An 82,836-nucleotide genomic window follows, 5' to 3' on the forward strand; every position below is an offset into this window, starting at 1 on the left:
TAATAAATAAAAATTCTATCTTCAAAGTTTGATATTTTGGGTTTTGAAGCTGGTACTTCTTTTATTTCAATACTTATCACCTGATTCCATGCAATGAAGTACCCATGTACTTTTAGACCTTCTTCATTCATATAAAGCATGAAAATTTTTTTCTTACGAAGATAAATCAGCCGTATAGAAGATATTATACATATAAGCACAAAGCTTGCCACACAGATCCAAACCCCTATTGGAACTTTTATGTATTTCAAAAAAAAGAACCCTCCTGTAGCAAATAAAACACTTAGAATAATTTGCAGCGTATCTTGATCATCATCGTTCCACCAAAATTGATTTCCATTCTCCCCAAAATATTTCATGCATTTTCCTCCAACCTTTTATTCTACCAAACAATAAACCATCTTTTACGCCTATGAGTTCTGTACATCAAACAGTAATTTCTCCGGTTTCTGAACTACTTGTTTTATAATAGTTCCAAAATGCCTCTATATATTCTTTTATTTCTACAACTTCACTTTCTTCAGGACTTAAACAGGCAGTAAACTTTCTTTTTTTCCCCGGTTCTGAATGATAAATAAAAATTTCATCTTTGGGTCTTGAACCTCTTCCACCTGGTACTTTTTTTATTTCAATTTTTACTACATGATTCCAAGCAATAAAATATCCATTAACCTTCAAACCTTGTTCATTCATATAAAGCATAACGATCCCTTTTTTACGAAGAAAAACCAATCGTATGGGTACTATTATACAAAACACTGTAAAACTTGCTACTAAAATCCAAACTCCTATTGGAACTTTTATGTATTTTAAGAAAAAGATACACCCTGTGGCAAATAAGACACTGAGTATCATTAACATGGTATCTTGATCATCATTATTCCACCAAAATTCATTTCCATCTTCCCCGAACTTCTGCATATCTTTTCCTCCAGCCTTTTATTCCGCCAAACAACATTCAATTTTTTACTTCTATAAGTTCTATACGTCAAACATCAACTTCTGAAATATTTGTTTTATAATACCTCCAAAACACTTCTATATACTCCTTTATCTCACCAACCTCACTTTGTTTTGGCATTAAACAGGCAGTAGATTTTCTTCTTTTCCCGGGTTTATGATAGACAATAAAAATTCTATCTTCAAAGATTGACATTTGAGGTTTTGAAGCCGGTACTTCCCTTATTTCTACTTTAATAATCCAATTCCATGAAACGAAATCTCCATTAATTTTTAAACCTTGTTCATTCATATAAAGATTAGGTATTTTTCGCCTGTGAAGATATATAGCTCTTCCAATACCTATTCCGAAAAAAATCATGAGACAGGCTACACAGATAAAATCAAACAACGTTGCCTTTATGTATCGAAAAAAGAGGATACCTCCTAAGATAACCATAACTCCTATTATAATTATCAGCGTATCTTGATCTTCATCATTCCACCAAAATTCATTTCCATCGTCACCAAATTTCTGCATATTATTTTCTCCCGTACTGCTCTTATATTTATTAAAAGCCAGAATCTCAAAGTACATCTTTATAATGCATTATATTCACTCGGTCTTATAGTACTGCCAAAATGCCTCTATATATCTTCTTATTTCTTCTATCTCATCTTCATCCGGTATTATACTTATGGTATGCTCCCCTGTTTCTTCAGGTTTATGATAATAAATAAATATCATTTCTGAATCTTTAACCGTTGGTCCATATGAAACAGTTTTTATTTCCAGTTCTATAATCCAGTTCCATGAGATAAAGCTTCCCCTTATATTCAATCCTTGTTCATTCATATAAAGTTCAGGTATCTTTTTTTTTCGACGATACATAGTGCCTCCTAAAGTACCCGCAAATAACAAAAGTAAAAGCAAGATAACAATAGTCATAATATAGGATGAAGTCCCTATTTTCAAATATAGAATACATCCAACAATAAGTAAAAATCCAGCTGCAATAGATTTGGCATCTTGATCATCATCATTCCACCAAAATTCATTCCCATTTTCCCCAAATTTCTGCATAACGTTTCCTCCCAATCATCACCTATTAAAATAATTATACCTTATTTTTCCCTTTATTTTAATAGTGTTTAGGACACTGCCGGAATATTCTGATAAGCACTTTCCAGCGCATCCGCAAGAATATTACATAGCTCATCAGAAACTTCTTCTTTTTGCTCCTTTAGTGCAGATAGCAGATTGGTACTCTTTACTCCACCGCCGCTGCTCTTTAATGAAATATTAATATTTCCGATAGACACACGGATTCCTCCTTTCGCCTGCCCAATACCCGGTGGGGACTGTTTTCCCGGTACTCCGCCTGCCGTTCCGCCATTCGCGTACCCGGTGACTCCAAGTGCCTGTCCTGCCTGCTGCCACAGGTCAAGGCCCCGATCTCGTTTATGTCCGCTTAAAGGTATGATCACTTCCGGGCCTTCTTCTCCGACCCAGCTGAGCATCGGGTTATCCACAAAGCTTCCATTGGCATTATGTTTAAAGAGGCCCCATAGCTGCTTCTTTAACCTGCTGAAGAAATTATCTTTCTTTTTAGGTGCTGACTTTTTGGATGCACTGTTATTTGCAGCTCTTTTTTTCTGAAATTCTCTCAATTCATTTTGTCTGTCTTTTGCTGACATTGCCGCACCATATTTGACAGCCTTTGAATTTGTACCAAAATATTTTATGGCTTTCTTTTTATTTGCAGTCGTATATTGTATGTTTCCTTCTTTATCCTTAATTTGATTAATAAAAGGATGAAATTTCTTTTTATGAACTTCCTCTCCATATTTTCTGGCACCTTCATACCAAGTATCTCCATATTTCGATACTACATATCCTCCAATTGCACCTGCCAGAATTCCCACTGGTCCGGCCCATGCTCCATATTTAGCTCCCGCAGCTGCTTCGATTATCCCAGTTACTGCTGACGTTGTTCCCACAGATGCTGCTTCGATTGTTGTCTGTTTAAAAGGATCTCCATCTTTTTTATTTGCTTCTTTTGCAACGTTATATCCAGAAACAAGCATGGTAGCCGGCATGAAAGTTCTGGCAGGAGTTATTTCAGGCAGTTCCTTTTGAATAATAGCTTGATATTTATTATCCAGGGCAATGGTAGATACATTGGTTCCCACCCCTATAATATCATCAGAAGAAAGTTTCACCGACGGCTTAGTTGTCTGCATATTCAAAACCATTTCTTTCTTTTTCTCCAGCCTTTGATACACTTGATAATATTCCCGCTGGTTTCTCGATAATTTTTTAGCCGTTTTTTTGACCTGTTCCTCCAAGTAATCTTCATAAGATTTATCACTCAAATATATCCCCCCTTTCAAATAAAAAAAGAAGCAGGACTGCTTCATTTTTTATTTTATATTTAATTTGTTTTGTAATATTCCCAAAATGCTTCTATATATATTTTTATTTCCATAATTTCTTCTTTTTCAGGAGTTATAGCAAAGCATCCTATTTTTTCATCTCCCGGAAGCTGAACATAAATATAGATCCAATCACGCGGCCCCGCTGCTCCTCGATACAAAGATTTTATCTCAACAGACTTAACATGATTCCATGAACAAAAATCTCCCCATACGACGATTCCTTCCTCATTCATATAAAGGGCAGGAACTTTTTGTCTTTCTAACATACTAATGTGTATTAAAGCAATAACCAAAAAAACTAAAATACAAACTGATAATATGAATAAAAACGAGCCTGGTTTTTCCATTTTTAATGGGATAATAAAAAAAATGATACAAAAAAACCCACCGATTTTTAATCCAAGATTTTGAACCTCATCATTCCACCAAAACTCGGTCCCATCATTTCCAAACTTCTGCATATCATGTCCTCCGAACAATTTGTTCTTTGGAATAATTATATCCTATTTTTCTTCTTTTTGCCACTCCATAAGTTCTTCCAATACAATCTGGGTGGAGGCCAGGATAAATGCCTTCTCTCCTTCCGGAAGCCGAAGGATTTCTGAAGGCATTTTCCCTTGATTTTGCCAGATATAATGTAATTTTTCAGCTAATGGACTGGCCTTGATCAGTTTTTTGCGTATTCCTCTTCGGTCATTTCGGTATCATAAAACCCGCTGAGTTTATCAATATCTGCATCAATCTTGTCCTTTTCTCCTGCTCTCAACACTGTATTAATAACATCGATGCCTCTTAGTACTGAGAATCCCTTAGCTTTAAGTCCCTGAATCACTTCCGGCGCATCCCATACTTTCTCAGGCTCTACCGTCGCATAATAAATTTTCCATGCTGAAAATTCATCAAGGCGGACTTCTTTTTCTACTGGCGGAAGTTTTGGATTTGCTGGATTTGGCATCATAACGGCTGCTTTTTTCCTTGCGTCTAAAAGTTCTTCTTCTCCTAGTGGACGGATTTTGAAGTAAAAATAAACTTTGCCATTCCGTTTAACCTCAACAGTCTTCTGCATCTCCTCATCGTTTTTATAATCTGCTGCATGAAGCAGTCCCTGGATTAAATCAACCTCATTCTCTGCGGTTACCTGTATTCCATTCTTTTTATCTGACATATCTTTTCTCCTCTCTTTTTCTTAGTTCAAACTTGCCCCTTCCGGCAATGATTTTAAAAATTCCGGTGTCTGGTTAATTACAAAACTCTGATGCCTTGTAATGATTTCTCCTGATTTCAAAGTCATCAGGTCAAAATCCCCATCCGGTACACATCCATTTAGTAAAAGACGCTGTTCTTTCCCATCTGCTGAACGCAGTGCGACACTCTGAAAATCATAGGATGGAATCACACCCTTTTTGACACTCTTAAGCAAAGGTTCCATAACCAGATCATCCCGCACAACAGCCTCTGAAAATGAGAGTGTAAACTTTACTTTATCCGGAATAGCATACTGCTGGGCAGTCCCGAGTGGTTTATATTCAACATTTCCAAAACTCGCTTTAATCTCAAATTCTTTTACTTCTGCAAGCAGTGTAGACACTCCTCCAAAGTTTACAAACAGTCTTCCGTCTTTCCCTGTCATAATGTTTCTATAATTTGTATTTGACATTTCTTTTCCTCCTTACGCTTCTGCTGAAAAATTAAACTGATAATTTAAATATACTTTTTCCAGGCTGTCCAGATCAGTGGCTGCAACAATAAAGTGCACATCTTCCGGTCCGTGCGGCTCCTGAGGGTCCTCATAGATATCTGCTCCATCCATAAGTTTTCCTTCTCTTGTCATCGCATCCAGCACATCCTTTGCCAGCTTGATTACATTTGCAATTCCGTCACTGTCACAATTGATTTTCCCAATAACCGGTGAAATAGTCCTGTGAAGACGATCAAACAATTCAAATCTTGTCTTTGTTCTTCTGATTTTTTTCCACCCTGCATCCTGATTTTCCTCTAATACATTCAGAGTATTGATCCCACTGTCAAACCAGACTTCTCCTTCCGGTCCCTGAGAAAGCATGAGCATTCCGTTCTCAATTGCCTGAATATATTTTTCTTTTGAGAGAATCTCCAGTGGTTCCACGGCATCTGCTATAACGGAATGTACAATAGACTGATTTGCCGGACAACTTCCGATAATTCCCGCAATCACAGTAATTGCTTCATATCCGTCAATTTTTTCTCCATTTTTATTTACAAATCCGGATCCAACATAAACGAAAGCTTCTGAATTAAATTCTTTCGCATGAGACATTCTCTCAGCAAAATCAACTTCCGCACTCTCTCCTACTACACAAATCCCTACGCACCCGTTACTCTTCATTCTCTGCATATAGGCTTTCAGCAGTGCATGTACTGCTGTGTCAGTTGTATCCGCAGCTAATGCATTCCATGTATATGCTTCAAATGCTCCAAATGCTTCTTCATAATTTCCTGTAACAACCGTTGGATTTGTACCCGCTGTACTTTCTTTCTGTGATACTTGAGCCAGGCTGTTCTTCTCTCCGTCTGCCTTAACTGCTGTAAAAACAGAAGATTTCTGGTTGATTTCTCTGATAAATGCATCTACTTCATTTTCGTCACTTCCAGTTTCATAGGTAAACTTCTCTTTTAAGGAACTTCCCTGATATATCGTCACTTCCTTTTTAGAGGAACTGGAAAGCGGCTGCTTCAGCGTTAATGAGAATACGAGTTTTGTCGGGTATTTTGTTTCGAGTGTCACCGCTTTCTCTCCCTGATCATCCATTAATTCCAAAATTCCTTTTGTTCCCTCTGAACCAAGTCTATATACATAGACCTTAGATGCCCCATTATCAAATAAATTAAGAACACCTTTTACTGTTCCACCTGAACCATACATATCTTCCACAGTTTCTGCTTTCGTATGTACCTGTACGGTTCCCACCGGACCAAAGTCTGCCTGGATAGGAATCGCGAATACTCCATTGATTGCTTCCGCCACGGTTTTCTTTTCCGGAGTTGTGTATCTTCGATAAACCCCTGGTCTGATTTTTGTTTCTCCTGTATCATAAGTTCCTGTCATCATGTTATTTTACCTCCTTATTTTTAAAATCTTTTACTAATTTTTTAGCCTCTTTTAGCTCTGCCTCTGTTTTCCCTGTAAAAGTGAAAGCTGCACGAACCATGTCTGCTGATGCATCCAGACTTTCCGGATTTGACGCATATTCTTCTAAGCTATAAATCATTTTTTGCATTTTGATCCTCCTTAAAATTTACATCTTTTATTTTGAATACCTCTTCTTCCTTCTTTTGAACACCATACTGTCCTTTGACTAAAATTTGTCCATCTTTAAAGCTATCCGCATTATCTTTAAACGTTACCGAATCTATAAAAAACATTCCCCCGTCACTCATTTTTAACTTGTCTTTAAGGTTCAGCTGCTCGCAAATAGATCTGATCAGTTCTATGCTTTTTCCCTTTTGAGCTATTACATGAATTTTCACGGTTACCGTCAGCCAGGATACCTCCCATGTATCATTATAGGTTCCCGGAAGAATATTCCCCAGACGGCAATAAACAGCTGGATGCTCGTCTGTAGCTTTCCATGTAGGACCTGTACTCTCCATTCCAGGTATTCTAATCTGATCATTCAACTCTTTCAGCCACTTCTGAAAAACAGCAACAATATCTGAATTGCCTGCGTCCTGTTTAAAAAAAGCTCCCGGCTGAAAACAAACCAAATATCCATTAGAATCCTCTCCAATTTCCGGCTTAATTGTTTTGGACCGCAACCATTTCATTCCTATTGTCATATTATCAAAAGAGAAAAAACAGTGATGAAATAAAGAAATTAATTCTCTCTCGAAATTTTCCCAGACGACTGTTTGATCCGGCTTACAGAACATCCTTATGGCCAGCCTTCCTGTAATGTCACCTTTCGGATCTGACTGAATAAGCAAATCATAAACAATTCTTGGGTAGATATCCCCCTCCCATAATTCGTCTGAATCTTTGGGTGCATTTCTTAAGAAAACTGCGGGTTTTCCATTATATTTTGCGAGATTCTCTATCATCCATGCGTTTTCAGTTAACCTCTGGTAAACAAGTTCATTCATAGATTCACCTCCTTTTTTATATTTACACCTGCCAAACTTACGTTCCCTTCTTGGTGTATTATTATCATAGCACTAATGCTGCGGACATTGTGGGCAAACTATTTATCTCCTATTTTTATACAGAGCTTTACACGTTTTTCTTCCCGCATAAGTTCCTTTCTCCAATTTAGCTGCTCCCAATATTTTTCAAGCATTTCCTGAGTTTTAGGACCCCAAATTCCGTCCTCTGAAAGTTTCATAAGACTTCCCTTATAACACTTATTTAAGTTAGCCTGAAGCCAGCGTATTGCCTTTTTAGATGAACTGCTTTTTACTGTAGTATATTTTTCTTCTTTCTTTCCCTTTAGTTCTTCTCCAATAATTCCCTCTGCTATTGCTCTTGCCACGGCTTTATAACCAACTTTTTTATATAGTTTATAGTCATCTTTATCATCCACAAAACAGACTTCCACTAGAATTGCTTTGTTTTTTGTATGATTTAGATAATATAGACCGCTGGTTGTCTTAATTCCTCTATTTTTAAATCCAATCTTGTTCATATTATCTAATATTTTTTCTGCGGCACGCTTTTTTATTCCTGACGAGGCAGTACACCAGATTTCTGTTCCGGCTACTTTTCCATCACCAATACAATCGTTTCTCCCTGAATTTAAGTGAATCGAGATATCTAACGTAACCTCTCTTTTATTGCATTTAGAAACAATTTTTTTTAAAACGTCACCCTGACTTTTTCCATTGTTGCAGGTACATTCATAAACTTTATGTCCATCAGATCGTAAAAGCCGTATAGTCTCTTTTACAATCTGCCTGGCCTCTTTTGATTCATCCAAGTATCCCACTGCACCACAGGCAACTTTGTTAGATGGATTATGCCCCGCACTTATGTTATAGCTCGCCATATTTCTCCCCCTCCACTAGCCTTGTAAATGTCTGATGCAGTCCCGTACTGGCAAGCCCGGAAAAAGCTCCAGATATAATAGACTCCAGATTTATCTGATTCTTTAAGATGCATCCCATAAATGCACCGCAGACAGCCAGAATCAATGGTATATATTTATTAGGAATAAAATCTAAAGATTTTTTAATTACATAACCAATAATGAAAGACGCTGTCAGTACCATCGGCATATAATACTCACTGATAAAATTTAAATCCATTTGTAATCTCCTCCCTATTTTTCGATGATACTTTCCAGAAGTTCATCCCTTATTTTTTTCATGTTTTCTATCCCATTTCCTGTAATCTGATGGTTTAGCATTGCAGCTAAACATTTGGATTGCTGTTTCTGCATTTCTTCCAATCCCTTTAATCGTTGATAATCTTTCTCCGAATGTTCTTCTAACTGGTCTACGCGGTGGCTGAAATGCATAGCAGGATATACAATTTTATAAATAACGGCACCCGCTCCGCCAATGATGCTGATGCCACCGCATATTGCTAAAATTTGTTCCAGCACTGCTGCTCCTTTCCTAACATCTGTTATCTTATCTTGCTCTATGTGTCCATATATCTCCCTCTCCTTTCAAGTAGCTGTAGCTAAAAAAGAATAAAGGATAATGAGACCCTTTTACCTTACTTGACGTCTCTTATCCTTTATTCTCTATGATAACTATATCATCCTTATAGCGGACATTGTGGGCAAATACAAATCTAGCTTTCTCTTCTCCAATAATACACCGTTACATATGGCGGTAAATTTGATCCGTTTCCTGTGTTTCCATGATTATGAGGTTGATTTTCTCCGACAGCATCATGTTTATGTGAGGCATTTACTGTAAAAGTAACGCCCCCTACACTTTTGTCCCCTGTACCCATATCATTTGTCAATGCATTAGATGAGCCTGAAATAATTCCTGAGTGAGTCCAGCCTTTATAGCAATACGCCCGAAAAGTACCTGACAAATTCCTTTGACCGTGATCATGAGATGGAAGTTGTCTCGTATTTAATGTACAATTTCCAGTCGAATGCAAATGTGTCTTTGAACCTCCTGGCTTCTCTACATGAATAAAATCGCTGTCATTTTCATTTACTCCCATTAAAGTTTTACCTTCTGCAAATCTCTTCCAAGTTCCTGGCAAAGAATCATTCGGATTAAATTTTTCTGCAAAAGCAATTACCATTCCAACCGGATATAAATAAGAAAGGATCTGCTGTATATCCGCCTCTAAACTATCTATAGCTGCAGAATGTACATTATATTCTTCAAGAGATACGAATCCGCTTGGATCGATATCCAGCTCAAAGGGAGCAGCATCCGAATTCTTAAAACAAAACTCCCAGGTAATCGAGAAGCCAGGGCTTTCGTTTGCGGCAGGTATAAACCTTCCTCTTGCTGCCTGAGATAAACAATATAAAATCTCATTTCCATCCTGATCTTCTGCATAAAACCCTATCTGCCACAGATCATAACTCTCCGGCAGCTTCGTATTCTCTAAAAAAACAGGAATTGTAATCTGATTATTTTTTATGACAGCAGGACGAAGATTTATTTCCTGCCTGATATCCAGAACCTCTGTCTGGCTCCTCAGATCATAAAGCGGTGCCTGCCCGGCTCCTGCCTTCACTTTTGTAATCTTCAGTCCCTGTCCATCCAATAACTTCGTCTGAAGCTCTATTCCTCTATCTGTTATGACTGTATTTTTCCATGTGTCCATATGATCCTCCATTATTCTTGTGCATTGTGAATAAGTTTCTCCTCACAAAATCTCTGATACTTCCTTGACGCAGTTCTTCTGTCCATCCCAAGTTCTTCCCCGATCTCCTGCCATCCGAGATTATTGATGGAACGAAGCCGTATAATAAGCCTGAGTTCCGGATCTTCGATCTCCTGTAGGAACCGTTCGATCTCTGCCCTCGTGTGCAGGAGTTTTTTAATGGACAGGTCGATCAGCTCTCTGATCTCCTCCATTCGCACCGCATAGTCTGCTGTCTTGTCGCTGACCCCGGTCCCAAACGGCATCCCCGTCAGCAGCGGTGACTTTATCATACTCTTACATTCCATCCAGCTGAGTTCTTCATTCAGTTTCTCAATTTCCCTGTTCAGATAATGCATCTGACCCAATTCCTTTTCTGTCAAATCAATCCCTCTTTTCTTTATCTGATGTGTTTCCATCCTATATACATTGCTCCGGATGTCGGTCTGTAAACGGTCACAAGAGGCCTCATCTTATTTACGGCTCTTCCGTTAAAGCGGATCTGCCTGTCTCTGATCTCAGCCGCCGCTCTGCTCCGGTATGCCCCGATCCACTCATTGATTATTCTTATGGAAATTCCATAAAATTCTGATAACTGCTCCTTTGTATAGTGATGCAGCAAAATGCTGATAACTGCGTCAGTTTTTCCCTTTTCGGTCTGAAAGTCAAACATAGTACTCCTCTCTAAATTTTGTCTATTATGCCTATTGCCTTTTCCAAACAAATGTTCTATACTCATTAATATAAAAAGTAAAATTGTTACGGCTTAGATGCTGTATGTACAAACAGATATTCCAGCGGCATCCGGGAGAAATACCTTTTTTTCAGAAGCATTGCTTCTCCGATGGTGAATCTCCCTGAGCCTTCCAGTTTGTCCAGCACGTCTTCTGTCCGCAGCCTCAATACATGTGCAATTTCTTCGTTTGTAATATTTGTTTTTTTAATTCAGTTTTTAAATTTAAATATGGCAACAGCTCACCTCCTGATATTACTCGTTTGCGTATCTTATATTGATATAATATACGCATATGAGTTATATGTCAAGATGATTATACGCATTTGCATATTTTTTTATTTACTTCTGGTTTTTATTATGCTATTCTTTCTATTAGAAAGGCGGTATATTTTATGGGAATTGGAGCAAAGTTGGAGCTGTTACTGCAGGAACATCACATGAATGCCAATGAACTGGCCAAGAAAATCAATGTGGCACCTACGACTATTTATTCGATGATCAAGAGAGACAGCAGAAAGGCAGACATAGAAGTTTTATTAAAGATTTCGAAGGAACTCGGTGTCACCACTGAGTATTTCTGCGACGATGAATTCCTGACCTCTGACAGCAGAAAAGAACCATCATATGAAGATTTGAAAACACTGATCGCAAGAAACGGAAAAGAAATGTCTATTGAGGAAAAATTAGAACTTATAAAGATGTTATCTGAATTATAAAGGACTGGTGGATTTGAATTATCACGATATACTTGTTAAGATACTCGATGTTTACAGAGACTGTGAAGTCCAGTCATTTCCGATTGATTGTTACAGCATTTTAAGGCACTATGGATACCGTATTTTCACTTATCAAAATATACGGGATATCAATGAACGGCTTTACCAATACTGCAGGAATTATTCGGAAGACGCTTTCCGTTACGGAGCCAAACGGATCATAGCCTATGATGAGAACAAATCCCCTTTCAGGATTCGGTTCTCCATCATGCACGAACTGGGACATATTATGCTGGGCCATTCGAGAGAATGTGCCTATAATGAACAGCAGGCCAATTTTTTTGCAAGCAATATTCTGGCTCCCAGAATGGCCATTCATTTTGCACAGTGCCGGAATGAGGATGATGTCTCCTCGGTTTTCCAGATCAGCAGAGAGGCCGGGTCCTACGCATTTCAGAATTACAGACTTTGGAAAGAATCCGCAGCAAGAGAAGTAAGTGATGTCGACGAGGCCATGTACCGTCATTTTTATCATGATGAGAGGGAAGAATTTATTTACAGTATAAAGCCCTGTATGATATGCGGAGAGACAATTTATAATTCATCAGAAGATTTATGCCTCCACTGCAGGATGGAGCATATCAGAAGGCAGCACACCCCGCTATACACATCCAGAAATGACAGAATGCTTCTGCAGATTGAACAGCAGCAGCTCAACAATCTATAAGAACATATTTGACTTGGCAAAAGCCTTACAATAAAAAACTCATATCATACGGCTGTTGGGCGTATGATATGAGTTTTTATTATCTTAATTATTCTTTTTAACGTCCCGCATTTAATTTCATACAATAGTAGGATGCCATGACTGGCTTCCCATTTTTATAACCGACAATTTTGATCGGTAAAGAAGCGGTATTCTTTTTTGGATCTTTCCGTTCAGGGATTAAGGTTGCTGGTTCTCCCTTTTCTGTTATTATCCCAGTATTATAGGACGGTCCGGGAGTCGGAGTATTCTTCAAGTTTTCAGACTTATAGACCTTATAATAGAGCGTCACTCCATGCTTAGCACAGAACCACATCTTCTCTTCATTGTTGCTTTTATCTAAGTAATAATTAGTATAGCCGATTTCACCTACCCCATTCCCGTAATACACAATAGAATAACTGTCTGTTATGTCGAATCTGGAGTAAATAGAATGGTCTTCAAATTTTCTGGCGCTGTTTACTTTTTTGTTGAAAGCGTCTAAATCAATGGGATCAGACCGGCCGGGCATCTTCCCTGTATAAGGCTTTCCGTCCTGATAATACTTGGGCCTTGGTGAAGCATCATAGGCTTTTCTCTTATAGGATTTGATGAACTTTCCTTTCACATTGTAAACCTTAATTGTCGCCGCCGCTTTTCCAGCAGCTTTTTTCATCTTCACTGAAAAATATCCCTTTTTGCTGCTGGCCCTTTTTCTGTAAGTCTTTCCGTTCATAACGACTTTTACTTTATACTTTGGTCTTACATATCCTTTTATATACTTTGAAGACTTATAAAACCTTTTAATCGAAATGGTTTTTGCCAAAACATCAACTTTTTTCTTTGCTGCCTGAGCCGGAATCGCCGGCTGAAATTTTGAAACATAAAAAATATTCATTTTACCACAAATTTACCACGATTGAATGAGCCTTGATATGATAATATAAATTTGAAAAGAACACCTCATTGGGTGTCCTTTAACATGAATTAACTACTTGTTTTCTTGCTATACATTTTTTAAGCATTTTTATTTCTTTTACGCTTTTTACCAAATAAAACAGCTAATGCACCACTTGAGCCAGCAAACATAAAAGCAAATAAACTTATATTTGACATATCACCTGTTTTTGGACTTTTGGACTGTTTATCAGGCTTTGTTGTATTGTTTGGCTTATTTGGCTTCTGTGGCTGTTGTGGTTTGTTAGTAGTTTTTTGTTCCACTGTAACAGTAATTGTTTTTTCAGCAGAAGCTCCGTTTTTGTCAGTTACTTTATATGTCACATGATAAATACCAGCTTTAGAAGTATCTACATCATTCGCAATAATATTATCCTTTGTCAGCGTAATATCGCCATCTTCTTTGTCCGTTGCACTAACGTCTAACAATGGGTCGAAATTATCGTCTACATTCAATGTAACATCATTTGCTGAAATCGTAGGCACATTATTGATAACACTCATATTTGGGCAAAACTTCCATTCACCAACCACCAATATATTGTCATTAACTACTATTTCTGTTCCGTCTTTCCAGCCTGTGAATACCCACTTTCCATCTTCTACCTTGATTTCAGAATCAGCAAAAATAGGTAAAGTTACTTTATCGCCTTTTTTAATGCCAATTATTGGGTCTGGAAGCAAATCCAATATATCGCTTGGTAAATCTCTTTCTGAGGTTGTGCTTTTAAACTCAAAACGAATTTGATACTTTTCAGTTGGATCAATCTTATCCCCATTGATATAGTTAATATCATAGTTTGTCAAAAGTGAATCCACAGGAAAGATATTTTTACCTGTCACAGATGATTTCGAAAATTTAAGATTCGTAAATTCATCTGCATTTTCAGGCGGAGTGTAAAGTCCATATGAAGCAGAGTTGTTTTCGAAGATCACATCACCTGCAAGTTTAACAGTCTGATATTTACCTGTATCCGCCGGATTGTCATAATCAGAATTTCCAGTATAAATTGCACCGCCTTGTATTGCAAAATTATTGGAAAATGTACTGTTACTTACATTTATTCCTGCATTCTTGTGTAGGTATACTCCTCCACCATATTTAGCTTGATTTCTCATAAATGTGACATTTTCAATCTTAGTTTCTGATGTACTTTCTTGAATGAAAATACCACCGCCATGCGCTCCATTATTTCCCTTAATCGTTCCACCTGTTATAGAAAGTCTGCCAGTATCAGATACAGCGATACCACCTCCACTGGCAGTTGTCTTGTTATTAGAAATTATGCCACCAGTCATGTTCATTGTACCATGTAACATAATTGCGCCACCATTACTGTGACGGATACTCCCCCCAACTGTAACTTCAGTGCCTATCGCTTCACAGCCTTCAATAACACCACCTTCTAAGTTAAGCTGTGTACCTTCATCTACATAGACTGCTCCGCCATCATAGCCTTCTGAGCTTTTACAGTTTTCGATTACGGCACCTTTCTTAATAGTCGTTACTACGCCTTTGCCGTTACCTAAGGTAACGATTGCTCCGCCTGACCACGGAGTATACGGATCAGATCCTCGCCCAAGGCAGTTTCTTATAACTGCTCCCTCATCCAAGATGATCGTGGTAGCCCTTGTATGTGTTCCAACACCTCCATCCGAATAAATACCTCCCATGGCATTGTTTCCATCAAGGATGATATTTTTCAGCGTCAGGGACGAATCACCGCCAACATTAAAATGCCTTGATGACCACGCCTTACCCGGGTTTACACGCGTAATCACAAATTGATTTCCTGGAGATGAGGTAACAGTGACCGTCGCATTCATAGGAATGCCTGGTGCCTTGTCATCTTCTGTATAATCACGGGTTACCATAACGGTATATGCATTCCACTTATCTTTATTATCACTGTTAATAGCTCCCAGTGTATCCTGAAGCGTGTCATATCGGCCAATTTCAGAGCCATCCGTGTCTTTGGTAACGATAAATGTTTTTTCTGGTGTTTCTGCTGGCGGAACTTCCGATAGTATATTTTCTATTTTAAAGGATTTTGAATACATCGCAAATGATACTGTTGTATCATCTGTCTTGGTATAGTAAGAATCTGTAACATTATCGTCCGTCACGACAGATACATCCATATCATTCACTTTAACAGCAGGGACATTATCATGAAATATTTTTCCATCTGCTGCCTTAAGGTTCTGGATATCAAATCTTAAGCGATACTCTTTTCCAGCCTCAAACTGCACTGTTTCCGATGTGGGTTTTGCGTAACCCCAATTTCCGTCAGCCTGTTTTACCCTCCAGCTTGCAAATACTTCACCACCATCTGTAAGGCTGTTCCCATCATTTGGCTGAACATTAAAACTATCTGGTACTGTATCTCCAAGAACCGGCTCTTTTACCTCGTCCATATCAAACGATAAACTTAAAATTTCCTGTGGAGCTTCTTCAGCATGTACAGACATTGTACCTGAGAACATTGTTCCAAAAGTTAAAATCAGTGCTAAAAGCATTGAGAATTTCTTTTTTAACTTTCTTTGTATCATAATTTCTTTTTACTCCTTTCTTGTGTTTGATTATCTTTTATCTAATCATTTAATTCAGATTCTTCTATAAGAATCACTCCCTTTCCAATCAAAACAGGTCTGATTTTCTATACCACAATATTTGTATCCCTGAATTGCTGTGGTGTCACACCTGTATATTTTTTAAAAGTGCGGTAATAATGAGACAGATCATAGAAGCTCAAACGCCTTGCAATTTCTCCTATCGGAACCCCTGACTGAATCATCATCTTTGATTCCTCAATCTTTCTCTGGTTGACATACTCATTGATGGATACGCCTATTTCTTCTTTAAATCTGCTACGAAGTGCACTTTCTGATAAATAGAACTGTTTTGCAAGTTCTGCAACTTTGATATTGTCATAAATTTTCAAATTAATATATTGTAAGATACATCGAATCAGGGATGTTCTGGCCTGATTCGATACCCCATGAAGTTCTTTTGTAAAATGGATGATCGCACTGTCTCGCGTTGCCAGAACCCCTATAAACTCTGTTTGTTCCTCTAGCTTTCTAATATAATAATTTCTCAGTTTGATTACTGAAAGAATATCCTTCCCGACCTGAATTGCCAGTGATGCCAGTTTTTCCAGAATAATAATCGTATAATTCTTTTCTGTTTTCAAAGAACTGCTAGTCAAAATTGGCAAAACACTTGTTCCCAATTCTACAAGGCCACTTTTTAATAATTCAATATCGCCCTGACTTACAAGATTCATGATTTTATTTTCATAATCAAATGTGTATCGCTCCACACGGAAGGTATCATACACCGTGTCTTCAGATGGTTTTCTCACCAACTCCAACTGGTTTTGCGCCACTTGCTCATGCAGTCCTTTCGAATAAACATCCTCCAAATCCATATCAAACAAAAATCCCAGAAGAATCAAACAATCTCTGATATCTCCCAGAGGATATACGGGAAGCGATACATAATATTCCCAACACTCGTTTTCTTTTAAAATTTTTTTGCTTTCTTTCATTAGATTATTATAAACATGAGAAAAATCTGCCCTTGTAACATTGTTAACCCTAAAAGCTCCAATCACTATTTTTACATCCTTATACCACAGACATAAAAAAATTTCATTTAACATTCCGCTATAAAATTGTACAACTTCTTCTGAGATATTCCTTTCTTTAAATTCATAAGAAATAGGATGCTTATAAACTGATTTATAGCTTTTTAAAACTTTATTTGTTTCTTTTTCTAATATCCATACCGGCATTTTCAACATGACATGTAAGGATTTGACTTTTTTCAAATCCTGCTCATTTAAATTCATATAAAAAGTCCCCTTTCTTATGTAAGCACTCACTTTCTGACTTCCATTCTTTGCCCTTCTCATAGTGCTTGGTAGTGTCAAAAACTACCTGTTTTTTGTTACAAAATATATTAAATAACCTTAATTTTATGGAAAGTTGTAAATAAAAAGAGCATTGACCCCTTTTCCTGCTATTTAATTAAGACGGATAAAAGAGTTCTTTATTTGTGGAATAAAATATCTCTGCACAACAAATGGAATGAAAATACACATTTTTTCCCTTTCTATATCTAAAAACAATCTTAACTATTTTCTACTATACAATAACCACCAAAAAAAGTTAATTGTATAAATTGCGCAAAACGTGTAAATTACGCTTGATTTTAGTGATTTACATTAAGAGAAGCGATAGAAAGAACAAGTGAGTATAAAGGAACTCTCAACTTGGTAAATCAGTATAAAGAGATGGCAGATTTATTAAAAGTAAGTATGGCAACAAAAAAATTATGGGAAAAATATATAAAGGGAAATCCTTATGAAAAAGATATCGTTTTTTAGACGCAGTAGTCATTTATGAAAAGATTGGTGAAATATTAGAAAAGAAAGATTCTTTATTTTGATCTATAAAAAATATCAAAGTATCCGTGAATTTGCCGCCGATTTACCGGCAACACATTCGAACTTTGACCTTGTGACAGTCAAAAACCGAACGTACGGTATGAAGGTAATCTCAACGGTAAAGAAAACGCGGTTGTCCTTTTGAGTTATCCTGAAAAGGCATTTGCAAATCCCAGGGCATTACGTGCCTTTATCAGCACAAATACAGAATCATTGACACTGGAAATTCTTTCGTGTTATGTATGCGGATGGGCAATCGAGGTATGTTTCAGGTGATGTGAAAACAGACTGGCACTGGCTGCATACCAGATAAGTTCCTCAAAGGGAATCCAGAGATACTGGCTGCTGATGTCACTAGCACATTATATTTGTCTCGTAGGAACGGAGAAATACAGTTCTTTTGAAACTGGATACCGCCTGATTTGTGACATGATCCAGCAAGAGAAGTATCTGTTTCAATGCGCAAAGGCAAGTAGCGATTTTGATTTATTTACGAAAGTAGCAATGTAGTTTTGTGCATTTTTTAATTTGCTCATTTATAGTAACAATGTATATTTACAAAAAAAAATCTGGTGCAAAATTATATCTACATAGATAATATCTAGTTAGATACAATGCAATTAAAGGAGGTGAATTACTTTTGGGCAGAACAGAAATGTAAATATTGATCGGACTTCACAGAAATGTAAATGCTTTAGATAAATAAACATTCAAAATAGCAGCAGAATACAATTTAACCTTTAGTCAATTTATGGTTTTAGAAGCTCTTTACAGTAAAGGCGATATGAGCGTCGGAGAGGTAAGGGAAAGAATACTCAGTAGCGTGGGAACCATACTTCTAATAGTGAACAACTTGGTAAAAATGAACTATATCGAAAGATTATCTGACGAGAAAGACAGGCGTGTATGTATACTGCATCTGACGAAAGAAGGCTATGATGTTATTAGCAAAATTGCACCTAAGAATGAAGCGATGATAACAGAAAGCATGGAAGTATTGGATCAAGAAGAAAAAGAAAAACTGGTATATCTTTTGAAGAAAATAGGAGGAAAATTTAATGGAAAGAACAGTGAAGACTAAAGTAAAAGGTTTTAGAACAACAGGTGGAGCAGTTGTAAACTTAGTAAGAGTCTTAAAAAATCAGACAACAAAGGAGTTTTATCCTATTTTAATGCTTGACTCTTTTGACAGCGTTAATCCTGATGATTATACAGCAGAATTTCCAATGCATCCGCATAGAGGAATCGAAACAATCAGTTATGTGTCAAGAGGCAAAATGGTTCATAAGATAGTTTGGGTAATGAAGACGGAATTTCAGACGGAGAGGGTTTGTCAAGCAAACTATGTAAATTTTAATTTTATAGGGAGTGTAAGATAAAGTGTGTAATTAGTTGGTTACTAATTTACACACTTTATCTTGCACTCCCGTGTTAATTCTTATATTAAAGATGCTTTTTTTGATGTTGAAGTGAGTTCAATTCTTCCAATTCATATTGAAAATTGGATGGCAGAACTTTCTAAACAGTCTCCTAAAAACAAACCCAATGAAAAACTAAAGCCAAGCACTATTAATAAAGCAAAGAGTGTTTTTAGTTCAATGATGCAATATACTATACGTCCATTACATATAATAACCCAGAACCCATGTCACGATGTAGAACAGTACACCCTTCCTCCTAAGCAGCAATCAGTTTGGACTCAAGATCAGATTAACTATTTCTTGTCTTTACAAAGTGTTAAGGCATCTTTCTATTATGATATGTTATGCTTAAGCTTTTCTACAGCGATGGCTCCTGAGGAAGTTTGCGGATTTCAAGAATCAGATCTTAAAAGCTCTTTTCTTTCTTTGCACCAGGCATTAGACAAATACGACTGCATATCAGATATGAAACGCCCTGGAAGGCACAGAAAGCTTATTATACCCGATGAGTTGGCAGTGTTATTACAAAAGCGCCTTGCTCTAAAAAACACCTGGCGTTTACAACCAGATTTTTTAGAAAATGATTTATTGTTTACATACAAAGATGGAAGAAGAATTAATCCCAATGTATATCAAGAAATTTTAAGAAACTACTTTTAAATTATAATATGGAGGTAGACTCCTACATAAAAAAGCATGGATCACATCCATTTGGCATACTTCCAGAAATGACTTTATATGGTGGACGACATTCGTTTGCTTCTAAAATACTTCCGAAAACTGAAACATTGAAAAAACATTGAAAAAACTGTTTTTGATGTTTCTAAAAAGATATAAAAAAACAGCGCAAACACTGATATCTACAGCGTTTGCGCCAAAGCTGAAAACCGGATTTGAACCGGCGACCCCTTCATTACGAGTGAAGTGCTCTACCAACTGAGCTATTTCAGCATGTGAGGAGCCTTTTATGCTCCTTTTGTCAAATATTTTTCAATTGTTGTGATGGCAGATTCTTCGTCTGCTCCGTCAGCAACAACAGTGATATTATCTAAATCATCCAACCCAAGACTCATCATACCCATGATACTTTTTCCGTTGATCCTTTTGTTGCCTGCCTCGATCAGGATCTTGCTCTCAAACTGGCTGGCCATCTGGACCAGAAAGGCAACCGGACGTTCTTCCTTGTTCTCGGTCACATGAATATTGATACTCTTAGAAATCATAATGATCCTCCCATTCTCATATCTTCAGCAATCTTACTCAGCTTCTTAAGACGATGATTGACCCCTGATTTGCCTACGGGGGGATTCAGCATCTCTCCTAGCTCTTTCAGAGTAGCCTCCGGATGTTCCAATCGCAGATAGGCGATGTCTTGCAGTCCCTGGTTCAGTTCACTAAGCCCTCTATGCTCTTGTAAAAATCGAATATCCTCGGCTTGCTTCACGGCTGCTGACACTGTCTTGTTAATGTTGGCAGTCTCACAGTTTACACGGCGGTTCACCGTGTTCCTCATATCTTTCAAGATACGGACATTTTCGAGGTTCATCAAAGCTATGTGTGCTTCCATAATGTTCAGTACATCAACGATCTTGGCACCTTCTTTGATATACACTACATAGTACTTCTTACGAATAACTATTTTAGCATCTAATTCAAAAAAATCAAGCACATCTTGCAATTGTACCGCAAATTGTTCATGAAGAGTTACAATTTCAAAGTGATAATTCTTCTCCGGATCACTCATGGAACCGGCTGCCAGAAATGCTCCCCGGATATAGGCCCTTTTACAGCACGTGTTCTGCAGAACTAATCCAAAGTTTTTCGGTTCGAAATATTTCACTGCTTTCAATAATAAAACACAATCCTCATGTTTGTCAACAAAAACCGAATAATTTCGACTTCTTTTTAGATATTCGTTGCGTTTTACCTGAAGTTCTCCATGTATATGGAATGTGTCTTTCAGCAGCGTAAAAAACCGTTTCGCCACCGATACATTCTCCGTATGAACTTTGACCAGATAGCTTCCCTTCTCTTCGCGGACTTCCCCGCAAAAGTTGAGAATACCGGCAAGTTCTGCAATTTTACAGTGTCTTGCTCCGCTCGTAAGCCTTGCAAGTTCTTCTTTGACTTCACTTGAAAATGACATTTCCTACCTCGTTATATCTCTATGCTCAACCTTCACCGGATATGGCAGCTGTTTTAATTTTTCTGCCAGTGCATTCGTGATGGTGACAGAACGGTGCTTCCCTCCAGTGCAGCCGATCCCTATGACTAGATTATACTTTCCTTCTCTGATGTAGTTGGGAATCAGAAATTTGAGCATATCTTCTAATTTCTCTAAAAATACTCTGGACTCTTCATGTTTCATGACAAACTCCTGAATAGGCCTGTCATTGCCGGTCAGAGGGCGCAGAGAAAGGTCATAATAAGGATTGGGAAGGAATCTTACATCAAACACCAGGTCTACGTCTGCCGGTATACCGAATTTGAACCCAAAAGACACCACTGCCACATTGAAGTTAGCATATTCTTCTTCCCGGACAAATATCCTGTCAATTTCAGCCTTCAGTTCCCTTGTGAGAAGCTTGCTGGTATCTATGACATAATCCGCATGTTTTTTCAAAACATCGACTGCTTCCCGCTCCTTTTCAATACCATCCTCTATCCGGCCATTCCTGGCCAGAGGATGATTCCTTCTGGTCTCCTTGTAACGCTTGATCAAAATCCGGTTGCTGGCATTGAGAAACAAAATTTCAAACTTGACACCCATTTCATTGACTTTTTTTAATTCTTCTAAAAACTCATCGATCGATGCGCCGCTCCGGATATCAATGCCTAAAGCCACATTTGAAATATTTGCAGTCTTGTCAAGGGTAAGCTCCGCAAATCTGCACAGCAGTCTGGTGGGGAGATTATCCACACAAAAATACCCGACATCTTCCAGCATTTTAAGAGCACTGCTCTTTCCTGCCCCAGACATCCCGGTTACGATTACAAACCTCATACGTAAATTCCTCTAAAACTTTCCGACCCGCTTCACTTCCGGTTCCAGGTCCACTCCAAACTTTTCCTTCACTGTTTTCTGAACGTCTTCGATCAGCTGAAGAACATCTTTCGCCGTTGCGTTCTCCTGGTTTACTACAAATCCGCAGTGTTTATCCGACACACGTGCCCCTCCGACCTGATATCCTCTGAGTCCTGCGTCATCAATCAGTTTTCCGGCAAAGTAGCCCTTCGGGCGCTTAAACGTACTGCCTGCGCTCGGCAGTTCCAGAGGCTGCTTGGTCTTTCGGGCCATTGAATATTCATCCATCTGTTTTTTTATCTCAGAAGGATCTCCCTCTTTCAAAGAGAGTGTTCCGCTTAGGACTGTATATCCGCATTTAATGACATTGCTGGTTCGGTATCCAAGCTCCAGTTCCTCTGCGGAAAGGGTAAGAATCTCTCCTTCTTTCGTGAGGGCTGTGGCCTCTTTTAAAACCTGGATCATCTCTCCGCCGTAGGCTCCCGCATTCATAGTGATTGCGCCTCCGAATGTTCCAGGTATGCCTCCTGCAAACTCAAAGCCTGTCAGGCTCCGGTTCTGTGCTTCCCGGGCAATAGAGCTCAGCAATGCTCCTGCCTGAGCCGTAATCTCAGTTCCGTTGACTGTGATTTCATTCATGTTCTTATAAATCTGGAGGACAATGCCGTCGATTCCCCGGTCCCCTACCAGCAGATTGCTTCCGTTTCCCAGAATAAACATGGGAATTTCGTGTTTTCTGGCAGTCTTCACGGTCCACTGCACTTCCTCAATGGTTTCAGGAATAATGTACAATTCTGCCTCTCCGCCTATCCGGAAGGTCGTATGTTTTTTCATCGGTTCTTTTGTAAGTACCCGTTCGGGTGCGATCTTCTGTCTCAATTCTTCAAGAATCGTGTTCATGCTATTCTCCTTTAATCAGCCTTGCAGCCCCGTAAATTCCTGCGTCATTTCCGAGACTTGCAAGAATAAATTTCCCTTCTTTTACAGCGCCGAAGGTGTATGTCCCATAATGCTTTTTAATGGCGTCAAGAAGGATATCTCCTGCTTTCGACACACCTCCCCCGATGACAAATACTTCGGGGTCTACTGTCAGTGTGATATTCCCGAAGGCCATTGCCAGCTTCTCTCCCAGCCGGTCGACCTGTTCTATGGCAAAGGCGTCTCCTTCTTTTGCCAGATCAAAAATATCTTTTGCCGAAAAGCCGTCCATTCGGCGCAGCGGCGTTTCTATGTCAGATTCCCCCAGCGCTTTTTTTGTCTCATATACAATTCCTGTCGCTGAAGCGTACAGTTCCAGACAGCCGGTCTTTCCGCAGTTACACTTGCGTGTCTCCGCCGGGTTTACCGTCATGTGTCCGATCTCACCGCCATATCCATGGCTTCCGTTGATGATCTGTCCGTCGACGATCATGCCGCCGCCCACACCTGTTCCCAGAGTAACCATGACAGCACTGCGGTAATCTTTCGCAGCACCAGCCCAAAGTTCTCCCAGCGCAGCCACATTTGCATCGTTGGTCACTTTGACAGGACAGTCCAGCAGTTTGCCCAGTTCCTGAGCCACGTTGACCTGCCCCCAGCCCAGATTGACACATTCATTGACCTTTTCAAAAGAAAGTACCGCCCCGGGAACCCCGACTCCTGCTCCAATCAACTGTCCGGTTTCTATCCCATGGAATGCGATATTTTCTTTCAGCGCCACTCCGATATCCTCTATAATATATGCCCCGCCGTCCTCTTTTCTGGTGGGAATCTCCCACTTTTCTTTCAGACTTCCGTCCTCCTGAAACAATCCCAGTTTTACGGTGGTGCCTCCTACATCGACTCCATAAATGTAATTCATTCTGCTTATTCCTCCAATTTCCCGGTCACTCGTTTGTATAATTCTTCCGCGGCATTATATCCCATCTTCTTCTGACGGTGATTAATGGCAGCGGCCTCAACGATAATCGCGAGATTTCTTCCCGGACGGATCGGCAGCGCGTGTGCCACAACCTTATTCCCCAGGTATTCTATATAATTTTCATCCAGTCCGAGCCTGTCATAATCTGTTTCTTTGTTCCAGTCTTCCAGCTGAATGACAAGATCAATGCTCTGGGTCATTTTGACGCTCTCCACACCGAACAGGTTCTTTACATCAATGATGCCGATGCCCCTGAGTTCAATGAAAAACCGAGTCACTGCCGGTGAGGAACCGATCAGAGTATCTTTGCTCACACGCTTAATCTCCACCACATCATCCGAAACAAGCCGATGGCCTCTCTTCAGAAGTTCCAAAGCAGCCTCGCTTTTGCCGATGCCGCTTTCCCCTGTGATCAGAATTCCTTCGCCGAATACATCCACTAACACTCCATGAATTGAAATCCGGGGCGCCAGTTCCACACTCAGCCAGCGGATGACTTCTGCGGTAAACTCTGAAGTTGAATCTTTACTGATAAAAACCGGAACTCCGTATTTCCTTCCAAAGTCAACGATCTTATCACATGGCTGTTTTCCGCGGCAGAATACCAGACATGGAATCTGGGCACTGAAAAGACGGTCCAGAATCTGATTACAGTTTTCATCCTTTTCCAAAATATTATTGATATATATATATTCTACATTTCCAATAATCTGTACCCTGGACGATGAAAAATGGTCAAAAAAGCCTGCCAGCTGAAGCGCCGGCCGGTTTACTTCTGCCTGGGTGATATAAATGTCATTGGTGTTAATTTCCGGGATCACCGGGATCAGTTCCAGCTTCTTTGCCAGTTCTGCCACCGATACTTTGTATTCCTCGCTCATAATGAATCCTCCTTGTCCGATTGTTATTCTTAGTTTATCACATTTTCTTCCTTAGACAAATGGAAAAACGAATAGATCTCTTTTGCTGCTTTCCTTGTCATTCCCGGAACCTGCATGATCTCATCTTCCGTGGCCTCTTTGATGTTCTGTATCTGCTTAAAATGTTTCATCAGCGCTTTTCTGCGCTTCGGCCCTACTCCTTTGATCTCATCCAGTACAGAGCTGACCTGGCCTTTTGCCCTCAGCGAGCGATGGTACTCAATGGCAAACCGGTGGGCCTCATCCTGAATCCTTGTGACCAGCTGGAATGCTTCGCTCCTTTTCGGAAAATAGATTTCGTCATTATTATAGTACAATCCCCTGGTTCTATGATTGTCATCTTTTACCATACCACACACCGGAATATCCATTTTCAGGTCTTTTAAAACTCTCTGAGCAACATTTACCTGGCCTTTTCCTCCATCCATCAGGAGCAGATCCGGAAACTTGGTAAAACTTCCAAATTCCAGATCCTCATTCTTAGCCTTTAATTCTTCGATCTCTTTTTGTCCGTGCAGGAGTCTCCTCGTGAGGACTTCCTCCATACTTCTGTAATCATCCGGGCCGTCCACTGTCTTTAGGCGGAATTTCCGGTAATCCCGCTTTCTGGCCTTTCCGTCTTCGAAGACGACCATAGAAGCAACGGTCTGAAACCCACTGATATTGGATATATCGAAGGCCTCCATCCTGTGAAGCCCCTTGATCCCAAGGAGCTGCTCTATCTCTTTCACTGCTCCGATGGTCCTTTTTTCTTCTCTCTTGAGTTTTTCTTTATCCTGCCTTAAAACATTGGACGCATTCTCTTTTGCCAATTCTACGAGGCGGTGCTTTTCTCCCCGAAGCGGAATCCGAATATGCACCCTTCCGCCCCTCTTCTTGGAAAGCCACTCTTCCACAATCTCCATATCGTCCATGCCGCACTCCAGGAAGATCTCTCCCGGCAGATACGGAGTTCCTGCGTAAAACTGTTTTACAAAGGCACTCATGAGTTCTTCATCTGTTGTCTCCTCATCCTGGGTCATATGAAAATGCTCTCTGCCCAGGAGTTTGCCGTCTCTGATAAAAAATACGGCGACCACTGCGTCCTGCTTTTCTTTGGCAAATGCGATAATATCCCTGTTTTCAAATCCATAGCTGTTGATCTTCTGACGGTCAGCGATTTTGCCGATGCTCTTTAACAGATTTCTATATTCTGCTGCCTGCTCAAACTCAAGGTCTGCCGCTGCCTGCTTCATCTTTTCCTCCAGCATGTCCGACACATCCTTATAATTTCCGTTCAGAAAACTCAGTACCTGATCAATGGATTTTCTGTAATCTTCCCCGGAAATATAATCCTGGCAGGGCCCCTCACACTGTTTGATCTGATAATACAGACACGGCCTGTCTTTCCCGATATCTTTCGGCAGCTTCCGGCTGCATGTCCGGATCTTAAACAGCTTCCTGAGCAGCTCAATGATATCTTTTACCGCTCCGGCGCTCGTATATGGCCCAAAGTATCTGCACTTGTCCTGTTTCATCCTTCTGGCCAGCATAATACGCGGATATTCCTCATTTGTGGTGACCTTAATGTATGGATAATTCTTATCATCCTTCAGCATGGTATTATACTTTGGACGATGTTCCTTGATCAGATTGCACTCAAGCACCAAGGCCTCCAGTTCTGAATCTGTAATGATGTACTCAAAATATGCGATGTGCGATACCATATGCTGAATCTTTGTCGTCAAATTTCTGCTTCCCTGAAAGTACTGTCTGACCCGGTTGCAGAGTTTGATCGCCTTACCTACATATATGATCTCGTCCTTGTCATTATGCATTATATAAACTCCGGGCTTGGCCGGAAGCTTTTTTAATTCTTCTTCAATGTTAAACATCCTGGTATTCCTCCATCATTCCAACATGTGTGTACCCATAATACCATACTGCGGCGGAAAATGTCACATCAAAACAACCCCGCAGCAAAAGCTGCGGGGCCGTCTGTTTAATGAAAAGAGAGGATTAATATATATGAAAAACTAAACTTTGCCTTGCAAAGCACGTCCAACCATAGGGTTTAAAATGTGGTGTGCCCTGCAGGTATGATTTAAGTATATCAGAATCCTCTCCGTAAACAATGGATAGAAAATAAACAATTCTAAAGAAAAAATAAAATAGCCTGAAGGAATTCTTAGGATTACTAGGACTATCTGAAATTCAGTTTATCTCCCTCCAAAAATTACTGGCTTATGAGAAGTCTTCCAATCTGCATCTCAAAAGTATAGTTGTTTTCAGGCATCCATCGCTCTACTTCTTTTTTATTGATTTTTACCTTTTTCAGCTTCATTTTTAACGTAGTTTCTTTCATCTCTTTCGTAGGCTTTGTTTCCTTGATCAATTTTGCCATCTCGGTAAGGACATACGTTCCAATCTGGCTTTGGTCTGTTATTTTCCCTGATGCTGCGGCTTTTCTGACATTCGCCATAAGCTTGGACTGTATTTCACTCAGGTTCACACTTTGAGATTTCAGAATCACCGTAGCAGTTCCTTCTTTCTCATCTTTTTCGTCTGTCTTCACTTCATATTTAAGCTTAGATAAGGAATGCAGAAGTGCGTCAATCACTTTATCTGCATCTTCGGATTTAAAGATATTTCCGGCAGTATTTGCAGATGTCATGAAGGAAGATTTCATGCTTGTTTTGTATGTGTTTAATGCCTTTTTTGCTTCCGCTTCTGTGTGTCCGTATTTGACTATCTCTTTTGTATTTCCTCTGGTAAACAGAAGATAATAAGCCTCTGCAAGCTTGTCCGGCTCCGGTATTTCCTCTTTCTTTTTACATCCGGCTAATGCGAGAGAAACGATCAATACAAGGCTTAATAAAACCGCCAGTTTTTTCTTCATTTGTCTTTTCATAACCTATTCTCCTTTTAAACTTCTGTGTATTTTGAGCATTCATTCAACTGCAGCAGAGCCAGCCGGCTCTGCTGCAAAGATTACTGTTTACTTATTTTACATATTTTACAATATATTTTCCGCTTGTATTTTTCGTGTTTTTCGTAACCTTAACATAATATGTACCTTTTGATAACTTTCCTGAGAAAGTAATGTAACTTGGATTATAAGCGGTACGTGAGCTCATCTTCTTTTTCCCTTTGTATAAGGTTGCAGTCACACTTCCAGAGCTGTTATATGTAGTAATCTTGAACTGTGTGGAACGTCTCTTTGTCACTTTGAATTTATACCAATGTGACTTTTTCTTTGCATCAGAGGCAGTTAAAACATTTGTTTTTGATTTCTTGCGTTTGATTGTTTTTGATTTTGACTTTTTAGTACCATATTTTCCGGTATAAGATTTTTTTCCATATCTTGCAGTGTAAAAATCATATTTAGAAGTACCAGATATAACAAGACGGTAACTACCCTTGCTTAATGCATGATATCTCCTGATATTTGAATTATAACTATATTTTTGATCTGTAATTCTTACCCATTTTTTCCCGCTCTTCTTTTCAATATGACTCTTTAAAGAATATCCTTTGGCTGAAACCAGATCTGTCCAAACCTGACTCCTCTTTGAAACTGAAAAATACTGATAGTTATTTCCCCCATTACCTGCTATATATTTTGCAGTTCCAGATAAATTTCCGTTATCACTTGAGTAATAATATGGAAGGTAGCCTGTAGCAACAGCTGAATTATAAGGTGCAGACACTGTTAATCTGTACGTTCCTTTATTTACATAATTGGCGATCACCGTATCATCGTCGGAATAACTAGATGCAATAGAATTTCCCCTGCTGTCGGTTATTGTAACAGAACAGTTTGCAGGTGTTGAGGTAATCAATCCGGTTGACTGATCAACATAAGAGTTTCCAAAAGCCACACAAAGTTTACCATTTGTAGGCATATAAATATTAGCTACTACTTGTTTACTGGTTGTAATCGGACCTACAACATTGAACTGACCTTTTTGAATTCTCTGATTGATTGCGTTTACATTAGCCTGAGTGTTTATTCTATAAGCAGTAGTGTTTTGTACAGCCCGAGCACCTTTTGATTTTTTTGCAGCCTTAATAACCTGGCCTGACTTAACATCCTGGATGCCTTCCATTCCTTTTATTTCTGATGACACTTGACCTTTCTTGTCACCTACTTTACTTGTGATATCTTCCTTCTTCTCTGCGCCGAATGCCACAGTGCTGAATCCCAATGTAAGGGACAGCCCCAGACACACAGCGGCTTTTAAAACTTTCCTCATAAACATTCTCCTTTTTATTATGTCTTTTTTGCTATACTTCTGACTGAGTCCCCCAACATCCAAAAGCACAGCAGCTGCCTGCTCCCATATTAATTTATTTTCTCAAAATTAGCGGTTATCTACCTTCTCCGGGTACATATCGTGATGTGCCAGCCGGTCAAAGGCAATCTGCTCCCACGGCGTTCCCTTTCTGCCATAGTTGCAGTATGGATCAATGGAGATCCCGCCCCGCGGCGTAAACTTGCCCCAAACTTCAATATATTTCGGGTCCATCAGTTTGATCAGATCCTTCATAATAATATTCATACAGTCCTCGTGGAAATCTCCATGATTGCGGAAACTGTACAGATACAATTTAAGGGATTTGCTTTCCACCATCCTCTCTCCCGGAACATAGGAAATATAAACAGTCGCAAAATCCGGCTGTCCGGTCATCGGACACAGACTGGTAAATTCCGGTGCGTTAAACTTTACAAAATAATCATTTTCGGGATGCTTATTCGGAAAAGTCTCCAACACTTCCGGTGCATAATCATCCGGATATTTTGTCTGCTGATTTCCCAGCAGTGTAATACCTCCCAATTCCACATTGGTTCTACCACTCATCTTAGTTCCTCCTGTTTTTGTTCAAATCAAGGATACTTTTCTACTCCATTGATTGTCCTATCAGTATACCATATTTTTTACATGCTGTCATAAATATTGACATGAACTATGACAGATTTTTCTTACGGAAAAATTTCCTGCCGAGGAGCAGTGCTGCTCCAAAAATCAGAAGAATCCCTATAGCTGCAAAAACAAGGTCTCCCTTATCATAGCTTTTTGCATTTCTCCCCCATCCAGACGTTTTTGGAGTTTGTTTTTCATTATCCTGTACCTCCGGGGCTGTCTTTTTTCCCTGGACTTTTTCTTTCTTTTTCTCCTGTCTCTGAGAAGACCCATTTTTTTTCACATTTTGGCTCTTCTCAGACTTTTGATCTGAGACAGAATTTTTATCCTTATACCTAACGGAATTTTCCGAATACCCGGGGTTGCCTTCACTCCTCTGATCCTTCTGCGTACTTTCCTCCTGTTCTACAGTCTGTCCGCCTCTGTCTCCACCGGATTCCCCACTGACAGAAGATTCCGGAGCCCCATGGTCTACGTCTATTTTCCACACGGCGCTGGTTCCTGAAAAAATACTGCTGCCATGAACCTTTGTACGCATATAAAACGTTTTTGTATTTACAGGTATGTCAAAGACAAAGCTGAAGACTCCGAACGGTTTTGGAAAGTCCTGGCCGCGAATGATATTCGTACTGCCGTTTTTTTCTTCATAAGTCCTCCAGTTTTTCTGATCCGCACTGTATTGAAGAATCATGGAGTCTGCGCCGGCAGGATAAGGCAGTTCCAGCATTCCCCTGATCCGTCCCTCTTCCTTCGACAGAATCCTGTAACTGTTTAAAAACATTCCCTCCGGCGGTACCGCAATGACGGCTGTCTCCGGGCTGATTCCTGACGAATTGATGTAAATCCCAAACAGATCTTTTGTGAGAAGTCTCCCTTTCACAAGCGTAATCCCTTCTTTTGAAGTATCTGCTCCTGAAGCATCCCATATAACAGGCATTGAAATAATACTTTTCTCTTTTGTCTCTGCATTTTCCACGTAAACACTGGCATTTTGCGGCAGAAGGGATTTAAGGTCTGTGCCAGTTCTGCCGATGACAGGAGTAAAGCTGTCAACATCATAAATGCTGTAGACTGTATTTTTCATGCCCGTGATTTCCGGAACTATTTTAGAATCCCTGCTGGATATTTCGGAACCGGCAACACTGACTGCAGTACCTGAGGCATCACTGACAGAAGCAGTAATGCGGCAGCGGTTCACTTCTGTCCTGCCCAGATTCGAAACACCACACGCTTCCTGGTCTCCGGACACTTTTATATTACAATCTGTCAAAGACAACGTTTGGTTTCTATTATTTTTAACTCCCTCAACCCGCCCTGTGCCTTTTGCTGTAACATCGATCTGTCTAAGCACCAGCGGCTCATCTGTGCCATGATAAATTCCGGTGATATCCTTTCCTTTCATCTGAATCGTAAACCTGTCCGACGGATCAGATGAAGTCTGAAGGGTTCCGCGGATAACCTGAACCGCACATGCATCGTCGGACTCGTCAAGAACCGTCCCTCTTTTTAAAATAAGATGAGAGTCTATACTGTTTTCCATTAGTACAAACATATAGTTTCCGCTTATCGTAAGGTCAGGATTATCAATGATCACTCTGCTGTTTACAATAATTCCATGATTTCCGCAGTCAATCCTCACTTTGCCTCTGCCGTCAAACCGGATGGGATCTTCCTTAGTCCCTTTTGTAAGCTTCAGATCCCCTGTCAGAGTATAGACGGCATTCTGGTCATTCTTATGCTTCTCATACCATTCTAAAAATTTCTCTTCATCCTCTGCTTTGGGAGGACCCCATGCAGAACAGAAAACTGGCTGAGCCATGGTCAATATGATAACTCCCAAAAATAAACAGATCATTTTCTTATAATTCTTTTTCATTTGCAGTCCTCTCTTCGTCCCATAGATCCTAAACAAAATATTACCTTATCGTACGAAGTACGTCCACCCAATTGAGTTCTGTTTCACAATAAATAACAACATTGTCTGTTAAAATTGCAAAGGCTCTGAAATATGTTTACAATAGAAATAACACATCTATACTCTGAGTATAGAAAATCATGAAAGGAGCCCCGACTATGGAGCGTTTGCTGTTTGTAGATGATGACTTGGAAATCCTTGAAATTAACCGTAAGTATTTTGAAACATGCGGGTATCACGCAGACACTGCTACCGATGCCCTGGCTGCTCTTTCCTGTTTGTCAGAACACACGTATCAGTGTATTATTCTGGACATTCATATGGAGAGGACAGACGGATTCTGTCTCTGCCGGACCATTCGGGCTAACTACAGTATACCGGTGATCTTTCTGACAAATCTGACCGACGAGGAGATCATGGTAGAGAGTTTCGACTGCGGCGGAGATGATTATATTACAAAACCTTACCTCTTAAAAGAACTGGAAATGAGGATCAGGGCCAGAATACGAAACTCCGGCTGCACCGCTCCTTCCTGCCGTCCGCCCGGACTGTCCGTGGACAATGACAAAAAGCAGGCATACATTGGAAATCTTCCGCTGAATCTGACGGTCAATGAATTCGAAATTCTGCGTTTTTTAATAGATCATAAAGGCATTCCCTACCGGCAGGAAGAAATTTACCGCGCGGTATGGGGTGAGTCCTGTTATAATACACACAGTATTCAGATCCTGATCATGCGGATCCGGAAGAAAATCCATGTACTGTCTCCCGAAAAAGAATATATTAAAACACAGTGGGGAAAAGGGTATCTCTTCACAGAGTAAACAAAAACTATAGGGAGTCTGCCATGCACTTAAAAACAGAAAAATCCAAAAAGAAACTGTTATCCGTCTTTATCCTCGCCGCCGCTCTGCTGTCCGCTGCCCTGCTTTTTACTCTTTGCTATTCCCTGGACAATAAATATACCTCATCAAATTCTGATCCCTATAAAGATCTGGTTCCTCTGACCGGGCAGTGGGAATTTTATTCCGGCCGTCTGTACACACCAAAGGATTTTTCTGCAGGATCCGCAGAGTCTCCTGAAATCATCACTATTGGCCAATTTGGAAATTTTTCATCCCATCAGCCAAGTCAATCACCTTTTGGCGCCGCTACTTACCGTAAAGTTTTAAATCTTCCTTCGTCTAAAGACGATTGGATGCTCGAAGTGCCGGAAATTTTCTCTTCCTGCCGTATCTATGTCAACCAAACGCTGGTCCGGCAAATGGGCAGCCCCGATGCAGTTCCCGTTTCCCGGCATATACAGAATACATTAATTCCTCTTCCCTCCGGAACCGTCGAATTAGTCATTCAGGCCGCAAATGATACCCATTATTACAGCGGACTTACCTATCCTCCGGTCCTAGGAACGAGCAGTGCCGTTACAAATGCCCTGACACAGAAAATAATCTTCTATGCGCTGCTGTGCTTTTTTCCTCTGGGAGCGGCTGTCACATCACTGGGTGTCTGGGTCCGGAAACATTCGGACCAGGTCTTTGCCGCATACGGACTGGTCTGCCTGTTTTTCTCAATTCATGTCAGCTATCCGTTTTTTCACTGGCTTGGATGGGATCTTTGGGGAACATCCTATCTCATTGAAGATGTGTCCTATTTTGCAATGCTTGCCTGCATGGTTTTGCTCACCAGCCGGCTGTGCAAAGGAATTCTTTCGGCCAGACTGCACATTGCTGTTTACGTGTTTACGGTCCTGATGTCCGTATCTCCCGTCATTTTTACTTATGTACTTTTTCCGGCATTTCATAATATCGTCAGCATTTACGGAACCATCATCTATACTTCTAAGCTGCCGATCAGCTTTTATTTGATCCTCCTGTCCTTCCTTGGAATCCTGAATGACCGGTCTTCTGTATGGCTGCTGGCAGGAAATGCAGTGTTTGGATTCGGACTTTTCACCGATCTGTGGACCGGAGGAGACTATGAACCCCTCCGGTTTGGATGGCAGGATGAGTACAGCGGTTTTCTGATGGTTCTGCTTTTTATGATTTTGATCATCCGGTATAATCAAGACCTGATTTTGAAAAACCAACGTCTGACCATGCATCTTCAGGCGGAAGTGGACAAGAAGACTGCCCGTCTGTCGAAGATGCTGGAAGAACGAAAGGAATTTCTCTCGATTGCCGCACACGATCTGAAGGCCCCTGCATCGGCTATCAAAACTTATATTGATTTTATACGCGAGGGCGGAATCAATATTGATGAAGAGCTGGAGCAGTATTTAGAGATCATTGACAAAAAATCTTCTCAAATACAGAGCGATATCAGCAGCCTGCAGATTTTTAACGCTGAAGATAAGATTCATGAACCGCCCTGCCTTATGGACTGCAATGATTTTTTAACCTATGTTTATATGGAGACAAAACCGTATACGGATGCCAACGGCATCTATTACAACTTAAACCTTCCGGAAAATCATTGTTTTATTTGGCATCAAAAAGCCCGCCTTTTCCGGGCATTTGAAAATATTATCCTGAACGCCACCGAACATACTCCGCCGGAAGGCTCCCTGACAATCGACGCTGAATATAACGGGCAGCAGGCTGTGATCACCTTTACCGATACCGGCGAAGGAATATCTTCGGATGACCTCCCGCACATTTTTGACTACAAATTCAGCACAAAAAACAGCCCCGGAACAAGGGGCCTGGGTTTATATTTTGTGCGGATCTCTCTGGAGGAATACGGCGGAACCATAAAGGCAGCGATATACGGTCTTTACCGTTACCCTTCCTCTGGCTGAAGAAAAAATGGAATAAAAAGATACCGCTTTTACAAACTCTTTATAAAAGCGGTATCTTTTATTTTATCTGGATTCGGTCTTATCCGAATAAGTCAGACTGTAAAGACCTGTGGACTTTTTCGTATCTTTTGTCACCTTTATGTAATAGGTACCTTTCTTTAGTTTGCAGTTAAAATAATGTGTTCCTGAATATTCCATTGTTTTTTTCTTCGTCTTCATGCCTTTTCCGTAAACTGCGGCTTTGATCCTTCCGGAATTGTTTTTCGTTGTAAGTTTCATGGAGATCTTTCCGTTTTTTGAAACCTTAAACTTATAATAATGAGTTTTTTTCGCTTTATCCGCATCGGTAAACAAATTGCTCTTTTTTTTGCCCTGAGTCAGAAGCTTTGCCTTTGCTTTTGTTACCGCATAACTATTTTTATATACCGTATCCACGTACATAAACTGTGACACATATCCTTTCGGAATCTTTGTCTTCAGACGGTAAGTTCCCGGACTCAATGCAAAGTGTTTGTTTATTTTTTTTGATGTATAACTCATTTTGTTTGTTACCGCTGTATATTTTCCTTTTTTGCCTTTCTTCTGAATATAGAAGGGAACTGATTTTTTATAGGCCTCAGACAAATGGCTGTTATTCCCTGCCTTAATGATTCCTGACTTATACTTAAATGTCCGGCCAACGGTCTGGATATGGCTTTTCTTCTTTACTTTAAACGTCTGGTAATTCCATTTTCCCGTTCCTTCTTTAATCTTATTTTTGGCAGATGTGAACCTGCTGCTGCCGGGATCCACATACCCTGCGTCGATTACACTGAACTGAGGCTCACTGATACTTCCAGTTAATGTATAAGTTCCTTTTTTAAGATGCTTTACAATCCGGACAGCTCTCCCCGTCCACTTCTGTCCCTGAAAACTTATGGTCCAATTTTTCTTCAGGTAGGCATTGTCATTTTCATCTCCTCTTACTCCGTAAAAATCTAAAAACACTGTAGATTCTTTCGGAACTACGATTTTAATGTTCATTTTTTTTGTTTTGGTTACAGAGTATTGATTAAAGACTCCATCATCCGTTACGTCCTTCAGCTTAATCTGACCGCCGGAAGCCTTGATCGTGCTTCCTGCTGCCTTCACAACTTCTTGGGCAGTTCCTGCCCCCAAAGTTCCGGCCAGCATTGCCGCTGTCAAAAAAATACCGGTCACGATCTTCCCCCATTTTTTCATCATAAACTCTCCTCCTATTCTCTAAGACCAACAGCTGCTGCGCTCACAGGCCATCCTGTGAAAGTTCCTTTTTATTCTAGCATAAGAAGCTATCCATACAGACGGTATTGAACACTTGTTGTTATTTGTTGTTGATTGACTTTTCCCCTGTTTTGAGCTACTATAAATGCAGTGAAAAATATCATTCTGAAGCCAGGGTACTGCCCGATGCCAAGATTGATCCTTTATAAACTGCACAGAGTTTTGTATACAAAACTCTATTTTATACTGTGATAATCAGGCATATTCCGGATGGGATATGCCTTTTCTATTGTATAAGGAGGTTCATTTTATTATGAAGGAAACACGGATTGCACTGATCGGTATCATCATTGAGGAAGAAAAAGGCATAACTCCAACCAATCAGCTGCTGCATGAATACCGGGATTATATCGTCGGCAGAATGGGCATTCCCTACCGCGAAAAGGAGATCAATATCATCTCCATTGTTTTAGACGCACCCGAAAACACCATCAGCACTTTGTCCGGCAAGCTCGGAATGATTGAAGGAATCAGCGTAAAATCAATGTTTGCCAAGACCAAATAAAGGAGAGAAATCATGTACCAACCAGATTCAAAAATTGCAGAAGAGTTTATCAGTGACCAGGAAATCAAGGATACCCTTGCCTATGCCGACGCCAATAAGGATAACAGAGAGCTGATCATATCCATCATCGAAAAGGCAAAAAAACTGAAAGGGTTAAGCCACAGGGAGGCCTCTGTCCTGCTGGCATGTGAGGATAAAGAGCTGATACAGAAGGTCTTTGACCTGGCCATTAAGATCAAGGAGGAATTTTACGGAAACCGTATCGTCATGTTTGCTCCTCTCTACCTTGCCAACTACTGTGTCAACGGCTGTGTGTACTGTCCATATCATTATAAAAACAAACATATCCGCAGGAAAAAGCTGACACAGGAAGAAATAAAAAAAGAAGTTATCGCACTTCAGGACATGGGGCACAAGCGCCTTGCACTGGAAACCGGGGAAGATCCGGTCAATATTCCGATCGAGTATGTATTAGAAAGTATCAAAACCATATATGGAATCAAACATAAAAACGGTGCGATCCGCCGCGTCAATGTAAATATTGCCGCCACGACGGTAGAAAATTATAAAAGGCTGCGGGATGCAGGGATTGGTACGTATATTTTATTCCAGGAAACATACCATAAAGATAATTATGAAGTTCTGCATCCGACTGGGCCGAAGCACAATTACGCATACCACACGGAAGCTATGGACCGGGCCATGGAAGCAGGCATTGACGATGTAGGCATCGGTGTCTTATTCGGCCTGAACATGTACCGCTATGATTTTGCGGGACTTTTAATGCACGCAGAACATTTGGAGGCCAGGTTCGGCGTAGGCCCCCATACGATCAGTGTTCCAAGAATCCGTCCGGCAGACGATGTAGATCCTGATGAATTTGAAAACGGAATCAATGATGACATTTTTGAAAAGATCGTGGCGATTCTCCGCGTGGCAGTACCGTACACTGGCATTATTATTTCCACCAGAGAAACAAAAGAATCCAGAGAGCGGGTGCTGCGAGTGGGTGTCTCCCAGATCAGCGGTGCATCTTCTACCAGCGTGGGAGGTTATGCGGAGCCCGAAAAGCCGGAAGACAATTCTGCGCAGTTTGAGCGGAGTGACGACCGTACATTGGATGAAGTTGTGAACTGGCTCCTCGACCTGGGTCATATCCCGAGCTTCTGTACTGCCTGCTATCGTGAAGGAAGGACCGGAGACCGCTTCATGTCTCTTGTAAAATCCGGCCAGATTGCCAACTGCTGCGGTCCAAACGCCATGATGACCCTCAAAGAGTATCTGGAAGATTATGCTTCTGAGGATACAAAACAAAAGGGAGAAAAAGTGATCAAAAAAGCTTTGGAAACGATCACGAATCCGGTGGTAAAACAAAAAGCAAAAGAATATATTGAGAATATCCATGAAGGAAAACGTGATTTCAGATTTTAGGAGAACCCCATGTTTGAATCTTTAAAACATCATATTCCAAAACGAATCGGTGAAGAAAAGGAAACGTCTTTTGCGGTACTCATCCCCCTGATCAAAAAGGAGGATGGGTACCACGTTTTATTCGAGGTGCGCGCCAAACACCTGAACAAACAGCCGGGAGAAGTCTGCTTTCCCGGAGGCAAAGTGGAGCCTGGAGAATCGACCTATGAAGCGGCTGTCCGGGAGACTATGGAAGAATTGTTTGTAGAAAAAGAGACCATTCAGGTTTATGGGGCTTTGGATTATCTTCTGACTCCGTATCAGACACGCATAGAACCGTTCCTTGCGGAACTCCGTGATTACCACGGCCAGTTTTCCCGGGATGAGGTGGATTCCGTCTTTACCGTCCCACTTGATTTCTTCCTTGAAAATGAACCGGAGTATTACAGCAATGTTCTTATGACAAAACCGCAAAAAAATTTCCCTTTTGCCGACATTCCAAACGGGGAGAACTACCCGTGGGCAAAAGGGAAAAATGAAGTTTGTCTATACCGCTATAAAAAGCATGTAATCTGGGGCATGACTGCCAGATTACTGCTGTATAATATTCAGTATATTCGGGATTAACTGTTTCTTTCTGGACATCACGCCCGGAAGCTTTGCGACACATCCGTCTGTCTCGGCTCCAAAGCCCTGTGAAATGATGCCGCTGCTCTTATCTCCGATCATAATAAGATAAGTCGTCTCTTCCAGAATATTGGTCAGCATAAAATAGATCATATCCAATCCCTGTTCATTTCTGACTGTCTCGGCATACGGTATGATCTTATCTTTGATCTCCTCTAACTCACCCTGATCCAAAGACGTGATCTGTCCCACTCCGAAGGAGACATCTCCTGAGGAAAACTTCTTATAATCCTGATAAAAGATCTCATCGGCAGCTTTGCCTTTCAAGTCACTTCCTGCACGGAACATCTGCTTGGCATATTCTTCTATCTCTATCCCTGCAATCTCTGCCAGCTTTCCGGCAGCAGCCTCATCCGCCGGGGTACAGGTCGGTGACCGGAACATGAGCGTATCGGAAAGGATCGCGGAACAGAGCAGACCTGCCATCGGCTTCGTGATCTCCACACCATGTTCTTCATACATCTGTGTCACGATCGTTGCCGTACATCCTACCGGCTGGTTCCTGAAATAGACAGGCGACATCGTCTCCATAGAGCCCAGACGGTGATGGTCAATAATCTCCAGAATCTCACACTCTTCCAGTCCCTCCACGGCCTGTGACAGTTCATTGTGGTCTACAAGGATCATTTTTCTCTTTTCAAATCCCAGCATACGCCGTCTCGATGCCAGACCAATAAACTCTCCCTTTGGGTCAAGGACCGGAAAATAACGGAATCTCTTTTTGGCCATCAGTGCTTTCACATCATCCACATAGTCATTGGAAGAAAAGGTGATGATATTTTCTCTGGTCATCACATAGGAAATCGGCATGGACTGGCAGACCAGCCTGCCGGCTGTAAAAGTGTCGTAGGGCGTCACTAGGATCCGGCATCCTTTTGACTCTGCCATCTCCTGAATCTCCCTGCTCACTTTGCTGCCCATACATACGATAATACACTGGGCGCCGATCTCAATAGCACGCTTTTGGGCATCATCTCTGTCCGCAAGGATCACCAAGTCCCCCTCTGTCACAAACTGTTCCATCTTGTCGATGCTGGCAGCAGATACTGTTACCTTTCCGTGATCAATAACATCTAAAATATTGCCTGCCATCATCACACCATCCAGAGTTTTGACCAGATTTTGATATGGAGTCTTTGCCTTGGCCAAAATCTCACTGTCATAAACATCCATGTCCGCATGGGCGATATCACTGATCGTTGCCATGCCTTTCAGACGGTTATTTTCCAGGACCGGAAGAGCCACCAGTTTCAGCTTCTTCATCCGATCCCCTGCCTCTTTGATCGAGATATCCTGCCTGACACCTTCCACTTCATGCAGCGTGATATCGCTCATCCGGGGCCTGATATCGCTCAAAAACTCCGGGGCCTTCACTTGAAACTGCTTTAATACAAAACTCGTCTCTCCATTGACGTTGCCGGCCCTGCGGGCTTCAAATCCCCCTCCGTTCACCTGATTTTTCAGATTCGCGTAGGCGATCGCAGAGCAGATGGAGTCCGTATCCGGATTCCTGTGCCCGATTACATAAGTACTTTTCATGGCTCCTCCTTCTGTTCCATTGGAAGTCTGACAATAAACTCCGTGAAATCCTTATTACTGTTCGCAGTGATCGTTCCCTGATGAAGCTCTACGATATCTCTGGCAATCGCAAGACCAAGGCCCGCTCCGCCGGTCTCCGTAGACCGCGCTTCATCCAGACGGTAAAACTTCTCAAATAAATTCTCAAGTTTATGCTTCGGTATCTCTTTTCCCTGGTTCCTGATCCTGATCACAGCCTCTTTATCTTCTCCCGACGCGCTGACCTCGATGGCTGAATTCGGGTAACAGTAGGAAACTCCGTTTCTTAAAAGGTTTTCAAAGACACGGGCCAGTTTGTCCGGGTCCCCGTGGATCAGGATTGAGTCTTCGATCTCCGTGCGGCAGATCAGTCCGCGTTCTTGAAAGACCGGTTCAAAAGAATCCAGTACCTGTTCTAACAAAACATACAGATAGAATGTCTTCTTTTCCAGAGTAATATTCTGAAGATTATATCTTGTAATCTCAAAAAATTCGTTGATCAGATCCCCCAGACGTTTGGCTTTCTCCAGAGAAATATGTGTATATTTTGCCCTCTGTTCCAAAGGCATATCCGGTGCCTCGCTTAAAAGACTCAGATATGCAATCACCGATGTCAGAGGTGTCTTCAGGTCATGGGCCAGATAGACCACCAGATCGTTTTTGCGCTGCTCGCTCTCCTGGGTCTGCCTGCGCTGTTCCTTCAGATTGGCCTTGATCTCATTGAGACGGTTTTCCATAGGCTGCAGTTCCGGCTCCAGCTCGATCAGATCGCTGGAGTCTGTCAGAATCATATCGATTCCGGATTCAATCTGCCTTAAATAGGTTGTAAACCTGGACATACCCAGATAAAAACTGCAGAGAAACAGAAAGATAAACCCCGTAGAAATAATCATGGTCTTATTGTCCCAGAAGATCGCACGGTACAGATGAATAGCACTCTCATTGTCGAATCCGAACTTCTCAAAAAAGTGCACCATACTGTCTGCAAACGGCGCCTGAAGCACTCCATCCACAAAGACAAAAATAAACAGATAACCAAAGATGCCTACCAGAAGGCTGATGCCCAGAGTCTGGAGCATGATCCTGATCTTTAAGCTCCGGTATTTGTTCCATTTACTCCTCAACTTTATATCCCACTCCCCAGACAGTCTTGATCAGCTCCTTATGTCCCATCACCTCTCCGAGCTTTTCTCTCAGATGGCGGATGTGGACCATAACTGTATTGTTGTTGTTCTTGAAATACTTTTCTTTCCATACCTGCTCAAAAAGATTTTCTGAACTGATCACCTTGCCCTTATTCTTAGTGAGTATCCAGAGAATCGAAAACTCCAGAGGCGTCAGTGTCACTTCCTCTTCCCCGTACAGACATTGGTGTGTATTCCTGTTCAGCACCAGTCCGGCAATCTCCAGAGTATCTTCGCTGCTCTGTCCGCTGCCGTCATTATAGCGGATAAACCGGCGCAGCTGAGCCTTTACTCTGGCCATCAGCTCCAGCGGTTCAAACGGTTTTTCAATATAGTCATCCGCTCCCAGGGTCAGTCCGTTGATCTTATCCATAGATGCTGTCTTTGCGGTCAGCATAATAACCGGAAAGTTATGGTCTTTCCGTATTTCTTTTAATATTTCAAAACCATCGATGTCCGGGAGCATCACATCCAGAATTGCCAGATCAATCTGCTCTTGTTTCACACATTCCAGTGCCCCGGCACCGCTGTAGTACTTGAACACCTCATAATTTTCATTTTTCAGATAGAGTTCTATAAAATCGGCAATTTCTTTTTCATCATCTACTACAAGCACGTTTGACTGCTTCATTGATACCTCCTAAATCTTCTTGCCGCCGTTGATCACCTGAAACGGCACGTCTTCCTGTTTCTTCGCCATATCCGAGAGCGTATGCCCTTTCTTCCCATAAATAGGTGTGTGATAAAAAACAGTTTTCAAACAATCGTAAAAAATCTTTTCGTCCTCTTCTTCGGCATCCAGGAGTCTGGATACTTTTACAACCGTGTCCAGATAACTGGCACCGTTCTGGATCATCAGAATGATGGACTTCATAATAACCATAGCCTTGTATCGGTCGTCCTCAATCTCCTCCAGAATATAGGTAAACATCTCGGAAACCCCCGGCCATCCGGTCACACCGTTGCCCATAGCAAGCGCCACATACTCATCTTCCGTGTATTCCCTGAAATTAAGATCCTGATGCTCATTCCACTCGTCAAACACTTCATTCCGGTCAAGGACCTCACGGCTCACCATAAACAGGCGCTTAGTTTTCTCATTGCGCAGCAGGATGCCGCTCCGCCAAAAGACGATCCGGATCAGCAGAAACCTTTCCATCTCGTCATAAGAAATCTTCTCTCCTGTCACCTGCACAAAAATATCATAGCAGTAATATACATCCAGAATTCCGTAAGTAAACAGCATCCCGAAAATAACCTGCTCCCATCTTGTATGCCGTTCCATGATCCTTCCGGACTTGTGGCTCTTTAAAGTAAAATAAAACAGATCCTTTGCTTCTATATTAACAGCCACCTGGTCCTCTTCTACATGAATGAATCCCAGATACCTGAGCTGCTGAAGATCGTTAAAATTGGGCTCCAGTGCAAACTGCCCATCCTTCTGTTCCCAAAGTTCAAACAAAAGGTCGATCGCCTCCGACTGAAGCATCCAGAGAAGAACCTGGGGCTCATCGATAAGTCTGCCGGCGATCTCCCCGGCCAGTTCAAGCTTGGCTGCATCTGCCTGCACCGGCAGAAAGAGGCGTTCACAGATTACGATTAAATTTCTTGTTTTATTGGTAGATAGTTCTTCTACATACGGCCGCTCTGAATACAATATTCTTGCCATCCTGACCACCTCTTTTTCTAATTTATTGTATCACAGTTTTTTGATTTCTTCTATTCTTTCTATTGCCATATCGTATCCCATCTGATACGTCTCCCTGAGTACATCGATATCCTTTTCAAAACTGTCAATGGGATGATCCGGCCTGAGAATCACGGCCTTTCCTTCTCTCTCCAGTCTCTCGCAGTACCTCACAGTGCGGTTGTACTCCACATGACGGTTCAGGAGAAGATCCGGAAGTTTCGGATACTTCCTTTTCAGCAGCCTGGATGTAACCTTATGGCTTTTGCTGAGTTCCTTTTGATATCCCTTTGGTCTTGTGAGTACGATCAAATGCTTGTCATTACCGTCCCGTATTGCCTTGCGGACCGGAATCGGATCTGCAATTCCTCCATCAAAATAGGGAATACCGTCCAGATTGATCGCCGGGAAAACAAGCGGCAGTGCGCAGGTTGCCCGCAGCATCATGCACTCCTCATCCAAGTCTTTTCCATCTTTATACTCGATTTCTCCGGTCAGGGCATTAGTAACTCCCACCAGAATTTTTCCGTCGTATTTGTAAAAGGTATCCCAGTCAAAGGGATATAATTTGTTTGGAATCACATTGTAAACAAAATTCAGCCCGAACAGACTTTTTTCTTTGATCAGATTCTGCCTTCCTATATATCTGGGGTCATTTCTATGATTCATAAGAATCTGAAGATTTCTTTCCCTCTGCCTGGATACGTAAGAAAAACCGTCACAAATGCCGGCTGACACTCCAATCACATATGGAAACATAATGTCGTTATCCAACAGGGCATCCATCACCCCTGCACTGAAAATAGGCCGGAATGTCCCGCCCTCTAATATTAAACTTGCCATTTTCTCTCACTCCTAACTGCATTTGGGCACTCCCCGGAATCCGCGGAAATGCTTCTTCTTTATTATAGCACAAAAACTGGAAACTTATTGTATGAGTTTTTATCACCGGATGGTCTATATTGACCAGTATTGCAGTTTTCAAACCATTGCACTTTCTAATAAACAATGATACAATACGAAAGATGACCTTTAAGGTCGTTTTTGAAACTAAAATGGGAGCTTTTACGGGCTGAGAGGAAGGATAAACCTTCGACCATCATACCTGATTTGGGTAATGCCAACGTAGGGATTTAGATGCTTATTGTAACGGAAGCATGTATATTAAATAGTAATGTTCCGAAAACTAAATACTGCATTTTAGATTCCCTCCCGACTGATTGAAACGAGGAGGTTGTAAGATGACTTACACAACACAGATGAATGCCGCCAGAGCCGGCATCGCAACCAAGGAAATGGAAACTGTCGCTGCCTATGAAGGCATGGATCTTCAGAAGCTTATGAGAGAAGTCGCCGCCGGCACAATCGTCATACCGGCCAACAAAAATCATAAATGCTTAAAGCCGTTCGGCATCGGCAATTCCCTGAAAACAAAGATCAACGTCAACCTTGGAACATCCAGAGACTGTCTGAATTTGGATGTAGAAATGAAGAAAGTAAATCAGGCTGTCTCCATGGGTGCGGAAGCGATCATGGATCTTTCTTCTTTCGGGGACACGCAGACCTTCAGAAGAAAGCTTGTGGCTGAATGCCCGGCCATTCTGGGCACTGTTCCGATTTACGATGCCATTGTATACTACAACAAGGCTCTCAAGGATATCACATCCAGAGAATGGATCGACATATTTAAAATGCATGCAGAGGACGGAGTCGACTTCATGACCATTCACTGCGGGATTAACCGCAGTACCGCAGACCGTTTTAAGGCTATGAAGAGACAGATGAACATTGTTTCCCGCGGCGGATCATTGATCTTTGCCTGGATGGAAGCTACCGGCTGTGAAAATCCGTTCTTTGAATACTATGATGAGATTTTGGACATTTGTAATGAATATGACGTTACTCTAAGCCTCGGGGATGCCTGCCGTCCGGGGTGCCTGAAAGACGCCAGCGATATTTCTCAGATCGAGGAGCTGGTAACTTTGGGAGAATTGACGGCCCGGGCCTGGAAAAAGGATGTTCAGGTAATGATTGAAGGACCCGGACATATGCCAATGGACCAGATACAGGCAAATATGAAAATTCAGCAGACGATATGCAAAGGCGCGCCTTTTTATGTGTTAGGACCGCTGGTTACCGATATCGCCCCTGGATATGACCATATCACTTCAGCGATCGGAGGTGCCATTGCAGCGGCATCCGGTGCAAGCTTCCTGTGCTATGTCACACCGGCCGAACATCTCCGTCTTCCAAATGTGGACGATGTAAAAGAAGGCATTATGGCTTCAAAGATCGCAGCGCATGCAGCGGATATCGCCAAGGGCATAAAAGGAGCCATCGATTGGGACAACCAGATGGCCGAGGCAAGACAGAAACTTGACTGGAAGACCCAGTTTGACCTGGCTTTAGATCCAGAAAAGGCAAAAAGGTACCGCGCTGAATCAAAACCTGAAAGAGAAGATACATGTACCATGTGCGGAAAAATGTGTTCCGTTCGAAATATGAATGCTGTGTTGGCAGGTGAAGATGTCGACGTAGTATAAACTAAAGGAGGATTTTACAGATTTATGAATGAAGAAAGAGGCGGCTTTTCCAGCAGAATTGGCTTTGTGCTTGCGACTGCAGGATCAGCGGTAGGATTAGGAAACATATGGAGATTTCCATATTTGGCAGCTAAATACGGAGGCGGCAGCTTCCTTTTGATTTATCTGATTCTTGCAGTGACCTTTGGGTTTACACTGATGATCACCGAGATTGCTATTGGCCGGAGAACCGGAAAAAGTGCCATACATGCATTTTCCTATTTTAATAAAAAATATAAGTTTATCGGTTATCTGACCAGTATCATACCGTTTATTATTTTCCCTTATTACTGCGTCATCGGAGGTTGGGTTACAAAATATCTGTTTGTCTCAATAAGCGGAAATATCAGCCAAGCGGCCGGAGATACATTCTTCGAAGGCTTTATCAGCCAGTCTGTAAGCCCTATGATATGGCTTCTGATCTTTGCAGGACTTGTACTGATCGTCGTAGCTCTCGGGGTTGAAGGCGGTATTGAGAAAGTCAGTACGATCCTGATGCCAGTCTTAATTGTATTGCTGATCGGAATCTCCGTTTACTGCATTACCAGAAAGGGAGCCATGGAAGGTGTACTGTATTACATCAAGCCAAATCTCAAGGATCTGACACCTACCACATTCCTGGCTGCTCTGGGACAGCTGTTCTACTCCATGTCCCTTGCTATGGGAATCATGATCACATTTGGTTCCTATATGCCGAAGAAGTCTAACCTTGAGAAGTCTGTTTCACAGGTAGAGATATTTGATACGGGTGTTGCATTCCTGTCCGGGCTTATGATTGTTCCTGCAGTCTTTGTATTTTCCGGAGGAAATGCGGATATGCTTGCATCCGGACCATCCCTGATGTTTAAAATGCTTCCAAAAGTTTTTAACAGCATGGCCCTGGGAACTGTTATCGGAGCTGTCTTCTTCATTTTAGTTTTCTTCGCGGCGCTGACTTCTGCGATTTCTCTTTTAGAAACGCTGGTCTCCATCGTAATGGATAAGTTTCATTTATCCCGGATCAGAGCCTGCATTACTATGTTTGTCATTGCAATGATCATGGCAGTGCCGTCATCTCTGGGATTTGGCATATGGAGTCATATTAAGCTTCTTGGCTTCAGTTTTCTGGATTTCTTTGACTTCCTGAGCAACAGTGTCCTGATGCCGATTGCAGCATTCTGCACCTGCATGTTTGCCGCTTATGTGATCAAGCCAAAAGAGATCATTGATGAAGTAGAAAGTTCAGGAGATTTCAAACGTAAAAATTTATATATTCCAATGATTAAATTTTTTGCACCGATTTGTATCATTGCCATTCTCCTGTTCTCCATACTACAGGGAATGGGTGTTATCACAGTATAATATTCTTTCGAAAAAGACACCGTATTCTGCGGTGTCTTTTTCGTGTCTAAACGTTGTCCATTTCATACATCTGATATTTTTCCGGAACCTGTATATAAGCTACCCTGTAAAAGTTATATTTTTTAATCATATACTCCTTGGCCCGTTCCAGGACAAAACGATAGCAGTCTGTCATTCCATTTGCAAAAGAGTCGACTTTCCCACCATGCAAATGCTGAACTGCGGCAATAATCAGTTTATTTATTTTCTGAATTACTAGTTTTTTATTGGCATAATAAGCAATATAATGTCCCCATTCGGTAAGACGAAATGCCTCGATTAATATAGCACGCAGAGGCTCTAATTCAATATGTTTTAAGAGAGCTTCAAATATATCTATGATACAAATGGAATCTGGAAGTATAAATTTCTCTTCTAACTCTGCCACTTCCGATACAGTAAATTTAGGACCGGCTGCCAGTGCTGCCGGATAAATAATCAATGTAAGCAGCTGCAGTGCATGAAAATACTGCAGAGCTTCCTGTGTACGCCTTGGATTCGGAAGCATTTGATTCACCCGTGAATCATCTGGCTCTATAACAATAGTTCCCTTTGCATTCAAAGTTTTTACAAGCCCTCTCTGCTCTAATTCATTTAGTGCTTTCCTGATCGTAGATACAGAAACATCGTACTGTCCGGCCAGCTGCTTTTCAAATGGGAGATAGGTTCCGCAGGGATATTCCCCGCTGCCAATTTTCTGATTCAGATCACTGATAATTCTTGAGTAAAAGTAGTCTTTACCGCGTGTTGGTTTCCATAGAAACGGTACATCAGACGATACAGGACATCCAGGTGTGGAATCAGCTAAATACTCTAAGGTAACTGCAATTGAATCTGCAAATCTTTGAAATAATTTGTCTAGCTGACTGTGTTTCACAACTGGGTCCCTGCCCTTTAATATATCAATTATATCTGCTGTCATCGAGTCTGAACCCTGCAGATAAGTCTCTAAAAAATAAGGACATTTCTCCATAAAAAAATTCAGAAAATGATAAAGTTCAAAGGCAGAGTAGAGATTAGCAAGCAGGGGATTCCCACCGATTTCCAATACTTCTTTTAAAAAGGCAAAAGAAGGCCGCCAGCCGCTGGCTGCAGTTCCAAGGCGTGATGCTTTCATAGCCTGCTTATAATGAGGCATTATCTCCAAGTTACAGTCCTGTGCAGCAAAAACCAGCAGTGGAGGTGATATGAAAGCAAAAGTTTTGTATATTTGCATGATACTTTTCCTTTTGCTCAGAACATCAAACAGCATGTTCTCTGGTTCAGAAACGACTTTCCCCGGTAGGACGATCGGAGCAAGTCGGGGTTTTATGTCAATCAGTCCCTCTTTTTTCAATGCATCAAAAACCCGGTTGATTGTATATCTGCTTACATGGAATTGACTGCAGAGCATTCTTGAAGAAGGCAGACAGTCACCTGGAAGTATCCGTCCATTTATAATACTCTGCTTAATTTCCCTATAAATAAAAGAATACTTTGTTTCTTGTGGCTTCATATTCTATTTCCTTTCCATTTTTTTTCATTATACTTCGTTTATACTGCCTTGTCATCGAAAAAAGTTAGAAGCTATATGTTCACCTTACCAATATGCTTATTGAATAGCTCCAGAACATTCATTTATAATAAAATAGTAGAATTTTTATGAAAGAGATTAAAGCACTATGGAAAAACAAAAAATCTTAATCGTGGATGATTCTGAAATGAATCGGGCTCTTCTGAGAGATATATTGAAGGATCAGTATGATATTATAGAAGCTGATAACGGTTTAGCGGCAGTTAAAATCCTTTCCCGGAGGAGATCAGATTTCTCTCTCCTGCTTTTGGATATCATGATGCCCAAGATGAATGGATTTGAAGTACTATCCTTCATAAACAAACAGCAATGGAATGAAACACTTGCTGTAATCATGATTTCTGCTGATAATTCCCCTGAAAATATTAAACACGCTTACAACTTGGGTGCATTTGATTATATCAGCCGGCCATTTGATTCAACGATCATCCGCCGCCGTATATCCAATACTATGATTCTATATGCAAGACAACGCCGTCTCGAAACGATTATCGCAGAACAGTTTTATGAACAGGAGAGACATAATAAGCTGATGATCTCAATTTTGTCTCACATCGTTGAATTTCGTAATGGAGAGAGTGGTTTGCATGTGCTGCATGTAAATACCATCACAGAACTTTTGCTCAGGCATCTGATTCAGCTCACAGATCGTTATCCTTTATCTGAATCTGATATTACTTTAATTAGCACTGCCTCATCCCTTCACGATATTGGGAAGATTTCAATTCCTGATGCAATTTTGAATAAACCCGGACGCCTTACAGGGGAGGAATTCAAGATTATAAAAACCCACTCTGCCGTCGGTGCTGAAATACTGTCGGAATTGCCAGCTGAACAGCAGGAACTGCCGTTTATTAAAATTTCTTCCCAAATCTGCCGTTGGCATCATGAACGCTATGATGGAAGCGGATATCCTGATGGGCTGAAAAAAGACCAAATTCCAATTGCTGCTCAGGTAGTTGGATTAGCTGATGTATATGATGCTTTGACCAGTGAACGGTGCTATAAAAAAGCATATTCTCACAAGAAAGCATTAAAAATGATTTTGTCGGAAGAATGTGGAAGATTCAATCCAGTTCTGCTGCAGTGCCTGATTGAAATTTCGGATAAAATTGAACTCCGGTTAAAGGATTCCTCTTTTGATCATAAAGCTGAAAATATACAGGAAATTAATAATATAACAGACTTTTACAAACTGTTTACCCGTAAAAAATATATTTCAATATATGAAGAACAGCGTCAGCTGCAGTTATTGTATATTGATTCACTGACCGGTGTCTGCAACCGCCGATATTATGACGAACATTTTGAGGACTCAGATGATGCCGAAGCTGTTGTCGTTATTGATGTTGATAACTTTAAGTATGTTAATGACCAATACGGACATTATGTAGGTGACAGCGTGCTGCAAAATGTTGCTGAAACCATTTCATCGGGTGTGCGGAAGACAGATACTGTAATCCGCTATGGCGGTGATGAATTTATAATTATATTTTACCGTATTCCGGCAGATGTATTTAAGAAAAAACTGGAAGACATCAGACATGCCGTTGATATGCTGGTTATCGATGAATATCCCGAAATTCATTTGACCGTAAGTATAGGAGGAGTATACGGAACCGGAAGAACAAAAGAACTGTTTAAAACTGCAGACAGTCTTATGTATCAGGCAAAAACCACAAAAAATCAAGTGAAAACACGCTTTCTCGGCTTCGAAACAGAAGATAATAAAAAAGAAAACGGGATAGCCAGGGAGGAACAGCATCAATGAACAGAAGTAAAAAAAAGAATCCTACTATACGATTTTTAATCCGCAGCTTCATAGGGCTTCTGCTTTTCAGTATAGCTGTGTTCACCCTGCTGGGGATTTATATGAATCGGCAAAGCCGAAAGACCATCCATGAAATTGGAGAGATCTATATGTCCGGAATGAATAAGCAAATGTCCAGGCATTTTAAAAGTGTCATAAAACTGCGCTTTGATCAGATGGATGGTCTTGTTTCTGTAGTTTCGTCAAAAAATCATAACAAAAAAAGCTTATATAAAGAACTTGTCTACAGAGCAAAGGTAAGAGATTTTAACTATTTAGCAATATGTTCTAATGAAGGAAACTTCAAAACTCTCTATGGAGACCCGATACATCCGATTAATCCCAAACCTTTTGTCAAATCATTAAAACGAGGTGAAAGAAGAGTTGCTGTAGGTGTTGATTCAGCTGGTAAGAATGTGGTGTTGTTTGGTATCCAGGCTGATTATCCTATGCAGAATGGCGAGAAATGCATCGGTCTGACAGCCGCTGTTCCATTGGATTATATCACTGATTTTCTTTCCTTAGAAAACGAGGGAGATTTGATGTATTATCATATCATTCGTCCGGACGGAACTTTCGTAATACGCAATCCCAACACTGAATTATGGGGCTATTTTGACCTGCTGCAAAAGCAGCATAAATCTGCAGAGAAAACATTATCCTCAGATAATTCTCTGAGAGAGTTTGATACCGCCCTGAAAGATAATAAAGAGTACTCTGCAGTAATAAAGGGCAGTAAAGAAGATCGTCAGATTTATAGTATGCCTTTACCTTATTCTGAGTGGCATCTGATAACAGTGATGCCATACAGCATATTAGATGAGACCATAAACAGCCTTAGCTTTCAGCGTCTGGTCATTACTTTGCTGGCCTGTGTTTCTATATTAATTAGTCTGGTATGGATATTTTTCCGTTATTTTTTCATAACCCGCGTGCAGCTGCAGGAGTTGGACAAAGCCCAGCAGAAAGCCCTTAAAGCAAGTAAGGCAAAGAGTGAATTCCTGGCCAACATGAGTCATGATATCCGTACTCCTATGAATGCAATTACAGGTATGACTGCGATTGCAACAGCCCATATAGATGACCCAAAGCAAGTAAAGAACTGTCTGAGAAAAATTGCATTGTCGAGCAGGCATCTGCTTGGACTTATAAACGATGTCTTAGATATGTCTAAAATCGAAAGCGGTAAATTGACATTAACTGCAGAACAAATCTCCTTAAGGGAGGTGGTCGATGGAATTGTAAGCATTATGCAGCCGCAGACGAAGGCAAAACAGCAAAGCTTTGATGTGCATATCGAAAATATTTTCACAGAGAATGTATGGTGTGATGGAATCCGCCTAAACCAGATTCTGCTTAATCTTTTGTCTAATGCCACTAAATACACCCCTGAAAAAGGTTCTATCCGATTATTCATATCCGAGGAGAACTCCCCAAGAGGAGAAGATTACGTCCGTCTTCATATTAATGTTAGGGACAATGGAATCGGTATGTCACCGGAATTTCTGAAAAAGATTTATCAGTCCTATAGCCGGGCTGACGGAACAAGAACCCGTAAAACAGAAGGCGCCGGTTTGGGAATGGCAATCACAAAATACATAGTGGACGCCATGGACGGAACAATCGACGTACAGAGCGAACCAAACAAAGGAACAGAGTTTCATATCAAACTTGATTTTGAAAAAGCCCCTGCCTTGAATGTGAATATGGTTCTTCCCTCTTGGAACATGCTCATAGTTGATGATGACAAATCATTATGCCAGACCGCTGCAAATACACTAAGATCCATGGGTATAAAAACTGATTGGACGCTGAGCGGGAACAGGGCCATGGAAATGATAATGGAACATCACAGAAAAAGAACTGACTATCAAATCATCCTATTGGACTGGAAACTGCCTGATATGAATGGCCTTCAGATCGCACAGGAGATCCGCCGTAAAGTAGGAAATGAAATACCTATTCTGTTGATTTCTGCATATGATTGGAGTGAATTTGAAATAGAAGCCCGTGAGGCAGGTATTAATGGTTTTATTTCCAAACCGCTCTTTAAATCAACTTTATTCTATAGTCTGCGTCAGTTTATGGAAAATGAACAGATAAAAGAACAGATTCCGGATCAGAATTTTGATCTGTCAGGCCGTCGGATCCTGCTCGCTGAAGATAACGAACTGAACTGGGAGGTCGCAAAAGAACTTCTGTCTGATCTGGGTGCAGAACTTGAATGGGCAGAGGATGGACGGATATGTCTGGAGAAGTTCCAGACATCACCTAAAGGATACTACAATGCTGTTCTGATGGACATTAGAATGCCTCACATGACAGGATATGAGGCAGCCAAAGAAATCCGGTTGCTGGATCACCCTGACGCTTCATCTGTTCCTATCATTGCTATGAGTGCTGATACCTTTTCTGAGGATATCCAGCATTGCTTAGAGTGTGGCATGAACGCCCATATAGCGAAACCTGTTGACATAAAAGAATTAGTGGGAATTCTGAAAAAATACTTAAAATAGATGTATGAGTTTTTATCCATTATCTCCAGTCGGCTCTGGAAAGGCCTCCCGAAGGGTATGAAATGGGGTGTGCCCTTTGGTTTATATAAAAGCGCATGTTCCTGTCATGCGCTTTTATTAATCAATGAAAAGACCTCCATCAGTCTCTGTTTTTCTATGCTGTTTTAGCAGCAGTCCTTCATAGTCTTTCCTTCGCCGCACAATCCTTCAAAGTCCTTTGTAAATGCGCCTACTGCAGCGGTTACAGCATCGTTTTTGATCAGTCCCTCTATGACATCCGGTGCGATGGTTGCAGCACCGATCCCATAGGCACAGAGTTCCAGTACCTGCTGTGAATTCTTAAAACTTGCAGCCAGCACTTCGGTTTTAAGCCCGTTGTTTTGAAAAATATCGTGAATCTTCTTCACCGTCTCAATTCCATCGGCCCCCAGATTATCGATACGGTTTACATACGGCGCTGCATAAGAGGCGCCTGCCTTTGCCGCTAAGAACGCCTGCATCGGAGTATAGATGGCCGTAGCCGTTATCTTCACCCCTTTGGAAGACAGAAGTTTCATTGCCTTTAATCCTTCCCTTGTAGTGGGAACTTTAATATATGTATTCTCTCCAAGTCTTTTCAGCATTTCTTCGGCTTCTGTGACCATATCTTCGGCACATTTTGATACTACCTGCACATGTAAATCAGCATCCTTCCCAATAAACTCACGAATTTCACCGAGCACCTCATATGGAGGCCGTTTGCTCTTGGCTAAGATGGACGGGTTGGTGGTTACCCCTTCCACAGGAAAATACTCATATAAGTTTTTAATAGCTTCCACATTTGCATCATCAATAATAAATTTCATATTATTCTCCTTAATTTAAATTTCCATGATCACATTACTTACACCGCCCTGCCTTGCCCAGCTCTCGAATTCTTTCATCTGTGATTTGGAATACATCTTCGGATTTTCAGCAAAACAGAACTCTTTGCCAATCAAATGATATTTGGCTTCCGCCAGGGGGTTATAGTTTAAAATTTCATACGAGACATCGGGATCTGTCCCGCTGATATATACGGCAATTTCGGTAATATTTTCTCTGTAAGCGGTAAGGCCCGGAATCATCGGAGTCCTTATGATAACCTGGTCCCTTTTTTCGGATTCCAGCAGATACTTTATATTTTCTTTGATCTTTTGGTTTGGCACTCCCACATACTTTTTGTGTCTTTCCACATCCGCTATTTTAAAATCTGCATAAATCAAATCCAGATACGGAAGAAGTTTTCTAAGTATTTCCTGTTCTGCGTACAGAGAAGTCTCTATGGCAGTATGGATTCCTTCCTTTTTGCACTGCTTCAGTATTTCCAGTGCAAATTCCGATTGGTGCAGCGGCTCTCCCCCAGACAGAGTAACTCCGCCGTCATGCCTATAAAATACCATGTCTTTTCTGATCTCCTCCATCACTTCTTTCACACTGTACTCTCTGGAATCCATCGCGAGAGCACCTGACGGGCACAGTTCTATCAAATGTTCCCAGTCTTCCGGCGAGTCAATATTCATGAAAAGCTTATCTCCCCGGAATTTCATTCCGCCGCTGACACTTTCTTCCACACACATTTTACAGTGTATACACCGATTCTTAAAATACAGTGGGCGCCGTCTTAATGAAATTCCCTCCGGGTTCTGGCACCACACGCAGGACAGGGGACAGCCTTTGAAAAAGACTGTCGTTCGGATGCCATCCCCATCATGGGTTGAAAATCTGCGAATATCAAAGATCGTTCCTTTCATATCAAATATCTCCATAGCTGGTACGGGCGATGATCTCATTCTGCAGTTCATCCGCCAGTTCTGTGAAATATGCGGTATACCCGGCCACCCGGACCGTAAGACCTCTGTACTGCTCTGGATTTTTCTTTGCCGCTATTAGATCCTCTCTCCGTACAACATTAAACTGTATATGTGGGATTTCCAGATCTACAAAGCTTCGCAGAAATCCCGCAAATTTACGGGTACCGGATTCATTTTTAAAGAATTCCGGCAGAAATTTCATATTCAGCAGCCCGCCGTTTGTCGTAAGATTTTTATCCAATTTTGAAACGGATTTCAGAACTGCTGTCGGCCCTTTCATATCTCTTCCGTAGACCGGAGACATTCCCCCGTCGGCGAGAGGCTCTCCTGCATAACGTCCGTCCGGTGATGCCCCAACATTTTCTCCCATGGGTACATGGGCTGAGACCGTATACATTCCCGTGTGGTATGGTCCTCCGCGGTAGTTTTTAAATGTGCGCAGCCGGTTTTTAAAGTATTCGGCCCATTTAGTACCCATGGCATCCACCCAGTCCACGTCATTTCCGTACTTAGGCACTTTATTTAAGAGCATGGTCCTCAAGACCTCATCTTCTTCAAAATTTGTCTTTAATGCATGAAGCAGTCTCTCCGGCTCAATTTTCTTATCATCATAGACCATCTGTTTTACTGCCGCCAGGCTGTCTGCAAGATTTGCAACCTGGATCATCTGGATACCGGATAGGTTGTATTTTGCTCCCCCCGCCGTCACATCCATTCCTTTTTCCATACAGTCGTCTATGGACGCTGATAGAAACGGAGACGGCAGCAGGTCAATGTGTGCCTTCTCTACTTCCTCACAGGCCAGAATCATTTTGTCCATGAAGTAATCAATCTGTTTTTGGAATGCCTCTTCCAGTTCCTCAAACGTCTCATAAGTCTCAAGGCTTCCGTAATCAGGGGCAATCTTCTCTCCTGTAAGCAGACAGATTCCGCCGGTCATTGCGGCTTCCAGTGCCTTATTCAGATTAAACATAGCAGAATCGCTCCATCCGAGATTGTTTCCCTGGGTGGTCAGCTCCACGCATCCAACAATGGCATAATCCATGGCATCTTTTTCTTCAATTCCCAGCTCCATGACGGACGGAATCACTGCTTTGTCATTAAAAAACTGTGGCATTCCGCTGCCCTTTGACACGACACGGACCGCTTCAAAGAGAAGATCATCCCCTGTGCCTTCGTGGAGCCTGACAGAAAGATTCGGCTGAGGAAGTCCAAGATGTTTCTGGGCCTCCAGAAATAAGAACGAAAGATCATTGGAATAATCATTTCCATGCTCATCCTGACCACCGACAGCTATATTGAATCCGATCGGAAATCCTGCGAAATATTTCGCACCGTGGGAATTTCTCATATAAACGATCTCATTGAATTTGAGCCACATACATTCGATGATCTCCAATGCATCCTGTTTTGTAATTCTTTCTTCTTTTATGTCATTTTCATAGTAAGAGATCAGGTGGCGGTCCAGACGACCCGGTGAAAATGAAGAAGCGTTGGATTCCATCTGGAGGACAACGAACAAAAACCATACAGACTGTACCGCTTCATGAAAAGTCTCTGCCGGATGCTGGCTCAGTTTTTTGCAGTTTTTTGCCACACAGATCATAGATTCCTTCTTGGCTTCATCGTCCTGTTCTTCCGAGAGTCCCATCATAAGGTCATGATAGCGCAGCATAAAGCTTCTGACGCCTTCCATCACCAGAATGACACTTTCATAGAAATTTTTCTGTTCCTCACTGCAGGAGTTCAGTTTCTCCCTTGCCTGTTTCTGCAGTCCTGTCGGACCGAGCTTCAGCCATGTCACGCAGTTGGGGCAGATATGCCCCTGAGCATGGTCCTTTTGGTTTATCTTTACTACTTTCGATATTTCATTTATTTCTTTTCCATATCTCTCATTGAGGACATCTTCCAGAGACTTTCCTTCCCAGTAGGGTTTAATCTCTTTTCTAAATGTTTCAATATCCTCCGGATGGACATGAAACTTATCCTGCGGCCTTGTGGGAAGAGTCTCAAACTCCTGATCCACCCAAGTGCTTCCGCTTTCCGGAAAGACAACCCCATAACGGACTCCTGCCGTACGGTTGCCCACAATCAGTTCCTCCGGTTCTGCACTGATCTTGATCTTCTCCAATGATGCTTTTAAAGCCAGTGCTCTCTGAATGATCCTCGGCTGATCCTCATGTTGTTTGTAGCTGTCCGTTATAATGAGCGCCTGCTCAATGGAAGCATACCTTGGTTCTGATAACATTTTATCTTTTAAGTATTTTATTCGGTCTGTCTGAAAAACACCCTCCATATACTGCTCCTTCCCTGTTTTTGTTTATTGTTTTATATTATTATATATTATTTTTTATTGTTTTTCAATACATAATCAGAAAAGAGCGGCTTTTTTAAGCCGCCCCTGTTTTCTTTTAAAGTTCCTTCACCATCTTTTCCAACTTTGTAATAATCGCCTCTGCTTTCTTTACAGCGTCGCTGACTCCCACCCGAACTTTCGGGATATTCTGAAACCTTTCTTCATCTTTTATTGGCATATCTTTTGTGAGGATCACCGCATCCGTTCCGGCCAGATCCTCCGGTGTGATCTGATTCTCTATCCCGATGGACCCCTGAGTCTCTACTTTAATCTCAATTCCGTGCTTTTTTGCTGCCTTTTCCAGCGCCTCCGCTGACATATAGGTATGTGCCACCCCTGACGGGCACGCCGTAACCGCTAAAAATTTCATGATAAAATACCTCCTATTGATTTTCTACTATTATTTATTCGAAGGAAAGATCAATGTCTAAATCCCCTTCGTCTGTGCCTGCTGCCTCTTCTGTGATGTCCTTTTTCAGCAGGATCATCAGCCCCGCAGTTACGCCGACGGCAATGGCAAGGGACACAAGAAATCCAATCGGATTTCCAAGGACAGGAATCATAATCAGGCCGGACCAGGCAACAGGATTTGTAATATTAAACAGATAACCCACTGCTCCGCCTGCAGCCGCACCGATCATGGTTGATGGAATAACACGCAGCGGGTCATTGGCTGCAAACGGAATCGCTCCCTCCGTAATCCCTACACACCCCATAGCAACCGCACTCTTTGCTGCTTCTCTTTCTTCCTGGGTAAACTTTTTCTTTGCCAAAAATGCTGCCAGAGCACATCCGAGAGGCGGTGCTGTCATGGTCACTGCCATAGGCCCTGCATATGTATACACACCGGCACTTACTGTAGCCACACCGAATGTATATGCTACCTTGTTAAACGGTCCTCCAAAGTCAAATCCTGCAAGCAGTCCGCATACTGCGCCTAAAATTACTTTGTTCCCATTTCCCAAATGCTCCATAACTTTTGTCATTCCGTCCATAATTCCTGCGATCGGAGCTCCAAGAACATACTGCATAAATCCCATGGTTACTAAAGAACCGACGATCGGAATGATCATGATTGGCATGATGGAACTCAATGCTTTCGGCACTTTGACCTTTTTCAAATAATAGCATACAATTCCGCCAAGAAGCCCTGTTACGATTCCTCCCAGGAATCCGGCTCCAACACTGATGGAGATCATTCCTCCGACAAATCCGGGACAGATACCCGCACGGTCTGCGATGGATGCCGCAATATATGCCGACAGAACCGGTACCATCAAATTCAGCGCGGTAGAACCAAAATTCCATAACGTTGCCATCCAGGTCCCTTCCGGCGGAACACCACCCTGCCCATATGCCATGACGGCAACTGCCATTAAAATACCTCCGGTCACTACAAACGGGATCATATGGGACACTCCGTTCATCAGATGTTTTCTTGTATCTTTGAAAATACCTGCAAGTTCGTTCATATTCTCTCTCCTCCTTATTGTATCAGTTCCAACACTTCTTTTTCATTGGCTGCGTTCATGAGCTGCTCTCTGAAGTCGTCATGAATAATCTTTCTTGACAGTTTCGCCAGAATCTCCAGATGCTTATCTCCCTGTCCCGGGTCCGGAACTGCGATCTGAAAGACCATCTGCACTTTTTCATCCGCCCACTGCACCGGGTCTTTCAGCCTTGCAAATGCCAGCGACGGTTCCTTTACATGAACTGATTTGGCATGGGGCGTGGCGATCAGAAATCCTATGCTTGTCGGTGCTCCCTCCTCTCTCTTTATCACATCCGCCACATATGCCGCCCTGTCATTCAAACGACCCTGTTCTTCCATTACTCCGGCAATCTTAGAGACTGTTTCTTCCGGTGATGCCGCTTCCAGGTCAAATACGACCAGCCCTTCATTCATTAATTCCATGGTTCTTTGCTCCTTTTGCTTCTTCTGCTGTTTTTAGCATGTCTTCACAGCACTGTTTTACTGTCTTTCCGTCAAGAAACAATCCCGATGTTCCCCCGGTTAGGATGTCCGCTCCGGCTTCCACCGCCCTCGGAATTGTATCCTGATTGATGTTTCCGTCTGCCTGAATCTTCGTCTTCAGTCCTGCGCTGTTCAGCATCGCCCTCATCTGCCTGATGTGGCCGAGCGCCCCCTCCTGCATCTTTTGTCCTGAAAATCCGGGGTTGACTGTGAGTTTTAAGATCCAGGCCGCCTCACCTGCCAGTGTGATGAAATCCTCCCCCGGAGGTGTCGTGGATTTATATGCCAATACCGGCCGGGCACCCGCTTCCCTGATCTGTTCAAACACCCTGAGAGGATCTTTCATCGCCTCATAGTGTACCGCTATGTAATCCGCTCCCGCATCGGCATACATGCCGATATAGCGCTCCGGCTCAAAAGCGGCCAGATGGGCTTCTATTGGGAGGCTGGTTATGCCTCTCATCTGTTTTAAGAGTGTTTCCGATAATATGAAACAATCATTAAACCTTCCATCCACCATATCATAGTGAAAAAACGAGATTCCCGATCCCTCGGCTTCCTCTATGGCATCTGCCAAATGACACAGATCCATACAGGAAACAGATGCAGAAACCATGAGTTCTTTTTCCGCTGCTTTTTTCATCGCTTTCCTTTCTTTTTATTATTTATCTTTGTTTATTATTATTTTATATTTATTTATCTTATTATTCAATGTCTCTTTCGTTCTCTTTTTGCAGTTGTATATCTGCAAAAACGCAGCACTACACCGATTCAAACCCAAAAATTGCAGGTAAACAACTGCAGTTTATGACATAGCAGTCAAATAATTTCCTCACACATCTGTGTACAGCCCACGGAGCGTTTTTTATTTCATAGGGAAGTCCGCAGAACTTTCCTAATGAAATAAAAAAAGAAAGTGCCCAAAAGACACCTTCTTAATCCGAATTCATCATGATAATATTTTTGATCTCTTCTTTGCTGCCTGCTTTCCTTATGAGTTTTGCCGCATTCTTTTCCATAGTCATTTCGTAAAATGTTTCAAAAAAGGCTCTGGTGGACTGAATATCTTCAAAATTCAGCGCCAGCAAAAATATTACATCCACGCTTCCCTCATCCCACTCAACTTTGTGGTCCGTTTTTATAATTGCCACAGCCGGCTTTTCAACGAGATTTGCCATGCCATGGGGAACTGCAACGCCTCCTCCGAGCACAGATGCGCTGATCTCTTCTCTCCTCAGTACATCCTCATAAAATCCATCCTTTACATAGCCACCGTCCTTCAGCTTTCTGCACACCTTATGTAACAGGGCCTTTTTCGTCATTGTCCCTGACTCCAGAAAGATCAGTTCGTCCTCCATCAAGTTTTTAATGGTCCACCGTTTTTCCAGATTCTTCTTCTTTTCTTTCATCTCATGACAAACTTTTTTGATCCTGAAGACATCCTGTTCTCCCACAAGCGGAGTCGTATAAACCACATAAGGGTGTTTAATCTTCAGTGAGGGGACCGTGGTGATCACGAGGTCATACTGGCTCTCATCTATCATGACTCCTGCATTTGCCGGGAGTACCGATGTGACATTGATGTCCATAATCTTATGTTCGATCTTTCTGGCAATGATCTGAGCGATCCCCACACCGCCGCTGCCGATAACAACTGTATTAATGTCCCTCTTATTCTGAACCATAGCGCCGCCAAAAAGAATTGCCATATAGGAGATCTCATCTTCTGTCGGAAATACGCCCACAAGGCTTTCATACTCTTTGCTTGCCGTAAAACAAGCTGAAAATATGGCTGAGTATGTCCTCTTTATCTCATCCAAAAAAGGATTTTTAATCTCAAACCCAAACTTAACTCTTATGAAAGAACTGTTCAGAAATAGGGCTGTACTCGTCTTCAGCAGAGGATCTTCCCTGAAATCTCTCCCCACGATGGAAGAAATATACTGAATCATGTTCTGAGCAGCGTCCTCGATATCGATCTCCTTTTCGATCAGAAATTTTTTGTTTACTATGCGGCTGCTGTTCTGTACTTCCGCTCCAAGAAGCAGAAGATACAAATACAATCCCTCCCTCGGATCAATGTTCATCCTGAATTGCCTGTTTAGAAGTCCCGTAAATATATCTGTCCAGTCGGCGATCTCCTCTACCAGTGTCAGTCTGCTGATCATAGATTCCTCCAGACAATGCCCTCCTCTCAGCCGGTTCATCTGACTGCTCGTATATTCAGCCAGCATACAAAATGTATAATCATTAAACTGCGTGCCGATCTGTCTCTCCAGCTGCTGAATACAGGCAATCACCTTATCAGCTGTGCTCTTTCTGTACTGAGATAAAAATCTTGCATATGTCACCGGATCGATTCTGTAATCCGGCACTGCGGCTGACTTTGGATCTTCTTCCAGATAAACTTTCTGGTTTTGGCACACCAGAACTTTTCTCAGGTCAAATTCCCGGCCCTGTATAATAATTCCTTTTCCAACGATCCGCCGAATGCATACCCTGTCCGGCTCTAACATCTTATTTGCCTTCTCGATATCTGTACAGATCGTGGATTTAGAAACAAACAGCTCCTCCGCAAACAAAGATCCGGTGTAAGGCTCCCCATTTTCAATCAGAGTCCTGATAATATAGCACATCCGGTATTTTCTTGTTTCACAGGGGATCTGGTCTTTCGGAAATAAGTGTTCCAATTCTTTTCTGTGCAGTCCTGCCTGAAGACAGACCCCCTTTCCCCTCCGGCGGACAAGCCGATATCCATTTTCTTCACAGAATTCAGCTGCCTCTTTCATATAATTGTGTACACTCCGCTCGGAAATCTCCAGCATCCCTGCAATTCTTTCATAGGTGATAAATTCATCATCCTGATGAATCAGCACTCTCATTATTTTTGATGCAGTCTTGGAAAGCATAGGAACTCCTTTTATTATTATTTATTGATATATATTATTTATTATTATTTTAGACTTTCCTATGATTTCTGTCAACGCTCACTTAAAGACATCCCTTCCACTATCAGTAAAAGGCGCTGAAAAAGGCCAGAAAATATCCTGTATTTTCTGGCCTTCCCATATCACTTTTCTGTTATTCTGTCGGTTTCAGGTTTTTCAGTGAAATATCCAGGATTGGAGCCGAATGGGTCAAAGCCCCGGAAGATACGAAATCCACTCCGATCTCCCTGATCTTTTTTAACCGTTCCTTCGTCACGTTGCCGGAACACTCGGTGAGAGCACGGCTTCCGATAATTTCAACCGCCTCTTTCATCATTTCATCTGACATATTATCCAGCATAATAATATCCGCACCTGCCTCCAGAGCGTCATTTACCATGGCAAGATTTTCAGTCTCCACCTCAATCTTCCGCACAAAAGGAGCATAGGCTCTTGCCGCATAGACTGCCTCCCGGACTCCTCCGGCTGCACCGATATGGTTGTCTTTCAGCATAACCCCGTCGGAAAGATTATAACGGTGATTCTTGCCGCCTCCGACTGTTACCGCATATTTCTCAAACGGACGCATATTTGGCGTTGTCTTTCTCGTATCCAGAAGCTGTGTAGAGGAACCTTCTAATTCTTTTACAAGGGAATTGGTAAATGTTGCGATCCCGCTCATTCTCTGAAGGTAGTTAAGGGCCGTCCTCTCTCCTGACAGCAGGACACGGATATCTCCCCTGAGAACTCCCATAAGCTGTCCGGCTTTGATTTCGTCTCCGTCGCTCAGCTCTGTCTCAAAGGTTACATTTTCATCCAGCAGGGTAAACACACGGTGGAACACTTCCAAACCCGCGACAATCCCGTCTTCTTTACAAATCAGTTCAACCTGTCCCTGTCTCGGCTTCGGCATGACAGCGTTGGTGCTGACATCCTCTCCGGTGATGTCCTCTTTTAATGCGTTCAGCAGATACTCATCAATGTTTACCGCCATTGTTACACCATTTATCATAGAAATCCCCATCCTTTCTTTTGATCTCTTCCAGTACAAGGTGTTTGTTCTCCTCCTGTATACCGGAAATATCATGATACTGTGCTAAATCAACCTGACACTCTGAAGGTTTTTTCGGCGACTTTGCAATATCTTCTGCAGACTCCAGGGCAAAAACAAGAGATTCCAGCAGAGAATTGCTCGCCAGCCGGTTCTTTCCGTGAACTCCGTTGCAGCTGGCCTCTCCCACTGCGTATAAATCCTCCATGGAAGTACGACTGCTTAAATCCACCTTAATCCCTCCCATAAAATAATGCTGTGCGGGAGTCACCGGAATCCATTCCTTCGTCATGTCATATCCCTCTTCCAGACACTGCTTATAAATATTAGGAAATCTTTTTCTGATCCGATCCCCGTCCAGATGAGTCACAGACAGCCGCACATAATCGGTTCCGTCTTTCTCCATCTGTTCACGTATAGCTGCTGTCACAATATCCCTGGGCAGCAGTTCATCTACAAACCGTTCCCCGTCTTTATTGAATAAATAGGCTCCTTCTCCTCTGACAGACTCCGAAATCAAAAAACTCCTTCCCGGCTTGTCCGAATAAAAAGTCGTCGGATGTATCTGTATGTAATTGATATTCTGTATCTCCACGTTATGGCGAAGGCAGATAGCCAATCCGTCTGCGGTGAGATGCCTGTAATTGGTGGAGTGTTTAAACAGACCTCCCATGCCTCCCGTTGCGAGTACAGTCTTCCCTGCATAAATACAGTCCACATCTCCTTCGGGTGTCACATAGACAACTCCCCGGCAGGCTCCTTTTTCCTCGATCAGATCGATCATTGTAGAATGGGTCAGGATCTCAATGTTATCCCTCCGTTTCACTTCCTCATAGAGCTTGCCGGTAATTTCTTTCCCTGTCACATCATCGTGATGAAGAATCCGGAATATGGAGTGTCCCCCTTCCCGGGTATATTCTGTCTCTCCATCTCTCTGATCAAACTGAACACCGAATCCGATAAGGTCATCGATAATTTCCCTGGAACGGGTGATCATCTTGTCTACAGCCGCTTTATCGTTCTCATAATGGCCGGCCTTCATGGTATCTTCAAAGTAACGGTCGTAATCTTCTTCATTGCGCAGTGCAGAAATTCCTCCCTGAGCCAGGAAGGAATCACTCTCCTCTACTTCTGTCTTGGTAATCATAATGACTCTGTAATCTCTTGGAAGAAACAAGGCGTGAAACAATCCGGCAGCCCCGGTTCCAACCACAATTACATCTGCTGATCTCATAATTAAAATTAATCCTTTCCCCCGGATAAGAGGCTGTTAATATCTACTGTGCGATTCGCAGCATCTCATCCAACGCTTTCTTTGCGTCAAGACGCAGTGTCTCATCCAGTTCCACCTGGTTTTTCATGTCTCTCAGTGTATCTCTGACATTTTCAAGAGTGATCCTCTTCATGTTCGGACAGAACTGTCTGTGCCCCACAGAATAAAACGTCTTGTTCGGATTCTTCTGTTTCAGTTCATATAAAACACCCATCTCTGTACAGATAATAAACTTATCCGCATCGGATGCAGTGGCATAATCAATAATACCGGACGTGCTTCCCACATAGTCGGCCAGTTCCACCACATCCATCGTACACTCCGGATGTACAAGGATCTCTGCGTCCGGATGCGCTTCTTTGGCTTTTTTTACGTTGTCTGCAGTAATGCTTGTATGTACATGACAGAATCCGTCGTTGTAAATAAAATTCTTCTCAGGAAGTTTTGATCCGATATATCTGCCAAGATTCTCATCCGGAATAAAGAATATATTCTTCTGTGGAAGAGATTTTACAATCTTCATAGCATTGGACGATGTCACACAGACATCGGAATAGGATTTGATCTCTGCTGTGGAATTAATATAACAGACCACTGCCAGATCATCATATTCATCCCTTACCTTCTGTATCTTGTCCAGATCCACCATATGGGCCATCGGGCAGTCCGCCAGCTGGTCCGGCATGATCACAGTTCTGTCGGGATTCAGGATCTTCGCGCTTTCTCCCATAAAGCTTACACCGGCAAAACAGATCACATCTTTCGACTCCTTAAGCGCTACCTTTGCGAGGTAATACGAATCCCCAACATAGTCTGCAATCTCCTGTACAGCGTCATCTACATAATAATGGGCCAATAAGACCGCATTTCGTTCTCTCTTTAACTCTTCAATCTCTTTTGCGAGGTTGTCCATCCTTTTCCTCCTTAGCAAGGGAATTTTCCCAACTGATATGATTCCATACTAAGATTAAATATACCACTTTGATCAACTGTTATCAAGTATTTAAAGGGGTTTTCTGGTATAAACAGCCAGTCACTCAGTATGCAGATAGTCACTGTTCCCTGCCTTTACACATAATCCGTTGATTATGTCCCCATGGAATACTTTTTATTATTCTTTCTGCTTCATTTCTATACTCATGGATACAAAACAGCACCCTTATCAACGCTGCCGGTTCCGTTGATAAAGATGCTGTATTATTAAAGATTATGAATACAAAACTCTTTCAATTCCTCTGCCGCCCTGTCTTCATCCGGTCCTTCAATCATAAACGTTACGATTTCATGCTGACGAGCTCTCAGTGTCAAAAGAGAAATCATATTTTTGGCGTTCGCTCTCTGAGTTCCCTTTTCCAGAATTATTTTACTCTGGTACGTCCGCGCTTTTTCTACCAGAAGCACAGCCGGACGCGCATGGATTCCAACAGGCGACTGCATTTTAAAATCAAACTGCTTCATCTTTTTCCTCCCTGATCATACCTGGACAGATTCACCTTTCAGCCTTTCGATTTCTTCCGCAATCCGTTTTGCAAATGAAAAGGACTGTTTCATAGCAAAGCTTTTTATCCTGACAGGGTTTGATATCAAAGGAATTTGTTTTTCCTGGCCGTCCTCCAGTTTGATCAGAACTTTCAGAGAGTGAATCGTGCCTGCTTCTTTTGACTTAATTTTATCTTCCAGTTCTCCCAAAGGCATGAAAGGTCTGTAATCGATCCGGCACTCGCTGATCTTATCCAGCGGATAAAATTCCGGCTCTGAAACCTGTTTTTGGTTGATCCGGTTGTTGAGAAGGCAGATCTTCCTGTTTTTCTCATCAAACAAAATATAATTCCCTATCCGCCCTGTAATCTCAAAATCTTCTGTGAGCCCGCCCTGCTTTTCACACAATTTTCTGATCTCACCATAACTTTTCTTTGCAATCGTCTCTGTAAAATGATTGCTGGCCTTCTCATAGCACGCTTTGCAGATGTATCCTTCCGCATATCGAAATTTCTTAAACATTCCCAAAGGTGCATCACAGATATCACATGTCTTCATTTCCAATTCACCCTTTCTGATCACCAAACACATCTGTCAGCGCTTTATAAACTTTTTTATACTTTTGGTATTTTATTTCATAAAGCTCTGCATGATATCTTCTTGGATTAAAACATTTTTTTGTGCGGACGGTTCTGCCAACCATCTGCTCCAGTGTTACATCCCGCCCTGAAACTGATGCTGCCATGAGCGCAATGCCGTATCCCGCTCCTGCCCCGCTTTCCAGCTGTTCTACTTTCGTATTCAGCACATCCGCAAGGATCTGCATCCATACTTCATTTTTAGAGCCTCCGCCGGTCACTTTAAGACTTTGAAGTGCTGTCTTCCCAATGTGCATGACTTCTGTAAGCTGTCTCACACCGAAACAGATCCCTTCCATGACCGCAGCCGTGATATCCTGTCTTGTAGTTTCAGTTCCGATACCGATCAAAGCTCCCCTCAGTGCTGGATCTCCGTAGATCGTCTTGTCACCTGCAAGATGGGGATAAAAGATCAGATTGTTTTCCCCTAGACTTTCCATGTCCACTTCGCTGGTTTCGGCAGAAAAATCATCTGCCTTTAAGATCTGTCTGACCCACCAGCCAAAGCTGCTTCCCGTTGACTGAACCACACCCTGTACCAGCGTCATGATGTTCTTTCCGTCTGCAGAAAACATAATATTCTTTCCTTTTGTCCCGAAATCCATTTTTTCTTTTGGAAACATGAGAACACCGGATGTACCGAGGGAAAGAACCGGATACCTGTTTGAAAAACACCCTGTGGATATGGCTGCCGCCGGGTTATCCCCGGTACCCACGATAACCTTCACCTGGTTTTTGAAACCGAACTTCCGCCTCCATACTTCGGCCACATATCCCGCCGTCTCCTGGCTTCCTTTTACCTTTGGATAAATCTTCTTCGGAAACCCTAAGATTTCCCGGATCTTTGAAGACCACGTTCCAGTCTTTAAATCAAACAAAGAAGAAGTGGATGCCTCGCAGTAGTCAGTCTGGCACTGCCCCGTCAGCCGAAAAACGATATAGTCCGGTCCAATCAAAAATGTTTTCATCTTCCGAAATTGTTCCAGTTCATTTTTCTTCAGCCACAGCAGATTGATCGCCGGACTTCCGGTGGAAATGATATTGGAGATATAGGAAACTTCCGGGACCTTAGAGATCTTTTCTTTTGTTTCCTTTACAAGATCCATTGTCCTTGTGTCATTCCACATCAATGCCGGACGTATAGGCGCTCCGTCCCATCCCAGAAATACTGCGGTATGCATCTGTCCCGTGACACCAATAGCTCCGATGTGCTCCGGATCTTCTCCTGAAAGAAGTTCCGCCATGGCTTCTTCCACCGCATCCATCCAGCTTTCCGGATCAATTTCCTTCCATCCCGGTTTTGGCTGTGAAATTTCATACTCTCTGCTGCTTTCTTTTCTGATCTCTCCTGCGTCATTAATCAAGGTCAGTTTTGCAGAAGAAGTCCCTATATCAATTCCAATATACTGTTCCATTCGCTATTCTCCAAATCTGAGGATTACTTTATAAGTATCCGGCTTCATTGCCGCCGCAATGGCTTTGTCAAAATCTCTGTAATCAAAAATCTGTTCTGTAAGCACGGTTGGATCAATCAGCCCCTTTCCGATCAGCTGCACTGCCTGATGAAAAGATGTAATCGTTGGGCTGACAGCGCCTGTCACCGTTTTCTGGTAAGAATGAACAGCCCCCATATCTATCGGCACCGGATCATTGGGATGCATGGAGCTGAACATGACGCTCATTCCTCCGGGGGAAGTCATTTCCACAGCCTGTGCCGCAATGGCCGGGATCGCTGTCGTATTGAATACCACCTGCGCACCTCTGCCGCCGGTTAATTCTTTTACTCTCTTTACGGCATCTTCCTTCGTCGGATCGATCACATCGTCACATCCGAGTTTCAGCGCCCTGTCTCTTCGCTCCCTAAGAGGCTCACTTAAAATCACTCTGGCTCCCTTTAATCTGGCAAGCATGACGTGAAGCATCCCCATGGTACCGCCTCCGATGACCGCCACATCGTCTCCAAACTGAATATTCGTACGGGTGATACTGTTGACCACACATGCCAGTGGCTCGGTAAATGCCATTTTTTCAAAAGTTGTACTGTCCGGATATACAAACAGATCTTCCGCCTTTGCCACAACGAATTCCGCAAATCCCCCATATCCTGACAGCCCGTCGGGATTCGTAAAAATCTTACTCTTTGGATGTTCTTCACAGATATTTTCTTCTCCGTGCTTGCAGAAAAAACATTCCTTACAGTCATCAATGATATACTGGACCACTTTCTGCCCTTTGGAGTAACGTTTTTCATTGACTCCGTTTCCCAGTTCCTCGATTACTCCGCAGTACTCATGACCGCCGATCCTCGGGTAGCTGTAACTGCAGTCTCCGTTGAAGTCCCGTACATCGTTGGTGCAGATTCCGGAATCTTTGATCCGGATCAGCACCTCGTCTTCTTTTAACTCTGGTAATTCAATCTCTTTGACAGCAAAATTTTTTGGTTGATTTAATACGATTGCTTTCATCTATCTCACTCTTTCTGAACTTAATATGACAGGATTCCTGTCACTCCGCCTACCACACCGATCACAACGATCAGCCCGATGATTTTCAGGGAAGACCATCTTCTCTTGTTCATCAGATAGTAAACAAGCATGGTCACTGCAAGCGGAAGGATACTTGGACAGATCGCGTCTAAGAAGCTTGTCTGAATGTCATAAGTTGATGTAGAACTTACCACTTTCAGTCCGCAGCTTGCTTTTACATAATTTACAACAAGACCGCCCATTACCATGCAGCCCATGATAGAAGCACCTTTGATCAGCTTATTAAGAATTCCCTTTTCAAGGAAGTCCATGATCGCTTCACTTCCGGCTTTATATCCGAACATAAAGTTCCAGTAGCTGAGGCCATATGCCGCTGCAATGATGACAACCGCGTAAATAATGGCTCCCCATATATTTCCGCTTCCGGAACGGGTTAAGTCAATACACACAGCTAAGAGGATCGGAATCACAACGCCCTGCCAGATCGTATCACCCATACCGGCTAAAGGTCCCATCAAAGAAGTCTTTAAGTTCGTAATAAACTCGTCGGGTATTTCTTCACCCATGGCCTTCTGTTCTTCCAGGGCAACCGCCATACCGAGGATACATGCGCCGAATTCAATATGTACATTGAAGAATTCAATTTCCCGTTTCATGACCTCTTTTCGCTTTGCCGGGTTATCTTTATATAAGAAATTAATAATCGCTGAGAACATATGGGCAACAACCTGCCCCATCATTCTTTCGTAGTTATAACACGTCTGGGGAAATGTCTCCCAAATGAACCAGGCTTTGATCAAGGCGGCCTTTGGGATCAAACTTTTCTTTTTATTTTCCATCTTAATCGTCCTCCTCATCATCTTCATCGTCAATGACTGCTGCCTTCGCCGGTTCCATAGCGGAAGTAACCTGAACGTACACAACTGCCACAAGCAGTGCGATAATACCCAGTGTCAGCAGCGGAAGTTTTGAATACACAGCCAATAAAAATCCTACAAACAAAAATACTTTGGATTCTCCTTTAAAGATGTACTGCAGTGTGATTGCAATTCCGAGTGCAGGCATTAAACCACCTATGATCTGGAAGACGGTCAGCACTTTTCCGCTTAACATATTCAGGATTCCCTGGATATAGTTAGAACCAAAATATGCAGCAAGAGCACACGGGATTGCCGTCATAAGAAAGCACATAATCTGTGGAAATAAGACATTTGCCCGCCAGATTTTGTTATACTGTTCTTTTTCTATATACTTATCTGCAATATGTACAAAGAAGCAGTCAAAGGTCATACGTCCTGCCCAGACGATCGTTCCGAGAATACCGATCGGAACTGCCAGTGCCAGAGCAGTATCGGTGTCCAATCCGCCGACAATCGCATAGGCTGTTCCCAAGACTCCTGCCAGTCCCATATCAGCCGGCATACTTCCTCCTGCAGACATAAACCCAAGGTAAACTAAGTTGATGGTTGCTCCGATCACGGCTCCCTGTACCGGATGGCCCAGAATCAAACCGGTAATCATACCGCAGACCAGCGGTCTCTGTAAAGACCAAAGGCCTACAAACGGCAGGTTTCCAACTGCCAGCCAGTAAACAACCCCGCATAAGGCTGCCTGTATGATGGTCATCTTTTCCATATATACTTCCTCCTTCTATTTATCCAAGTATCCAGTAACTTCAATCACCTGCTGTTCCGGTACCAGCTGATAATAGACATGAACATTCTTCGCCATCAAATTTTTAATCGAAGCAATTTCATCCGGATCACAGGCTACATTTTTAATAAATGGTGTCCTCTCTCCTCTAAGTCCCATTCCTCCCAGATTCACATCGGTCAGTTCGAGTCCTAAATCTGTCATACGGTCATAAGTGATAGGAGTTTTCGTGAGGATCATGACTCTCTCTCCCGCTTCTTTCGGGTCTTTCTTAAGAACCTCTGCTCCCTTTTCTGTTCCGTATACATTTACTTTTACACCATTTGGAGCAAGTGCCTTGATCACTCGTTTGTTGAACTTATCTGCCGCAACTTCATCATCGACTACGATAATCCTGTTGACATTTAAGCTCGGAGTCCACACTGAGACAACTTCCCCATGGATCAGCCGGTCATCGACTCTGGCTAATACAACATTTTTCATTCCTCGTCTACCTCCTCAAATAGTTTTCTTACATCTTTTACTGTTCCCGGTGCTGCTTCAAGAAGCCCTGCGCAAATCTCTTCTGCGCTTTTCCCAGCATAACGTCCCATCATCACTTCTACCATTAACGGAAGATTAATTCCTGTTACATGGTAAATGTCATGGTGTTCCATCAAAGAAACTATCGCATTAAACGGGCTTCCGTGGAACAGATCCGATACGAAGAGTATTTCTTCCCCTTCTTTCGTATTTTGAATTTCCGCTTCCAGTTTTTCTGTCAGTGTTGCCACCGTCTGTTCCGGAAACAGTCCATACGCCACCAGGTTTTCCTGTTCTCCGACAAGCATTTGGGTACTCTCCACCAGCCCTTTTGAATAGCTTCCGTGGGATACTGCAATGACCTTCATTCCCTTACCTCCTTTTCATCTGGCCTTCGATGTAATTGAAGTATATCATGCTGACTCTGCTGTTTTTCACAAATGTTTGCACAATCAATACCGCAGTACCTGACAGCATTTTGCATGATTGACTGCGCAATTTATTACGCAGATACTCCTTTCATTCTGCACTTATTTTGCGGGATACTTTGCGCAATAAATTAAATTATTCAAGGTATTTTCATTGTTATAATCGAATCAAGCTTAGTACGTACTGGTGAACGGTAAAAATGAAAATTTCAGATTAGATAGGAGGAAGCGGCTTTTTGTATATGCCGCTATATGAAAATGAAAATTGTAAACGGCTTTGACCTGATGAAATATGCAAAAGACAACCATTATATTCTGCCTGCGTTCAATACAACCAACCTGGAAATGACTTATGCCATCGCCAAAGGATTAAATCAGGCAGGACTTCCGGGATATATCCAAATATCTTCCAATAATCTGCGGCTCTCAAGCCCGGACACGATCACTTATCTGGCAAAAGATGCACTGAAAGACAGTGATGTGCCGATTGGTCTTCATCTGGATCACGGAAAGTCTTATGAACACGTAAAGGCATGTGTGGATGCAGGCTTTACTTCTATTATGATCGATGCCTCCCATCTTCCGTTTGAAGAAAATATTAAAGAAGTGAAACGCGCAGTAGAATACTGCCACTTTTACGGTGTTCCGGTAGAGGCAGAGCTTGGTGCGCTGCAGGGAAAAGAAGAGGATATTGTAAATGAAGCGGACAGCAAAACAGATCCGGAAATGGTCGCTGACTTTGTGGAAAGAACCGGCTGCGATCTGCTTGCGGTTTCCGTGGGAAACGTTCACGGTCTGGATCTGACTCCAAAAGTAGATCTTCCGTTATTAGATGAAATCTCAAAGGTTTCCCCCGTACCGCTCGTAATGCATGGCGGTTCCGGGATTCCGTTTGAAACGATTCAGAAGGCAAGAGAGTTTAACTTGTTGAAAGTAAATTACGGATCTGATTTAAGAAAGGCTTTTATTTCTACCTTTGGAGAAGCGTATGAACAGAACCATAACGAAGTGAATGTCATTGGGCTTAGCATTCAGTCCATAGAAAATGTCAGCAAAAAGGCGGCGGAGCTGGTAACGATTATCAACGAATAAACAGTGATTAACAAAAAGGGACACGATTGTCATAAGACTGATCGTGTCCCTTTTCGTTTAAAATACTTTTCACTTTCCTTTTCGCCGTGACCCTTCACGGACAATAAATCCTTTGTCTATTAATTTTTTGGTTCTCCTCTGCACCTTGCTTCTGGATAATCCAAATTTTGCAGAGTAACAGTAAACTCCACCCTGTGAGAAAAAAATTTTGGTTCCAATCCTTCTCGAAAGTTTATCGCACTTTTATAAGCACTCGTTATTTTATTCAGTCCGCTTCCCTGCCGTTCCATATATCCTAACCGATGAAATACATCTGCCAAAACCGGATTTCTTCGTGTAGATGGTATTGTATCAATATTTCGCTCCTGAATCCTCGTTCCATCAGGCATTCCTCCTGTAGAATCTATCATGACATTTTCCACATGATTTCCGTTCGGCTCTTCTTTGTTTAGTACCAACCATTTTAATTTTATTCGCTTCTCAGCGAAAACTATCTCTAATCCGCCATTTCACGCCGCTTATCAGGTTTTCTGCCTGTTCCGGGGTTGGGAAACTCAGACGGCCTCTCTGTACGTTTCACATCACTTCTCATACTCTTCGAATGAACCTGCTTCCTGTGATAAGATATGACATTTTCCACATGATTTCCGTTCGGCTCTTAAAATGCCTCATTCCAATCATGTGGAAAATGGACGTAACGTCTGTTGGAGAAGGGTTTCTGCCAAAAAAGGTGCCACTTTTCGAAAGTTATTTACCACTATTGGAGGAGCGCATTTCAAAAGCGCGACGGAAATAGTAGTAAATAACTCATACTATATTTTTCTATTTTCTCATTATTTATTCTTTCCTTTGCACAAAAAACCCATAATTTCTGCCCGCAGAAATTATGGGTTTTCCTAAAATTAATTTAATCTAATCAGAAGCTTTTACTGCCCTCACAATGGCCTCCGCCATCTCCCTGATCCTGACAGCCGGAGAAGGAGCATTTAAAATCCCGGACGTTCCGCCCGTGCCGTCGGCCCCAAGCCTTATCATATTGTAACAGTCCTCTGCCGTGCTGACTCCGGAAGCAACCACCACCAGTACATCAGGATTTACTTTTCGTACCTGATCGATTGCTTCCATTGTATAAGCATCGTCTGCTACCTGACCGGTTCCGATCAGATCCGTCGGTTCCGCCAGGACAACATCCGGGTTCATACACGCCACGGCTTTTGCTTCCGTAATGGAGTCCGCACATACGATAGAAGTCATGTCAAGCTCGGCTGCGCGCCGGATACATGCATATAGGTCAGACAGCGTCTTAGGATTTTCGGCATGGTTCAGAAAAACTGCATCCGCTCCTGCTTCCTTTAAAGATTCCGGAAGAACATGCCCCATTCCCCGTCCTGGTGTGAGCGGGTCCATAGACTGTACGCATACAATGATGTTTTCCGTATTCTCACGGATCATTCTCACATCTGCATATGGACAAGTAAAGATAATCGGCAGTCCGGTATCTTTAGCCGCCTGATCTGCGGCCTTCGCCAATTTAAGACTCTCGTTTCCGTATAAATATGACTTTGGATTTACAATCAAAAACGGTGACTGCATATTTCCCATGTTCTCCTCCTTACTCTCCAATGACAACTATTTTACATTTTCTTTCCCGGGGACGCGTGCGGTCAAAGTCTACAAAATAAACATATCCTGTAACACCGACTCCTAATTTGCCGTCCTCCACATCAAAGATCTCGCTGGACCCGAGAATCGTAGATCTCAAATGTGCATCTCCGTTGAATAATGCGGTTCTGTCTCCTCCCGGAAGCCAGAAATCCAAATCCGGCCAGGTTTCCACTTCTTTATAGTGTTCTTCTCCCGGATAATGGTATTGATCCGCGCTCACATGATCCGGAATGATCTTTGCTAAAGCATTGTTTAAGTCTTCCTGTAAAAACTCATCCCCATTCTCATTGTAGTCGTGGACAAATTCCTCAAAAAACACAGAACAGGTAGTATGCGGAGAAATGACCGCACAGAGTCCGCTTTTAATCCCGCTTTCTTCAATCACCCTTTTTACTTCCGGAGTCACATCAATATAGGTAGGTGTTTTGCCATGTGACTGTACTTTGATCGTATCTTTATATACTGCCATTCTTTCTTTCCCTCCAAATCATTTCTTCTGGAATACTTTCAGCGCTTTTTTTACATCCTCTTTGACTGCCTCTGTAGCTGCCAGGGACATGGAATCATAAAACAGCGGTTTTGATTCATCTTCCCAGTATTCTTTTGAAGCCTTTCCTCCAGCCGTATTCATGTAAGTATAATAGTTTACTTTGCAGATACCATTTTCAATGGCCACCCTGTAATCTTCATCTGACACACCGGAGCCTCCGTGCATTACAAGAGGCACTCCGGCCGCATCGCGGATTTCTGCAACCCGGGGAAGATCCAGTTTAGGCTCTGTCAGATATACTCCGTGGGTTGTTCCAAAAGCCACAGCCAGACAGTCCACACCGGTCTTCTCCACAAATTCCCCTGCAACCTCAGGATCTGTATAAATGGAATCTAAATCATCATAATCATCTTTGCCGTCAGATCCGGCTCCTTCTCCCTGAACAACCTGGGAAGTAAAGATATGCCCTAATTCAGCTTCCACGCCGGCGCCGACTGCATGGGCAATTTTAACGATCTCTGCTGTTTCTTTTACATTGTCTTCAAAACTTTTTGCAGAAGCATCATACATGACGGAAGTAAATCCGAGATGAAGTGCCTGGACACAGCGTTCAAAGCTGCTTCCGTGATCCAGATGAAGCGCAACCGGCACTTTGGCCCGTTTTGCATAATATTTAAGGATTGGTCCGATCTCGTCAAGATCGATCAATTCGTCATGACTCTGGGCATGCTGCAGGATCACCGGGCATTCCAGCTCCTCTGCCGCCTGAATAATCCCCCGGATTGCTTCCAGTGTGGTTCCGTTAAATGCGCCGACTGCTTTCTTTTCTATTTTTGCCTGGTCAAGTAATTCTTTTAATGAAACTAACATTTACATCCTCCCGTTTTTTTTAACCGTTCCCGTCCCTGGGTCCTTGCTTTTGAGACCAGAGAGTCCGGGTTGATCTGTGCATCCAGATCATAAAAGAATTCTTCCAGCTCCTTTTCATCAGAAAATTCGGAAATTCTTACCCAGTATCTTCCCCTCATGATCCCGCCGCCGTCAAAGGTCATATACATTTTTGTTCCTCCTGCCAGCGGCCTCATGCTGTACTTGCTGATCTGACTGATCTCATATGTATGGCTCCTCCCGTAAGCACAGAACACTACGGTCTTCCCGCTGTCAATGCGGACTTCAGACGGATTGCTGAGTGACACAAATACATTAAAGACATTATAGAGACACAGTCCAAAAACCAGTAAATACAGCAGATGATGTCCTGCGGCCAAAAACTGATAAAGGCAGAACACTCCGATGGCCGCAGTAAAAATCCCGGGTGCCGTCATTTGTATAGAAAAATGAGATGGTTGATATACGTAGCTCTTCATCATTTTTACCTTTCTTTATGCATCAGCATGTAATTCTTTTGCTTCTTTGATAATTCGTTTTCTGTTCATCAGAGCTAATCCAACTGCAACTGCTACCGCAATGATGAGTCCGACTGCTCCCACAGAATGTGCCTTTACAAGTACCCATGACAATGGGTTTGCCCCGTCACAGATAGAAGAAATCGTAGCGGCACCCTTAGGAATGGCAAAATTTACGGATTTTGCAACTGCAGTGATAGACGGCGCCAGGTTGGTAGAAATATAAAGTCCTCCAACCAGGCAGACGATTCCTGTGATCAGTGCCCGGAAGCCGTTTCCTCCTACCAGCGGCACGATCAGAACAAACATATATGGCAGTACAGATAAGTCAGTCATCGGAAGCACAGTATTTCCAGGAAGGATCACTGCCAAAAAGACTGCCAATGGAACCAGGATCAGGGATACTGTTAAACATACCGGATGCCCGACACCTACGGCTGAATCCAGTCCGATGTAAATTTTTCCTCTGTTCGCAAACTTAGAAGATACAAATTCCTGGGCCGCATCAGAAATCGGCATGAGGCCTTCCATTAACAATGCTGCCATTTTGGGGATCAATACCATGACAGCACCGAGGGTGACACCAATCTGCAGTACCGTCTGTACATTGTTTCCTGCCAAAGCTGCAATGATGATTCCCAAAACAGTTCCAACCAGCATCGGTTCTCCGAATACACCAAAACGTTTCTGAAGCTTTTCAATATCGATGTTAATATTTTTCACTCCCGGAATAACGTCGATGATCTTGTCTACGACGATAGCAATCGGCACAAATGCCGCTGTAAACCCATGAGGGAGGGACACTCCCGGCATGCCCAGGGTTTCCTCTACTTTCGGCGCCGTGTAGTCACCGATTACCATGATGATCACCATATTTAAAATCGCTGCGATAATTCCATAAGCAAAATTTCCTGTCAGAACATAGATCAGAGAACCGGTAAAGGCAAAATGCCAGTAGTTCCATATATCCACGTCCAGGGTCTGTGTCGTGTTGGTCAGCAGCATGACAATATTAACGATCAGCCCGATTGTCGTACCAAAAGCGATCGCTGATGCTGCCGGCCAGCCGATATCTACAGTGGAGAGGGCCAATCCAAATCTCTGAGCCATCTGCTGTACCGCGGGAGCCAGGTTTTCGCCCATCAGTCCTGTAACCAGATTCAATCCGATAAACCCGATACCTACCGTCAGGCCTCCACGAAGGGCCTTGCCAAATTTGGCACCTAAAACCACACCTATGATCGTTAAGATGATCGGCATCATGACACTGGCGCCGAGTGAGTTAATATAGCTGAATACATCAATAATTGCCTGCATAATAATCCTCCTTTTATCTGCCTGTTTTTACTTTTGCATCTCTTCCAAAATGGAAGTGTACAGTTTGTCCAGCCCTACCCCGGTCAGCAGGGGAAGTCCTGCCAGCACCGGACATTTGACATCACCGCTTACTAAAGTAGTAGAAACACAGAAGTCAACATTTCCGGATTTCTCAACGACTTCGGAAACCTGGCACTGTTCAATTTTGTATTTCCCCGAAAATCCGTGCTCATCCAGATAAGCTGAAATTTTCTGGTTTGCAACCGTTGATGTAGCGACTCCTGATCCACATGCGATTAAGATTTTTTTCATGATATATTCTCCTTTATATAAAAAATATTAATAAGTTCGTTTTTATGTGCTAATCTATTAAGTCACCCAGGACTTCATCGATCTTATCCACACTGCCTGATCTTAAAACTTTTAAAACCTCCTGATCCTGGCATGCCTCGATGAGTTTTTGGAGCAGCCCCAGCTGGTCTTCTTTTTTCTTGATTGCCAGCATAAACAAAAGAGATACTCTGGTTTTCTCACCCTCCATTCCCATGACGCAAAATTCTACCGGCTGATCAAGGACGCCCAGACAGATGGCCGGCTTTTTTACATATTCGGGATCTGTATGCGGGATCGCCACATTGATCTCTCCGGTTGGAAGTCCGGTCGGAAAATTCTCCTCCCGTTGGATGATGGCATCATGAAATCCTTCCGTTACATATCCCTCCTGAAACATGGCCTCAGCCATTTTCCCCAAAACTTCTTTATCATCTGAACCTGACAAAGAAACTGCAAGGTAATGTTTGTCTGTGTTACTGGTTATCATTTTCATTGTCTTTCTCCTCATTATATTTTGAATTTAATCGTTTGATCGTATTTAAAACAGCTTCTGCATCCGGCAGAGAATCTAATATTCTGCGGATCTGTTCATTCCCAAAAATCATCATCAGATCATAGATTGCGCTGTTGATACTTTTTGCGCTCTGAATGCTCATTCCGATCACATACCGCACCGGATCATTGTTTCCGCTGTGAAAATCAATCGGTTCTTTTAATCTCAGGATCGATGCCGCCTCCTCAATGACGCCCTGTTCCGCGCTTGCGTGCGGCAGCGCCGTTTCCGGACAGACGACAATATAAGGACCGTTTCTTTTGATATTCATAACCATTTCATCTACGTATCCAGGCTCCACTGCGCCTGTGGAATGCAGCAGATTCCCCGACTGACGGACCGCGTCTTCCCAATCTTTTGCCTCGTATCCCACCTGAATCCTCTGCTCATTCAGCAGATCATAGAACGCACCCTGAATATTGACATCAGGAGGACTTGTGATTTCCGGCTCCCGTTCTTTACCTTCTCCGCCGTCTCCCTCCCGTATTTCCAGGACCTTTCTCTGAATATCCAGGATATCGTCCTTCTCGAGCATAGGAGACCGGACTTCTACATAAGGGATGTTCACATCATCCAGCGGGATCGTTGATATGATCATCTGGGTTCCGTTTTTCTCGATCTCCCTCATATTATGGAAAGAAGAGATACTTACGATCTCGATCATATCATCCAGCGTCTTCAGTTTCGCCATCATAAATTGTGCAGTCCCTCTTCCGGTTGCACATACAAGAGCCACTTTTACTTTTCTGCTCTTTTCTGTCTCTGCCTTTTCTTTTTCCATCACAGAGGCAAAATACAGTACCATAAAAGACATTTCATCTTCCGAAAACTTCTGGCCCACATAATCCTCCAGGGAGCCGAGATGCTGCTTCACACTCTCAAAAATCTCAGGATAATCCTGCATTAAAGTATCCTTCAGCGGATTCACCAAAACTTCGCTGTTTTTCAGACGGTGCACCGCGGACCTCATATGGGCCACCAGCAGGTCATAGAGAGTAAAGTCCAGATAAAAGTCAATTCCAAAACAGCTGGAAATCTGATAGATCGTTTCCGCGATCATGACTCTTAATTCCAGAGCATTTGTTTTCTGTGCATCATCTTTCAGATAACTTTTTCCGTTCAGGCATTCTGTATAGTAAAGGATTTCGACCTCACGCACATCCATCTGAAACATGTCAGAAATTTTCCCGAACAGTCCTTTGCTGAACGTGTACTTGGAGCCTTCTTTTAAATAATTCCATTCGTTGGTGAAATACCCCGGAAGAAAGTGCTTTCGTACGATCCGGTTGGCTACAATCGTAAGCTCTGTCACAGCCTCAAAAAAAGAATAGTCGGCAAAAAATATCTGTGTCTCTTCCTCTTCTTCCAGAATACAGTTTTTCATCTTCTCGTAAATTTCCAGGCTGTCTGCCTCTTTTAACAGAAGATTCCAAAAAACACTCAGATCATATCCGTTCTTGTAATAATTGTCGTCGCCGTTTACTTCTAAAAGCTTTAAGATACCTTTCCGTACATCCAGCTCCGATGCCTCAATAATATATCCCCTCCTTACCTGGGATACCAGCGTCATTCCATTTTCTTTAAACCAGATTTTCAATTCCTGAAGATCTTGAAGCAGGGTATTGCGGCTGACGCCAATCTTTTCTTTCAGCTGGTCCACCGTCACATATCCGCTGGCATTCAGAAGAATCATTGCCAGAATGGTGGAACGTTCCTTTTTTGAAAGGTAATAAGTATAAAAGTCGTACTCGGATATAAATTTCTCATAGGCCCGGATATCAACTTTTTTATCTGTGTCAATCCACAGCTTTCCGTCAAGATCCGAGGCGATGACCGGCAGCTCATATGCTTCCAGATCTTTATTCAGCTCTTTTATATCTGCCCGTATCGTTCTCTCCTGTATATGATATTTCTCCTCTAATCCGGAAACGTCTGCATGGATACCGAGGATCAGATCCTTCAGAATCTTATTGCTTCTCCTGTTCATTTTTCTCCTCCTTGAGCTTAATTCTATTCTAAATCCATTTTATCCGACAAAAAAGTCCAATCAGTTGCAATGGAAAAACGTGAAATTGGGTTAATTTAAAACTGCCCGGCCTTCTCTCTATAACATAAAATCAGAGCAGAAATCCCAAAAATGAATTTCTGCCCTGATTTTATTAAACGATCTTAAATTGTCTCCGTGCTGTTGATGCCTGTCTCCAAAGCCCCTTTTACCAGCCGGATAAAATTAGGATAAGACGGATCTTCTACCAGACGTTCCACCAGAGACTTATCGGCAAACATTTTGGAGAAATAATCCCAAAGCTGAAATGCCTGCGGATTATTTTTTCCGATGTGCATCAGCATCACCAAGTGAACCTCATTTTTCTCTTCATCCCAAATGATAGGTTCTTTCGATACGCATACTGCCACAAACGTATCGGATGAAACCGCATACATCGGATGAGGCACTGCGATCTGCTTGCTGAAAAAGGTACTGCCAATTTCTTCCCTCTGTAAAACCTGGGAATGAAGATTTTCTACCTGGAAATAAGCAGTGGATTTTTCGCAGAGCATACTGAGCACTTCTTCCTTATTCGAAGACTTCACACTGGAAAACAGCTCCGGATGAAAAATATCTGCCACATCTTCTATATCCTTAAATCCATCAATATTAAGCTTAATATTCATATAATCATGCTGATTGGGGAATGTATCCACATACATTGCCAGCCCCTTCTCAAAAAATTCTTCTTTTTCTGTGGTCAGAAAGATATCATATTCGTCCAGCATGTCTTCCGTCACATCCATAGGATTGACGAAGTCTATAACAGAGACATACTCCGAGAACCATTTCAGCAGGGTCTGTTTCATCAAAAGCGTCATACTGTTTTTCAAAGCGGAGATCACGAGAATCCGTTTATTCCCCTGGCGGCTGTTCAATTCCAGAAGGCTGCTGTAAAAATGGACGGCCAGAAGCGCCACTTCATCTTCTGACACCCTCTTTCCATACTGCTGATGAAGCAGAAATGCAAAATAAGCCCCAATATCATAGCCAAGCGGGAAAGTCTCCCGGATATAGTTGAGCATATCATTTTTGACCTGCATATCATATTTGATTCGGATACTCAATGACATACAGTGCAGCGCCAATGTGATCCGCAGATTTATGTTGTCCGTAAAATCTACCCCAAAGTTCCGCCGGATTTCTTCAAAAGCTTCAGAAATAAAATTATCCATCTCCTGAGTAATCGTATCGGAATCTCTGTTATTTCCCTGTCCCTTCAGGTATAGAGAAAAATACCGTATCTCCTCATCCGGTACTTTTATGAAGAATCTCCGGCTGATCTTCCCGAAGACTGCTTTGGCTATCTCGTATTCATTGCCCAGCTGTTCCGAAATATCCAGTTCGCCCGGCTGTATGTAAAATCCTTCGCCCATCCGGCAGATCATGATATTTAAAAACAGGATCGCATTGTTGAAGTCCGTGTCCATAATGTGATACTTATAGTTTACAAAAATATCAGTCAGTATATTTTTAATCTTTGCAAGCTGTCTCTCATCAATATATACCATGCCCTGTTCGTTTTTGATATGGGCCAGATAGAGATCCTGTTCCGCCAGGCATCGTCTCTTATTGATCTCATATCCGTCAATCATGACTTTATTGCTGCTTTTTAATAGTTCCAGCTGGAACTTTTCAAGGACTTCCTCTACTTTCTTTAAATCATTCTGCAGTGTGGATCTCGAAATATAAAACTTGTCTTCTAATTCCATAACAGATACAGCCCTGTGTCTGTTCAGAAGCAAAAGCAGTATCTTGCTGATCCGGCTTGTAGGATAATTAAGAGATACTGTTGTGTACTGCTGGTACAGAGAATTCACGAATGCGGAAAACTCATCATAGTTTTTAACTTGGATACAGCTTCCCTTGGAAGCCTTGGAAACCAATTCCGCACATGTCTCATCCGCAAGTTCCTTTCGGATCACTTTCATGTCCCCCTGAACGGTCCTGAGACTCACGTCCAGTTTCTTTGCAAAATGAGACGCAGTCAGGAACTCATCGGAGTGATTGCAGAATTCTAATAAAATTTCAATTTGTCGTTGGTTTAACATTCAAATCCCTCTTTTGTATTGCATCTATATCCGCTGGTCATATATATCATTATACCTTAACGGGATCCTATTCCGCAACTGGTGATCATCGTGGCTGTGACTGGTCAAAGAAAGATCTCTGTCAAAAATCAGGTATCCTTGTAACTATGTAATAAAGATCCGGGGAACCGGATCTTTGGGATAAAGAAAGATTGTTAATTTTAAGCAGAATATTGTTTTATTGAACTTCACTAATGCTTTTAGGACAACTCTTGTTATTGTTTATCGTAATATAGCCGACTGTTTTATCATCTATAACCTCATTTCAATACAACTCTTGTTATTGTTTATCCAACGCTTTTAAGCCATTTCTGATTTTTATTATAGCCAGTTTTCCTGATAAAATCA

83 protein-coding genes, 1 tRNA gene and 1 riboswitch are annotated in these 82,836 nt (G+C 42.2%); of the genes, 15 read left to right on the forward strand and 69 right to left on the reverse strand.

All coding sequences use genetic code 11. The features are described from left to right. The 17 genes from QVP35_RS01285 to QVP35_RS01365 all read right to left on the reverse strand — a co-directional run. The coding region (locus QVP35_RS01285) for a hypothetical protein (protein WP_288187722.1) at positions 1-359 on the reverse strand (359 nt) is incomplete at its 3' end. Positions 360-426: 67 nt separating this feature from the next. After that, positions 427-921 (reverse strand): hypothetical protein, encoded by a 495-nt coding sequence (locus QVP35_RS01290; protein ID WP_009291019.1) that lies wholly within the window; start codon positions 919-921, stop codon positions 427-429. 67 nt (positions 922-988) lie between these two features. After that, positions 989-1,480: a hypothetical protein gene (locus QVP35_RS01295; RefSeq protein WP_022260709.1), complete on the reverse strand. Its 492-nt coding sequence runs from the start codon at positions 1,478-1,480 to the stop codon at positions 989-991. A gap of 75 nt (positions 1,481-1,555) precedes the next feature. Next, positions 1,556-2,023: a hypothetical protein gene (locus QVP35_RS01300; protein WP_022260710.1), complete on the reverse strand. Its 468-nt coding sequence runs from the start codon at positions 2,021-2,023 to the stop codon at positions 1,556-1,558. 68 nt (positions 2,024-2,091) lie between these two features. Then, complete coding sequence (locus QVP35_RS01305; RefSeq protein WP_022260711.1) at positions 2,092-3,315, reverse strand: hypothetical protein; 1,224 nt, start codon at positions 3,313-3,315, stop codon at positions 2,092-2,094. Between the two features lie 59 nt (positions 3,316-3,374). After that, the gene (locus QVP35_RS01310) at positions 3,375-3,839 is read right to left on the reverse strand and encodes a hypothetical protein (protein WP_009291015.1); all 465 of its coding nucleotides are present in this window, start codon (positions 3,837-3,839) and stop codon (positions 3,375-3,377) included. A 206-nt stretch (positions 3,840-4,045) separates the two neighbouring features. After that, positions 4,046-4,543: a phage tail assembly chaperone gene (locus QVP35_RS01315; RefSeq protein WP_009291014.1), complete on the reverse strand. Its 498-nt coding sequence runs from the start codon at positions 4,541-4,543 to the stop codon at positions 4,046-4,048. 21 nt (positions 4,544-4,564) lie between these two features. Then, a complete protein-coding gene (locus QVP35_RS01320) occupies positions 4,565-5,035 on the reverse strand; it encodes a hypothetical protein (RefSeq protein WP_009291013.1) in 471 nt (156 codons plus the stop codon). Positions 5,036-5,047: 12 nt separating this feature from the next. Then, positions 5,048-6,466, reverse strand: coding sequence for a phage tail sheath subtilisin-like domain-containing protein (locus QVP35_RS01325; RefSeq protein ID WP_009291012.1), 1,419 nt, complete (start codon positions 6,464-6,466; stop codon positions 5,048-5,050). A 1-nt stretch (position 6,467) separates the two neighbouring features. Further along, positions 6,468-6,635 carry a hypothetical protein gene (locus QVP35_RS01330; RefSeq protein ID WP_009291011.1) on the reverse strand — a complete coding sequence of 56 codons (168 nt, stop codon included), beginning with the start codon at positions 6,633-6,635 and terminating at the stop codon, positions 6,468-6,470. After that, complete coding sequence (locus tag QVP35_RS01335) at positions 6,616-7,497, reverse strand: hypothetical protein (protein WP_009291010.1); 882 nt, start codon at positions 7,495-7,497, stop codon at positions 6,616-6,618. Before QVP35_RS01335 ends, QVP35_RS01330 begins: the two co-directional genes overlap by 20 nt. Positions 7,498-7,595: 98 nt before the next feature. Continuing rightward, positions 7,596-8,396, reverse strand: a complete 801-nt coding sequence (locus QVP35_RS01340; protein WP_009291009.1) for an N-acetylmuramoyl-L-alanine amidase — start codon at positions 8,394-8,396, stop codon at positions 7,596-7,598. Further along, positions 8,383-8,655, reverse strand: coding sequence for a phage holin family protein (locus tag QVP35_RS01345; protein ID WP_009291008.1), 273 nt, complete (start codon positions 8,653-8,655; stop codon positions 8,383-8,385). Before QVP35_RS01345 ends, QVP35_RS01340 begins: the two co-directional genes overlap by 14 nt. Before the next feature lie 14 nt (positions 8,656-8,669). Next, on the reverse strand, positions 8,670-8,954 hold the full coding sequence (locus QVP35_RS01350; protein WP_009291007.1) for a hypothetical protein: 285 nt from the start codon (positions 8,952-8,954) through the stop codon (positions 8,670-8,672). Positions 8,955-9,148: 194 nt separating this feature from the next. Beyond that, positions 9,149-10,063: a phage baseplate protein gene (locus tag QVP35_RS01355; protein ID WP_199805930.1), complete on the reverse strand. Its 915-nt coding sequence runs from the start codon at positions 10,061-10,063 to the stop codon at positions 9,149-9,151. A gap of 101 nt (positions 10,064-10,164) precedes the next feature. Continuing rightward, positions 10,165-10,575: a DUF1492 domain-containing protein gene (locus QVP35_RS01360; RefSeq protein WP_022260712.1), complete on the reverse strand. Its 411-nt coding sequence runs from the start codon at positions 10,573-10,575 to the stop codon at positions 10,165-10,167. A 17-nt stretch (positions 10,576-10,592) separates the two neighbouring features. Further along, the gene (locus tag QVP35_RS01365) at positions 10,593-10,865 is read right to left on the reverse strand and encodes a hypothetical protein (protein WP_022260713.1); all 273 of its coding nucleotides are present in this window, start codon (positions 10,863-10,865) and stop codon (positions 10,593-10,595) included. A gap of 455 nt (positions 10,866-11,320) precedes the next feature. On the opposite strand from QVP35_RS01365, the gene QVP35_RS01370 reads away from it, so the two are divergent. Both QVP35_RS01370 and QVP35_RS01375 read left to right on the forward strand, forming a co-directional pair. Further along, positions 11,321-11,644, forward strand: coding sequence for a helix-turn-helix transcriptional regulator (locus QVP35_RS01370; RefSeq protein WP_006566126.1), 324 nt, complete (start codon positions 11,321-11,323; stop codon positions 11,642-11,644). Positions 11,645-11,651: 7 nt separating this feature from the next. After that, a complete protein-coding gene (locus QVP35_RS01375; protein ID WP_006566127.1) occupies positions 11,652-12,371 on the forward strand; it encodes an ImmA/IrrE family metallo-endopeptidase in 720 nt (239 codons plus the stop codon). Positions 12,372-12,468: 97 nt separating this feature from the next. Here the strand turns inward: QVP35_RS01375 and QVP35_RS01380 are convergent, their stop codons facing one another. From QVP35_RS01380 to QVP35_RS01390, 3 genes are all read right to left on the reverse strand, one after another. Next, positions 12,469-13,287: a hypothetical protein gene (locus tag QVP35_RS01380; RefSeq protein WP_009291004.1), complete on the reverse strand. Its 819-nt coding sequence runs from the start codon at positions 13,285-13,287 to the stop codon at positions 12,469-12,471. 119 nt (positions 13,288-13,406) lie between these two features. Beyond that, positions 13,407-15,899: an SHIRT domain-containing protein gene (locus QVP35_RS01385; protein WP_009291003.1), complete on the reverse strand. Its 2,493-nt coding sequence runs from the start codon at positions 15,897-15,899 to the stop codon at positions 13,407-13,409. A 107-nt stretch (positions 15,900-16,006) separates the two neighbouring features. Further along, a complete protein-coding gene (locus QVP35_RS01390; protein ID WP_009291002.1) occupies positions 16,007-17,203 on the reverse strand; it encodes a YSIRK-targeted surface antigen transcriptional regulator in 1,197 nt (398 codons plus the stop codon). Positions 17,204-18,515: 1,312 nt separating this feature from the next. Here QVP35_RS01390 and QVP35_RS01395 point away from each other — a divergent pair. From QVP35_RS01395 to QVP35_RS01405, 3 genes are all read left to right on the forward strand, one after another. Next, a complete protein-coding gene (locus tag QVP35_RS01395) occupies positions 18,516-18,881 on the forward strand; it encodes a MarR family winged helix-turn-helix transcriptional regulator (RefSeq protein WP_225103785.1) in 366 nt (121 codons plus the stop codon). Continuing rightward, positions 18,859-19,179: a pirin family protein gene (locus QVP35_RS01400; protein ID WP_009291000.1), complete on the forward strand. Its 321-nt coding sequence runs from the start codon at positions 18,859-18,861 to the stop codon at positions 19,177-19,179. Before QVP35_RS01395 ends, QVP35_RS01400 begins: the two co-directional genes overlap by 23 nt. Before the next feature lie 90 nt (positions 19,180-19,269). Further along, positions 19,270-19,881: a site-specific integrase gene (locus tag QVP35_RS01405; RefSeq protein ID WP_227060288.1), complete on the forward strand. Its 612-nt coding sequence runs from the start codon at positions 19,270-19,272 to the stop codon at positions 19,879-19,881. 218 nt (positions 19,882-20,099) lie between these two features. Here QVP35_RS01405 and QVP35_RS01410 read toward each other — a convergent pair. The 12 genes from QVP35_RS01410 to QVP35_RS01465 form a co-directional block, all read right to left on the reverse strand. Continuing rightward, positions 20,100-20,172 (reverse strand) — tRNA-Thr (locus tag QVP35_RS01410). 14 nt (positions 20,173-20,186) lie between these two features. Further along, positions 20,187-20,444, reverse strand: coding sequence for an HPr family phosphocarrier protein (locus QVP35_RS01415; protein ID WP_009290998.1), 258 nt, complete (start codon positions 20,442-20,444; stop codon positions 20,187-20,189). After that, a complete protein-coding gene (gene whiA / locus QVP35_RS01420; RefSeq protein WP_009290997.1) occupies positions 20,441-21,367 on the reverse strand; it encodes a DNA-binding protein WhiA in 927 nt (308 codons plus the stop codon). Before whiA ends, QVP35_RS01415 begins: the two co-directional genes overlap by 4 nt. A 3-nt stretch (positions 21,368-21,370) precedes the next feature. After that, positions 21,371-22,225 carry an RNase adapter RapZ gene (gene rapZ, locus QVP35_RS01425; protein WP_009290996.1) on the reverse strand — a complete coding sequence of 285 codons (855 nt, stop codon included), beginning with the start codon at positions 22,223-22,225 and terminating at the stop codon, positions 21,371-21,373. 12 nt (positions 22,226-22,237) lie between these two features. Then, a complete protein-coding gene (murB, locus tag QVP35_RS01430; RefSeq protein ID WP_009290995.1) occupies positions 22,238-23,146 on the reverse strand; it encodes a UDP-N-acetylmuramate dehydrogenase in 909 nt (302 codons plus the stop codon). A gap of 1 nt (position 23,147) precedes the next feature. Further along, on the reverse strand, positions 23,148-24,086 hold the full coding sequence (locus QVP35_RS01435; protein ID WP_009290994.1) for an ROK family glucokinase: 939 nt from the start codon (positions 24,084-24,086) through the stop codon (positions 23,148-23,150). A 5-nt stretch (positions 24,087-24,091) separates the two neighbouring features. Then, entirely contained in the window at positions 24,092-25,027 is a 936-nt protein-coding gene (gene hprK / locus QVP35_RS01440) for an HPr(Ser) kinase/phosphatase (protein WP_006566144.1), read from the reverse strand. Between the two features lie 29 nt (positions 25,028-25,056). Next, a complete protein-coding gene (uvrC, locus tag QVP35_RS01445; RefSeq protein ID WP_009290993.1) occupies positions 25,057-26,940 on the reverse strand; it encodes an excinuclease ABC subunit UvrC in 1,884 nt (627 codons plus the stop codon). Between the two features lie 341 nt (positions 26,941-27,281). Then, entirely contained in the window at positions 27,282-27,956 is a 675-nt protein-coding gene (locus QVP35_RS01450) for a DUF5105 domain-containing protein (RefSeq protein WP_006566147.1), read from the reverse strand. Between the two features lie 91 nt (positions 27,957-28,047). Next, positions 28,048-29,301, reverse strand: a complete 1,254-nt coding sequence (locus tag QVP35_RS01455) for a hypothetical protein (protein ID WP_009290992.1) — start codon at positions 29,299-29,301, stop codon at positions 28,048-28,050. 108 nt (positions 29,302-29,409) lie between these two features. Beyond that, positions 29,410-29,907 (reverse strand): preQ(1) synthase, encoded by a 498-nt coding sequence (gene queF, locus QVP35_RS01460; RefSeq protein ID WP_009290991.1) that lies wholly within the window; start codon positions 29,905-29,907, stop codon positions 29,410-29,412. 106 nt (positions 29,908-30,013) lie between these two features. Further along, complete coding sequence (locus QVP35_RS01465) at positions 30,014-31,846, reverse strand: hypothetical protein (protein ID WP_009290990.1); 1,833 nt, start codon at positions 31,844-31,846, stop codon at positions 30,014-30,016. Positions 31,847-32,043: 197 nt separating this feature from the next. Between QVP35_RS01465 and QVP35_RS01470 the strand changes: the two genes are divergently transcribed. Continuing rightward, the gene (locus tag QVP35_RS01470; RefSeq protein ID WP_009290989.1) at positions 32,044-32,709 is read left to right on the forward strand and encodes a response regulator transcription factor; all 666 of its coding nucleotides are present in this window, start codon (positions 32,044-32,046) and stop codon (positions 32,707-32,709) included. 23 nt (positions 32,710-32,732) lie between these two features. After that, positions 32,733-34,682, forward strand: coding sequence for a sensor histidine kinase (locus QVP35_RS01475; protein ID WP_022260715.1), 1,950 nt, complete (start codon positions 32,733-32,735; stop codon positions 34,680-34,682). A gap of 63 nt (positions 34,683-34,745) precedes the next feature. Here QVP35_RS01475 and QVP35_RS01480 read toward each other — a convergent pair whose 3' ends face one another. Next, positions 34,746-35,906 carry a hypothetical protein gene (locus tag QVP35_RS01480; protein ID WP_022260716.1) on the reverse strand — a complete coding sequence of 387 codons (1,161 nt, stop codon included), beginning with the start codon at positions 35,904-35,906 and terminating at the stop codon, positions 34,746-34,748. A 331-nt stretch (positions 35,907-36,237) separates the two neighbouring features. Between QVP35_RS01480 and QVP35_RS01485 the strand changes: the two genes are divergently transcribed. From QVP35_RS01485 to QVP35_RS01495, 3 genes are read left to right on the forward strand one after another with little or no spacing between them, the layout of a single operon-like run. Further along, the gene (locus QVP35_RS01485; protein ID WP_009290985.1) at positions 36,238-36,489 is read left to right on the forward strand and encodes a TM1266 family iron-only hydrogenase system putative regulator; all 252 of its coding nucleotides are present in this window, start codon (positions 36,238-36,240) and stop codon (positions 36,487-36,489) included. A gap of 12 nt (positions 36,490-36,501) precedes the next feature. Continuing rightward, positions 36,502-37,920 (forward strand): [FeFe] hydrogenase H-cluster radical SAM maturase HydG, encoded by a 1,419-nt coding sequence (hydG, locus tag QVP35_RS01490; protein ID WP_009290984.1) that lies wholly within the window; start codon positions 36,502-36,504, stop codon positions 37,918-37,920. A 9-nt stretch (positions 37,921-37,929) separates the two neighbouring features. Continuing rightward, on the forward strand, positions 37,930-38,526 hold the full coding sequence (locus QVP35_RS01495) for an NUDIX hydrolase (protein ID WP_009290983.1): 597 nt from the start codon (positions 37,930-37,932) through the stop codon (positions 38,524-38,526). On the opposite strand, the gene QVP35_RS01500 is transcribed toward QVP35_RS01495, so the two are convergent. Genes QVP35_RS01500 through QVP35_RS01520 form a run of 5 tightly spaced genes read right to left on the reverse strand, consistent with a single transcriptional unit; the run spans position 38,491 to position 43,857 of the window. Beyond that, positions 38,491-40,125 carry a putative manganese-dependent inorganic diphosphatase gene (locus QVP35_RS01500; protein ID WP_009290982.1) on the reverse strand — a complete coding sequence of 545 codons (1,635 nt, stop codon included), beginning with the start codon at positions 40,123-40,125 and terminating at the stop codon, positions 38,491-38,493. The two genes, QVP35_RS01495 and QVP35_RS01500, sit on opposite strands and share 36 nt — an antisense overlap. After that, on the reverse strand, positions 40,122-41,267 hold the full coding sequence (locus tag QVP35_RS01505; RefSeq protein ID WP_009290981.1) for a sensor histidine kinase: 1,146 nt from the start codon (positions 41,265-41,267) through the stop codon (positions 40,122-40,124). The genes QVP35_RS01500 and QVP35_RS01505 overlap by 4 nt, the downstream gene beginning before the upstream one ends. Next, positions 41,257-41,958, reverse strand: a complete 702-nt coding sequence (gene vanR / locus QVP35_RS01510; RefSeq protein WP_006566160.1) for a VanR-ABDEGLN family response regulator transcription factor — start codon at positions 41,956-41,958, stop codon at positions 41,257-41,259. Before vanR ends, QVP35_RS01505 begins: the two co-directional genes overlap by 11 nt. Positions 41,959-41,967: 9 nt before the next feature. Further along, a complete protein-coding gene (locus QVP35_RS01515; protein WP_006566161.1) occupies positions 41,968-42,996 on the reverse strand; it encodes a hypothetical protein in 1,029 nt (342 codons plus the stop codon). A 30-nt stretch (positions 42,997-43,026) separates the two neighbouring features. Beyond that, on the reverse strand, positions 43,027-43,857 hold the full coding sequence (locus tag QVP35_RS01520) for a patatin-like phospholipase family protein (protein WP_006566162.1): 831 nt from the start codon (positions 43,855-43,857) through the stop codon (positions 43,027-43,029). Positions 43,858-44,059: 202 nt separating this feature from the next. Beyond that, a riboswitch (TPP riboswitch) is annotated at positions 44,060-44,163 on the forward strand. A 92-nt stretch (positions 44,164-44,255) separates the two neighbouring features. Between QVP35_RS01520 and thiC the strand changes: the two genes are divergently transcribed. Continuing rightward, positions 44,256-45,557 (forward strand): phosphomethylpyrimidine synthase ThiC, encoded by a 1,302-nt coding sequence (thiC, locus tag QVP35_RS01525; protein WP_009290979.1) that lies wholly within the window; start codon positions 44,256-44,258, stop codon positions 45,555-45,557. Between the two features lie 24 nt (positions 45,558-45,581). Continuing rightward, positions 45,582-46,937, forward strand: a complete 1,356-nt coding sequence (locus QVP35_RS01530; RefSeq protein ID WP_006566164.1) for a sodium-dependent transporter — start codon at positions 45,582-45,584, stop codon at positions 46,935-46,937. Positions 46,938-46,983: 46 nt separating this feature from the next. On the opposite strand, the gene QVP35_RS01535 is transcribed toward QVP35_RS01530, so the two are convergent. Next, positions 46,984-48,471, reverse strand: coding sequence for a GntR family transcriptional regulator (locus QVP35_RS01535; RefSeq protein ID WP_009290978.1), 1,488 nt, complete (start codon positions 48,469-48,471; stop codon positions 46,984-46,986). 166 nt (positions 48,472-48,637) lie between these two features. Between QVP35_RS01535 and QVP35_RS01540 the strand changes: the two genes are divergently transcribed. Continuing rightward, positions 48,638-50,320 (forward strand): GGDEF/HDGYP domain-containing response regulator, encoded by a 1,683-nt coding sequence (locus tag QVP35_RS01540; RefSeq protein WP_022260717.1) that lies wholly within the window; start codon positions 48,638-48,640, stop codon positions 50,318-50,320. Further along, on the forward strand, positions 50,317-52,875 hold the full coding sequence (locus QVP35_RS01545) for a hybrid sensor histidine kinase/response regulator (RefSeq protein WP_009290976.1): 2,559 nt from the start codon (positions 50,317-50,319) through the stop codon (positions 52,873-52,875). The genes QVP35_RS01540 and QVP35_RS01545 overlap by 4 nt, the downstream gene beginning before the upstream one ends. A gap of 164 nt (positions 52,876-53,039) precedes the next feature. On the opposite strand, the gene QVP35_RS01550 is transcribed toward QVP35_RS01545, so the two are convergent. The 19 genes from QVP35_RS01550 to QVP35_RS01640 form a co-directional block, all read right to left on the reverse strand. Then, positions 53,040-53,720: a transaldolase family protein gene (locus tag QVP35_RS01550; RefSeq protein ID WP_009290975.1), complete on the reverse strand. Its 681-nt coding sequence runs from the start codon at positions 53,718-53,720 to the stop codon at positions 53,040-53,042. A gap of 15 nt (positions 53,721-53,735) precedes the next feature. Next, the gene (locus QVP35_RS01555) at positions 53,736-54,662 is read right to left on the reverse strand and encodes a glycyl-radical enzyme activating protein (RefSeq protein WP_039930724.1); all 927 of its coding nucleotides are present in this window, start codon (positions 54,660-54,662) and stop codon (positions 53,736-53,738) included. Next, complete coding sequence (locus QVP35_RS01560; RefSeq protein WP_009290973.1) at positions 54,649-57,003, reverse strand: glycyl radical protein; 2,355 nt, start codon at positions 57,001-57,003, stop codon at positions 54,649-54,651. Before QVP35_RS01560 ends, QVP35_RS01555 begins: the two co-directional genes overlap by 14 nt. Positions 57,004-57,118: 115 nt before the next feature. Then, positions 57,119-57,433 (reverse strand): PTS fructose-like transporter subunit IIB, encoded by a 315-nt coding sequence (locus QVP35_RS01565; protein ID WP_006566172.1) that lies wholly within the window; start codon positions 57,431-57,433, stop codon positions 57,119-57,121. 34 nt (positions 57,434-57,467) lie between these two features. Next, positions 57,468-58,535: a PTS fructose transporter subunit IIC gene (locus QVP35_RS01570; RefSeq protein ID WP_006566173.1), complete on the reverse strand. Its 1,068-nt coding sequence runs from the start codon at positions 58,533-58,535 to the stop codon at positions 57,468-57,470. A gap of 14 nt (positions 58,536-58,549) precedes the next feature. Then, a complete protein-coding gene (locus tag QVP35_RS01575; RefSeq protein ID WP_006566174.1) occupies positions 58,550-58,978 on the reverse strand; it encodes a PTS sugar transporter subunit IIA in 429 nt (142 codons plus the stop codon). After that, a complete protein-coding gene (locus QVP35_RS01580; RefSeq protein WP_009290972.1) occupies positions 58,962-59,681 on the reverse strand; it encodes a ribulose-phosphate 3-epimerase in 720 nt (239 codons plus the stop codon). The genes QVP35_RS01575 and QVP35_RS01580 overlap by 17 nt, the downstream gene beginning before the upstream one ends. Positions 59,682-59,973: 292 nt before the next feature. Beyond that, entirely contained in the window at positions 59,974-61,947 is a 1,974-nt protein-coding gene (locus QVP35_RS01585) for a BglG family transcription antiterminator (protein ID WP_022260718.1), read from the reverse strand. A 172-nt stretch (positions 61,948-62,119) separates the two neighbouring features. Further along, positions 62,120-62,974: a carboxylating nicotinate-nucleotide diphosphorylase gene (gene nadC, locus QVP35_RS01590; RefSeq protein ID WP_278566199.1), complete on the reverse strand. Its 855-nt coding sequence runs from the start codon at positions 62,972-62,974 to the stop codon at positions 62,120-62,122. Continuing rightward, positions 62,943-64,250: an L-aspartate oxidase gene (locus tag QVP35_RS01595; RefSeq protein ID WP_009290967.1), complete on the reverse strand. Its 1,308-nt coding sequence runs from the start codon at positions 64,248-64,250 to the stop codon at positions 62,943-62,945. Before QVP35_RS01595 ends, nadC begins: the two co-directional genes overlap by 32 nt. 43 nt (positions 64,251-64,293) lie before the next feature. Further along, entirely contained in the window at positions 64,294-65,202 is a 909-nt protein-coding gene (gene nadA / locus QVP35_RS01600; RefSeq protein ID WP_006566179.1) for a quinolinate synthase NadA, read from the reverse strand. Between the two features lie 287 nt (positions 65,203-65,489). Beyond that, positions 65,490-65,747, reverse strand: a complete 258-nt coding sequence (locus QVP35_RS01605; RefSeq protein WP_009290966.1) for an HPr family phosphocarrier protein — start codon at positions 65,745-65,747, stop codon at positions 65,490-65,492. A 15-nt stretch (positions 65,748-65,762) separates the two neighbouring features. Beyond that, on the reverse strand, positions 65,763-66,326 hold the full coding sequence (locus QVP35_RS01610; RefSeq protein ID WP_009290965.1) for a DUF4428 domain-containing protein: 564 nt from the start codon (positions 66,324-66,326) through the stop codon (positions 65,763-65,765). Between the two features lie 7 nt (positions 66,327-66,333). Next, positions 66,334-67,821, reverse strand: a complete 1,488-nt coding sequence (locus tag QVP35_RS01615; RefSeq protein ID WP_009290964.1) for a xylulokinase — start codon at positions 67,819-67,821, stop codon at positions 66,334-66,336. A gap of 3 nt (positions 67,822-67,824) precedes the next feature. Then, positions 67,825-68,871, reverse strand: coding sequence for a zinc-dependent alcohol dehydrogenase (locus QVP35_RS01620; RefSeq protein WP_009290963.1), 1,047 nt, complete (start codon positions 68,869-68,871; stop codon positions 67,825-67,827). 20 nt (positions 68,872-68,891) lie between these two features. Next, positions 68,892-69,731: a PTS system mannose/fructose/sorbose family transporter subunit IID gene (locus QVP35_RS01625; RefSeq protein ID WP_009290962.1), complete on the reverse strand. Its 840-nt coding sequence runs from the start codon at positions 69,729-69,731 to the stop codon at positions 68,892-68,894. Between the two features lies 1 nt (position 69,732). Beyond that, positions 69,733-70,527: a PTS mannose/fructose/sorbose/N-acetylgalactosamine transporter subunit IIC gene (locus QVP35_RS01630; RefSeq protein ID WP_006566187.1), complete on the reverse strand. Its 795-nt coding sequence runs from the start codon at positions 70,525-70,527 to the stop codon at positions 69,733-69,735. Between the two features lie 15 nt (positions 70,528-70,542). Then, positions 70,543-71,028: a PTS sugar transporter subunit IIB gene (locus tag QVP35_RS01635; protein ID WP_006566188.1), complete on the reverse strand. Its 486-nt coding sequence runs from the start codon at positions 71,026-71,028 to the stop codon at positions 70,543-70,545. Then, positions 71,025-71,435, reverse strand: coding sequence for a PTS sugar transporter subunit IIA (locus QVP35_RS01640; protein ID WP_006566189.1), 411 nt, complete (start codon positions 71,433-71,435; stop codon positions 71,025-71,027). The genes QVP35_RS01635 and QVP35_RS01640 overlap by 4 nt, the downstream gene beginning before the upstream one ends. Positions 71,436-71,747: 312 nt before the next feature. Here QVP35_RS01640 and QVP35_RS01645 point away from each other — a divergent pair, with 312 nt between their 5' ends. Then, positions 71,748-72,587, forward strand: coding sequence for a class II aldolase (locus QVP35_RS01645; protein WP_022260721.1), 840 nt, complete (start codon positions 71,748-71,750; stop codon positions 72,585-72,587). 69 nt (positions 72,588-72,656) lie between these two features. Here QVP35_RS01645 and QVP35_RS16685 read toward each other — a convergent pair whose 3' ends face one another. From QVP35_RS16685 to QVP35_RS01695, 11 genes are all read right to left on the reverse strand, one after another. Further along, positions 72,657-72,731: a hypothetical protein gene (locus QVP35_RS16685; RefSeq protein WP_225103786.1), complete on the reverse strand. Its 75-nt coding sequence runs from the start codon at positions 72,729-72,731 to the stop codon at positions 72,657-72,659. Next, the gene (locus QVP35_RS01650; RefSeq protein ID WP_118476264.1) at positions 72,707-72,997 is read right to left on the reverse strand and encodes an ATP-binding protein; all 291 of its coding nucleotides are present in this window, start codon (positions 72,995-72,997) and stop codon (positions 72,707-72,709) included. Before QVP35_RS01650 ends, QVP35_RS16685 begins: the two co-directional genes overlap by 25 nt. 502 nt (positions 72,998-73,499) lie before the next feature. Continuing rightward, positions 73,500-74,189 (reverse strand): triose-phosphate isomerase, encoded by a 690-nt coding sequence (locus tag QVP35_RS01655; RefSeq protein WP_009290960.1) that lies wholly within the window; start codon positions 74,187-74,189, stop codon positions 73,500-73,502. 10 nt (positions 74,190-74,199) lie between these two features. Then, on the reverse strand, positions 74,200-74,721 hold the full coding sequence (locus QVP35_RS01660) for a YjbQ family protein (RefSeq protein WP_009290959.1): 522 nt from the start codon (positions 74,719-74,721) through the stop codon (positions 74,200-74,202). 18 nt (positions 74,722-74,739) lie between these two features. After that, a complete protein-coding gene (locus QVP35_RS01665) occupies positions 74,740-75,612 on the reverse strand; it encodes a class II fructose-bisphosphate aldolase (protein ID WP_009290958.1) in 873 nt (290 codons plus the stop codon). Then, positions 75,606-76,112 (reverse strand): hypothetical protein, encoded by a 507-nt coding sequence (locus QVP35_RS01670; RefSeq protein WP_009290957.1) that lies wholly within the window; start codon positions 76,110-76,112, stop codon positions 75,606-75,608. The genes QVP35_RS01665 and QVP35_RS01670 overlap by 7 nt, the downstream gene beginning before the upstream one ends. A gap of 12 nt (positions 76,113-76,124) precedes the next feature. Next, positions 76,125-77,465, reverse strand: coding sequence for a PTS galactitol transporter subunit IIC (locus QVP35_RS01675; protein ID WP_022260722.1), 1,341 nt, complete (start codon positions 77,463-77,465; stop codon positions 76,125-76,127). A gap of 27 nt (positions 77,466-77,492) precedes the next feature. Further along, a complete protein-coding gene (locus tag QVP35_RS01680; RefSeq protein WP_009290955.1) occupies positions 77,493-77,777 on the reverse strand; it encodes a PTS sugar transporter subunit IIB in 285 nt (94 codons plus the stop codon). A gap of 49 nt (positions 77,778-77,826) precedes the next feature. Next, on the reverse strand, positions 77,827-78,291 hold the full coding sequence (locus tag QVP35_RS01685; RefSeq protein ID WP_022260723.1) for a PTS sugar transporter subunit IIA: 465 nt from the start codon (positions 78,289-78,291) through the stop codon (positions 77,827-77,829). Next, positions 78,272-80,338 carry a BglG family transcription antiterminator gene (locus tag QVP35_RS01690; RefSeq protein WP_006566199.1) on the reverse strand — a complete coding sequence of 689 codons (2,067 nt, stop codon included), beginning with the start codon at positions 80,336-80,338 and terminating at the stop codon, positions 78,272-78,274. The genes QVP35_RS01685 and QVP35_RS01690 overlap by 20 nt, the downstream gene beginning before the upstream one ends. A gap of 182 nt (positions 80,339-80,520) precedes the next feature. Then, complete coding sequence (locus tag QVP35_RS01695; protein WP_009290952.1) at positions 80,521-82,449, reverse strand: BglG family transcription antiterminator; 1,929 nt, start codon at positions 82,447-82,449, stop codon at positions 80,521-80,523. Between the last annotated feature and the right edge of the window lie 387 nt (positions 82,450-82,836).

Source organism: Anaerostipes sp. CAG:276, assembly GCF_000432215.1.
Taxonomy (GTDB): Bacteria; Bacillota; Clostridia; order Lachnospirales; family Lachnospiraceae; genus Anaerostipes; species Anaerostipes caccae.

Coding starts and splice junctions, on each gene's coding strand:
- QVP35_RS01530 (WP_006566164.1), top strand. CDS start 45,582: ATGAATGAAGAAAGAGGCGGCTTTTCCAGCAGAATTGGCTTTGTGCTT.
- QVP35_RS01540 (WP_022260717.1), top strand. CDS start 48,638: ATGGAAAAACAAAAAATCTTAATCGTGGATGATTCTGAAATGAATCGG.
- QVP35_RS01610 (WP_009290965.1), bottom strand. CDS start 66,326: ATGAAGACATGTGATATCTGTGATGCACCTTTGGGAATGTTTAAGAAA.
- hydG (WP_009290984.1), top strand. CDS start 36,502: ATGTACCAACCAGATTCAAAAATTGCAGAAGAGTTTATCAGTGACCAG.
- QVP35_RS01330 (WP_009291011.1), bottom strand. CDS start 6,635: ATGCAAAAAATGATTTATAGCTTAGAAGAATATGCGTCAAATCCGGAA.
- QVP35_RS01290 (WP_009291019.1), bottom strand. CDS start 921: ATGCAGAAGTTCGGGGAAGATGGAAATGAATTTTGGTGGAATAATGAT.
- QVP35_RS01635 (WP_006566188.1), bottom strand. CDS start 71,028: ATGAAAAATGTTGTATTAGCCAGAGTCGATGACCGGCTGATCCATGGG.
- hprK (WP_006566144.1), bottom strand. CDS start 25,027: ATGAGCGAGGAATACAAAGTATCGGTGGCAGAACTGGCAAAGAAGCTG.
- QVP35_RS01300 (WP_022260710.1), bottom strand. CDS start 2,023: ATGCAGAAATTTGGGGAAAATGGGAATGAATTTTGGTGGAATGATGAT.
- queF (WP_009290991.1), bottom strand. CDS start 29,907: ATGAGTGGTAGAACCAATGTGGAATTGGGAGGTATTACACTGCTGGGA.
- QVP35_RS01495 (WP_009290983.1), top strand. CDS start 37,930: ATGTTTGAATCTTTAAAACATCATATTCCAAAACGAATCGGTGAAGAA.
- QVP35_RS01665 (WP_009290958.1), bottom strand. CDS start 75,612: ATGTTAGTTTCATTAAAAGAATTACTTGACCAGGCAAAAATAGAAAAG.
- QVP35_RS01625 (WP_009290962.1), bottom strand. CDS start 69,731: ATGGAAAATAAAAAGAAAAGTTTGATCCCAAAGGCCGCCTTGATCAAA.
- QVP35_RS01485 (WP_009290985.1), top strand. CDS start 36,238: ATGAAGGAAACACGGATTGCACTGATCGGTATCATCATTGAGGAAGAA.
- QVP35_RS01415 (WP_009290998.1), bottom strand. CDS start 20,444: ATGATTTCTAAGAGTATCAATATTCATGTGACCGAGAACAAGGAAGAA.
- QVP35_RS01400 (WP_009291000.1), top strand. CDS start 18,859: ATGGAAAGAACAGTGAAGACTAAAGTAAAAGGTTTTAGAACAACAGGT.
- QVP35_RS01345 (WP_009291008.1), bottom strand. CDS start 8,655: ATGGATTTAAATTTTATCAGTGAGTATTATATGCCGATGGTACTGACA.
- uvrC (WP_009290993.1), bottom strand. CDS start 26,940: ATGTTTAACATTGAAGAAGAATTAAAAAAGCTTCCGGCCAAGCCCGGA.
- QVP35_RS01675 (WP_022260722.1), bottom strand. CDS start 77,465: ATGCAGGCAATTATTGATGTATTCAGCTATATTAACTCACTCGGCGCC.
- QVP35_RS01670 (WP_009290957.1), bottom strand. CDS start 76,112: ATGATGAAGAGCTACGTATATCAACCATCTCATTTTTCTATACAAATG.
- QVP35_RS01640 (WP_006566189.1), bottom strand. CDS start 71,435: ATGAAGGTCATTGCAGTATCCCACGGAAGCTATTCAAAAGGGCTGGTG.
- QVP35_RS01365 (WP_022260713.1), bottom strand. CDS start 10,865: ATGTTTGACTTTCAGACCGAAAAGGGAAAAACTGACGCAGTTATCAGC.
- murB (WP_009290995.1), bottom strand. CDS start 23,146: ATGAACACGATTCTTGAAGAATTGAGACAGAAGATCGCACCCGAACGG.
- QVP35_RS01335 (WP_009291010.1), bottom strand. CDS start 7,497: ATGAATGAACTTGTTTACCAGAGGTTAACTGAAAACGCATGGATGATA.
- QVP35_RS01645 (WP_022260721.1), top strand. CDS start 71,748: ATGAAAATGAAAATTGTAAACGGCTTTGACCTGATGAAATATGCAAAA.
- QVP35_RS01535 (WP_009290978.1), bottom strand. CDS start 48,471: ATGAAGCCACAAGAAACAAAGTATTCTTTTATTTATAGGGAAATTAAG.
- QVP35_RS01620 (WP_009290963.1), bottom strand. CDS start 68,871: ATGAAAGCAATCGTATTAAATCAACCAAAAAATTTTGCTGTCAAAGAG.
- QVP35_RS01690 (WP_006566199.1), bottom strand. CDS start 80,338: ATGAACAGGAGAAGCAATAAGATTCTGAAGGATCTGATCCTCGGTATC.
- QVP35_RS01560 (WP_009290973.1), bottom strand. CDS start 57,003: ATGGAGGGTGTTTTTCAGACAGACCGAATAAAATACTTAAAAGATAAA.
- QVP35_RS01680 (WP_009290955.1), bottom strand. CDS start 77,777: ATGAAAAAAATCTTAATCGCATGTGGATCAGGAGTCGCTACATCAACG.
- QVP35_RS01685 (WP_022260723.1), bottom strand. CDS start 78,291: ATGAAAATGATAACCAGTAACACAGACAAACATTACCTTGCAGTTTCT.
- QVP35_RS01340 (WP_009291009.1), bottom strand. CDS start 8,396: ATGGCGAGCTATAACATAAGTGCGGGGCATAATCCATCTAACAAAGTT.
- QVP35_RS01385 (WP_009291003.1), bottom strand. CDS start 15,899: ATGATACAAAGAAAGTTAAAAAAGAAATTCTCAATGCTTTTAGCACTG.
- QVP35_RS01295 (WP_022260709.1), bottom strand. CDS start 1,480: ATGCAGAAATTTGGTGACGATGGAAATGAATTTTGGTGGAATGATGAA.
- QVP35_RS01390 (WP_009291002.1), bottom strand. CDS start 17,203: ATGAATTTAAATGAGCAGGATTTGAAAAAAGTCAAATCCTTACATGTC.
- QVP35_RS01325 (WP_009291012.1), bottom strand. CDS start 6,466: ATGATGACAGGAACTTATGATACAGGAGAAACAAAAATCAGACCAGGG.
- QVP35_RS01585 (WP_022260718.1), bottom strand. CDS start 61,947: ATGCTTTCCAAGACTGCATCAAAAATAATGAGAGTGCTGATTCATCAG.
- QVP35_RS01310 (WP_009291015.1), bottom strand. CDS start 3,839: ATGCAGAAGTTTGGAAATGATGGGACCGAGTTTTGGTGGAATGATGAG.
- QVP35_RS01570 (WP_006566173.1), bottom strand. CDS start 58,535: ATGAACGAACTTGCAGGTATTTTCAAAGATACAAGAAAACATCTGATG.
- QVP35_RS01520 (WP_006566162.1), bottom strand. CDS start 43,857: ATGGCAAGTTTAATATTAGAGGGCGGGACATTCCGGCCTATTTTCAGT.
- QVP35_RS01565 (WP_006566172.1), bottom strand. CDS start 57,433: ATGAAATTTTTAGCGGTTACGGCGTGCCCGTCAGGGGTGGCACATACC.
- QVP35_RS01450 (WP_006566147.1), bottom strand. CDS start 27,956: ATGAAAAGACAAATGAAGAAAAAACTGGCGGTTTTATTAAGCCTTGTA.
- QVP35_RS01655 (WP_009290960.1), bottom strand. CDS start 74,189: ATGGGAAATATGCAGTCACCGTTTTTGATTGTAAATCCAAAGTCATAT.
- whiA (WP_009290997.1), bottom strand. CDS start 21,367: ATGTCATTTTCAAGTGAAGTCAAAGAAGAACTTGCAAGGCTTACGAGC.
- QVP35_RS01380 (WP_009291004.1), bottom strand. CDS start 13,287: ATGAATATTTTTTATGTTTCAAAATTTCAGCCGGCGATTCCGGCTCAG.
- QVP35_RS01435 (WP_009290994.1), bottom strand. CDS start 24,086: ATGAATTACATTTATGGAGTCGATGTAGGAGGCACCACCGTAAAACTG.
- QVP35_RS01550 (WP_009290975.1), bottom strand. CDS start 53,720: ATGAAATTTATTATTGATGATGCAAATGTGGAAGCTATTAAAAACTTA.
- nadA (WP_006566179.1), bottom strand. CDS start 65,202: ATGGACAACCTCGCAAAAGAGATTGAAGAGTTAAAGAGAGAACGAAAT.
- QVP35_RS01480 (WP_022260716.1), bottom strand. CDS start 35,906: ATGATGAAAAAATGGGGGAAGATCGTGACCGGTATTTTTTTGACAGCG.
- QVP35_RS01615 (WP_009290964.1), bottom strand. CDS start 67,821: ATGGAACAGTATATTGGAATTGATATAGGGACTTCTTCTGCAAAACTG.
- QVP35_RS01470 (WP_009290989.1), top strand. CDS start 32,044: ATGGAGCGTTTGCTGTTTGTAGATGATGACTTGGAAATCCTTGAAATT.
- QVP35_RS01575 (WP_006566174.1), bottom strand. CDS start 58,978: ATGGAATTAATGAATGAAGGGCTGGTCGTATTTGACCTGGAAGCGGCA.
- QVP35_RS01370 (WP_006566126.1), top strand. CDS start 11,321: ATGGGAATTGGAGCAAAGTTGGAGCTGTTACTGCAGGAACATCACATG.
- QVP35_RS01630 (WP_006566187.1), bottom strand. CDS start 70,527: ATGGAAAAGATGACCATCATACAGGCAGCCTTATGCGGGGTTGTTTAC.
- QVP35_RS01545 (WP_009290976.1), top strand. CDS start 50,317: ATGAACAGAAGTAAAAAAAAGAATCCTACTATACGATTTTTAATCCGC.
- QVP35_RS01500 (WP_009290982.1), bottom strand. CDS start 40,125: ATGAAAAGTACTTATGTAATCGGGCACAGGAATCCGGATACGGACTCC.
- QVP35_RS01695 (WP_009290952.1), bottom strand. CDS start 82,449: ATGTTAAACCAACGACAAATTGAAATTTTATTAGAATTCTGCAATCAC.
- QVP35_RS01320 (WP_009291013.1), bottom strand. CDS start 5,035: ATGTCAAATACAAATTATAGAAACATTATGACAGGGAAAGACGGAAGA.
- QVP35_RS01660 (WP_009290959.1), bottom strand. CDS start 74,721: ATGGCAGTATATAAAGATACGATCAAAGTACAGTCACATGGCAAAACA.
- QVP35_RS01465 (WP_009290990.1), bottom strand. CDS start 31,846: ATGAAAAAGAATTATAAGAAAATGATCTGTTTATTTTTGGGAGTTATC.
- thiC (WP_009290979.1), top strand. CDS start 44,256: ATGACTTACACAACACAGATGAATGCCGCCAGAGCCGGCATCGCAACC.
- QVP35_RS01515 (WP_006566161.1), bottom strand. CDS start 42,996: ATGGCAAGAATATTGTATTCAGAGCGGCCGTATGTAGAAGAACTATCT.
- QVP35_RS01580 (WP_009290972.1), bottom strand. CDS start 59,681: ATGAAAAAAGCAGCGGAAAAAGAACTCATGGTTTCTGCATCTGTTTCC.
- QVP35_RS01595 (WP_009290967.1), bottom strand. CDS start 64,250: ATGAGATCAGCAGATGTAATTGTGGTTGGAACCGGGGCTGCCGGATTG.
- QVP35_RS01315 (WP_009291014.1), bottom strand. CDS start 4,543: ATGTCAGATAAAAAGAATGGAATACAGGTAACCGCAGAGAATGAGGTT.
- vanR (WP_006566160.1), bottom strand. CDS start 41,958: ATGAAGCAGTCAAACGTGCTTGTAGTAGATGATGAAAAAGAAATTGCC.
- QVP35_RS01650 (WP_118476264.1), bottom strand. CDS start 72,997: ATGATAGATTCTACAGGAGGAATGCCTGATGGAACGAGGATTCAGGAG.
- rapZ (WP_009290996.1), bottom strand. CDS start 22,225: ATGAGGTTTGTAATCGTAACCGGGATGTCTGGGGCAGGAAAGAGCAGT.
- QVP35_RS01605 (WP_009290966.1), bottom strand. CDS start 65,747: ATGAAGCAGTTTGATTTTAAAATGCAGTCGCCTGTTGGAATCCATGCG.
- QVP35_RS01475 (WP_022260715.1), top strand. CDS start 32,733: ATGCACTTAAAAACAGAAAAATCCAAAAAGAAACTGTTATCCGTCTTT.
- QVP35_RS01455 (WP_009290992.1), bottom strand. CDS start 29,301: ATGAGGAAAGTTTTAAAAGCCGCTGTGTGTCTGGGGCTGTCCCTTACA.
- QVP35_RS01555 (WP_039930724.1), bottom strand. CDS start 54,662: ATGGAGATATTTGATATGAAAGGAACGATCTTTGATATTCGCAGATTT.